Source organism: Bradyrhizobium sp. MOS001, assembly GCF_004634465.1.
Classification (GTDB): domain Bacteria; phylum Pseudomonadota; class Alphaproteobacteria; order Rhizobiales; family Xanthobacteraceae; genus Bradyrhizobium; species Bradyrhizobium barranii.
Window position 1 is genome coordinate 1 of record NZ_SPVJ01000037.1, and the last position, 85,703, is coordinate 85,703.

89 protein-coding genes are annotated in these 85,703 nt (G+C 64.5%); 67 read left to right on the forward strand and 22 right to left on the reverse strand.

Going from position 1 to position 85,703, the window contains the following annotated elements:
- Nucleotides 1-326: 326 nt before the first annotated feature.
- From CT676_RS31710 to CT676_RS31725, 4 genes are all read right to left on the reverse strand, one after another.
- Nucleotides 327-962, reverse strand: coding sequence for a MarR family transcriptional regulator (locus CT676_RS31710; RefSeq protein WP_063981291.1), 636 nt, complete (start codon nt 960-962; stop codon nt 327-329).
- Nucleotides 963-1,814: 852 nt separating this feature from the next.
- A complete protein-coding gene (fliI, locus tag CT676_RS31715; protein WP_063981292.1) occupies nt 1,815-3,140 on the reverse strand; it encodes a flagellar protein export ATPase FliI in 1,326 nt (441 codons plus the stop codon).
- Between the two features lie 36 nt (nt 3,141-3,176).
- Nucleotides 3,177-3,905: a flagellar basal-body rod protein FlgF gene (gene flgF / locus CT676_RS31720; protein WP_071909949.1), complete on the reverse strand. Its 729-nt coding sequence runs from the start codon at nt 3,903-3,905 to the stop codon at nt 3,177-3,179.
- A 3-nt stretch (nt 3,906-3,908) separates the two neighbouring features.
- Nucleotides 3,909-4,709 carry a DUF1217 domain-containing protein gene (locus CT676_RS31725; RefSeq protein ID WP_071909951.1) on the reverse strand — a complete coding sequence of 267 codons (801 nt, stop codon included), beginning with the start codon at nt 4,707-4,709 and terminating at the stop codon, nt 3,909-3,911.
- 142 nt (nt 4,710-4,851) lie between these two features.
- On the opposite strand from CT676_RS31725, the gene motA reads away from it, so the two are divergent.
- The 38 genes from motA to CT676_RS31915 all read left to right on the forward strand — a co-directional run bounded on the left by motA (nt 4,852) and on the right by CT676_RS31915 (nt 36,754).
- Nucleotides 4,852-5,748 carry a flagellar motor stator protein MotA gene (gene motA / locus CT676_RS31730; protein ID WP_063981295.1) on the forward strand — a complete coding sequence of 299 codons (897 nt, stop codon included), beginning with the start codon at nt 4,852-4,854 and terminating at the stop codon, nt 5,746-5,748.
- A complete protein-coding gene (locus tag CT676_RS31735; protein WP_028153460.1) occupies nt 5,745-6,686 on the forward strand; it encodes a FliM/FliN family flagellar motor switch protein in 942 nt (313 codons plus the stop codon). The genes motA and CT676_RS31735 overlap by 4 nt, the downstream gene beginning before the upstream one ends.
- Nucleotides 6,667-6,981, forward strand: a complete 315-nt coding sequence (locus tag CT676_RS31740) for a hypothetical protein (protein WP_063981296.1) — start codon at nt 6,667-6,669, stop codon at nt 6,979-6,981. The genes CT676_RS31735 and CT676_RS31740 overlap by 20 nt, the downstream gene beginning before the upstream one ends.
- 76 nt (nt 6,982-7,057) lie before the next feature.
- Entirely contained in the window at nt 7,058-7,432 is a 375-nt protein-coding gene (gene fliN, locus CT676_RS31745; RefSeq protein WP_014492655.1) for a flagellar motor switch protein FliN, read from the forward strand.
- A gap of 2 nt (nt 7,433-7,434) precedes the next feature.
- Nucleotides 7,435-8,475 carry a flagellar motor switch protein FliG gene (locus CT676_RS31750; RefSeq protein WP_014492656.1) on the forward strand — a complete coding sequence of 347 codons (1,041 nt, stop codon included), beginning with the start codon at nt 7,435-7,437 and terminating at the stop codon, nt 8,473-8,475.
- Between the two features lie 13 nt (nt 8,476-8,488).
- Complete coding sequence (gene flhB, locus CT676_RS31755) at nt 8,489-9,574, forward strand: flagellar biosynthesis protein FlhB (RefSeq protein WP_039153365.1); 1,086 nt, start codon at nt 8,489-8,491, stop codon at nt 9,572-9,574.
- A gap of 85 nt (nt 9,575-9,659) precedes the next feature.
- Nucleotides 9,660-10,040, forward strand: coding sequence for a flagellar basal body rod protein FlgB (gene flgB, locus CT676_RS31760; RefSeq protein ID WP_014492658.1), 381 nt, complete (start codon nt 9,660-9,662; stop codon nt 10,038-10,040).
- Between the two features lie 11 nt (nt 10,041-10,051).
- The gene (flgC, locus tag CT676_RS31765) at nt 10,052-10,468 is read left to right on the forward strand and encodes a flagellar basal body rod protein FlgC (RefSeq protein ID WP_014492659.1); all 417 of its coding nucleotides are present in this window, start codon (nt 10,052-10,054) and stop codon (nt 10,466-10,468) included.
- A 2-nt stretch (nt 10,469-10,470) separates the two neighbouring features.
- Nucleotides 10,471-10,800 carry a flagellar hook-basal body complex protein FliE gene (locus tag CT676_RS31770; protein WP_135216093.1) on the forward strand — a complete coding sequence of 110 codons (330 nt, stop codon included), beginning with the start codon at nt 10,471-10,473 and terminating at the stop codon, nt 10,798-10,800.
- Nucleotides 10,801-10,817: 17 nt separating this feature from the next.
- Nucleotides 10,818-11,606 carry a flagellar basal-body rod protein FlgG gene (gene flgG, locus CT676_RS31775; protein ID WP_063981298.1) on the forward strand — a complete coding sequence of 263 codons (789 nt, stop codon included), beginning with the start codon at nt 10,818-10,820 and terminating at the stop codon, nt 11,604-11,606.
- 35 nt (nt 11,607-11,641) lie between these two features.
- Nucleotides 11,642-12,097 carry a flagellar basal body P-ring formation chaperone FlgA gene (gene flgA, locus CT676_RS31780; protein WP_343287552.1) on the forward strand — a complete coding sequence of 152 codons (456 nt, stop codon included), beginning with the start codon at nt 11,642-11,644 and terminating at the stop codon, nt 12,095-12,097.
- The gene (gene flgI, locus CT676_RS31785) at nt 12,094-13,224 is read left to right on the forward strand and encodes a flagellar basal body P-ring protein FlgI (protein WP_135216095.1); all 1,131 of its coding nucleotides are present in this window, start codon (nt 12,094-12,096) and stop codon (nt 13,222-13,224) included. The genes flgA and flgI overlap by 4 nt, the downstream gene beginning before the upstream one ends.
- 67 nt (nt 13,225-13,291) lie before the next feature.
- On the forward strand, nt 13,292-14,062 hold the full coding sequence (locus tag CT676_RS31790) for a MotE family protein (RefSeq protein WP_167768219.1): 771 nt from the start codon (nt 13,292-13,294) through the stop codon (nt 14,060-14,062).
- Complete coding sequence (gene flgH / locus CT676_RS31795) at nt 14,063-14,758, forward strand: flagellar basal body L-ring protein FlgH (protein ID WP_135216097.1); 696 nt, start codon at nt 14,063-14,065, stop codon at nt 14,756-14,758.
- A 42-nt stretch (nt 14,759-14,800) separates the two neighbouring features.
- Nucleotides 14,801-15,244: a flagellar basal body-associated FliL family protein gene (locus tag CT676_RS31800; protein ID WP_014492666.1), complete on the forward strand. Its 444-nt coding sequence runs from the start codon at nt 14,801-14,803 to the stop codon at nt 15,242-15,244.
- On the forward strand, nt 15,241-15,981 hold the full coding sequence (gene fliP, locus CT676_RS31805) for a flagellar type III secretion system pore protein FliP (RefSeq protein WP_071909955.1): 741 nt from the start codon (nt 15,241-15,243) through the stop codon (nt 15,979-15,981). Before CT676_RS31800 ends, fliP begins: the two co-directional genes overlap by 4 nt.
- Before the next feature lie 261 nt (nt 15,982-16,242).
- Nucleotides 16,243-17,148, forward strand: a complete 906-nt coding sequence (locus CT676_RS31810; RefSeq protein ID WP_135216098.1) for a flagellin — start codon at nt 16,243-16,245, stop codon at nt 17,146-17,148.
- 268 nt (nt 17,149-17,416) lie between these two features.
- A complete protein-coding gene (locus CT676_RS31815; RefSeq protein ID WP_063981303.1) occupies nt 17,417-18,328 on the forward strand; it encodes a flagellin in 912 nt (303 codons plus the stop codon).
- Nucleotides 18,329-18,601: 273 nt separating this feature from the next.
- Nucleotides 18,602-19,510 (forward strand): flagellin, encoded by a 909-nt coding sequence (locus CT676_RS31820; protein WP_063981304.1) that lies wholly within the window; start codon nt 18,602-18,604, stop codon nt 19,508-19,510.
- Nucleotides 19,511-19,818: 308 nt separating this feature from the next.
- Nucleotides 19,819-21,447, forward strand: a complete 1,629-nt coding sequence (gene fliF / locus CT676_RS31825; protein ID WP_063981305.1) for a flagellar basal-body MS-ring/collar protein FliF — start codon at nt 19,819-19,821, stop codon at nt 21,445-21,447.
- On the forward strand, nt 21,444-22,145 hold the full coding sequence (locus CT676_RS31830; RefSeq protein WP_135216099.1) for a hypothetical protein: 702 nt from the start codon (nt 21,444-21,446) through the stop codon (nt 22,143-22,145). The genes fliF and CT676_RS31830 overlap by 4 nt, the downstream gene beginning before the upstream one ends.
- 6 nt (nt 22,146-22,151) lie before the next feature.
- Nucleotides 22,152-23,492 (forward strand): MotB family protein, encoded by a 1,341-nt coding sequence (locus CT676_RS31835; protein ID WP_135216100.1) that lies wholly within the window; start codon nt 22,152-22,154, stop codon nt 23,490-23,492.
- The gene (locus CT676_RS31840) at nt 23,489-24,673 is read left to right on the forward strand and encodes a chemotaxis protein (protein ID WP_135216101.1); all 1,185 of its coding nucleotides are present in this window, start codon (nt 23,489-23,491) and stop codon (nt 24,671-24,673) included. Before CT676_RS31835 ends, CT676_RS31840 begins: the two co-directional genes overlap by 4 nt.
- Complete coding sequence (locus CT676_RS31845) at nt 24,670-25,995, forward strand: flagellar hook-length control protein FliK (RefSeq protein ID WP_135216102.1); 1,326 nt, start codon at nt 24,670-24,672, stop codon at nt 25,993-25,995. Before CT676_RS31840 ends, CT676_RS31845 begins: the two co-directional genes overlap by 4 nt.
- A complete protein-coding gene (locus tag CT676_RS31850) occupies nt 25,946-26,527 on the forward strand; it encodes a transglycosylase SLT domain-containing protein (RefSeq protein WP_135216103.1) in 582 nt (193 codons plus the stop codon). The genes CT676_RS31845 and CT676_RS31850 overlap by 50 nt, the downstream gene beginning before the upstream one ends.
- A gap of 97 nt (nt 26,528-26,624) precedes the next feature.
- Nucleotides 26,625-27,857: a flagellar hook protein FlgE gene (locus tag CT676_RS31855; protein WP_063981311.1), complete on the forward strand. Its 1,233-nt coding sequence runs from the start codon at nt 26,625-26,627 to the stop codon at nt 27,855-27,857.
- Between the two features lie 34 nt (nt 27,858-27,891).
- Nucleotides 27,892-29,367, forward strand: coding sequence for a flagellar hook-associated protein FlgK (gene flgK, locus CT676_RS31860; RefSeq protein ID WP_085405303.1), 1,476 nt, complete (start codon nt 27,892-27,894; stop codon nt 29,365-29,367).
- 3 nt (nt 29,368-29,370) lie between these two features.
- Nucleotides 29,371-30,417 carry a flagellar hook-associated family protein gene (locus CT676_RS31865; protein WP_085405302.1) on the forward strand — a complete coding sequence of 349 codons (1,047 nt, stop codon included), beginning with the start codon at nt 29,371-29,373 and terminating at the stop codon, nt 30,415-30,417.
- 54 nt (nt 30,418-30,471) lie between these two features.
- Entirely contained in the window at nt 30,472-30,816 is a 345-nt protein-coding gene (gene flaF / locus CT676_RS31870) for a flagellar biosynthesis regulator FlaF (protein WP_135216104.1), read from the forward strand.
- Complete coding sequence (gene flbT, locus CT676_RS31875) at nt 30,816-31,235, forward strand: flagellar biosynthesis repressor FlbT (protein WP_063981315.1); 420 nt, start codon at nt 30,816-30,818, stop codon at nt 31,233-31,235. Before flaF ends, flbT begins: the two co-directional genes overlap by 1 nt.
- Before the next feature lie 15 nt (nt 31,236-31,250).
- On the forward strand, nt 31,251-31,670 hold the full coding sequence (gene flgD, locus CT676_RS31880; protein WP_071909979.1) for a flagellar hook assembly protein FlgD: 420 nt from the start codon (nt 31,251-31,253) through the stop codon (nt 31,668-31,670).
- Nucleotides 31,667-31,933, forward strand: coding sequence for a flagellar biosynthesis protein FliQ (gene fliQ / locus CT676_RS31885; RefSeq protein ID WP_014492683.1), 267 nt, complete (start codon nt 31,667-31,669; stop codon nt 31,931-31,933). The genes flgD and fliQ overlap by 4 nt, the downstream gene beginning before the upstream one ends.
- Before the next feature lie 76 nt (nt 31,934-32,009).
- Complete coding sequence (gene flhA / locus CT676_RS31890; protein WP_071909981.1) at nt 32,010-34,091, forward strand: flagellar biosynthesis protein FlhA; 2,082 nt, start codon at nt 32,010-32,012, stop codon at nt 34,089-34,091.
- A complete protein-coding gene (gene fliR / locus CT676_RS31895; RefSeq protein ID WP_063981318.1) occupies nt 34,088-34,840 on the forward strand; it encodes a flagellar biosynthesis protein FliR in 753 nt (250 codons plus the stop codon). Before flhA ends, fliR begins: the two co-directional genes overlap by 4 nt.
- A 5-nt stretch (nt 34,841-34,845) precedes the next feature.
- Nucleotides 34,846-35,265, forward strand: coding sequence for a hypothetical protein (locus tag CT676_RS31900; RefSeq protein ID WP_085405329.1), 420 nt, complete (start codon nt 34,846-34,848; stop codon nt 35,263-35,265).
- Nucleotides 35,262-35,747: a rod-binding protein gene (locus CT676_RS31905; protein WP_085405301.1), complete on the forward strand. Its 486-nt coding sequence runs from the start codon at nt 35,262-35,264 to the stop codon at nt 35,745-35,747. The genes CT676_RS31900 and CT676_RS31905 overlap by 4 nt, the downstream gene beginning before the upstream one ends.
- Nucleotides 35,748-35,786: 39 nt before the next feature.
- Entirely contained in the window at nt 35,787-36,299 is a 513-nt protein-coding gene (locus CT676_RS31910; RefSeq protein ID WP_063981320.1) for a hypothetical protein, read from the forward strand.
- Entirely contained in the window at nt 36,296-36,754 is a 459-nt protein-coding gene (locus CT676_RS31915; protein WP_014492689.1) for a hypothetical protein, read from the forward strand. The genes CT676_RS31910 and CT676_RS31915 overlap by 4 nt, the downstream gene beginning before the upstream one ends.
- 122 nt (nt 36,755-36,876) lie before the next feature.
- On the opposite strand, the gene CT676_RS31920 is transcribed toward CT676_RS31915, so the two are convergent.
- The gene (locus tag CT676_RS31920; RefSeq protein WP_167768223.1) at nt 36,877-37,647 is read right to left on the reverse strand and encodes a response regulator transcription factor; all 771 of its coding nucleotides are present in this window, start codon (nt 37,645-37,647) and stop codon (nt 36,877-36,879) included.
- Nucleotides 37,648-38,464: 817 nt separating this feature from the next.
- On the opposite strand from CT676_RS31920, the gene CT676_RS31930 reads away from it, so the two are divergent.
- Nucleotides 38,465-39,397: a hypothetical protein gene (locus tag CT676_RS31930; protein ID WP_071909990.1), complete on the forward strand. Its 933-nt coding sequence runs from the start codon at nt 38,465-38,467 to the stop codon at nt 39,395-39,397.
- Nucleotides 39,398-39,411: 14 nt separating this feature from the next.
- On the opposite strand, the gene CT676_RS31935 is transcribed toward CT676_RS31930, so the two are convergent.
- Nucleotides 39,412-39,993 (reverse strand): MarR family transcriptional regulator, encoded by a 582-nt coding sequence (locus CT676_RS31935; protein ID WP_028147146.1) that lies wholly within the window; start codon nt 39,991-39,993, stop codon nt 39,412-39,414.
- A 545-nt stretch (nt 39,994-40,538) separates the two neighbouring features.
- Here CT676_RS31935 and CT676_RS31940 point away from each other — a divergent pair.
- Both CT676_RS31940 and CT676_RS31945 read left to right on the forward strand, forming a co-directional pair.
- A complete protein-coding gene (locus CT676_RS31940) occupies nt 40,539-41,765 on the forward strand; it encodes an MFS transporter (RefSeq protein ID WP_244623319.1) in 1,227 nt (408 codons plus the stop codon).
- A gap of 101 nt (nt 41,766-41,866) precedes the next feature.
- Nucleotides 41,867-42,754, forward strand: coding sequence for a dienelactone hydrolase family protein (locus CT676_RS31945; protein ID WP_085405299.1), 888 nt, complete (start codon nt 41,867-41,869; stop codon nt 42,752-42,754).
- 58 nt (nt 42,755-42,812) lie between these two features.
- Here CT676_RS31945 and CT676_RS31950 read toward each other — a convergent pair whose 3' ends face one another.
- Together CT676_RS31950 and CT676_RS31955 are read right to left on the reverse strand one after the other, a co-directional pair.
- Complete coding sequence (locus CT676_RS31950; RefSeq protein ID WP_085405298.1) at nt 42,813-44,081, reverse strand: serine hydrolase domain-containing protein; 1,269 nt, start codon at nt 44,079-44,081, stop codon at nt 42,813-42,815.
- Nucleotides 44,082-44,202: 121 nt separating this feature from the next.
- On the reverse strand, nt 44,203-45,051 hold the full coding sequence (locus CT676_RS31955; protein ID WP_085405297.1) for an NAD-dependent epimerase/dehydratase family protein: 849 nt from the start codon (nt 45,049-45,051) through the stop codon (nt 44,203-44,205).
- A 143-nt stretch (nt 45,052-45,194) separates the two neighbouring features.
- Here CT676_RS31955 and CT676_RS31960 point away from each other — a divergent pair, with 143 nt between their 5' ends.
- Nucleotides 45,195-45,950 carry an HAD family hydrolase gene (locus CT676_RS31960; protein WP_085405296.1) on the forward strand — a complete coding sequence of 252 codons (756 nt, stop codon included), beginning with the start codon at nt 45,195-45,197 and terminating at the stop codon, nt 45,948-45,950.
- Between the two features lie 24 nt (nt 45,951-45,974).
- Here the strand turns inward: CT676_RS31960 and CT676_RS31965 are convergent, their stop codons facing one another.
- Nucleotides 45,975-46,382 carry a nuclear transport factor 2 family protein gene (locus tag CT676_RS31965; protein WP_085405295.1) on the reverse strand — a complete coding sequence of 136 codons (408 nt, stop codon included), beginning with the start codon at nt 46,380-46,382 and terminating at the stop codon, nt 45,975-45,977.
- Between the two features lie 98 nt (nt 46,383-46,480).
- Nucleotides 46,481-47,965, reverse strand: a complete 1,485-nt coding sequence (locus CT676_RS31970) for a mannitol dehydrogenase family protein (protein WP_085405328.1) — start codon at nt 47,963-47,965, stop codon at nt 46,481-46,483.
- Between the two features lie 146 nt (nt 47,966-48,111).
- Here CT676_RS31970 and CT676_RS31975 point away from each other — a divergent pair, with 146 nt between their 5' ends.
- The 7 genes from CT676_RS31975 to CT676_RS32005 all read left to right on the forward strand — a co-directional run bounded on the left by CT676_RS31975 (nt 48,112) and on the right by CT676_RS32005 (nt 55,768).
- Nucleotides 48,112-48,921 carry a FadR/GntR family transcriptional regulator gene (locus CT676_RS31975; RefSeq protein WP_135216105.1) on the forward strand — a complete coding sequence of 270 codons (810 nt, stop codon included), beginning with the start codon at nt 48,112-48,114 and terminating at the stop codon, nt 48,919-48,921.
- Nucleotides 48,922-49,010: 89 nt separating this feature from the next.
- Complete coding sequence (locus tag CT676_RS31980; protein ID WP_071917185.1) at nt 49,011-49,970, forward strand: sialic acid TRAP transporter substrate-binding protein SiaP; 960 nt, start codon at nt 49,011-49,013, stop codon at nt 49,968-49,970.
- 233 nt (nt 49,971-50,203) lie between these two features.
- A complete protein-coding gene (locus CT676_RS31985) occupies nt 50,204-50,782 on the forward strand; it encodes a TRAP transporter small permease (RefSeq protein ID WP_085405293.1) in 579 nt (192 codons plus the stop codon).
- A gap of 4 nt (nt 50,783-50,786) precedes the next feature.
- On the forward strand, nt 50,787-52,193 hold the full coding sequence (locus tag CT676_RS31990; RefSeq protein ID WP_085405292.1) for a TRAP transporter large permease: 1,407 nt from the start codon (nt 50,787-50,789) through the stop codon (nt 52,191-52,193).
- A complete protein-coding gene (locus CT676_RS31995) occupies nt 52,190-53,239 on the forward strand; it encodes an L-idonate 5-dehydrogenase (protein ID WP_135216106.1) in 1,050 nt (349 codons plus the stop codon). Before CT676_RS31990 ends, CT676_RS31995 begins: the two co-directional genes overlap by 4 nt.
- 72 nt (nt 53,240-53,311) lie before the next feature.
- A complete protein-coding gene (gene uxuA, locus CT676_RS32000) occupies nt 53,312-54,502 on the forward strand; it encodes a mannonate dehydratase (protein WP_085405290.1) in 1,191 nt (396 codons plus the stop codon).
- A 114-nt stretch (nt 54,503-54,616) separates the two neighbouring features.
- Entirely contained in the window at nt 54,617-55,768 is a 1,152-nt protein-coding gene (locus CT676_RS32005) for an alpha-hydroxy acid oxidase (protein WP_063981332.1), read from the forward strand.
- Between the two features lie 20 nt (nt 55,769-55,788).
- Here the strand turns inward: CT676_RS32005 and CT676_RS32010 are convergent, their stop codons facing one another.
- Nucleotides 55,789-56,727 (reverse strand): LysR family transcriptional regulator, encoded by a 939-nt coding sequence (locus CT676_RS32010; protein WP_085405289.1) that lies wholly within the window; start codon nt 56,725-56,727, stop codon nt 55,789-55,791.
- A gap of 212 nt (nt 56,728-56,939) precedes the next feature.
- On the opposite strand from CT676_RS32010, the gene CT676_RS32015 reads away from it, so the two are divergent.
- Genes CT676_RS32015 through CT676_RS32040 form a run of 6 tightly spaced genes read left to right on the forward strand, consistent with a single transcriptional unit; the run spans nt 56,940 to nt 62,833 of the window.
- Nucleotides 56,940-58,022, forward strand: coding sequence for an ABC transporter ATP-binding protein (locus CT676_RS32015; protein WP_085405288.1), 1,083 nt, complete (start codon nt 56,940-56,942; stop codon nt 58,020-58,022).
- Nucleotides 58,023-58,058: 36 nt separating this feature from the next.
- Nucleotides 58,059-58,772 carry an HAD family hydrolase gene (locus tag CT676_RS32020; protein ID WP_085405287.1) on the forward strand — a complete coding sequence of 238 codons (714 nt, stop codon included), beginning with the start codon at nt 58,059-58,061 and terminating at the stop codon, nt 58,770-58,772.
- A gap of 15 nt (nt 58,773-58,787) precedes the next feature.
- Complete coding sequence (locus tag CT676_RS32025; protein WP_085405327.1) at nt 58,788-60,095, forward strand: FAD-binding oxidoreductase; 1,308 nt, start codon at nt 58,788-58,790, stop codon at nt 60,093-60,095.
- Between the two features lie 27 nt (nt 60,096-60,122).
- Complete coding sequence (locus CT676_RS32030) at nt 60,123-61,169, forward strand: ABC transporter substrate-binding protein (RefSeq protein ID WP_167768221.1); 1,047 nt, start codon at nt 60,123-60,125, stop codon at nt 61,167-61,169.
- A gap of 24 nt (nt 61,170-61,193) precedes the next feature.
- Nucleotides 61,194-62,051: an ABC transporter permease gene (locus CT676_RS32035; protein WP_244623317.1), complete on the forward strand. Its 858-nt coding sequence runs from the start codon at nt 61,194-61,196 to the stop codon at nt 62,049-62,051.
- Complete coding sequence (locus CT676_RS32040; protein ID WP_085405285.1) at nt 62,048-62,833, forward strand: ABC transporter permease; 786 nt, start codon at nt 62,048-62,050, stop codon at nt 62,831-62,833. The genes CT676_RS32035 and CT676_RS32040 overlap by 4 nt, the downstream gene beginning before the upstream one ends.
- A gap of 198 nt (nt 62,834-63,031) precedes the next feature.
- Here the strand turns inward: CT676_RS32040 and CT676_RS32045 are convergent, their stop codons facing one another.
- A complete protein-coding gene (locus CT676_RS32045) occupies nt 63,032-63,682 on the reverse strand; it encodes a TetR/AcrR family transcriptional regulator (protein WP_085405284.1) in 651 nt (216 codons plus the stop codon).
- 208 nt (nt 63,683-63,890) lie between these two features.
- Here CT676_RS32045 and CT676_RS32050 point away from each other — a divergent pair, with 208 nt between their 5' ends.
- Entirely contained in the window at nt 63,891-65,231 is a 1,341-nt protein-coding gene (locus CT676_RS32050) for an MFS transporter (protein ID WP_085405283.1), read from the forward strand.
- 21 nt (nt 65,232-65,252) lie between these two features.
- Nucleotides 65,253-66,746 carry a carboxylesterase family protein gene (locus CT676_RS32055; protein ID WP_085405325.1) on the forward strand — a complete coding sequence of 498 codons (1,494 nt, stop codon included), beginning with the start codon at nt 65,253-65,255 and terminating at the stop codon, nt 66,744-66,746.
- A gap of 18 nt (nt 66,747-66,764) precedes the next feature.
- On the opposite strand, the gene CT676_RS32060 is transcribed toward CT676_RS32055, so the two are convergent.
- The gene (locus CT676_RS32060) at nt 66,765-67,664 is read right to left on the reverse strand and encodes an NmrA family NAD(P)-binding protein (protein WP_085405282.1); all 900 of its coding nucleotides are present in this window, start codon (nt 67,662-67,664) and stop codon (nt 66,765-66,767) included.
- Between the two features lie 79 nt (nt 67,665-67,743).
- Here CT676_RS32060 and CT676_RS32065 point away from each other — a divergent pair, with 79 nt between their 5' ends.
- A complete protein-coding gene (locus CT676_RS32065; protein WP_085405324.1) occupies nt 67,744-68,352 on the forward strand; it encodes a TetR/AcrR family transcriptional regulator in 609 nt (202 codons plus the stop codon).
- Here CT676_RS32065 and CT676_RS32070 read toward each other — a convergent pair.
- Both CT676_RS32070 and CT676_RS32075 read right to left on the reverse strand, forming a co-directional pair.
- Entirely contained in the window at nt 68,345-68,818 is a 474-nt protein-coding gene (locus tag CT676_RS32070) for a GNAT family N-acetyltransferase (protein ID WP_321576295.1), read from the reverse strand. The two genes, CT676_RS32065 and CT676_RS32070, sit on opposite strands and share 8 nt — an antisense overlap.
- A gap of 21 nt (nt 68,819-68,839) precedes the next feature.
- Nucleotides 68,840-70,537: a GMC oxidoreductase gene (locus CT676_RS32075; protein WP_085405281.1), complete on the reverse strand. Its 1,698-nt coding sequence runs from the start codon at nt 70,535-70,537 to the stop codon at nt 68,840-68,842.
- Between the two features lie 262 nt (nt 70,538-70,799).
- On the opposite strand from CT676_RS32075, the gene CT676_RS32080 reads away from it, so the two are divergent.
- Nucleotides 70,800-71,552, forward strand: a complete 753-nt coding sequence (locus tag CT676_RS32080; RefSeq protein WP_085405280.1) for a metallophosphoesterase family protein — start codon at nt 70,800-70,802, stop codon at nt 71,550-71,552.
- A 15-nt stretch (nt 71,553-71,567) separates the two neighbouring features.
- Here the strand turns inward: CT676_RS32080 and CT676_RS32085 are convergent, their stop codons facing one another.
- The 3 genes from CT676_RS32085 to CT676_RS32095 are packed head-to-tail and all read right to left on the reverse strand — an operon-like array spanning nt 71,568 to nt 74,921.
- On the reverse strand, nt 71,568-72,200 hold the full coding sequence (locus CT676_RS32085; RefSeq protein ID WP_028160721.1) for a hypothetical protein: 633 nt from the start codon (nt 72,198-72,200) through the stop codon (nt 71,568-71,570).
- Nucleotides 72,201-72,208: 8 nt separating this feature from the next.
- Complete coding sequence (locus CT676_RS32090) at nt 72,209-74,458, reverse strand: molybdopterin cofactor-binding domain-containing protein (protein WP_085405279.1); 2,250 nt, start codon at nt 74,456-74,458, stop codon at nt 72,209-72,211.
- A 1-nt stretch (nt 74,459) separates the two neighbouring features.
- Nucleotides 74,460-74,921: a (2Fe-2S)-binding protein gene (locus CT676_RS32095; RefSeq protein WP_167768222.1), complete on the reverse strand. Its 462-nt coding sequence runs from the start codon at nt 74,919-74,921 to the stop codon at nt 74,460-74,462.
- Here CT676_RS32095 and CT676_RS32100 point away from each other — a divergent pair.
- On the forward strand, nt 74,920-75,138 hold the full coding sequence (locus tag CT676_RS32100) for a hypothetical protein (protein WP_135216107.1): 219 nt from the start codon (nt 74,920-74,922) through the stop codon (nt 75,136-75,138). The two genes, CT676_RS32095 and CT676_RS32100, sit on opposite strands and share 2 nt — an antisense overlap.
- 16 nt (nt 75,139-75,154) lie before the next feature.
- Here CT676_RS32100 and CT676_RS32105 read toward each other — a convergent pair whose 3' ends face one another.
- From CT676_RS32105 to CT676_RS32120, 4 genes are read right to left on the reverse strand one after another with little or no spacing between them, the layout of a single operon-like run.
- Nucleotides 75,155-75,883: an aspartate/glutamate racemase family protein gene (locus tag CT676_RS32105; RefSeq protein ID WP_085405278.1), complete on the reverse strand. Its 729-nt coding sequence runs from the start codon at nt 75,881-75,883 to the stop codon at nt 75,155-75,157.
- 39 nt (nt 75,884-75,922) lie between these two features.
- Nucleotides 75,923-76,681, reverse strand: a complete 759-nt coding sequence (locus tag CT676_RS32110; protein WP_085405277.1) for an amino acid ABC transporter ATP-binding protein — start codon at nt 76,679-76,681, stop codon at nt 75,923-75,925.
- Nucleotides 76,678-77,340 carry an amino acid ABC transporter permease gene (locus CT676_RS32115; RefSeq protein ID WP_135216108.1) on the reverse strand — a complete coding sequence of 221 codons (663 nt, stop codon included), beginning with the start codon at nt 77,338-77,340 and terminating at the stop codon, nt 76,678-76,680. The genes CT676_RS32110 and CT676_RS32115 overlap by 4 nt, the downstream gene beginning before the upstream one ends.
- Nucleotides 77,341-77,350: 10 nt before the next feature.
- On the reverse strand, nt 77,351-78,187 hold the full coding sequence (locus CT676_RS32120; RefSeq protein ID WP_135216109.1) for a transporter substrate-binding domain-containing protein: 837 nt from the start codon (nt 78,185-78,187) through the stop codon (nt 77,351-77,353).
- A 237-nt stretch (nt 78,188-78,424) separates the two neighbouring features.
- Between CT676_RS32120 and CT676_RS32125 the strand changes: the two genes are divergently transcribed.
- The 7 genes from CT676_RS32125 (at nt 78,425) to CT676_RS32155 (ending at nt 85,442) form a co-directional block, all read left to right on the forward strand.
- Nucleotides 78,425-79,342, forward strand: coding sequence for an NAD(P)-dependent oxidoreductase (locus CT676_RS32125; protein ID WP_085405275.1), 918 nt, complete (start codon nt 78,425-78,427; stop codon nt 79,340-79,342).
- 17 nt (nt 79,343-79,359) lie between these two features.
- Nucleotides 79,360-79,713 carry a RidA family protein gene (locus CT676_RS32130; protein ID WP_085405274.1) on the forward strand — a complete coding sequence of 118 codons (354 nt, stop codon included), beginning with the start codon at nt 79,360-79,362 and terminating at the stop codon, nt 79,711-79,713.
- A gap of 9 nt (nt 79,714-79,722) precedes the next feature.
- Nucleotides 79,723-80,949: a pyridoxal phosphate-dependent aminotransferase gene (locus tag CT676_RS32135; protein ID WP_085405273.1), complete on the forward strand. Its 1,227-nt coding sequence runs from the start codon at nt 79,723-79,725 to the stop codon at nt 80,947-80,949.
- Entirely contained in the window at nt 80,946-82,607 is a 1,662-nt protein-coding gene (locus CT676_RS32140; protein ID WP_085405272.1) for a thiamine pyrophosphate-binding protein, read from the forward strand. Before CT676_RS32135 ends, CT676_RS32140 begins: the two co-directional genes overlap by 4 nt.
- Before the next feature lie 3 nt (nt 82,608-82,610).
- Nucleotides 82,611-83,876 (forward strand): FAD-binding oxidoreductase, encoded by a 1,266-nt coding sequence (locus tag CT676_RS32145; protein WP_085405271.1) that lies wholly within the window; start codon nt 82,611-82,613, stop codon nt 83,874-83,876.
- 9 nt (nt 83,877-83,885) lie between these two features.
- A complete protein-coding gene (locus tag CT676_RS32150; protein ID WP_071910045.1) occupies nt 83,886-84,629 on the forward strand; it encodes an aspartate/glutamate racemase family protein in 744 nt (247 codons plus the stop codon).
- A gap of 108 nt (nt 84,630-84,737) precedes the next feature.
- Nucleotides 84,738-85,442, forward strand: coding sequence for a GntR family transcriptional regulator (locus CT676_RS32155; RefSeq protein ID WP_014492735.1), 705 nt, complete (start codon nt 84,738-84,740; stop codon nt 85,440-85,442).
- The last annotated feature ends 261 nt before the right edge of the window (nt 85,443-85,703 follow it).

The following is an 85,703-nucleotide window of genomic DNA, read 5'->3' on the forward strand; positions in this document are numbered from 1 at the left end:
GGATTCCCCGCTTGCCGCCTACGCTAAAGCTTCGGCGGCCCTGGACCTCAGCCCCGGCGAAGCCTTGGCGTAGCCGGGTCGCGGGGAATGACAGTGGTACCTGGAGGACGACGGCGATGCCTCCTACTCCGTCATTGCTTTGCTGCGCTCGCAATGACGTTGCGGAGGGAGTGTGCGCCACTATGTTCCCGTGCCTGGTCAGCGCATCCGGGAGACCGGAGGAAACGAGTGTTTCAAAGAACGATACCGCTGAGAAACTTTACGCAAGCGCCGGCGATCGCATCCGCCCGAAACTTGCGCGTTCCATCACGTCGCGAACTCCCGCGTCATCCCTGGCTCGCCATGCGCGCGCGGTCGAGATGCCCCTCGATCTTCGGGCGGTCGCGGGTGCGCTCGAAGCTGGTGCAGAGGAGCTCGGTCTCCTCGAGAGAAACCGGGGCGCGGTACAGCCGGCACATGAATTCGGCGCTCGCGCGTCCCTTGCCCGCGCCGGGACTGCGTTCGGCGAGAAACATGCAGTCGCGGCAGATGCTGGCATCGAGCCGCTGATGGGCCGCGTCGAGATGATTGAGGATCTCGCGCAGCGAGTCGCGCAGCCTGACGCATTCGTCGGTGCCGAGAGACGTGACCGCGTTCACCACGTGATTGATCGGGTCGTGCTGGCTCAGGCATTTCTCGCCTTGCGCGGTGACGTGCAGCACGACGGACCGCTTGTCCTCGTGCGACGGCTTTCGCACCAGGAAGGACTTGGCTTCCAGCGTCTTCACGATCTGCGATGCGGTGGCGCGGGTCGCGCCGATGAAGCCGGCCAGCGCGGACGGCGTGCGCGAGAACCTGTTGGCGCGGTGAAGAAAGCGCAGCGCCATCCATTCCCGGTCGCGCAACCCGTGCTGATTGCCTTCGAAATACCAGGCTCTGGCCGCCTGAACCAGCAGCTCGACGGCCTCGCGTGCCAACGGCATAAATTCCTACCTTGCCCCGGATATCACGTCTGCGGCGCCCCGGAGCCGCCTTCCGTCGTTGCGTACCAGTCCTTCGCGAGAAGCCGTACCAACCACAATCGACACATACGCAGGCGCAGGGCCCGCCTCTCGCGCGAAAGCACGGACCGTTCTGCCGCCGATCTCGACAGATGGACCCTGCGAGATACGGCGCGAGAAGCTGTGTCGATGATGGTGTGCCAATCGTGGCGTCGTCGAACGAAAGCCCGAGTTGCCGTCACAGCCGGACGATGGATCGGTATTGTTCAACCGTAGCCCCTGAAGTTCAAGTCACACGCAGACGTTTCTTGTATTCCATCGAAACGATGAATGAGCTTCTCAACAAAATCAAGTAGAGACGCTCCCGAAGACTGGCTGTCGCTCGAAGCGATTGTAACGTTCAAGACAATCTCGTTTGTCAGGACACATCATGGTGATCGCAATACGCAGTGTAACAAGCTACTTGCACGCAAATGTGCGACGGTTTGATTGCACGCCTGCTGCTGTTCGCCGTTGATGCAAATTGATGGAAGCTTGTGCATGACGGTGACGCGCAGCGGCGCGTCATCCACAACTTGTGCGATCCGTCACAGAATCGGCAATGGAACTCGTAGGGATTGCACGCAGCGGTTGTTGTGATAACGACAGCGAGACGGGTTCGCCGGATCGCTTTCGCCTCGGCGGCACGATCTCCACCGAACGGCCGATGCTAGCGCGCGACGGAAAGCGGCAGTCGGCGACGGGTGCGCATGCGCCGGAGGCGCAGCGGCATGCGTGATCGACTGTCGCGATAATGAGCAGGTCGACGACGACGGGCGCGCCGGCCGCGCCCGGCTAGTCGCCCTTGAGCATGTCTCGCAGCTCGCGGAATGGATCGGCGCTCGGCCCTGCCGAGGCGTCCTGCCGCATGGCGCTGTAGATCTTCGGGACCATGTCGACGGCCTGGTCGAGACCCGAATCACGCCCCGTCTGATATCCGCCCATCAGGCGAAGGTCGCGCGTGTCCTCGTATTTGGCGATCATGGTGCGCAGCTTGCTCACCAATTCGCGCTCCTCGGGGTCCCAGACGTTGTGGGCGAGGCGGGAGACCGAGGCCAGAACGTCGACGGCGGGATAGCGCGCCTGGTCGGCGATGTGCCTGGAGAGCACGATGTGGCCGTCGAGGGTGCTGCGGATGGTGTCGGCGATCGGCTCGTTGTGATCGTCACCGTCGACCAGCACGGAGAAAATGCCGGTAATCGTCCCGGATCCCTCCTCGCCAGGGCCGGCGCGCTCCAGCAGGCGGGGCAGGTCGGTGAAGACCGTCGGTGCGTAACCGCGTGCGACCGCAGGCTCGCCAGCGGCGAGGGCGACCTCGCGGGCGGCATGGGCAAAACGGGTGATCGAATCGACCACCAGCAGGACCGATTCGCCCCGGTCGCGGAAATATTCGGCGACCGCCATGGCGGTCTTCGGTGCCAGCCGCCGCATCATCGGGCTTTCATCTCCCGTCGATACGATGGTGATGGCGCGGCTGCGGTTGGCGCCGAGCACGTCCTCGATGAATTCGCGCACCTCGCGGCCGCGTTCGCCGACGAGCGCCAGCACGACGGTGTCAAAGCCCTGGCTGCGGGCCAGCATCGCCAGCAGCGTCGATTTGCCGACACCGGAGCCGGCAAAGATGCCGACGCGCTGGCCGGCGCAGATTGGGGCGAACAGGTCGATGACGCGCACGCCGGTGTGCAGCGGCTTGTGGACGCGCGCCCGCTTCATGGCCGCCGGCGCCTCGGCTTCCGCCGAGACGGTGCGCGACCCCGGGGTGAGGGGACCTTGTCCGTCGAGCGGCGCGCCGAGCGCGTTGATGACGCGGCCCTTCCAGCTCGGATCGGGCGCGAAGGACAGTGGCGGCATCCGGTAGGCGACCGAGCCGAGGCCGCCGGCGAACTGCCGGTCGAACGGCTTGGCGATGATGCCCTCGCTGTCGATCCGCACCACCTCGCCGATCTGGGGCTTGCCGCCGGAGTTGACGCCGATCAGTTCACCAAGCCTGACGAAGCGCGACAGGCCGGAGACGCGGAAATGCGTCGGAGCGATCTCGGAGATCGCGCCGCTGACGCTGGCCAGGGGAGTGCTCTGCTGAAGCTCCAGCAGCGCCCACTCGAGTTGCCGAAGAGCGTTCAAGGAAACCGTCCACCCTCAATGCGCATGCAGCGCAGTCTATTTGCCCGGCTCGCCCAGCGTCCGGATTGCGTTCTGGAGCGAGCTTTCGGTGCCCTCGATCATCGAATTGGTGCCGTCGAAGGCGCGCGAAGCCGCGATCAGCTTCGTCAATTCCATCATCGGATTGGCGCTGGAGCCCTCGACATAGCCCTGCTTGAAGCCGTCGCGGGAGAAATCGGCGATGGCGGTCGCGGGCCGGTCCGGCGTGACGCCGGAATTGCCGTAGCGCTCGAGATTGGCATCGGCGGGAATGTTGAACAGGCCGATGGAGCCGATCTCGTTGTTGTCCTGGGTGATCGCGCCGCTGCGGGCGATCGCGATCGGTCCGCCGTTCGGGTCGAGCGTGATCTGCGCGCCGCCGGCATCGATCACGGGGAAGCCGGACACGGTCTGAAGATCGCCGTTGGGGGCGAGCTGGAGGCGGCCGTCGCGCGTATAGACCGTGCCGTTCGGGCCGGCGAAGGCGATCCAGCCCTGTCCGACCACGGCGACGTCGAGCGGGTTTCCGCTCTCGGTGATGCTGCCCATCTCGCGCGAGATGATGTTGTCGCCGGGCGAGGAGAAGGCGACCGGGTTCGCGCCGGCCTTCGACAGCACGGTCTCGAACTTCACGACGTCGGTGCGGAATGCCGCCGTGTTGACGTTGGCGACGTTGTTGGCGATCGTCTGGAGGCGCTTTTCGAGGGCGACCTGCGCCGACAATCCCACATAGAGGGCCGATTGCATGACTTACTTTCCGAACCGGATGGACTGAAGCTTCGTGAGCATGTCGGTATCCAGGCCGGCCATCGACGACGCGCCGCCGATCAGGACCAGCGCGGAGTTGGTCGAGTTGCCATTGTTGATGTCGTTCTGGGCCTGGGTCGCATCCCACATCGCGGCGAAGCGCTGCACGAACTTGGTGACCTTGGCCGGGTCCTGGAAATCGGTGAGGTCGATCTTGCTCGTGATCAGCTTGGCCTGGGCGTCGATGTCTGCCGCGCTGATGGTCGACGGCAGCCCGAGCGCGGTCTGGACCACCTGCGTCATCGCCTTGTCGGCGAGGATCTGGTAGGAAGTGCTGATGGTGGAGGCCTTGCGGGTGAAATAGAGCGCCAGCCGCAGACCCTCGTTCTGGTCGCCGGCCTTCTCCTCCATCGTCTGCGTGACGTATTGGGTCGCCGTACCGGTCGTGGCGGCGGCGGTCTGGGTCGCTTTGTCGCCGAGGGCGGCGAAATTGAAGGCGGCGGCGAACTGCCGGTAGCGGGTGTCGGTCAGCTTGTTGGCGAAGCTCTTGGAGTCGGAGACACCCTCGGTCAGCACCTTGCGCATGAACGCCTTGGCATAGGTCATGTCGCTGAGACCAAAGGCCTTCATCGCATAGGAGTAGAGGCGATAGTCCTTCAGGAAGTCGTCGATCGTCTTCACATTGCCGATATGGCTGAGAAAATAATCGGTGTCGCGGCTGACGTCCGGCTGGGCCGCGACCTGTGTCAGCGATTTGCCCATATCCTTGGTCAGTCTGGTGTAGTCCGCGATCGTGGATAGCATGGCACGCGCCCCTCTGGCCGCCGTTGCGACTTCGTCTCAAGCTGCCGCCAATTGCTTGCGCGGGGCTGGCGACCACGAAGCCAGCCTCGCGCAAGCGTCGCCGACTAGATATTCCCGATGGGATCGGCGATGGAGTGGCGCGTTGCTCAGTTTCGTGGGGATTTTCATCACGGTAGCGGCACTGCTCGGCGGATTTGCCGCCATGGGCGGGCATCTGGCCGTGCTCATGCAGCCGTGGGAATTCGTGATCATCCTGGGCACCGCGATCGGCACCTTCATCGTCGCCAATCCGTGGAAAACGGTCGTTGATACCGGCGTGGCCTGCATGCAGGCCATCACCGGCGCGGTGCCGAGTGAGCGCTATTACCTCGATCTGCTCGGAGCGCTCCATGCCCTGATGCGGGAGCTGCGGGGCAAGGGCCGCAACGAGGTCGAGGCGCATATCGACGATCCCGCGTCCTCGGAGATCTTCAAGGCGTTCCCGAGCGTCCTTGGGGACCCGCCGTTGCTGCAGTTCATCTGCGACTATGTCCGCCTCATCATCATGGGCAATGCGCGCACGCACGAGATCGAAGCGCTGATGGACGAGGAGATCCACACCATCGTGAAGGCCAAGCTGGCGCCCTACAATTCGATGGTGGTCGTGTCCGAGGCGCTGCCGGCGCTCGGCATCGTCGCCGCCGTGCTCGGCGTCATCAAGGCCATGGGCGCGCTCGACCAGTCGCCGAAGCTCCTTGGCGGCTTCATCGGCGCGGCGCTCGTCGGCACCTTCGCCGGCATCTTCCTGTCCTACGGCGTCCTCTCGCCCTTCGCGATCAAGATCAAGATGACGCGAGAGAAGCGCTGCCGGCCCTACATCATCGTCAAGCAGACGCTTCTGGCGTTCATGAACGGCGCCATGCCGCAGATCGCCGTCGAGCACGGTCGCAAGATGATCGCGAGCGGCGAACGGCCGTCGATCGACGTGGTCGAGAACGAGACGATCGCGGGTCCCAAGGCCGTCGCGACCGAGGCTGAACCGAAGGCTGCCCGCGCATGATGACGGAAGACCTCGACGTCGATCAGCGGAAGCAGCTGCCGAACTACCTGCTGGACGCCGCCGGCATATCGATCGAGCGCATGCCGATGCTCAATGTGATCTTCGATCGCATGGCGGCATCGTGCACCGACAGCCTGCAGCCGATGGCGGGAACGCCGTGCTACTTCTCCGTCAACGGCATCACCAACGACCCGCTCGGCGACATCATCAAGGATTACGAGGGCAACGCGGTTGCCGCCGTGCTCTATGCCGAGCAGTGGGACTCGCGCGTCATCATCATGCTGGATCGCGACTTCGTGTTCACGATGGTCGAGGCGATGTTCGGCTCCGACGGCGCCGAACCGCCGCTCGACGTCGAACGCACCTTCTCGAACATCGAGATCCGGCTGGTCCAGGCGCTGTTTGAGCGGTTCGCCAAGGCGCTGCAGGGCGCCTTCGCCGGCACCTCCAATGTCACCTTCCGTGTCGAGCGAGTCGAGACGGCGATGGCGTCGCTCGCGATTGGGCGCGCCAGCAATATGTCGATCTGCGCGAACATGATGGTGCAGGCGCTCTATCGCGGCGGCCAGATGTTCCTGATCATTCCGCACTCCGCGCTCAATCCGCTCAGGCAGAAGCTCGCCCACGTCGTCGTCAGCGACGGCCGCGCGGCTGATCCGCGCTGGCGCGAGCAGATGGAGAGCGAGGTTCACCGTACCGAAGTGACGCTGAGCGCGGTGCTCGACGAGAAGATGATTTCCCTCGAGGACGTCGTGCAATTCAAGGTGGGGCAGGTTCTGGAGCTCGAGGCCACGCCGCGCACGCTGGCCCGGCTCGAGAGCAACAACCAGGTGCTGTTCTGGTGTCAGATCGGCCAGCTCGATGGCTATTACGCCATGCAGGTGGCGGATCCCGTCGATCAGAAGCGGGAGTTCGTCGATGATATCCTATCTCGTTGATGCCGTGCTGCTGATCGCGCTGGCCTTCACCAGCATGAGGGTGACCCGGATGCACCGCGAACTGGCGCGGCTGCGCAGTTACCAGGGCGAGTTCTCGACCATCGTCCACGAGACGGCGGGCGCCTTCGACACCGTCATCACCGCCGCGCATGATTCCACCGCAAATCTCGGCCGGCTCGCCAATGTGCTGAGCACGAAGATAGATCAGGCCCACGAGGCGATCGCGGCGCTCGACGCGCGGAGCGGGCTCCAACCGGCCTCAACCGTGAGCGGCGCCGAGGCGAACAAGCATTGAATTCAGGACTTGCAGAACACGTGCGATCGGACCGTCGCGGCGCTCCGGGAGCGGAAATACCAAGAGGCGATACCAAATGGCGCAATCTTTCGAATATGAGTCTGCATCGGCATCGGGAGAGACCGATGCGTCTCCGCTGGAGCGGCTGGCGGAGATCGCCGCGCGCACGGCGGAGGAAACCGGCAAATTCGCCAATGTCGATGCCATCCTGCGCATTCCTGTCACGATGCAGGTGGTGCTGGGATCAGCGACCATTCCCGTCGCGAATCTGATGAAACTCGGCCGCGGCGCGGTGGTTCCGCTCGATCACCGCGTCGGCGAGCCCGTCGACGTCGTGGTCAACGGCCGCGTCGTTGCCCGCGGCGAAGTGGTTGTCGTCGAAGAGGACAATTCCCGCTTCGGCGTCTCGCTCACCGAGATCGTCGGACCGCTGGGGCAGGGTGATACCTGATCATGGCGGCACAGGTCGGCGTCGCTCCTATCAAGCAGCGAGGCGTTGCCACGCTGGGCGGAACGGAAAAGGTCGCGGCACTCCTGCTGGCCATGGGCCGGCAGGCGGCCGCGAGCGTGCTCTCGCAGTTCGAGCCGCAGGATATTCGCATCGTCACCAAGGCCGCGGCCGAGCTGCGGCCGATCACCGCGCAGGAGCTCGAGTCGATCGTCGAGGAGTTCGCCCAGCAATTCTCGATGGGCGCCAACATTCTCGGCACCATCGGCGGTCTCGAAGCCGTGCTCGGCGATGTGCTGCCGGCCGACCAGGTCTCGGCAATCATGTCGGACCTGCTCGGCAATTCGAGCCGGTCGGTGTGGGACCGCGTCTCGTCGGTGTCGGAAAACTCGCTGGCGACGTACCTCTCCAAGGAGCATCCGCAAACCGCGGCGCTGATCCTGTCCAAGGTCAAGCCGTCCTGCGCCGCCAAGGTGATGAGCCAGCTGCCGTCGAGCCTGCGCAATGAACTGATGCGGCGCGTCCTCAGCCTCAAGCCGATCGTCGACGACGCCATGAAAGTCCTCGAGAAGACCTTGCACGAGGACCTGACGCTCAATTTCGCTCGCAACCTCGGCGCCGACACCTACGCGCGCGTTGCGGACATCATCAACAAGATGGAGCGCGGCCATATCGAGGACATGCTGAAGAGCTTGTCGGAGAAGCGTCCGAAGTCGGCCGAAGTTCTGAAGGAATTGCTGTTCACCTTCGACGACGTGGTCAATTTGACCCCGAAGGCGCGCACCATGATCTTCGACCAGGTGCCGACCGATCGCATCGTTATCGCGCTGAAGGGCACCGACAAGCATTTTCGCGAACTCATCCTGTCCTCGGTTGCCTCGCGTGTCCGCCGCGTCGTCGAGCACGAACTCGCCATCGGCGAGCCGTCGAACCAGCGCGACGTGCTGGAGGCGCGCCGCGTCATCACCGACCTTGCACTCGACCTGGCGGAAAAGGGCGAAATCGAGCTCAACCCCGAGCAGGAGGATGAGCTGGTCTTCCGCTGACCGCTGAACGGGCATGGCAGAAACATCCGATCAGGAGAGCAAGACAGAAGAGCCGACCGAGAAAAAAGTCCGCGATTCGCTCGAACAGGGCAAAATCCCGGTCTCTCGGGAGGCTTCTATCTTTGCCTCGATGGCCGCGCTGATGGTGATCCAGGCGTTCCTGATCGGCCAGGGCGTACAGCAATTGACGCCGACGCTGAAGAGCCTGCTTGACGATCCCGAAGGCTTCCCTCTCAGCAACGGCGCGGACGCGCGCAACCTGCTCACGGTGGTGGGCCTCGAGGCGTTGCGATTCCTGGTGCCGCTGGTCGTCACCCTGGCGGTGTTCGGCCTCGCCGCATCGTTGCTGCAGAATGCGCCGCGCCTGGTGCTGGAGCGGATCAAGCCGCAGCTGTCGCGAATCTCCCCGATCAGCGGCTGGAGCCGGCTGTTCGGAACGCAGGGCCTCGTCGAATTCGCCAAGTCGCTGTTCAAGCTCGTCTCGGTGACGGTCGTCGTCGTGTTCGTGCTGCGCTCGTCCGAAGCCAGGGCGTTCGAGGCGATGTATACGGATCCGGTCGCGCTGCCGGAGATGATTCTCAACATCGCGATGCGGATCGTCTCGGCGATCTGCATCGCCACCATCGTCCTGGTCGCGATCGATCTCGCCTGGGCGCGCTTCCACTGGCGGCGCGAGCTGCGCATGACCAAGCAGGAGATCAAGGACGAGCACAAGCAGGCGGAGGGCGATCCACTGATCAAGGCGCGCCTGCGCTCGCTGGCGCGCGACCGCTCGCGCCAACGCATGATCGCGTCCGCCTCGCGTGCGACGCTGGTGATCGCCAACCCGACGCACTTCGCGATCGCCCTGCGCTACAAGCGCGAGGAAAACGCAGCGCCCATGGTGGTCGCCAAGGGCATGGACGTGATCGCGCTCAAGATCCGCGAAGTCGCGGAGCAGAACCGGATCCCGGTGATCGAGAACAAGGCGCTGGCGCGCGCGCTCTATGAGGCGGTTCAGGTCGACCAGGTGATTCCGGCGGAATTCTTCCGGCCGGTCGCCGAGATCATCTACTTCCTGCAGTCCAAGCAGGCGCCGCGGACCGAGAAGGTTCAGTAGATTTCCGAGCATAGCGTCGGCTGCATCAGCTTGACGAAAGCTTGCGGCCCTAAACTTAATCTTAAGAAATCAGCATGGGGCCGTCGTGGGACCGCTTTATCTCTTCGAACTCGCATCGTCGCAGGCGCGGTACCTCGAGCTTCGCCAGTCGACCATTGCGACCAACGTCGCCAACGCCAATACGCCGGGCTTCAAGGCGCGCGACGTCGAGCCCTTCAACAAGGTGCTCGACGCCACGCCGGTCAGGCTCGCGACGACGTCGCCCTCGCACATGCAATTGTCCGCGGCCGAGACCGATACGCGGAAGACCGCGAAGAAGGACAGCTGGGAAGTGGTTCATTCCGGCAACTCCGTCAGCCTCGAGCAGGAAATGATCAAGGGCAGCGACGTCAGTCGCGACTACTCGATGAACTCGGCGGTCGTGCGGTCGTTCCACCGCATGCTGCTGTCGAGCGCGAAGAGCTGAGGTGAATTGACGTGCTGGACTCACTGCAAGCGTCATTGACGGTCGCGAGCTCCGGGCTCGAAGCGCAGTCGACCCGCATGCGCATCGTTTCGGAAAACCTTGCCAATGCGACCTCGACGGGACGCACGGCCGGCGCCGATCCGTATCAGCGCAAGACCATCACCTTCGATGCCGCCATGGACCGCGCCTCGGGCGCGCAGCTTGCGAAGGTCAAGGAGATCGGGGTCGACACCACGCCGTACCGCGTGGAGTACGAGCCGGGACATCCCGCCGCCGACAAGGCCGGTTACGTCAAGCTGCCGAACGTCAACATGATGATCGAGATGGCCGACATGCGGGAAGTCAACCGGTCCTATGAAGCCAATCTCCAGGTCGTGAAACAGGTGCGGTCGATGCTGGGCATGACCATCGACCTGCTGAGGAGCTGACAATGCTTGAGGCAATTTCATCCACCGCGAGTTCCGCCGGGCAAGCGGCGAGCCGCGCGACCGAGACGCAGGCCATCGCGCCGGCGGCGCCGACCGCCATTCAGTCCACCGACGATGTCGGATTCGAATCGGTGATGAAGCAGGTGACGACGGACGCGATCGGGACGCTGAAGGCGGGCGAAGCGGCGTCGATCTCGGCGATGCAGGGCAAGGAATCGACCCGGAAGGTCGTGGAGGCGCTGATGTCGGCCGAGCAGGCCTTGCAGACCGCGGTCGCGGTTCGCGACAAGGTCGTGCAGGCCTACCAAGAAGTCGTCCGGATGTCGATTTGATCTGAGGGAATGAAGCTGTGAAATCGCTCGCCATTGCGGCCACGGGCATGAACGCCCAGCAGACCAACATCGAAGTCATCGCGAACAACATCGCCAACATCAATTCGACGTCGTACAAGCGTGCGCGAGCGGAATTCACCGATCTGTTCTACCAGATGGACCGCATGCAGGGCGTCGCGAACGTCAATGGCTCCTCGCCCATCCCGGAAGGCTCCAATCTCGGCCTCGGCGTCAAGTCGACGGCCATCCGCAAGCTGCACATCCAGGGCGCGCTCACGCAGACCGGCAACCCCTACGACCTCGCGATCAACGGTCGCGGCTGGTTTCAGGTGCTCGGCCCGAACAACGAGGTGCAATACACTCGCGCCGGCTCGTTCAGCCCCAACGCCAACGGCCAGCTCGTCACCACCGACGGCTATCTGCTGGATCCCGCAATCACGATACCGCAGGGAACGGTTCAGGTCGTCGTCAACCAGACCGGACAGGTGTTTGCCAAGCTGGATACGGAAGTGAACCCGCGGCAGATCGGCCAGCTCAACCTCGCCAATTTCGCCAACGAAGCGGGCCTCGAGCCGCTCGGCAGCAACCTCTATCGCGAGACCACGGCGTCCGGCACGCCGGTTGTCGGGCTGCCGGGCGATTCCGGATACGGCAAGATCAATCAGCAATATCTCGAAGCCTCGAACGTCGACCCGGTCAAGGAAATCACCGAGTTGATCTCGGCGCAGCGCGCCTATGAAATGAACGCCAAGGTCATCCAGGCCTCGGATGAAATGGCCCAGACGGTCTCGAAGGGCATGCGCTAGTTCCGGTGTTCTCGATGTCGAACAGGGTGGGCTTGATGGTGCGCGGGTTGGCCGCCGTGCTGCTGGTTCTCGTCTTGGCGCGCGTCGCCGCGGCCGAGGAGAAGCGGCTTCCCGTGCCGGCCGTGTCGATCCGCGCCGGCGAGCTGATCCGGGACGACATGATCACGGAACGCGCCTTCGCGCCGAATGTGCTCGGCGTTGCCATGTTCATCGAAGGACGCCAGATCCTGGTCGGACGCATGGCGCGGCGCGCGCTGCTGCCGGGCCAGCCGATTCCGACCAATTCGGTGGAGGATCCCTGGACGATCGCCCGCGGCGCCATGGTCAAGGTCGTGGTGGAAGACAGCGGCCTGTCGATCGTCACTTACGGCGCGGCGATGCAGTCGGGTGCGACCGGCGCGCTCATCCCGGTACGAAACACCGACACCGGCGTGATCATCAGAGGCGTCGTCCAGCCGGACGGCACCGTCAAGGTCGTGGATGGATCATGACCAGATTCCTGCTTGCGCTCGTCCTGCTCGTTTCCGCCGCCAGCGCCCAGGCGGCCGTCCGCATCAAGGACATCGCGGACATCAAGGGATTGCGCGAAAACCAGATCGTCGGTTACGGCCTCGTCATCGGCTTGAACGGCACCGGCGACACGCTCCGCAACGCTCCGTTCACGGAGCAGTCCCTGCAATCGATGCTCGAGAATATGGGCATCAACGTCAGGAACGAGACCACGAGCACCAACAATCCCCCGCGTCCGACGACGCTGCGCACACGCAACGTCGCAGCCGTCATGGTGACCGCGGATTTGGCGCCCTCGATCGGGGCGGGTGAGCGCATGGACGTGACCGTATCGTCGCTCGGCGATGCGACCTCGCTGCTCGGCGGCACGCTGGTGATGACGTCGCTGCGGGCGGCGGACGGCGCGGTCTATGCGGTGGCGCAAGGCGCGGTCACGGTCGCCGGTTACAGTGTGGGAGGGCAGGCGCAGAACGTCAGCCAGGGCACGCCGACGGCGGGCCGCATCCCGAACGGTGCGCTGGTCGAGCGCGAGGTGCAGGGAAGCCTCCACGAGATGGAGTTCCTGGTGCTGGAGCTCAAGAACCCTGATTTCGTCACCGCGACACGCATTCTCGACGCCATCAACGGTTACGCCGGTGGCCGCTACCGCGCGCAGATCGCCTTCGAGCGCGACTACCGCACCATCGTGCTGTCGAAGCCGCGCCATATCGGCCCCGTCCGCTTCCTCGCCGAAATCGGCGAGCTGACGGTCGAGCCGGACACGCCGGCGCGCGTGGTGATCAACGAGCGGACCGGTACGGTGGTGATCGGGCGCGACGTGCGCATATCGACCGTCGCCGTGACGCATGGCAACCTGACGGTTCGTGTCACCGAGCTTCCCGTGGTGTCGCAGCCGGCGCCGTTCTCGCGAGGGCAGACCGTGGTCGTTCCCCAGACCGTGGTCGAGGCCAACGAGGCCGGATCGCAGGTGGCGATCCTGAGCGGCGTCGACCTCCAGCGCCTGGTGCGCGGGCTGAACCAGATCGGCCTGAAGCCGTCGGGCATCATCGCGATCCTCCAGGCGATCAAAACGGCCGGCGCGCTCCAGGCCGACGTCATCGTGCAATGATGCACAAGCGTCGTGCAAGCTTGGTCGCTCAATGCTCAGGTCTCGACCGAGAATCGCACGCGGCCCGATGCTGAAACTGGATCACAAAGCCAAACTCCTCCTCCTGGTCGCGGCCTGCGCGTTCGGATGCGCTTCGCCCGTTCTGGCGCTGGATGAGGCCAAGCCGTCGAAGCCGCTCAACCTGCTGTCCTTCGCGCGTGCACGCGCGGCCGGACCGCAGAAGCCGTATCCGGCGGCCTCGTCGATACCGGGCGACAATGCGTTGTTCCGGGCGACGGCGTGGGCCGCCGAAGATTCCGGACCTGCGATCACGGGGGCCGTGCCGGCTCCCGAGAAGCCTGCGCCGGCGCCCGCAGTCGCGCCCGTGCGCCCGGCCAAGCCGGGCAGCGTCACGGCGCCGCCGAAGCCCGCACCGGCACAGGCTGCGGTACCTGCGGACAATGAGGTCGCCCTGTTCTGCAGCAATGTCGCCGATCCCGCCGTCGATGCACGGTTGGCCTGGCAGCTCAGGGAGCTGGAGAAGGCCGAGACCCAGCTCCGGGAGCGGATCGCCGAGGTCGAGGCCAAGCGCGCCGAATACGAGAAGTGGATGGCGCTGCGTGACGACTTCCTGAAGAAGGCCGAAGCGAGCGTCGTCGAGATCTATTCGCGCATGAAGCCGGATGCCGCGGCGACCCAGATCGCCGGGATGGCGGACGAGACCGCCGCCGCCGTGCTTGCAAAACTCAGTCCGAGGAGCTCGAGCGCGATCTTCAACGAGATGGAGACGGCACGCGCGGCGCACCTTGCCGATCTGCTCGGCGGAATGCGTCGCGTGGATGACGGAAAGACCAAATAGATGAAGAATCTGATCCTCATCCTGCTGCTCCTGATGCTGACCGGGTGCATCGGCGATCCCGCGGAAGTGCTGACCGGTCCGCGACTGTCGCCGGTCGGCACCGGCCTGAGGACACAGGCCGATCCGATTCCGGTGACGCCCCGCATGCGTACGCCCGTCAGCTATCGCTCGACCTGGGACGACGGCACGGATCTCTATCGCGATCCCCGTGCCCGGCGCACCGGCGACGTCGTGACCGTCATCATCTCGATGCAGGACAAGGCCAAGCTCGACAACAAGACCGATCGTTCGCGCGATTCGCAAATCAAGTTCGGGCTGGATTGGCTGATGGACGTCGCCGGATGGCAGGACAAGGGCTCGACCAGCGCCAATCTGAACACCAACACCCAGATCAAGGGGAACGGTCAGATCGATCGTACCGAAGACATCAAGCTGTCGATTGCCGCCATCGTCACCGACGTGTTGCCCAACGGCAATATGATGATCAGCGGCTCGCAGGAGTTCAAGGTCAATACCGAGATGCGCGTGCTCAACGTCGGCGGCATCGTGCGTCCGCGCGATATCTCGCGCACCAACACGATCTCCTACGAGAAGATCGCCGAGGCACGCGTGGCCTATGGCGGTCGCGGAAATCTGTCTGACGTGCAGCAGCCTGGATGGGGACATCGGATCTATGACGCCGTGGCACCATTCTGAGAATCGCGCCGACCGCGCCGCGCCGCGAGGGCAGGGGACGTGATGCGCCTGATTGCGGCCATTGTGGTGCTGACCCTGATCGCGATCGGTGCGGGCGCGGTTGCAGGCCTACATCTGTTCGCGGCCGCGGAGCGCGTCGCCGACGCAAAGAAGACCGCCACGCCGCCGCCCCTTGCCACGAGCTACGCCGGCAGCGCACGGCTGAGAAAGCTGTCCCCGATCGTGACCAATCTCGCCGCGCCGGCCAACAACTGGGCCCGTGTCGAAGCCTCCATGGTGACCGATAGCATGAGCGACGAGGATGCCGGCATCCTGGCCGCCCATATCAGCGAGGACATCGTGACCTATCTGCGGTCGGCATCGGTTGGCCAGTTCGAGGGATCGCGCGGGCTTCAGCATCTGCGCGACGACCTGACAGAGCGCGCCAATATCCGCTCGTCGGGCAAGATCCGCGAATTGATCATTGAGACCTTGGTGATTCAGTGAGAGTGAGAGTCCTGCTGCTCGCGTTGGTTCTGGTCGTGCTGCCCGAGGTGGCGCTGGCCCAGATTCCGGACCTCAACTCGCTGCTGCCGCCGGGCAACGGCTCGACCAGCGGCCGCATCATCCAGTTGATGGCGGTGATCACGGTGATGTCGGTGGCGCCGGGGCTGCTGATCATGGTGACGAGCTTCACGCGATTTGCGGTGGCGCTGTCGTTCCTGCGCTCCGGTCTCGGCCTTCAGACCACGCCGGCCAATCTGGTGCTGATCAGCCTCGCACTGTTCATGACCTTCTACGTGATGGCGCCGACCTTCGACCGCGCCTGGGAAACCGGCGTCCAGCCGCTGATGAAGAACGAGATCTCGGAGGAAGAGGCCTATCTGAAGATCACCGATCCGTTCCGCGAGTTCATGCTGGCCCATGTCCGTGACAAGGATCTCCAGACCTTCGAGGCACTCGCCGCGGAGAGCTTTCGCAAGAAGTTCGACGACAAGCGCATCGACATGCGCGTCATCATTCCGGCCTTCATGATCTCCGAGCTCAGGCGCTCGTTCGAGATCGGCTTCCTCATCATCCTGCCGTTCCTCGTCATCGACATGATCGTGGCGACGCTGACCATGTCGATGGGCATGATGATGATGCCCCCGACGATCATCGCGCTGCCGTTCAAGATGCTGTTCTTCGTGTTGATCGACGGCTGGAACCTGCTGGCCTCCGGACTGGTGCGGTCGTTCTCGTAGCTACCGCGATCGCCGGCCGGTTATGGTTAGCGAAAAGTGCCGGTCTATGGTTAGCAGAGGGTAATGTTAACTATATGATATTACAGCGAAATTCAAGCCGATCTTAATCTCGGCGCAAGATTCGACGTGCTAGCAATGCGGCACGGCGGGTTGGACCCCACCCACATCAGTCCAAAGGCATGATGCCGCCCCTCCGTACCGGTGAAAGCCCGGTATGTCCCCTCGTGAAAATGTAACGCGTACATCAAAGGGACATTCGCAATGTCAAGCCTGCTTACGAACTCGACCGCCATGACCGCGCTCCAGACCCTGCGGTCTGTCAGCTCGCAACTCTCCACCACGCAGAACCGGATCTCGACCGGCCAGCGCGTGGCCACCGCCTCCGACAACGCCGCCTACTGGTCGATCGCGACGTCGATGCGCGCCGACAACGCCGCGCTCTCCGCCGTCTCCGACTCGCTGGGTCTGTCGGCTGCGACGGTCGACACCGAATATACCGCTCTGACCACGGTTATCGGCAACAAGGACTCCGGCCTGACCAAGCTGCAGGCGCTGCTGGTCGAAGCCAAGACCGCTGGTATCGACCGCACCAAGATCCAGGCGGACGTCACCCAGATCCAGCAGCAGATGAAGGCGACAGCCAATGCGGCGACCTTCAACGGCGTGAACTGGCTGAGCACGACCGCCACCACCCCGGCGACCGTGAACCTGGTGTCGTCGTTCTCCCGCGTCGGCAGCACGCCGACCACGGGCTCGATCACCCTGACCACCGCCAACTACTCGCTCTACACCGCGACCCAGGGCGGCTTCCTGGACAAGGTGAGCGGCGCGGCGTCGATCGACACGCTCAGCATCTCCGCGCTGACCGACTCCGCGGCTGACCAGACCACGCTCGACGGCTATATCACGCAGGTCACCGCTGCGATCAACTCGGTGGCTTCGGCCGCCGCCGACCTCGGCGCCGTCAAGACCCGTATCTCGACCAACACGGACTTCGTGAAGTCGCTGATGGACTCGGTCGATCGCGGTATCGGCCAGCTCGTCGACGCCGACATGAACCAGGAGTCCACCCGCCTGGCGGCCCTCCAGGTCCAGCAGCAGCTCGGCGTGCAGGCGCTCTCGATCGCCAACAACAGCAGCCAGAGCATCCTGTCGCTGTTCCGCTAAGCCTTAGACCATCTGGGGAGGGCCGCGCTTCTCGCGAAGCGCGGCCCTTTCGTTTGGTGTGTTGCCGCGCGCACGCCGCAAATTCGGCTGCCCTGTTGCAGTCCGGGCACAGAGCCACAAGCCTCGCACAAGCTTCGCGCGCTATCGTCGCCGCTACGACAGGTTGGGCCTGCTTTTTCGCCGCCCAAAGGCATGACGCCGCCCTGTCGTACCGGTGCAAGCCCGGTATGTCCCCAAAAACAGTTCAATCTTCAAAGGGACATCAAAAATGGGTTCAAGTCTGCTCACCAACTCGTCTGCAATGACTGCGCTGCAGACCCTCCGCAATGTCAGCTCGCAGCTCGCGACCACGCAGAACCGGATCTCGACCGGCCAGCGCGTGGCCACTGCTTCCGACAACGCCGCCTACTGGTCGATCGCGACGTCGATGCGCGCCGACAACGCCGCGCTCTCCGCCGTCTCCGACTCGCTCGGTCTGTCGGCTGCGACCGTCGACACCGAATACACCGCTCTGACCGCGGTTGTCGGCGACAAGACCGGCGGCCTGACCAAGCTCCAGGCGCTGCTGGTCGAAGCCAAGACCGCTGGTATCGACCGCACCAAGATCCAGGCCGACATCACCCAGATCCAGCAGCAGATGAAGGGTACCGCCAATGCGGCGACCTTCAACGGCGTGAACTGGCTGAGCACGACCGCGACCACGCCGGCGACCTTCAACCTGGTGTCGTCGTTCTCGCGCGTCGGCGGCACGCCGACGATCGGGTCCATCACCCTGACGATCGCCAACTACTCGCTCTACACCGCGACCCAGGGCGGCATCCTGGACAAGGTGAGCGGCGCTGCATCGATCGACACGATCAGCATCGCGGCGCTGACCGACTCGACGGCTGACATGACCACGCTCGATGGCTACATCGCGCAGGTCACGGCCGGGATCAACTCGGTGGCCTCGGCCGCCGCCGACCTCGGCGCCGTCAAGAACCGCATCTCGACCAACACGGAATTCGTCAAGACCCTGATGGACTCGGTGGACCGCGGTGTTGGTCAGCTCGTCGACGCCGACATGAATGCGGAATCGACCCGCCTTCAGGCCCTGCAGACCCAGCAGCAGCTCGGCGTTCAGGCGCTCTCGATCGCCAACCAGAACAGCCAGAGCATCCTGTCGCTGTTCCGCGGCTAAGCCTCAAAACCATCCGGGAAGGCCGCGCTTCTCGCGAAGCGCGGCCTTTTCATTTGGCGTACGCTCGTCACGCGTCGTGACCTCCTGGCTCACCGTGTTGCGGTCCAGCCACGTCGCCACAAGCCTCGCACAAACTTCGCGCGCTATCGTCGCCGCTACGACAGGTTGGGCCCGCTCTTCGGCCGCCCAAAGGCATGATGCCGCCCCGCCGTACCGGTGCAAGCCCGGTATGTCCCCAAAATCAATTCAATCCGTTTCAAAGGGACGTCAAGAATGGCCTCGAGCCTGCTTACCAACTCCGCTGCAATGACCGCGCTCCAGACACTCCGGAGCGTCAGCTCGCAGCTCGCGACCACGCAGAACCGGATCTCGACCGGCCAGCGCGTGGCCACCGCTTCCGACAACGCCGCCTACTGGTCGATCGCGACGTCGATGCGCGCCGACAACGCCGCGCTCTCCGCCGTCTCCGACTCGCTCGGTCTGTCGGCTGCGACCGTCGACACCGAATACACCGCTCTGACCGCGGTTGTCGGCGACAAGACCGGCGGCCTGACCAAGCTGCAGGCGCTGCTGGTCGAAGCCAAGACCGCTGGTATCGACCGCACCAAGATCCAGGCCGACATCACCCAGATCCAGCAGCAGATGAAGGGTACCGCCGATGCGGCAACCTTCAACGGCGTGAACTGGCTGAGCACGACCGCCGCCACCCCGGCGACCTTCAACCTGGTGTCGTCGTTCTCGCGCGTCGGCGGCACGCCGACGATCGGGTCCATCACCCTGACGATTGCCAACTACTCGCTCTATACCGCGACCCAGACCGGTATCCTGGACAAGGTGAGCGGCCCGGCGTCGGTCAACACGATCAACATCTCCGCGCTGACCGACTCGACGGCTGACCAGACCACGCTCGATGGCTACATCACGCAGCTCACCACTGCGATCAACTCGGTGTCCTCGGCCGCCGCCGACCTCGGCGCCGTCAAGAACCGCATCTCGACCAACACAGAGTTCGTCAAGACCCTGATGGACTCGGTGGATCGCGGTGTCGGTCAGCTCGTCGACGCCGACATGAATGCGGAATCGACCCGCCTCCAGGCCCTTCAGACCCAGCAGCAGCTCGGCGTTCAGGCGCTCTCGATCGCCAACCAGAACAGCCAGAGCATCCTGTCGCTGTTCAAGTAAGCTTCGGCTTTGGAAACAACCGTGCTCCCCCGGGAGCACGGTCCCTGCCATGACCGGCGGGTGTGGCGGCACAAGATGTGCCCGTAATGGAAGTTCTTCGGACGCCAGACGTCATGCAACACGCCGCAGCCGATTGCGCTGCCATGCGCTCGTGCGCCTGCTTGTTGCTGCTGAGTTGATCGCGTCGTCCAGGATTCTTGTAAAATTGCAACGCCTCGCCCGCGAACCGACACATTCGCCTCCTCGCGCAACCTTCAGACAAGGTTGGCAGCGGAGTGTCCCATACGTTCGCATTGGTACGAGGTCACATGCTGCTCAGTCGTGCGCAGGTACAGCAACTGCTCAACAATCTGCTGGAGCTTGGGCCGCGGCGCCTGATGGCCTTGGGACTGATCGGCTTTGCCGTTCTCGTCACCGTCGTCGGCGGCGCCTATTATCTGAGCCGGCCTGAGTTCGAAACGCTCTATACGGGCCTGAATCGCGAAGACGTGACGCGCATCGGCGCCGCGCTGCGCGAGCAGAATATCACATTCGACGTCAATACGGCCGGCGACGCCATCTCGGTACGCCCGAGCCAGACCATGCAGGCGCGGATGCTGCTTGCCGAGAAGGGGCTGCCGACCAGCGCCAATTCCGGCTACGAGCTGTTCGACAAGATCGGCTCGCTCGGCCTGACCTCGTTCATGCAGGAAGTCACCAAGCTGCGGGCGCTGGAAGGCGAGATCGCGCGCACCGTGCAGTTGATGAAGGGCGTCAAGGCGGCGCGGGTGCATATCGTGATGCCGGTGCGCGGCTCGTTCCGGGCGACGCAGCAGCCGCCGTCGGCGTCGGTCGTGCTGCGCACCGACGGCGCGATCGAGGCGCGCACGGCGCAGTCGATCCGCCACCTCGTCGCGGCGGCCATTCCCGGCATGAGCCGCGACAAGGTGACGGTGCTGGATGCCGATGGTTCGATGCTGCTCGCCGAAGAGGACGAGGCGAGCGCAGCGCCGACCAAGATGGCGAGCCTCCAGAAGACGGTCGGCGGGATGGTGCAGGAGAACATCCGCAAGGCGTTGACGCCATATCTCGGTCTGGACAATTTCGAGGTGAGCGTCGCGCCGCAGCTCTCCACCGACAAGCGGCAGACCAACGAGACGGTCTACGACCCGGAGAGCCGCGCCGAGCGTTCGGTCCGGAACGTGCGCGAGAAGGAATCGTCGCAGAATGCGGACCGTTCGACGCCGACCACGGTGCAGCAGAATCTGCCGGACCAGCAGGTGAATTCCGGCGGCACGAAGAATTCCAGCGAGGACAAGACCCGCCGCGAGGACGTCACCAATTTCGAGGTGTCGTCCAAGACGACGACGACGGTGAGCGACGGCTATTTGGTCAAGAAGCTCTTCATCGCCGTGCTGGTCAACCGCGCGCGGCTCGTCGCCGATCTCGGCGACAAGAGCAATCAGGCGATCGTCGACAGCAAGCTCGCCGAGATCAGCCAGCTCGCGGCGACGGCAGGCGGACTGGACAAGCAGCGGGGCGACCAGATCCAGGTGACGGCCGTCGACTTCATCGAAGGCTCGCGCGAACTGGCGCCGGTGCCGCCGATCAGCTTCGTCGAGATGATCAACAAGCAGCTCGGCAGCGTCATCAATGCGGTCACCATCCTGGCCGTTGCCTCGATGCTGGTCTGGTTCGGCCTTCGCCCCGCGGTCAACGGCATTCTGACGCATCGCGCAGCGCAGGAGCAGACCGAGGCGGCCGAGGCCGCCGAGCTTGAAGCTGCCACGGCGCTTGCATTGGCCGACAGTCAGGACCCCGAGCTCAACCTCGTCGAGGATCTCGAAGGCAAGATGCAGCGGACGCCGCAGAAGCGGCTGGAGCAGATCGTCCGGCTCGATCAGATGCAGGCGGCAGCAATCCTTAAAGACTGGATGCGACGCGAGGAGGCAGCATGAACGCGGCTATCGGAAAACTCCTGACGCAGTTCGACGCGAATGGGCGGGCCAAGTCTCCGCCGCCGCCTCCGCCCCCCAAGATCCAGGATGTGCTGACAAGGCCGATGGAGGTGCGGCGCGAGCCTCAGCCTCAGCCGCCGCGTCAGGTCCAATCGCAGCCGCCGCTTCAATCGCCGCTTCCGGCGCCCGAGGCGGAAGCTCCGTCGGCCAATCTTCTCGAAGATGCCTATCGTCGCGGTCACGCCGCCGGTGTCGCGGAAGGCGATGCCAGGGTTGCCGAGGAGCGCGTTCGCAGCGCGATCCGGCTCGGCGAGGAGCGGGCCAAATGGTCCGACCAGCAGGCGGCCACGATCGTGGGCGGCTTCGAGACGGCCTGCCGCGAGATCGAAACCAACATCGCAAGCTCGGTTGCGCGGATATTGCTGCCTTTCCTCGCCGACGCCGTCCGTGACAAGGCGATCGGATCGCTGGTCGAGCAGATCGCAGCGCTGACCGGCAATTCGCCGGTGCCGGTGTTCAAGATCACCGGCCCGGGCGAATTGCTCGATCTGGTGCGCTCGCAGCTCCAGACGGCCCGGCGAACCGGGATTGAATACGAAGCCGCCGAGACTTTCGAGGTCCGCGTCGTCGCAGACCAGACCGTGATCGAGACGCAGATTGCGGCGTGGAGCGAACGTCTGAACGAGGCGCGCCGGTAGTCCGCCATGGAAGAAGTCAAGCACGAGCTGGTGATCATCCGCAGGCGCAGCGCCTTCGCCGAGGAGGCGCATCACGGTGGCGTCTGGAAGATCGCGTATGCGGACTTCATGACCGCGATGATGGCGTTCTTTCTGGTCATGTGGCTGCTCAATGCGCTCAACCAGGACCAGAAGCAGGTGGTCGCGAGCTATTTCAACCCGATCAAGCTCGCGGAGAACGCACCCGCTCCGAAGGGCCTCAAGGATCTCAGCAAGAAGGAGCCGACGCAGTTCGAAGGCCAGGACGGCAAGCGTCAGCCGGCCGGGCCGAACGAAGAACGTCGCGGAGACTCGCCGACGGCGGAGAAGCCTGCCTCCTTCGAAGAGAAGGTTCTGTTTCGCGATCCCTACGCGACGCTTGCCGAGATCGCCAACAGCGCGAACCAGTCCTCGGGCCAGCGCCGCGCCGGCGCGCTGACCTCCGCCGAAGAGGACGGCCTCAAGGGCGGCGATGCCTACCGCGATCCCTTCGATCCCGGCTATTGGAAGTTGACGCCGCAGACGTCCAAGGATGCGGATCACTTCGTCGACAGCGAGCCAAAGCCGAACGCGTCTGCGCGCGACAATGCGTCCGGGACAGGTCAGGGCGAGCCGCAGGCGCAACGTGCCAAGCAGGACGATGCCGGCGGTAGCGTGGCTCCAAACGCGGACGCGTCGTCTGCAAGCCTGTCGCCGCTGCTGCCGCCCGGGCCTGCGCCTTCGCAGGCTCAACGCGATGGCAGTGCTCAGGCGAATGCGCCGCAACCGGGCGCCCAGGCTGGCGCTCAAGCCAATGCCGCCGCGCAGCCACGCCCCGGCGATCAAGCAAAGAATTCCGATCCGCGCGATGCGGCACAGACCCAGCAGCCGACCGTCAAGCAGCTACAGTCCGCGATCGCGGATGCGCTGTCGGACATCAAGGCCGGTGCGGGCCCGGTGGCCGAGGTGCGTCAGGTCGAGGAGGGCCTTCTGATCAGCCTGACCGACGATGCGAGCTTCGGTATGTTCGCGGTCGGCTCGGCCGAGCCACGGCCCGAACTGATCCGCGTGATCGACAAGATCGGGCCCCTGGTGACGAAGCGCCAGGGTGTGATCATCGTGCGCGGCCACACCGATAATCGGCCGTACAAGTCGGAGACCTACGACAATTGGCGGCTGTCGACAGCGCGCGCACAGATGGCCTATTACATGCTGGTTCGCTCCGGCGTCGATGCGCAGCGGATCGAGCACGTCGAAGGCTATGCCGATCGGCGGCCGAAACTGACGAATGATCCTGCTGCCGCTCAGAACCGCCGGATCGAGATCCTGATCCGGGAGAAGCGCCCTTGATCAGGCCGCTCCTGCGCGCCGCGCTGCTGCTGCCGTTCACGACGGTATGCGCGTTTGCCGATCCGGCACCGTCCCCGGCATCGACCTCGGGCGAGCCCTATGAGCTCGTGCGCACCTTGCAGGCGGTGCAGGATGGCATTGCCCGTGGCGACACCGCTGCGCATGGCAGCCATATCGCGCTGACCCGGCAGGTCGGCGAAAAGTTCCTCGCCGCCGATCCCGGCGTGTGGAGCAATGCGCAGAACGGCCAGGCCGTCATCATCTATTTGCTTAGCGGCGGCGGGCCGCAGGTCGTCCGAAAGCTGCCGCGCGACAAGCTGAACGTCGACGAGCGGCTGTTCAACGGTGCGCTGGCCTATGTCGAAGGCCGCCAGGACGAAGCGCGCGAACTGCTCAAGGACGTCAAGCCGCGCACGCTGCCAACGGGCCTGGGCGGACAGGTCGCGCTGGTCCAGGGCGCGCTGTTCGCGCGCGCCGAGGCATCGCTCGCGATCGAGCGTCTGGACGACGCGCGGCTGCTGTTGCCGGGCACGCTGGTGGAGGAGGCGGCACTGCGGCGCGAGATCCTGCTGGTCGGGCAGGCCGAGGATTTCGACAAGTTCGAGTTCCTGACGCTCGCCTATATCCGCCATTACCGCAACTCGGTCTATGCCGGGGACTTCTGGCAGCGTTTCGCCTCCGGCCTGACGCAATCGAGCATTGCTCTCGACGAGCGCCGCTTTGCGCGGATCGTCACTCTGCTGGAGCAGATCGACCGCGCGAGCCGCCTCAAGCTTTATCTCGTGATCGCGCGCACCGCGATGGTGCATGGACGGCTGGCGGTGACCCGGCTTGCAGGCGAGCGTGCGCTGACGCTCAGCGCCGACGCTTCGGAGGATCGCGAGCGCGCGCATTTCTTCCGCGGCGTCTCGCGGGCGCTCACTGACGAGTATGACGGCGGTGTCGCCGAGTTGAAGGCCCTCGACCGCTCGAAGTTGCCCGAGCGCGACGTTCCGTTGCTGAATGCGACGTTGCAGCTCGCACTCGATGTCCGCAAGCCGTTCGCGGGCGGGTCCACCGCCGCCGCCGACAAGCCTCCGGTCACGCCGGCGCGTCTCGATCTCGCCGCGTCGACCGAGACGCTTGCGCGCGCGCGGAAGCAGCTCGGCGAACTCGAACGCCTTACCAGGGATCGCCCATGACGAAGCTCAGTGGAACCTCCGGACAGGTCTTTTCGGGTCTCGCCGAAAGCCTCAACGTGCGCGGCGCATCGCGCTCGGGCAAATCCGCCGGAGCGAAATCGCCGGCAGATTCGTCGTTCAACGATCTGCTGCACACCGTCTCGAATCTCGCGAAGCGGGCGCTCAACGACGAGGGCGGCAACACGAGCGCGAAGGCCGGATCGTTGCGCACACACCTCGCGCGCCCGACCGACAAGGACAAGACGGTGCGGGAACGCATCGATGCCGATGACGAGCCCGAACCCATTCGCAAATCGTCCGACGAGAAAACTGAAAAATCGCCGGAGACGCAAACTCCGGTCGACCACAGCGCGAAGACCGATGTTTCGGCCCGATCGAGCATTCCGGCGGTCGTCGAACAGCAGTTCGCCGCCGTGCCGGCCGTGAAGCCGCAGCTGCAATCGCCGGCGGGCGACAAGAAGGACGCGCCTGCGCGCGACGAGCGCTCTGCCTCGACGAAGCGTGAGGTCCAGGGTACCGCGAAGGTCACGTCTGCCGAGCCCGCGCCGCCCGCTGCCGCTTCAACGGGCACGCGCTCGCAGGCCGCGCCTTCGCAGGCGGCGGCAGCCGCGCAGCAAGGCAGCGATTCGTCCTCGAAGGCAATGCCCGCGACGCAAGGCTTCGAGGCCGTCACGGCCAATGTCGAACGCGCCGTCAAAGCCTCGGCGCGGGACGCATTGCCCGAAGCGACCAAGGTCACCGTGGTCCAGCAGGAGACCCATCTGCCGCCGGCGCAGTTCAGCGCTCCGCAGCAGGTCGCCAACGCAGTCGTCGCCGAGCTGAAGGAGTCGCCGGCTCCGACGGCGTCCACCGCCCCCGATCTCGCGACGTCGCAGACCAATGCGCCTGAGCCGCTCAAGATCCTGACGATCAATCTCGAACCGCCGGCGCTCGGCAACGTCACGGTACGCCTTCGCCTCGTCGGCTCGGAGGTTTCCGTTCACCTCGCAGCCGCGCGCAAGGACACCAGCCTGATGCTGGATCAGCAGCGCGAGTCGATCCGCGATCTCATGCAGTCGGCGGGCTATGTCGCCGACGTCGCGCCCGTGCAGCACGGCTCGCTGGACGGATTCCAGAGCGGCTCCGGCCAGCCGCAGCCGCAGCTCTCCGGCCAGCAACAGCCATCGTCGCAGTCGCAAGGCACGTTCGGCGGCGCCGGCACGTCGTCCGGGCAATCGGACGGCGGTGCCAAGCAGGCCCGGCAGGAGCGCCAGTCCAACCAGGAGACGCGTCATGACCAGGACGTGGGCCCGCAGATTCGTCGCGGTCCTGTTTATCTGTAACGCGGGCGCCGCGGCAGCGGCGACCGACAACGCGCGCCCGTGCGAGCGCGAGATGGCGCGTGCGTCCCAGCAGCACGGCATTCCGCTCGGCATTCTCTATGCGGTCGGTCTCACCGAGACCGGGCGGCGCGGTGCGCTCTATCCTTACGCGCTCGGCGCCGACGGCCAGACCGTGTTCGCCAAGGACATGAACGACGCGATCGCGAATTTCGAGACGATGCGCAGCAAGGGCATCAAGCTGATCGACCTCGGCTGCATGCAGATCAACCATTATTATCACGGCGACAAGTTCACGTCGGTGCGCGCGATGTTCGATCCCGCGAAGAACGTCGAATACGCCGCTCGCTTCCTGAAAGAGCTGAAACAGCGCGAGGGCAGCTGGACCATGGCGGTCGCGCGCTACAACGCAGGCCCCAACAATCAGCCCGCGCAGAAGCGCTACGTCTGTCACATCGTCGCGCATCTCGTCTCCAGCGGCTTCGGCGCGTGGACCGACAAGGCGCGCTCGTTCTGTCAGCCGAAGACAACGTGACCGCTACAACCTGAAAGTTGTGCACGGATCCTAATCATCAGCTCCGCGCAAGCAAGAACCCGCATTGTAGATACAACCTGACAAAGGAGCCTACTTCATGAGCCTGTATGGTGTTATGCGCACCGGCGTTTCCGGAATGAGCGCGCAGTCCAACAAGCTGTCGACGGTTTCGGACAACATCGCGAACGTCAACACGACCGGTTACAAGCGGGCTTCGACGGAATTCTCGTCACTGATCCTGAAGAGCGGCTCGGGCAATTACGACTCCGGCGCCGTCGAGACGACGGTTCGCTACGCCATCAGCGACGCGGGACACACGCAGTTCACCACGTCGACCACGGACCTCGCCGTGCAGGGCAACGGCTTCTTCGTGGTGTCGAACGCCGCCAACACGCAGCAATATCTGACGCGCGCCGGCTCGTTCGTGCCGGACGCCCAGGGCAATCTGGTCAACGCGGCCGGCTACTACCTCCTGGGCCAGCCCGGTAAGGTGACCAATTTCTCGCAGAACAGCCTGTCCGGCATGCAGATCGTCAACATTGCCCAGGTTTCGCAAGTGCCTGTGCCGTCGACGGCGGGAACGCTCACGACCGGCAATCTGGATCCGAAAGCGGCTGTGATCGCCGGTCCGCCCGGGCCGGCGTCATATTCGTCGAAGAGCTCGATCGTGGCCTACAACAATATCGGCCAGGCCGTTACGCTCGACGTCTACATGTCCCACACGGCGACGGCCGCCGGCTCTGACACCTGGCAGCTTCAGGCTTACAACTCCGCGACAGGTGCGTCGGTCGGCGCCGCCACCACTTTCACCTTCGATACGACCGCAGCCGGCAAAGGCACGCTGGCCGCGGCGAGCCCGACGACTCTCGCCCTCACCGTTCCCGGCGGTGCGGCGATGAGCCTGGACCTGTCGAACATGACGCAGGTCGGAACCGACTTCAGCTTCAAGGCGACTGTCAATGGCAGCGTTCCATCGGCCATCGACAAAGTCGATGTCGACGATTCGGGCTTCGTGACGGCGATCCTCAAGAACGGTCAGCAGCTGACGCTCTACACCATCATGCTCGCCGACGTCGCGAGCCCCGACAACCTGACGCCGGAGCCCGGCAACGTCTATTCGACCAACATGAATTCCGGCAACGCGCAGGCCGGGAATGCTGGTACCGGCGGTCTCGGCACTGTCCAGTCAGGCGCGCTGGAAGACTCCAACGTCGACCTCGCGGACGAACTCACCGGGATGATCGAGGCGCAGCGCGGCTTCACTGCGAATTCGAAATCGTTCCAGACCGGCGCCGATCTTCTCGACGTCGTCGTCAACCTGAAGCGCTGAATCCTCAAGCGCTCATTCCGGGCAAGAGCAGATCATGTCCCTTACCGCCGCTCTCGACTCCGCTCGTGCGTCGCTCATGGCGTCGGGTATCCAGTCGTCGACGATCTCGCGCAACATAGCCGGTGCCAGCGCCGCCGGCTATTCGCGCAAGATCGCCGTGCTGGACAATCTCCCCGGGGCCGGCGTCTATGTGGCGGCGATCCAGCGCGCCGCCAGCTCGGGTCTCTATAATAACGTCCTGATCGCGACGTCTGGGTCCGCCAAGCAGAATGCGATCCTGGACGGTCTTCAGAAGATATCGGCCTCGACTGTGGACGATCCCGAACTTGGGCAGTCGCCGGCCGCCCAGCTCAACAAGCTGAAGCAGGCGCTCCAGCAATATGCCAACGCTCCGGACAACACCACGCTGGCGCAGGCGGCGGTCACGTCCGCCAAGGACATGGCGACCGCGCTCAACCAGGCCACCAAGACCGTGCAGACGGTGCGCCAGGGAGCGGACGCCGACATGGCGACTTCGGTCGGGAATATCAATCAGCTCCTGACCCAGTTCGATAAGGTCAACACCGCGATCGTGAAGGGGACGATCGCCGGCGACGACGTCACCGATTATCTCGACCAGCGCGACAACATCGTCTCGAAGATGTCGCAGGAGGTCGGCGTCTCGATGACGCTGCGCGCCAACGGCGACGCGGCGCTCTACACCGACAGCGGTGTCGTGCTGTTCGACAAGACGGCGCGCGCGGTCAGCTTCGCGGCGACCAACATCTATACGCCCGGGACCACCGGGAATGCTGTCTATATCGACGGTGTCCCGGTCACCGGCGCCAATTCCGTGATGCCGATCAAGACCGGCAAGCTCGCTGGCCTCGCCCAATTGCGCGACAACGCCACGGTCACGTATCAGAGCCAGCTCGACGAGGTCGCACGCGGCCTTGTCGAATCCTTCAAGGAGGTCGACCAGTCCGGCGCCGCGCTGCCCGACCGGCCCGGCCTCTTCACCTATCCCGGCTCACCCGCGATGCCCGCAAGCGCGACCGTCTCGGTCGGCCTGGCCGGCTCGATCAGCGTTGCCGCGTCGGTCGACCCGGCCCAGGGCGGCAATCCCAACCTGCTGCGTGATGGCGCGATCAGCGGCAACGTCGCCTACAGATACAACACCACCGGCAATGCCGGCTACTCGACCAGGCTGCAGCAGCTGATCGGCAACATGGATGCGTCGCAGCCGTTCGATGCAACCACGCAAGGCAAGCCGAGCGGCAGCTTGATCGACTTCGCGGCGTCGTCGACGAGCTGGATCGAAAACCAACGCAAGGCCGCGGACGACAGCGCCACCTACCAGAACACGCTGCTCGATCGCAGCACCGCGGCGCTGTCGAACGTCAGCGGCGTCAACATGGACGACGAGATGTCCTTGATGCTTCAGGTCGAACGTACCTATTCGGCGTCGTCGAAGATCATCTCGACCGTCGACCAAATGTTGCAGAGCCTGCTGGCTGCCGTGGGGAATTAAGTCATGATGAGCGCCAACTACATCTCGACCTTGATGCTGTCTTCGTCGTTGAGGTCCTCGATCACGAACAATCAGGCCGCGCTGACCAAGGCCTCGAAGGAAGCCACCACCGGCCGCTTCGCCGATGTTGGCCTCGAGCTTGGTGCCACGACGGGAAGCGACATCACCCTGCGGGCGGACCTGAGCTTCGCCGATCAGCTCGTCGATACCAACGGGCTCGTCTCGGGGCGCCTGGACACGACGCAGAACCGGATCACCCAGCTGGGCGCAACCGCAACCTCTTTCCTCAAGGACCTGATCGCGGCCCGTAGCACCGACGGCGGCGGGCGGATCATCCTGCCGCCTGCGTCCGCCAACCTCCAGGATCTGATCGGCGCGCTGAACGTCTCCTATAATGGCTCGTATCTCTTCTCGGGGGTCAACACGCAGAACACGCCGATCACGGCTTACACCGCGGGTTCGGCCAGCAAGAACCAGGTCGATGCCGATTTCCTTGCGACCTTCGGCTTCTCGCAATCCTCGGCCAGCGTGAGCACCATTACCCCGGCCCAAATGCAGACCTTCCTCAACACCACCTTCGATGCCGAGTTCGCGAGCCCGGCCTGGAACACCAATTGGTCAACGGCCACCGACCAGACCATGCAAAGCCGTATCTCCACGACCGAGATCGCCGATACGTCCGTTAGCGCCAACCAGATCGGCTTCCGTAGGCTCGCCGAGGCCTACACCATGATGGCGGATCTTGGGAACGCGAACCTGAGCCAGGACACGTTCCAGGTCGTCGTGGACAAGGCCATCGGCCTCGTCGGTAACGCCATCACTGACCTCGCTACGCTCGGCGGCGGCGTCGGCACGGTCCAGCAGCGGGTCACCGGCGCCACCGAAAAGCTCAAGACGCAGCAGGACATTCTGAACAATCAGATCGTCAAGATGGAGGCCGTCGACCCGACGGAGGCCTCGGTCCGGGTCAACACCCTGCAGACCCAGATTAAGACGGCGCTGTCGCTGACGTCGCAGCTCCAGCAGATCAGCCTGATCAACTATCTCTGAGCCGGGGTCTGTAACTTTGTCTTGTTGTTCGGTCTCCTGCGCAGAGTGGTTCTAATGACGTTTGAAGCCTATGAAGCGGTCGTCGATGATAGCGCCTCTGAGGCGCGGGGCCGCGAGCGGCAGGCGCTCAGTCTCGGCATCGACCGGCTCGAGCGGGTCCAGGGCGGGCGCTTCAGCTTCGAAGATCTGGTCGAGAGCCTGCTCTACGTGCGGCGGCTGTGGACGATCTTCATCGAGGATCTCGCCCATCCGGAAAACGCACTCCCGGAAAAGCTGCGCGCCGACATCATCTCGATCGGCCTGTGGGTCGTCAAGGAAGCCGATCGGCTTCGCGACGAGAAGTCGAACGACGTGATGCAGCTCATCGAAATCAACCGCCTGATCCGAGACGCGCTCTGATGAAAATATCCTTGCGGGCGGGTGAGCGGATCTACGTCAACGGCGCAGTGCTGCGCGTGGACCGCAAGGTCTCCGTCGAGCTCGTCAACGACGTGATGTTCCTGCTCGAAGGGCAGGTCATGCAGGCTTCCGACGCCACTACGGCGATGCGGCAGCTCTATTTCATCGTCCAGCTCATGCTGATGAACCCGACGGATATCGGCGCCGCAGTCGCGCTCTACGGGGAGCATCACGCGGCCCTGCTCGCGGTTTGCGAGAGCCGTGAGATGCTCGACGGGCTCGCCACGATCCACGAGCTGGTCCGCACGACCCGCTATTTCGAGGCGCTCAAGCGGATCCGGGGACTGTTCCCGGTAGAGGACGCAATCCTGGCCGGCCTGGCCGGCGTCGCCACCGAGATCCCATTCGAGGCTGCCTGACAGCGGAGAGGCTACATGAACGTCAACAGCGCGACCGACAGCACCAGCAAGTCCAACGCGACCAGTTCCACAAAGAACACGGCGAGCAACACCGTCGACTACAATACCTTTCTTCAGCTCCTCGTCGCCGAGATGAAGAACCAGGATCCCACCAATCCGATGGATACCTCGCAGTACATGAGTCAGTTCGCCCAGCTCTCGACGGTCGAGCAGGCCATGCAGACCAATTCGAAGCTGGATGCGCTGCTGTCGTCGCAGTCGCTGTCGCAGGCCAACGGGCTGATCGGAAAGACCGTCAGCTTCACCGACGCGACCGGCGCAACCTTCAGCGGCAAGGTCGTTTCGATCTCCATCAACAACGACGGCTCCATCGCAACCCTCGAGAACGGCACGAAGGTCGCGGTCGGGCCCGGCCTTACAATCAGCCAGTCATGAACGAGCGGGACGCCCTCGACATCGTCCAGGCGGCGATCTGGACCATCATCGTCGCCTCCGGCCCCGCCGTCGGCGCCGCGATGCTTGTCGGCACCGCCATTGCGCTGATCCAGGCGCTGACCCAGGTCCAGGAGGTGACGCTGACCTTCGTGCCGAAGATCATCGTCATCCTCCTGGTCGTTGCCGTTTCCGGCTCCTTCATCGGTGCCCATCTCTCCACCTTCACCGAGATGGTCTATTCGCGGATCGAGCACGGCTTCTGATCCGCGAGAGCCCGGCCACCACCCTCGCGTAAGCTTTGCACGGCAGATTGCGGGGCGGACCCTCTGCCGGTGACCCATGGCCGATACATTAGCTGCTAGCCTGCCGACCCCGCGACGATTGGGGGCCGACGCCTTTTTCGCGGGCGGTATCGTGGCCATGCTCACGATCCTGTTCCTGCCCATACCGCCGATCCTGATCGACCTCGGCCTCGCCTTCTCGATCGCGCTGTCCGCGCTGATCCTGATGGTCGCGCTGTGGATCCAGCGGCCGCTCGATTTCTCCGCCTTCCCGACCGTGCTGCTGATCGCGACGATCCTGCGGCTGGCGCTCAACGTTGCGACCACCCGTCTGATCCTGTCGCGGGGCGGGGAGGGCGAACAAGCCGCGGGTCACGTCGTTGCCGGCTTCTCGAAGTTCGTCATGGGCGGCGACTTCGTCATCGGTCTGATCATCTTCGCGATCCTGGTGACGGTGAATTTCGTCGTGATCACCAAGGGCGCAACGCGTATCGCCGAAGTCGGTGCCCGCTTCACCCTGGACGCCATCCCGGGCAAGCAGATGGCGATCGACGCCGACCTCTCCGCGGGCCTCATCGACGACAAGGAGGCCCAGCGCCGGCGCCGCGAGCTCGAAGAGGAAAGCGCGTTCTTCGGCGCAATGGACGGTGCTTCGAAATTCGTCCGCGGCGACGCAATCGCCGGCCTGATCATCACGGCGATCAACATCTTCGGCGGCATCATCATCGGCGTGACGCATCACGGGCTGACGCTGTCGCGCGCCGCCGACGTCTACACCAAACTCTCCGTCGGCGACGGTCTGGTAACGCAGATGCCGGCACTGATCGTGTCGCTGTCGGCGGGCCTCCTGGTCTCCAAGGGCGGCACCAGGGGGTCGGCGGAGCAGGCCGTGCTGAGGCAGCTCGGTGGCTACCCGCGCGCGGTGTCGGCGGCGTCGTTGATGATGTTCGTGCTCGCCTTGATGCCTGGGCTACCGATGGCACCCTTCGTGCTGCTCGGCGGTGCCATGGCCTTTGTCGGCTACTCGCTGCCGCGGCGGCAGGCGGCGCGGGAGAAGAAAGAGCATGCGCGCAAGGCCGACGAGCGCGCCCAGGCCGATGCCAAGGAATCCGTCAAGGAATCGCTCAAGACCGCAGAGATCGAGGTGTCGCTCGGCGGCCATCTGTCGGTCCATTTGCTGGGCGCGCGTACCGAGCTTGGGCACCGGGTCAGCAAGCTCCGCAAGAAGTTTGCCAAGCAATACGGCTTCGTCATTCCGGAGATCAAGCTCAGCGACAATCTGTCGATCGATCCCAAGGGATACCAGATCCGGATCCACGACACGCGTATCGCCCATGGCGAGCTGCGGCTCGGCGAGGTGCTGGTGCTCGTCGACAAGGACGGCAAGCCCGACGTGCCCGGCGAAGAGGTGATCGAACCCGCTTTCGGCATGAAGGCGCTGTGGGTGACGGAGGCGTTCACCGACGAGGTCAAGCGTCAGGGCTGCAAGCCGGTCGACAACCTGTCGGTGCTGCTCACGCACTTAAGCGAAGTGCTCAGGGCAAATCTCGCGCAGCTGCTGTCCTACAAGGACATGCGCGGGCTGCTCGACCGTCTCGATCCCGAATACAAGCGCCTGGTCGAGGATCTCTGCCCGTCGCAGATCTCCTATTCGGGCCTGCTGGCGATCCTGAAGATCCTGCTGGCCGAGCGCGTGTCGATCCGCAATCTCCATTTGATCCTGGAGGCCATTGCCGAGATCGCACCCCATGTGCGGCGCTCCGAGCAGGTCGCGGAGCATGTGCGGACCCGACTTGCCCAGCAGATCTGCGGCGACCTTTCCGACAACGGTGTGCTGAACGTCGTCCGCCTTGGCAATCGCTGGGACCTGGCGTTCCACCAGAGCCTGAAGCGCGACGCCAAGGGCGAAGTCTTCGAATTCGACGCCGATCCTCGCCTGATCGAGCAGTTCGCAACCGAAGCTAGCGCCGCGATCCGAAAATTCACCGAGAACGGCACCAGCGTGGTTCTGGCGGTCACCCCGGAAGCCCGCCCCTATGTCCGGATGATCCTGGAGCGGGTGTTCCCGACCTTGCCGGTCCTGTCGCATGTCGAGGTCGCGCGCAGCGCCGAGATCAGGGCGCTGGGAGCCATATCGTGATCAGCGGCCTCGCCGACAGCGTGCTGGTCACGTTCATCGTGTTCTGCCGCATCGGCGCCTGCCTGATGCTCGTGCCCGGCTATTCCAGCGTCAACGTTCCGGCCCAGGTTCGCCTGTTCGTCGCGCTCGTCACGACGTTTGCGCTGACGCCGATCCTGATCTCGGTCCTGAAACCTCTCACCGACAACGCCGCGCCGCTGACGCTTGCGCTTCTGATCTGCTCCGAGCTTGTGGTCGGCAGCGTCATCGGGCTTGGCGGGCGGGTGTTCTTCCTCGCGCTGCAGACCATGGCGACCGTGATGGCGGGCGCGATCGGGCTGAGCAACATCCCGGGAACGCCGGTCGGCGACACCGATCCGGCGCCGGCCCTGGTGCCGCTGATCATGGCAGCCGTCACCACATTGTTCTTCATGACCGACCAGCACTGGCAGGTCCTGCGCGGGCTGATGAACTCCTACGACGTCTGGCAGCCCGGCAACAGGATCGGCGGCAGCATGGCGCTCGAGCAGCTCGTCAGCCGCCTGTCCGAGGCGTTCGTGCTGACGCTGCGGATCACCAGCCCTTTCATCGTCTATTCGGTCATCGTCAATCTCGCGGTCGGCCTGATCAACAAGCTGACGCCGGCGATCCCGGTCTATTTCATCTCGGTGCCCTTCGTGCTGTTCGGCGGCTTCCTGCTGCTCTACCTCACCAGCGACGAGCTCTTGACGCAATTCATGCTCGGCGTCTCGTCGTGGCTGGCGGAGTGATGGTCATGACGTCGCGCGCGGACAAGCTCGGCCGGATGGTCTCGCTCGTGAAGCTTCAGCTCCGGCTGTCCGAATGGCAGCTCGCGCATCTGCGGCAGCAGGAGCGCAGCTTGCAGGACGAGCAGGAATGGCTGGTAGGAACCCTCAACGAGGGCAAACCGCCGGCGGGCTCGTCGAGCGATTCAATCGCGCGGCGCCTGAACAGGACGAGCGCCGGTGCGCGCGCGGTCCAGGCGCAGGCGTCGCAGCAGCTCGACCAGGTCCGCGCGGACACCCGCCGTGTGAAACAGCTCGAGCAGGTCGCGAAGGCCGCGCTCGCAGACAAACTTCGCGACGCGGAGGCGCGCTCGCTCGAAGAGATGACGGGAATACGCCCCGCCGTGCGTGACTGGACGCCACGGCCAGCCAGCCGGAACAAGACATGATCGTGACAGCGACGCCCGACCTCGTTCTCGATGTCCTCGATGCCGCCGACCCCGTGACGCAGCGGGCGGCGACCGCGAAGCTCGATGCACTGAAATCATCGGACGCCGATTTCGCCGCCACCATGGACGCGGAGGTCGGCAAGGCCAAGGCGGCGACTGCCGATCAATCCGCGGCGCAGGCTGCCGAAGCGCAGCAGCCGGGTGTGGTGAACGGGCCGCCGGTGCGGGTGATCAAGGCGCCCGCATCCGGCGAGGTGTACCGGAAGTTCGAGGCGTTCATTCTCCAGACCTTCGTCGAGACGATGCTGCCGAAGGAGTCGGAGGAAGTCTTCGGCAAGGGCACGGCCGGCGGCGTCTGGAAGTCGATGCTGGCGGAGCAGCTTGGTGCTCAGCTGGCAAAGGGCAAGGGCATTGGCATTGCCAAGCAACTCGCCGCTGCGCAACCGGCGGGGCCCGGCGTTACGGAAAAGACCGGATCATGATCCGGGAATGGGTGACAGAAGTTGAGGGGTGAATTTCCTATGCAAGCACAAGAAGGTGCGGCGGTCCTGGTGGTGGAGCAGCCGGTCGTGGACGCCGAGGCGATGACGCTGGAAGCGGCAGAAGGCGATGCGTTCTTGCCTGCGCTGCTGCCGAATCTCGGCGGTGACGTGGTGAACGACGGCACCGACGCGGCGAGATCGGACGAGGTGCGTGGCCTGCTGTCTGCGATCCGCCGGCTCGAGAACATCGTCGAGGAGGAGACGGTCGCGCTCTCGACGGGCAAGAAGATCGATTTCGACGACTTCAGTGCCCGGAAGAGCCGGAGCATGCTCGAATTCGTCCGCTTGATGCGGGCACGGATGCATCTCGGCAACGAGGTCGAGATCACCGAGGAGATCCAGCGGTTGCGCGAGAAGCTCGAGCGAAACCGTTCCATCCTCGAAATGCATTACGATGCGGTGCGTGAGGTCGCGGCCATCATCGTCAAGGCGATCAAGGAAGCCGAGTCGGATGGCACCTATACCGGCCGCACAGCACAGGACGGAAAATGATCAGACTCGTGCTGGCCGGGCTCTGGGTATGCATCCTCACCGCGGGCACGAGCTATGCCGTGGCCTATTGGAAGGAAAACGGCAGCCTGCTGCCGGCGAAGGACGAATATCTCGACGGCCTTCAATACCAGAAGACGCGGGCGCTGAGCGTGCCAATGGTCGAGGGCGGCAGCGTGCAGGGCTACATCGTGGCGCGCTTCGTCTACACCGTTGAGGCGCGGATCATGCACCAGCTCAACGTCCCGCCGGAGCCGTTCGTCGTCGACGAGGCCTTCCGCAGGATCTATGCCGACGACCGCCTCGATTTCAGGAAGCTCGCCCGTTATGACCTTTCCATCCTCACGACGGCCATCAAGCAGCGCGTCAACGAGCGGATGCAGGCCGACGTCGTCCAGGACGTCCTGGTCGAGGACTTCAACTATGTTTCGAAGGAAGAATTCCAGCAGAAGCCGTAGCTGTCGCGGCGCCGGCATCGCGAGATCGCTGCTCCGCCATCTCTGCCGCTGAAAGTGCAACGGCCTCTGCGAAGGGTACTCCGCAGAGGCCGTTGTCGTTTTCGTGGCGGTGCCCTGCCGCGTCAGTTTCCGGCCGGGTACGCCGCCGGGGCGGCATGTGCCCTGTTCAGGAGGATGCCGACCTCGTCGAGTTCCTGCATCGGCACGTCGATGGTCTCGCCGGCCGGGATGTTGAGGCGGTATCCGACGTAGCGCCGGGCCACGATCGCGTCGAAGCCGAGGCGGTCGCGGAGTTTCTTGCGCAGCTTGCTGACGTGGCTCTCGATCACGCTCTCGTCGAAGGTCGACTCGAAGATGCCGTAGACCGCGTTGAAGATCTGCGTCTTGGTGATCCACTTGCCGTGGTTGCTGACCATATACTCGAGAATGCGCAGCTCGCGGCGGGGCAGGGTGAGAGCGTGGCCCGCGATCTCGGGGTCACGTCCGTTGAAGAAGACCTGGATCTTGGTCTCGCAGGGCCTCGGCAGCTCGCCCACCCGGCGGCGCGCGATTGCGGCCGTTCGGGCGAGGATCTCGCGCAGGTGAATCGGTACATGGACGACGTCGTCGACGCCCGATTCGAACAGCTCAAGCGTGTTCTTGAGCATCTTCTGGCCGCTCATGGCGATGATGGGCGCCGAGGAGCGCTTGCGCATCGCCCGCGGCAGGCTTCCGCGGGCATCGCAGTCCCCGAGGAGAAAGGCGTCGACCGCCGCCAGATCCGGTTCGCTCGCAGATTGCAGCCAGTCCCAGAATTCTCCGGAAGAGAAGCCGATCGACGATACACCTTCGCGAACGAGCCCTCCAACGTAGCTGTTCGTGACGCTCTCGCGATCATCAACGATAATATACATTAGTCTTTCGCCCCTGTTTCGCACTTGTTGCGGCCGGATGGTTGTTGTGATGCCCGGCTCGGCAACCATGCTGTTTGACGATATTTCCATCCCGCGAACCGTTATTATGGTTTCGATATTCGCGGGCAGCCCTACGCATTCAGTGCCTGCGTGTGCAGGCCTGCTACTTCGACTCGATACTGAACGCTTACTGCGTGAGGCTCGGCGGGTGTCTTACGGATCACCTCGCGGAGCGGATTGAGACAGACCTAGAACAGTTGCGCCAACTTGCCGATTGCGTCCGAACGCACCTGAACTGTGTCGATCTCCTCGCCAACTGGCGAGAATCACTTGAGTAGGACCGTAACAATTGCCGATTTCCGATCAAGCGCGCGCAGCAAAGCGGTTGCTATGCGTGTTTGATGCTGTTGATTCGTTTCTGGTTGTTTCTTTGTATGTTCGATCGCATCAGTTGATTTGGTGATCGAACTAGTTTTGCACCGTAGCGTTTCTAAAGTTCCGCATCCCCGCGTAATCACAGCTGTTTTGCGCGGTGCTGCGGGTCATGCGCATAGCGGGGTTTTCAACCCGGGATTGACTCTCCTGCTGGTGTTTCCCCATGCGACAATTCGACTCATGTATGGCGAGGCGACTCCAGCTTGGCGAAATCTTGGCGAGTGTGTGTCTTTCGAGTCGCACTCTCGCCACGTCCATGACGCTTTTGACTCATGCGACGTCGCATCGGGCGCGATGAAAAGTTTTCGCTGCGCACGTTTCAGGCAAGCTTCGGCAAATAACTTCACCGTTCGATAGATCGAACCGAACGGAGCATTTTCACATGTTGTCCGATGGACAAGCTCGTCCCAACGCGACCGCTGATGTTTCCGCGGCGGCGAAGCCGGCTCCGGATGCGCGCGATACAAGCACGACACAGACGGCCAAGCCCGCTGCAAGCGCGAAGCGTGTGTCGGCTGCGGCGAACGACGAGACCCTGGCGAAAGAGGCGCTCGAGGGGCTGAAGCGTATTCGCGCCAAGGCGCGCCTCGACAAGATGGCGATACCGAAGCCTGCGCCGACCGTGATGAAGCCGGCCGTGATCGTGGCCAAGCCGCCGCCGCCGCGTCCGACATGGGTCGCGCCGCTCGCAACACTGGCGGTCGCTGCGATCCTGGTGGTCTGCGCCTGCACCGGCGTGATCGCCTATCTCACCACGCAGCCGGCCCAAAGCAACGTGGCCGCCAATACGGAGATCAGGAATCTGCGCGAGACTGTCGCGCTGCTGCGCAAGCAGGTGTCGGGCGTGTCCGAAAATCTCGACGGCCTGCGCACCGCGGTCGATCAGTCGAGCAAGGCGACCAACGATCGCTTCGGCAGGTTCGCCGAGAATCTGGACCGTATCGAGCGGGTGAGTTCGTCCTCGACGGTGAAGCTGGACAAGCTCGCCCAGGCTCAGGCGCAAGCGCCGGCGCCGGCGGCCGTCGCCTCGCAGCCGCCCTCGCAGACGATGCCGATGATGGCCTCGGTTGCCGCGCCCGAGATCACGGGTTCGGTTCCTCCGTCGGCGCCGCGCAAGGTGGTCAAGGGCTGGTCGGTCCGCCAGGCCTATGAGGGAATTGCGATCCTGCAAGGTCCGAACGGCGTCATCGAGGCCGTGCTTGGACAGCAGGTACCCGGGCTTGGCCGCATCGAAGAGATCAAGAACGAGAACGGCCGTCTGGTCGTGGAGTCCAGCGGCGGCGTCATCTACTCGTCACGCAAGGCGACGCCGTGATCGAGGGCCGCCTCCTATTGGCGATGATGCTCGAAGCTGGTGCATAGCAGATCGATCTCCGCCTCGGCGATCGGCGCGCGAAACAGGCGGCAGCTGAACTCGGCGGCGCCGGGCTTGCCGTCCGTGGCGGTGCGATCTTCGCGCAGGAAGATGCATCGCTTGCAGACGTCGGTATGGTGCCGCTGCTCGGCCGCGTCCGCCTGATCGAGCACGTGCCGGAGCGTGTCGCGAAAGCGGATCTTGGCCTCGTCGTCGAGGACGGCGATCGGTTCGAGGAGAACGCTGATGGGGTCGCGCACCAGGAACTTCTTGCCCTGCTGCGTCACGCTCAGCGTCACCGATCGCTTGTCCGTCGCGGAGCGCTTTCGCTCCAGATATCCGAGCCGCTCGAGTTCGCCGATAATGAAAGAGGCGGTGCCGCGCGTGGTGCCGACGTAGCTCGCGAGCGCCGAGGGCGTCCGCGAGAAACGGTTGGCGCGGGAGAGAAAGCGCAGGGCCATCCATTCGCGGTCGCGCAAGCCATGCTTGGTGCCTTCGAACCACAGGATGCGAGCCATCTGTCCCAACAATTCAATCGCTTCGCGAGCTAAAATCATTTCAGTTCCAGGTCGGACAAGCTTTATTCAATTGAGCCTTTGGTAGCGCAATCTGGGTGGACGAGAATGAAGTTCTCGGGCGATTCTTCCTCCGTTGCCGGATGGAAGGACCGCGCTCGGGAAGTTGCATCCGTTCTGCAGATGGAACTTCCGGCCGTGGAACTAGAGCGTCACACAGAAAGTTCGAGTAAATCGCACGGCTCAACTCTTCTGAAAATTTCAATCAAATCACGAGAGCTTGCGCGTGAATTGACGGTGATGTGCGACGCCTGAGCAACATGATGTGTCATTGTCGCCACTGCGAGGCCCATTTGTTGCGGCCTGGAGTTTCGAATACGCAAAAGGGCGCATCACCGGTAACGCTTGGCGGTGTGGCTGGCCGGGAGAGAACCCTCTCTTTCGGTTAATGGATGTTGCGACGCAATGCAGCCAGACGGTTAAGTCCGGCAAACGAGCGAATCCAGGGAGTCAAAGTGTCGTTGGGAATTGAGCAAGCGGCGCCGTTCAACGTCAAACGAGCAGCATTCGCAGCCACCATCGGCAACATGCTCGAATTCTACGACTTCATTACCTACAGCTTCTTCGCCATCCAGATCGGCCATACCTTCTTCCCGACCGGAAGCGAGTACGGCAGCCTGATGCTGTCGCTGGCGACGTTCGGGGCCGGCTTCGTGACGCGGCCGATCGGCGGGATCGTGCTCGGCATCTATTCCGACCGGATCGGCCGGCGGCCCGCCATGCTGCTGAGCTTTGCGTTGATGGGAGCTGCTATCCTGACCATCGCGCTCACGCCGTCCTATCGCATGATCGGCGTCGCCGCGCCCATCATCGTGATTGCGGCGCGCATGGTGCAGGGCTTCGCCCTCGGCGGCGAGGTCGGACCGACGACCGCCTATCTCCTCGAGATTGCGCCGCCCGAGCATCGGGCGCTGGTCGTGGCATGGCAGCCGGCGAGCCAGGAGATCGCGGCGACCGCCGGCGCGCTGGTCGGTGTCATCCTGAGCACGACCATGGCGCCGGAGATGCTGGACTCCTACGGCTGGCGGGTGGCGTTCCTGATCGGGGCCGTCTGCCTGCCGTTCGGGCTCTGGATGCGGCGGACACTGCCCGAGACGATTCCGCATGCCGATGCCGGTGTCGCAGCGAAAGAGCGCACGGGTCACCTCTCGCAGGTCCGGCGTCACCTCGGCATCATCGCGCTGGCCTTGATGATCCTGGCCAGCGGCACGATCTCGACCTATGTCACGCAATACATGACGACCTATGCGCAGAATACCCTGCACGTGTCGTCGACACTGGCTTTCGCCGTGTCGCTCGTCAGCAACGGCATTCAGTTCGTCGGTGCACTGGCCGGCGGATGGCTCGCCGATCGTCTCGGCCGCAAGCCGATCATGATCTGGCCTCAGCTCGCAACCCTCCTGCTCACCTATCCGACCTTCCTGTGGATCGTCCATGCACCGGGCGCGCTGTCGCTCCTGATCGGCTTCGGCGTGCTATCGATCATCGGCTCGCTGCCGTTCACGGCGTTCTATGCGACCTTCACCGAAGCGCTGCCCCAGAACATCCGCGGAGGCGTGTTCGCGACCGTCTACGCGGTGGCGATCGCGAGCTTCGGAGGTACGGCGCAGCTCGTGGTCACCTGGCTCCTCCACGTCACCGGCAATCCGCTGGCACCGGCCTGGTACCTCCTGCTTGCGGCGATCGTCGGACTTGTCGCAATGAGCCTGATGCCCGAAACGGCGCCGCTGAAAAGACGTCAGGGCTTGGCCTGAACGCGAACATGCTCGCAGGCTGGTGATTTGCGTTTCGCCGGCAATTATCGGCGAATGCGCCGCCTGAGGAATCAGGGCCAAGCATCAGGAAGGATCGACCGATGAGCTTCGAAACCACCATGACATCCGACGTCGTCGGGCTGACGAAAGTCGCCCCGGTCTCGCGCCGCGGATTCATGAGCGCCACCGCGGCCGTCGCTGCCGGCTACACGCTTGCGGCCGGTCCGGTCCGCGCCGAAATCATCACGACAGATACCGGCGGCCTCCAGGCTGGCGACGCCAGGATCAAGGTCGGGTCCGAAGAGATGCCGGCCTATTTCGCGCGCCCGGCCGGCAACACCAAGGCGCCGGTGATCATCGTGGCGATGGAGATTTTCGGCCTGCACGAATACATCAAGGACGTGACACGGCGCCTCGCCAAGCTCGGCGCATTCGCGGTCGCGCCCGACTATTACTTCCGCAAGGGTGTCGACCTCACCAAGGTCACCGACATCAAGGATCTGCTGCCGGTCGTTAATGCCAAGCCGGACGCCGAGCTGCTGTCCGATCTCGATGCGACGGTGGCGTGGGCGGGATCGCAAGGCGGCGACACCACGAAGCTCGGCATCATCGGCTTCTGCCGGGGTGGCCGCAATGTCTGGGAATACGCTGCCCACAGTGGCACCCTCAAGGCCGGTGTCGCGTTCTACGGTGCGCCGGTCGATCCCGCCAATCCGGTGTGGCCGAAGAGTCCGCTTCAGCTCGCCCCCGAGATGAAGGCGCCGGTGCTCGGCCTCTATGGCGGCGCTGATACCGGCATTCCCGTGGCCCAGGTCGAGCAGTTCAAGGCGACGCTCGAGCAGGACAAGAAGATCGCCGAATTCAAGATCTATCCGCAGGCGCCGCACGGCTTCCATGCCGACTATCGCGGCAGCTATCGCAAGGATGCGGCGGAAGACGCCTGGAAGCAGGCCCAGGCCTGGTTCAAGAGGTACGGCGTGTTGAGCTGACGCCAGATTCGCAAAGGGCGGCCTGAGCGGCCGCCCTTTCTATTCCAGCGCGCCGGTCTTACTTCACCATCGCGCCATAGACGATGTCCTGCACCTGCTCGCGATAGTATTTCCTGAGCTCGCCCGGCGCCGCCGTTCCCACCACCACGACGAGACGCTCCTTGGGATCGCAGAAGAACTGCGTCCCGTAGGCGCCATTCCAGGTGAACTCGCCGGGATTGCCGGGGACCGACGACTGCCCTTCGCTGGTCCGGACCGCGACCGCGAGACCAAAGCCGAAGCCGGCGCGATGCGGCTCGATGTTGGCCACATTGTTCTTGATCTCGGGACCGAGGTGGTTGGTCGTCATGTGATGCACGGTCTTCGGGGAAAGAATGCGCTGGCCGTCGAGCTCGCCGCCGTTGAGCAGCATCTGGCCGAAGCGGATGTAATCGCCCATCGTCGCGAATGAGCAGGCGCCGCCGCAATCGAACTTGGTCGGGGTGTCCAGCAGCTTGATGGCTTGCGGCTTGCCGGTCAGCGGATCGTTGGCGAACGGGCGGGCGAGGCGAGGGCGCTGCGCGTCGGTCGGGTGGAAGGTCGCGTCCTTCATGCCGAGCGGCTGCCACACATTGGCGGCGAGATAGTCGCCGAGCCTCTGCTCGCTCACCTTCTCGACGACGGCGCCGAGCACGTCGATCGAAAAACCGTATTCGAACTCGGTCGAGGGCTGATGCGCCAGCGGCAGTTTTGTGATGCGGCCGATGAAGGCCTCAGTGTCGCCTTCCACCGCCGGCGCGACGCCATCGGGGTATTGCCGCGCTACCGGACTCGATGAGTCGGGGCGGCCGCCATACATCAATCCGGACGTATGCCGGTAGAGATCGTGGACGAAGATCGGGGACGCCTGCGGTTCGAGCTTGAGCGAGCCATCGGCCCCGGTCGCGCCGACCTTCATGTCGGCAAAGCCGGGATAGTAGTCGGACAGCTTGGCCTGGAGCGGCAACTGGCCTTTCTCCATCAGCGTCAGGCCGGCGACCGCCGCCATCGGCTTGGTCATCGAGGCCAGCGCGAAGATCGCGTCGACCGGCATCGGCGTGCCCTTGTCCGGATCGAGCATGCCGTAAGCCTTGTAGTGCACGAGCTTGCCGTCCCGCGCCACCGCGACGACGGCGCCGGGAACGCGCTTGGCGGCGATCTCGCGCGCGAAGAAGCTGTCGAGCCGCGCGAGACCCTGCTTCGAGAAACCGGCGTCATCAGGGTTGGCTTCGGGCAGTGGTGCGGCGCGCGCCGCACCGAACGTGATGACGGCAGCCGCCGCCGCGATCATGGCGATCGTCTTGTTCATTGCATCCTCCCAAGGCGAGCTCGTTCTGTGGTGGCTCGCCGAGCGGCTAGATCACGGCTGCGCCTGAGCGAAGTCAAGCGCGGGTGGGGCATGTCTGGGACGCGTCGGAGATAACCGGAACCTATCGCCCTTGCCCGGTGCGCCACAATGCATCCAGGCCATGCCGATAGGTCGGATGGGCAAGCGTGACACCGAGCTCGTGCTTCAGTTTCGCGTTGGAGACCCGGGCACTGCTGGCATAGAAGCTGCGGGCCATCGCCGACATCTTGGCCGTCTCGAACGGCTCTTCGGGCGGCGGCGCAAGGTCCATCAGCTTCGCCGCATAAGCGATCACATCCTGCGGCGGCGCCGGCTCGTCGTCGCAGACGTTCCAGGTGCCGCCGTCACTGTGCTTCACCGCGGCCATGATCGCGCTCGCGATGTCGTCGGCGTGGATGCGGTTGAAGACCTGTCCCGGCTTGACGATGCGCCGGGCCGTCCCCGCCCGCAGCGTCATCAGTGCGTTGCGGCCGGGCCCGTAGATGCCCGCAAGCCGCAGGATCGCGACGTCGCCGCGCGCCGCGGCGGTCCAGGCTTGCTCCGCCGCAACGCGCGTTCGCGTGCGGTCGAGGGTGGCCTGCGGCGGCGTGCTCTCGTCCACCCAGCGGCCTGCGTGATCGCCATAGACGCCGATGGTGGAGAGATAGACGATCTTCCGCCGCCGGCGCGCGAGCGCGTCGCCAAAGGCCGTAGCTGCCGGGTCGCCCGCGCTGCCGGGCGGGATCGATATGAGAAGGACATCGGCGTCGCGGACTCGCTCGACCACCTCGCGGGCCGGACTGCTGCCGGAAAAGGCATGCACCTCGATGCCGGCAAGGTCGTTTCGCTTCCCGGGATCGCGCACGGTGCCGGCGATATGCGAGAATGCGCCGCCGAATTGGCCGACGAAATGCCGGGCACTGTAGCCGAGGCCGAGGATGAAGAGCCGCATGCGCCTGCCGTGCTGGAGTTCCCGCTCGCGCGAGCTGCGCGCCGTTCGCTCATAAGGGATTTTTGGGTCCGGCAAAAGATATTGCAATTTTACTCGCCGGCCAGGGCAGGCGATGCTCGCTTGTCAGGAGGGAGGCCTCGGTCATGCAGGCAGAAGCGCCGGCCGCAGTGCCATGCGGTGCCGCGGAGTTGATCGGGCGCGCCGCCGCGCTGATCTTCGATGTCGACGGCACGCTGGCCGAAACCGAGGAGCTGCATCGGCAGGCCTTCAACCACGCCTTCGTTCGCCACGGTCTCGACTGGCAGTGGGACCGGGCCGTCTACAAGGAGCTGCTGCGTGTCACCGGCGGCAAGGAGCGCATGCGCGCCTTTCACGCGAGGCTGCAGGTCGCGCCGCCATTGCCGGATGCCGATATCGCAGCCCTCCACCGCAGCAAGACCGCGCATTACGCCGAGCTGATCGAAACCGGCTGCTGTCCCTTAAGGCCCGGCGTGGCGGATCTTCTCACTGCCGCGAAGGCCCGCGGCCAGCGGCTCGCGATCGCGACCACCACCTCGCACGGCAATATCGATGCGCTGCTGTCGCAAGCGCTGGGAACGCGCTGGGCGGCGGATTTTGATGCGGTCGTCGCCGGCGACGATGTCCGCCACAAGAAGCCGGCGCCGGATGTCTATCTGGAAACCCTGGCGCGGCTGAAGCTGGGCGCAGCCGACTGCGTCGCGATCGAGGATTCCCGCAACGGTCTGATCGCGGCCTCGCGGGCGAACATTCCGGTGCTCATCACCAGAAGCATGTTCTTTCGGGACGATGATTTCAGTGCGGCGCAGGTCGTGCTGGACGATTTGTCGGAATTCGGGGGCTCAAGACAAAAAACTGAAAAACAACCCCATGCACAGTAGTAAGCGCCGGCCGGCTCGCGGCGGTCAGTGGACGCGGTGGCTCGTTCTATCGTCTTCAGTCTGCTCGACAATCTGCGCGATTGGGCTCGACTGGTGGTGCACCAGCCGCCAGCCGTCGCCGACACGCCGAAAATGGTTGGCAGCGGCCAAAGCGGTGCCGTCGACGATCTCGATGCAGAGCACGCGCGCGCTGTCGCCGTCGACGATCGCCTGCGGTTCGGCGCAAACGATCTGCGGCCGCTCCGGATTTTGCAGGATGTCGCGCCAGCTGCCGATCACCGTGGCCCGGCCGATGATGGCCGGCCAGCCGGGATGGATGCAGGAAATGGCGTCGTCATCCGCCCACATCCGCTCCATTTCGTCGAAGTCGCCCGTTGAAAAGGCGGCGTAGAAGGCCGCGTTCGCGGCGATGACCTTTTTGTCCTTTGCCATGCCTCTCGGGTGGGGCAATGGCAGGCAAAAATCAAGCGCGACTTCCGTCCGACTTTGCGTTCGATTTGGACCGCAGTGCAGCATTGCCTGCTTTGTGGTCACGCCGAGACAAGTGTCTCCACCGCCCGCCGCGCGCCGTCCTTATAGAGACGGCTGAGCGCCATGGTCACGGCCTCGCGCAGGCGCGGCTCAGTGCCCAGCGGTCCGAACACTTTCTCGACCCCGAGCAATGCCTGCGCAAGCCGTTCAGCGACGGGACCCGCCTCGCGCGCCAGCGCGGCGAACTCGGCGGCGAGCGGATCGCGAACGTCGATGGCGCGGCCCTGCTCGTCGCGTGCGGTGACGTAACGCATCCAGCCGGCCACCGCGAGCGCATGCGTCGCGATCGGCAGGTCTTTGCGCAGGCGATCCTGCATCGCGCCGAGCAGGCGCTGCGGAAGCTTTTGCGAGCCGTCCATCGCGATCTGCCAGGTACGGTGATGCAGCGCGGGGTTGGCGAAGCGCTTGAGCAGCGAGGCGCGATAGGCGGCGAGATCGGTGCCAACAGGCATCGTCAGCGTCACCGCGGCCTCTTCCATCACCTGCGCGGCGAGACGGGCGAAATGCGGATCCAGCATGGTGTCGGCGATGGTCTCGTAGCCCGCGAGATAACCGAGATAGGCCAGCGCCGAATGGCTGGCGTTGAGCAGCCGCAGCTTCATCAGCTCGAACGGCTTGACGTCGGTGACGAGCTCGACACCGGCGGCGGCGAAATCGGGCCGCCCCGCCGTGAAGCGGTCCTCGACCACCCATTGCGTGAACGGCTCGGTCATCACAGGCCAGGCGTCGCGCATGCCGAGCGCGTTCGAGATCGCATCCCGGTCGGCGTCCGTCGTCTCCGGCACGATGCGGTCGACCATGGTCGACGGGAAGGCGGTGCTATCGGCGATCCACTTGCCGAGGTCCTTCGACCGGAGCGCGGCGAACTGCGTCACGATCCGCTGCACGGTGTGGCCGTTGGCGGCGAGATTGTCGCAGCAGAGCACGGTGAAGGGCGCCAGCCCCTGTGCGCGCCGGCGCGCCAGTGCGGCCACGATGAAGCCGGGCGCCGAGCGCGGCGCGTCAAAATTGTTGAGATCGTGCACGACATCCGGATGCCGCTCGTCGAGATCGCCGGTCTGCGGCGTGTGGCAATAGCCCTTTTCGGTGACCGTCAGCGAGACGATGCGAATGGCGGGATCGGCCATCCGATCGACCAGTGCTGCCGGCTTCTCGCGCGCGACGACGCTGTCGAGCAGCGCGCCGATGACGCGGTGTTCGGTGCCTTCGGCGGCACGTACGGCCACCGTGTAGAGATGATCCTGCGGGGCGAGGGCGTCGCGCGTATCCGGGCTGCGCAGGCTCGCGCCGACGATACCCCAGGACGAGTTGCCTGCGGCAAGGCAGTCGTCGATGACGACGGCTTGGTGCGCGCGATGAAAGGCGCCCAGGCCCAGATGCACGATGCCGGGCGTAACGCGCGAGCGGTCATAGGCCGGGCGGCGGATGGCGGACGGCAGCCGGTCGAGATTGGCGCGGCCAAGACGCGTTGAACTATGGCGCATGGTCGTCTCTCCCTGTGTTTGGCCGCTGCTTGACATGGCGCCTGTCCTCGGTCAATGCTCCGGTCAATTGGTAAGACCAATTTTCCAAAATTGGCGGGCCGCCGGGACGCGATGCTTCCCGGCGAGACCCTTTCGGGGAGGCCAGCGTGCCGCTGGAAGCTGTGGAGGCGAGACGGCTTTACCGCCAGGTCGCCGATCAATTGCGAAGCCTGATCGACAGCGGCGAGTACGCGGTCGGCAGCCGCTTGCCGACCGAGCGCGAACTCGCCGAACAGCTCAGGATCTCGCGGCCGACGGTGCGCGAGGCCCTGATCGCGCTCGAGGTCGAGGGCCGCGTCCGCATCCGCGTCGGCTCCGGCATCTATGTGACCGAGCCGGCGGACGCCGCGCCTGCGCTTCCGGCCGCCGGCATCGAAGGCCCGTTCGAGCTCTTGCGCGCCCGCGAATTCCTGGAAAGCGCGATCGCCGAGCAGGCCGCGCGCGTGGCGACCAAGGACGATATCGACCGCATCAATGCGTCGCTTGTCGCCATGGAGAATGTCGAGCATCCCGGCGAGGCCTCGATGGTGCACGATCGTGCCTTCCACGTCGCGATCGCCGGCAGTCTCGGCAATGCCGTGCTGGTGCGCGTGGTCGGCGAGCTGTTCGACCAGCGCCTCAATCCCTATTTCGCGCAGCTTGCGCATTACTTCGAAAGCCCGGGCACCTGGCGCACCGCGCTCGACGAGCATTGCGCCGTGCGTGACGCGATTGCGGCGCATGATCCGGACGCCGCGCGCGAGGCCATGCGCAAGCATCTAGCGCGCTCGCAGGAGCGCTTTGCGCAGAACTTTGGTGCCGAGACCGCCGCGGGATCGCCCGCGGAGCGAGGCCGGGTCGCGCGCACGCCGGCGAAACCGGCAAAACCAAAACGCGCGAAGACGCAGGCCAAAAGCGGCAGCGTGCGGCGACGATGAGATTGGGCGGCTCGTCCCGGGTTTGGGGCGGGCAAACAAGAAGCAGACTTTAGTCAGTGGAGGATAAGTCAGTGTTGAAGAAGATGACGATGGTGCTGGCGACTTCGGTCGCGGCAATGTTCGCGGCGACCAATCCCGGCATGGCGCAGACCAAGCTCAAATGGGCCCATGTCTACGAGACCTCGGAGCCGTTCCACACCGCCTCGGTCTGGGCCGCGCAGGAGATCGGCAAGCGCACCAACGGGCGCTATACCGTCGACGTCTATCCGGCGTCGCAGCTCGGCAAGGAAGCCGACATCAACCAGGGCCTCTCGCTCGGCTCGGTCGACATCATCATCTCCGGTTCGAGCTTCGCGGCCAAGAGCTTCCCGCCGATCGGCGTGACCTACTATCCCTACACCTTCCGCGACGCCGACCATCTCCTTGCCTACACCAAGAGCGACATCTTCAAGGAGCTCGCCAAGGGCTATGAGGACAAGAGCGGCCACCACATCGTCGCGGTCACCTATTACGGCGTGCGCCAGACCTCGTCGAACAAGCCGATCAAGACCTGCGCCGATCTCAAGGGCCTGAAGATGCGCGTGCCCGACGTTCCGGCCTATCTCGCCATGCCGCGCGCCTGCGGCGCCAACACCGCGCCGATCGCGTTCGCCGAAGTCTATCTCGCGCTTCAGAACGGCACCGTCGAGGCGCAGGAGAACCCGCTGACCACGATCGAGGCCAAGAAGTTCTACGAAGTGCAGAAACATATCGTGCTGACCGGCCACATCGTCGACCACCTCAACACGGTGGTGGCGGGCGCGCTCTGGAAGAAGCTCAGCGACGAGGACAAGAAGATCTTCACCGACGTCGCCCAGGAGGCGGCTGCGAAAGCGACCGCTGAGATCAAGCAGAACGAGGCCAAGCTGGTTTCCTTCTTCAAGGAGAAGGGACTGACCGTGACCGAGGTCGACAAGAACGAGTTCCGCGACATCGTGCTGAAGAACGTTGCGTTCGAGACCTTCGGTTATCGCAAGGCCGACTGGGAACGCATTCAGGCGGTGAAATAACCGAGACCCTCATGGTGAGGAGCGCGAAGCGCGCTCCGGACGATGCTTCGCATCGCCGGGCGAACCATGAAGGCCCGGATGTCGCTCGGGCGTCGCCCGAGGCCATCCTTCGAGACGCTTGCTTCGCAAGCTCCTCAGGATGAGGAGCGGAGTTCGTAGAATTAAGTCGTCGTTCCGGGTTCGGCTCTTCGAGTCACCCCGGAATGACGATTAAGAGGTTGAGGAGTAACCCCATGTCCACCGCCGAAATACACCGGCAGATCACCGGGGACGAGATCGCCCACACCTTCGAGGAAGAGGCGGTGCCGAAGGTCGATCTCGGCGTCTACGCTTTCGAGGACTGGGTGGCGCTGGTGATCTTCTGGGTGATGGCGCTTGCTGTCTTCCTCCAGTTCTTCACCCGCTACGTCCTCAACGACAGCTATGCCTGGACCGAGGAGATCGCGACCTACTGCCTGATCGGCGTGGTCTTCATCGGCTCCTCGATGTGCGTGCGGCTGTCGCGGCACATCCAGGTCGATCTGATCTACCGCTATCTGCCGCATGTCGTGGCGCGCGCGCTGGCGACCGCGATCGACCTGATCCGGATCGCCTTCTTCGGCTACGCCATCAAGCTGGTCTGGGTCTACATCCAGATCATCGGCGACGAGTCGATGACCACGATCAATCTGCCCAAGGACTACGTCTATTACGCCGTGCTGGCGGGCTTCGTGCTGATGTTCGTGCGCTCGGTGCAGGTGGCCATCCAACATTCGCGACAGGGCTATTCGATCCTCGAACGTCCCGGCGCCTACGACGGTTTTGAGGGGTAAAGTTATGTTGCTGTTGCTTGGAGGCTTCCTCGTCCTGATGCTGCTCGGCGTTCCCGTGGCGATCGCCATGGCCGCGTCGTCGCTGCTCTACATCCTGGTCAGCGGCGTGACGCCCGATGTCACGCTGGCGCAGCGCATGATCGCCGGCGTCGAGAGCTTTCCGCTGCTCGCGGTGCCGTTCTTCATCCTGGCCGGCAATCTCATGAACATCGCCGGTGTGACCGGCCGCATCTACAAATTCGCGGTCGCGCTGGTCGGCTGGATGCGCGGCGGCCTTGGTCACGTCAACATCATCGGCTCGGTGATCTTCTCCGGCATGTCCGGCACCGCGATCGCGGATGCCGCCGGTCTCGGCACCATCGAGATCAAGGCGATGAAGGACCACGGCTATTCCACCGAGTTCTCCGTCGGCGTCACCGCGGCCTCAGCCACGCTCGGGCCCATCATCCCGCCGTCGCTGCCCTTCGTGATCTACGGCATGATGGCGAACGTCTCGATCGGTGCGCTGTTCCTGGGCGGTGTCATTCCCGGCATCGTCATGACGCTGCTGATGATGGCCACGGTCACCTATTTCGCGCACAAGAACAAATGGGGCAGCGACACGCCGTTCTCCTGGCCGCAGCTCGGCTCGGCCGGCCTCGAGATCGCCATCGTGCTGGCTTTCCCGCTCGCGATCTGGCTGATGGTGCTGGCCGGCATGTCGACCAACATGGCCGTTGTCATCGGCCTCGGCGCGCTGCTCGCGATCGACTGGTACTTCGACTTCTCTGCGGTGATGGCGCTGATGGCGCCGGTCATCCTGATCGGCGGCATGACGCTCGGCTGGTTCACGCCGACCGAGGCCGCGGTCGCCGCCGTGATCTGGTCGCTGTTCCTCGGCCTCGTCCGCTACCGCACGATGACCTTGAAGACCGTGGCGAAGGCGACCTTCGACACCATCGAGACCACGGCCTCGGTGCTGTTCATCGTCACGGCAGCCTCGATCTTCGCCTGGCTGCTGACGGTGTCGCAGGCAGCCCAAATGCTCTCGGACTGGATGCTCAGCATCACCCACAACAAATGGGTGTTCCTGGCGCTCGCCAACGTCCTGATCCTGTTCGTCGGCTGCTTCATCGACACCACCGCGGCGATCACCATCCTGGTGCCGATCCTGCTGCCGATCGTGCTCAAGCTCGGCATCGATCCGATCCATTTCGGCCTGATCATGACGCTGAACCTGATGATCGGCCTGTTGCATCCGCCGCTCGGCATGGTGCTGTTCGTGCTCGCCCGCGTGGCCAAGCTCTCGGTCGAGCGCACGACGGTCGCGATCCTGCCCTGGCTGGTGCCGCTGATGGTCGCGCTGATCGCGATCACCTACATTCCCGAACTGACCCTCTGGCTGCCTAAATACATGGGACTCTCCAAATGACCTCCACCGCTCTCGCCGCAACCCTGTTCGGCCCCGAAGATCTGCGCATGATCGAGCATCCGCTCGACAAGCTCGCTGATGGCATGGTGCGCATCCGCTTCGGCGCCGGCGGCATCTGCGGCTCCGACATGCATTATTTCCGTCATGCCCGGACCGGCGATTTCGTCGTGAAGTCGCCACTCGTGCTCGGCCACGAGATCTCCGGCGAGGTCGTGGAGATCGCAGGTTCCGCAGCGAACCTGAAGGTCGGCGACCGTGTCGCCGTCAATCCGTCGCGCTGGTGCGGCCATTGCGTCGCCTGCCGCGAGGGACGGCCCAATCTCTGCGAGAACATCTACTTCATGGGCTCGGCCTCGAAGACGCCGCACATGCAGGGCGGCTTCGCCAATTATTTCGACGCGGTCCCCGCGCAATGCGTGAAGATCCCCGACCACGTCTCCTATCAGGCCGCGGCGCTGGCCGAGCCGCTCGCGGTCTGCCTGCATGCGGTGGCGCGCGCCGGCAACATCGAGGGCAAGCGCGGCATCATCTTCGGTGCCGGCCCGATCGGGCTTTTGACCATGCTCGCCGCACACCGCGCCGGTATGGCCGACATCACGGTGGCGGACATCGCGCCGGCGCCGCTCGCCTTTGCGACCCGGCTCGGCGCCTCTCACGTCGAGAACGTCTCGAGCGGCGAGGAAGGACTGAAGGCACAGGCCGCATCGCGTCCCTATGACGTCGCGTTCGAGGTCTCGGGCACCGCCGCGGGCCTTGCCAGCGCGATCGGCATTGTCAGGCGCGGCGGCATTGTGGTGCAGATCGGCAATCTGCCGGGCGGCCAGATTCCGACGCCGTCGAATGCGGTGATGGCCAAGGAGATCGACCTGCGCGGCTCGTTCCGCTTCGGCTTCGAGTTCATGACCGCAGTGGAACTGATCGGCGCCGGCGGCGTCGACGTGCTGTCGCTGGTCACCGCCGAGCGGCCGCTGTCGACCGCGCCGGACGCACTGCGGCTGGCGCTCGACCGCTCGCAGAGCGTCAAGGTCGTGCTGACCGCGAACTGATTCTTTGTTTTGACGCGTTTCTTCACGCGAACCGGTATCCACTTCGCTCGAAAACGCTTTAGGAGAATTTCGATGATGCTCGAGGGATGGCGCTGGTACGGTCCGGATGATCCGGTGTCTTTGGACGATGTCAGGCAGGCCGGGGCGACGGATATCGTCTCGGCGCTGCATCAGGTGCCGATCGGCGAAGCCTGGACACGCAAGGCGGTCGAGGAGCGCAAGAACTTCATCGAGCATGGCCAGCCCGGCCGCTCGCAACTGACCTGGTCGGTGGTGGAGTCGATTCCGATCCCCGACGACGTCAAGCGGCTCGGGGCCAACGCGACGGCCTCGATCGAGGCGTGGATCGCGAGCCTCGAAGCGGTGGCCGCGGCCGGCATCAAGATCATCTGCTACAATTTCATGCCGGTGGTGGACTGGTGCCGCACCGATCTGGAGTGGGAGCTGCCGAACGGCGCCCGCGCCATGCGCTTCGACCAGGACCGCTTTGCCGCGTTCGAGCTGCATATCCTGAAGCGTCCCGCCGCCGTTCAGGAGTATTCGCCCGAGCAGCAGGCTCGCGCCAAAAAGCTGTTCGAGAAGATGAGCCAGGCCGATATCGACTACCTCGTCATGGTCATCGCTAGCGCGCTGCCGGGCTCGACCACCGAGCCGATGACCATCCCGCAATTCCGCGACCGGCTGGAGACCTATCGCGACATCACGCCAAAGATCCTGCGCCGGCATCTCGCCGAGTTCCTGGGCCGCGTCACGCCGGTCGCCGAGCAACTTGGCGTCTCCCTGACGCTGCACCCGGACGATCCGCCGCGCCCGCTGTTCGGCCTGCCGCGCATTGCCTCGACCGCCGACGACTATCAGGCGCTGTTCGATGCCGTGCCATCCAAGGCCAACGGCATCTGCCTGTGCACCGGCTCGCTCGGCGTGCGCGCCGGGAACGATCTGCCCGCGATGGCCGAGCGCTTCGGCCCGCGCATTGCGTTTGCGCATCTGCGCGCGACCAAGCGCGAGGCCGACGGCCTGTCCTTCTACGAGTCCGACCATCTCGACGGTGACGTCGACATGGTCGCGGTGCTGAAGGCGCTGTTAAAGGAGAACGCGCGGCGTTCGCCCGACAAGAGAATCGTGTTCCGTCCCGACCACGGCCATCGTATGCTCGACGATCTCGCCGCCACCAAGCGCACCAATCCCGGCTACACCGCGATCGGCCGCCTGCGCGGCCTCGCCGAACTCCGCGGCGCGATCAGGGCGATCGAGCATCGATAGGAGACCGGCGGCGCCATCAGGCGAGAGATCGCCGCGATGGCGGCCGCTGACAGCATCAGCGGCGCGATGGCAAGATGATCGTCGCGCAGAGCATGCCGCGAGCGGAGTTGAGAAATGCGCCTGACACAGTGTCATAATTTCCACGATTTCCGGCGGCTGGCGCGCCGCCGACTGCCCGGTCCGATCTTCGACTATATCGACGGCGCGGCCGACGATGAGACCACCCATCGCCGCAACAGCGCGAGCTTCGAGCATTGCGACCTTCTGCCCAACGTGCTGCGCGGCGTGCAGGACGTCGATCTCTCGGTCACCATCATGGGCCAGAAGCTCGCGCTGCCGTTCTACTGCTCGCCGACCGCCCTGCAGCGCCTGTTCCATCATGAAGGCGAGCGTGCCGTCGCCGCTGCCGCGGCGAGCTACGGCACCATGTTCGGCGTCTCCTCGCTGGGCACGGTGTCGCTCGAGGAATTGCGCAAGGCCCACGACACGCCGCAGGTCTATCAATTCTATTTCCACAGGGATCGCGGTCTCAACCGCGCCATGATGCAGCGCGCCAGGGACGCGGGCGTCGAGGTGATGATGCTGACGGTCGACAGCATCACCGGGGGAAATCGCGAGCGCGATCTGCGCACCGGCTTCAGCATTCCCTTCCGTCTGACGCCTGCGGGCATGTTGCAGTTCGCGATCAAGCCGATGTGGGGTATCCAGTATGTCAGCCACGAAAAATTCAGGCTCCCGCAACTGGAGGAGCACGTCGACATGAGCGGCGGCGCCATGTCGATCGGCCGCTACTTCACGGAAATGCTGGATCCCGCGATGAATTGGGACGATGTCGCGGAGATGGTGCGGACCTGGAACGGCCCGTTCTGCCTGAAGGGGATCATGTCGGTGGAAGACGCGCGCCGCGCGGTCGATATCGGCTGTGCCGGGATCGTCCTTTCCAATCATGGCGGCCGCCAGCTCGACGGCTCCCGCTCGGCTTTCGATCAACTCGCCGAAATCGTCGATGCCGTGGGCGACCGCATCGACGTGATGATGGACGGTGGCATCCAGCGCGGAACCCATATCCTGAAAGCGCTGTCGCTCGGGGCCAAGGCGGTCGGGCTTGGACGATACTATCTCTATCCGCTCGCCGCCGCCGGCCGGCCCGGCGTCGAACGGGCCCTCGGCCTGCTGCGGGCCGAGCTCGTGCGCGATATGAAGCTGATGGGATGTACGTCGATCAGCCAGCTATCGCGCGCCAATCTGCGCTTTCGGCCGGGGTAGCGCGCGGTGATCGTTCGGCCTCAATAGCAGGCAGCCATCGCGCCGAGCTTCGGATAGAGCAGGTCGATCGCGGCGATCTCGCTTTTCATCTGCGCGATGATCCAGTCGCGGATCTCGGCGGCGATGGGGCGCATCGGACGGTTGCGCGGCGGCAGGAATTCGCAGATGCGCCGCGTGGTGGTGAGCGTCTCGGAGGCCGGCACGAGCGCGCCGGTCAGGAGCCAGTGCGAGGCCACCGTCAGCCAGCCGAGTGCGATGCCCTGGCCCAGCAGGGCGGCCTGCATCACGACGGCATAATCGGTGAAGCTCAGCGCCTTGGCCGCGCCGCGGCGGCCGGTCAGAAGCGAGGTGTAATCCGCCGCCCAATCGCCCGGCGTCTCGGCGAGGCGAATGATGGTGTTGCCTTCAGCGGGATCGGTCTCGCCGAGATAGCCAGGGCTGCACATCGGCAGCATGACTTCCTTCATCACCAGCGTGCCGCCGGATGACGGCTCGTCGCGGTCACGGAATCGCATGCCGAGGTCGACATTCTCCACCGGCCCGCGTAGCGCGCCGGAGATCAGCTGGAAGCGCAGATCGACCTCGGGAAACTGCTTCTGGAGCTTGTCGATGCGCGGCATCAGCCAATGCGTGGTGAAGGCGGAGGAGACCGACAGCGTCACCGTCTCGGTGCCCTTGCGGCGCCGCTCGATCTCGACGAGCCCGGTCTCGATGCTGCGAAAGCCTTCGAGCACGCGGCGATAAAGCAGCTCGCCTTCCTCGGTGAGCACCGCGCGCCCCGCAGTGCGGTCGAACAGGCGGACGCCGAGATGCTCCTCGAACTGTCCGAGCATGCGGCTTACCGCCGGCTGCGTGACGTTGAGCTCGGCTGCTGCCGCCGTGAAACTGCCATTGCGCGCCGCTGCGTCGAAGACGAACAGGGCGTTACTGGAGGGCAGCATCCGGCGTAGCTCGGGCATAACGCCATGTTATGGACGCGGTGAGAATTTGGCAATTGCCGAGTTTTGCCAAGTCTGGTGTCATTGGCATCACAGCCTAAAGACAGGGCTTGCGAACGAAGATTTGGTGCGGTGCACGCTTCGGCCGTGAGTGCTCAAAATTCCTGTCTATAAAGCAGGCTTATGGCGCGCAGTGAGGCACGCCATTGCAGGGAACGAGGCGAGGTCGATCGTTGGACAAACGAGCGGAAAGCGTCGAGATCAGGTCCGCGAGCAAGGCGTATGGCCCCGTTCGCGCTCTCGACGACGTTTCGCTCAATGTCGGCGCCGGCGAATTCGTCTCGCTGCTCGGGCCCTCCGGCTCCGGCAAGACCACGCTGCTTGGAATTCTCGGCGGCTTCATCCTGCCATCGAGCGGAACCATCCTGTTCGGCGGTCGTGACGTCACCTGGATGCCGCCGCACAAGCGCGACATCGGCGTGGTGTTCCAGAACTACGCGCTGTTCCCGCATATGAGCGTCGGCGAGAACGTCGCCTTTCCCCTGCGCGCACGGCGCCTGCCGCAAGCGAGCTGGCCCGACAAGGTGCGCGCGGCGCTCGCGATGGTCGGTCTCGCCGGCTATGAAGAGCGCGGCATCGCGCAGCTCTCCGGCGGCCAGCGCCAGCGCGTGGCGCTGGCGCGTGCGATGATCTTCGAGCCGCGCCTGATCCTGATGGACGAGCCGCTCTCTGCGCTCGACAAGCAGCTCCGCGAATCCATGCAGATCGAGCTGCGCGCGCTGCACCGGCGCATCGGCGCCACCATCATCTACGTTACCCACGACCAGCGCGAGGCGCTGACCATGAGCGACCGCGTCGCCGTGATGAAGGACGGCCGGCTGATCCAGATCGACGCGCCCGAGCGGCTGCACGATCATCCCGCGGATTCCTTCGTCGCGAGCTTCATCGGGGAAGCGACGATGCTGCCGGTTCGCCGCGTCGATGCCTCCAGCGTCGCGCTCGGCAATGCGCTGCTGCGCAGCGCCCGTGCCATTCCCGATGGCGATGCCTTGATGCTGGCCGTGCACAGCGAAAAGCTCCTGATCGACGACGGCGCGCAGGATGCCGCCTGCAACCGGCTGACCGGAACGGTCACCGACATCGTCTACCAGGGCGAGAGCCTGCGCATCTTCCTGGCGCTCACCGATGGCATCGCGCTCAGCCTGCGCCAGCCGAGCTATCACCAGGCCTACAGCCGCATCCCGCCGCTCGGCGGCAGCCTCACCGTGACCCTTCACCCCGAGGACACCATCGTTGTCCCCAGGGCGGGGGACTGAACTCAAGCCCTGTTCAACCGAGAGAAGAAACCAAAGATGTCGTCAGCAGCCTCGTTCAGCAATTTCAAGGTTCTCACCTTCGACGTCGTCGGCACCTTGATCGATTTCGAGACCGGCGTGCTCTCCGCGGTGCGCAAGATCTCCGGCAAGTCGCCGGCCGAGCTCAGCGACGAGCAGATCTTCGAGCCCTACAAGCGCGGCCGCGACAAGCATTATGAGCGCTCGAGCGAGGCGATGTTCCACGTCTATCGCCATCTCGCCAAGGAGCTCGGGCTTCCCTCCGACGATGCGTCCTGCGATGTGTTCCAGCTTTCGGTGCTGCGCTGGGGGCCGTTCGCGGATTCGGTCGAGGCGCTGAAGCGCCTGCGCACGAAATTCCGGCTGGTCGCGATGACCAATGCCGACCGCGTCGCGCTCTCCTGCTACGCGCACGCGCTCGGCAATCCCTTCGACGACACCGTCTGCGCCGACGATACCGGCGTTGCCAAGCCGAACCCGGAGTTCTTCGCCTACAACAAGGGACGCCAGTCAGCTTTCGGCTACAAGCAGTCCGACATCCTGCACGTCGCGCAGAGCCAGTACCACGACATCGGGATCGCGCGAAAGCTCGGCTACAAGGTGTGCTGGATCGAGCGCCGCCAGGGCATCGGCGGGTTTGGCGGCACGCCGGCGGTGGAGACGCTGACCAAGCCGGACTTCCACTTCCCGACGCTGAAGGCGCTGGCGGACGCGGCGATCGGGCCGGCGTAAGGCATGAGCGGCGGCATGACACGGGACTGGAGCGCATTGCCATCGGCCAACTCGCTGTGGGAAGCCACGGCGGAGCCGGCGCGCGCGTTTCCCGTGCTGTCGGGCGAGCAACAGGCGGATGTGGTGATCATCGGTGCAGGCTACACGGGCCTGTCCGCCGCGCACCACATCGCCAAGAGCGGCCTGTCGCCGGTCGTGCTGGAGGCGAACCGTCCCGGCTGGGGCGCAAGCGGCCGCAACGGCGGGGTGATCACCGCAAAATTCCGCCTGTCGTTCCGCGAGATCGACGCCGCCCATGGCCGCGCCATGGCGCAGCGCATGTACGAGATCGCGCATGAATCGACTGACATGGTCGAGGAGCTGGTGTCCGAATTCGGCATCGCCAGCGCGGCGCTGACGCGCACGGGCCAGGTCAAGGCCGCGCATAACGAGACGACGCTGAAAGCCGCGATCGACGAAGCCAACTGGATGACGCGCGAGATGGGCTCCGCCGAGGTCCGCATCCTCGACAAACATGGCGTACGCGACGAGACCGGCTCGGACATTTTCGTCGGCGGCGTGCTCAATCCCGGCTCCGGCGGCATTCATCCGCTGAACTATCTGCGCGGGCTCGCCGATGGCGTCGCGCGCCGTGGTGTTCCGATCTTCCAGGAGTCGCCGGTGGTCAAACTCCGGCGTGAGAACGGCGGCATCGTCGCCGAGACGCCGCAAGGCGCGGTGCGCGCGAAACAGGCGATCATCGCCACCAACAGCTACTCCGATCTCACCAGCGCGACCGCGCACATGCAGCGCACGCTGATCCCGTTCCGCAGCGCCCTGGTCGCGACCGAGCAGCTGCCGCGCAATCTCGCGGGCAAGCTGATGCCGACGGGTCGGACCTACACCGAGACCAAGCGCATGATGCGCTGGTTCCGCATGGTCGACAATCGCGTCATCTTCGGCGGGCGCGGTGCTTTCGGCAAGCAGGACTCGCAAGCTGCCTTCGACGCCTTGCGCAAGGCGATGGTCGGCATCTTCCCGGATCTTGCCGATGTGCCGCTCGCCTACAAATGGTCGGGCCTCGTCGCGATGACGCTGGACTCGGTGCCGCATATCGGCCGGCTCGACGACCGCACGCTGGTCTCGATGGGCTACAACGGCGCGGGTGTTGCGATGTCGAGCCTGATGGGCCGCTATCTCGCCGCCTTCGTGCGCGGCGAGACGCCCGAGGTCGGGCTGCTCGATATCAGGCGCATGAAGACGATCCCGTTCTATCCGCTGCGCGAGCCCGCCGTGCGCATGGTCGCCGGCTGGTACCAGTTTCTCGATGCGATCGGTCAGTGAGATTATTTGGTGATGGAGGAGGCGAGGATGATGACGACACGCAATTTTGGATTGGGCTGTGCAATGCTGGGCGCAATCGGATTTACCACTGCGGCGAGCGCCGCCGAGCAGATCACCTTCGTCTCGCAAGGCGGCGCCTATCAGGCGGCGCAGACGGTGGCGATCCTCGATCCCTCCGCCAAGAAGCTCGGCATCACCATCAACCAGGACTCCATCCCGGACGCCTGGCCCGCGATCAAGACGCAGGTCGGCAGCGGCAAGCCGATCTGGGACGTCGTCGACACCCCGACCGGCAACTGCCTGCGCGGCGGCGAGCAGGGGCTGATCGAGAAGCTCGACTTTTCGAAGATTCCAAACGGCGCGGCGATGCCGGAGGCCTATCGCAGTCCCTATTCGGTGTCGTACGAGTTCTATTCCAGCGTGCTGTCCTACAGCCAGAAGACCTTCCCGAAGGACGCGCCGAACAGTTGGGCCGATTTCTGGGACGTGAAGAAATTTCCCGGCCGCCGCGCGCTGCGCAACCATCCGTTCGCGACGCTCGAGGCCGCGCTGATGGCCGATGGCGTTGCGCCCGACAAGCTCTACCCGCTCGACGTCGACCGCGCCTTCAAGAAGCTGGAAGAGATCAAGCCGCACATCACCGTGTGGTGGACCTCAGGCGCGCAGTCGGCGCAGCTCCTCAATGACGGCGAGGTCGACATGGAGATGGCCTGGAACGGCCGCGTCAGCGCGGTGGCCAAGGAGGGTGCAAAGGTCTCCTTCACCTACAACCAGGGCGTCCTTCAGAGCACCTCGCTCTGCATCCTCAAGGGCGCGCCGAATCTGGAGACGGCAGTCAAATTCGTCAACGAGGCCGTCGATCCCGTGCACCAGGCCAATCTGCCGCTCCACATCGACTACGGTCCGGGCAATCCGAAGGCGTTCGAGACCGGCGTGATCAAGCCCGAGCGCGCCGCGCAACTGCCGAGCGAGCCGGCGAATGCGGCCAAGCAGGCGCTGATGTCCTACGCCTGGTGGTCCTCGCCCGCGGGCGAGGCCGCCGAGAAGCGCTGGGCGTCGTTCATGCAGAAGTGAGCGAGGTCAGCCTTGGCGACATCCATGCCAGATTCCTCCCAAAAGCATCAGCGCCGCGAGCATGCGCTGATGCTGGCATTGGTGTCGCCGGCGCTGCTCGTGATTCTTCTCCTGATCGTACTGCCGGTCGGCTGGCTCGCCTGGCAGTCGATCTACCATGACGGCTTCACGCTGGAGAACTATCGCCGGGTCTTCACCGAAGACATCTACTGGCGCAGCTTTGCGCTGACCTTCGAGATCAGCCTCGCCGTCACCGTGATCGCGCTGCTGCTCGGCTATCCCGTGGCCTATCTCGCCAACGCAGTGCCGAAAGGGTGGAGCATCCTGATCCTGTCGCTGGTGGTGCTGCCGTTCTGGACGTCCGTGCTGGTCCGCGCCTATGCCTGGCTGGCGCTGCTCCAGCGCACCGGCGTGATCAACCAGCTCCTGCGCTATCTCGATGTCATCTCCGAGCCGCTCGCGCTGGTGCATAACACGTTCGGCACGGTGGTTGCGACCGTGCACATCCTGCTGCCGTTCATGGTGCTGCCGCTCTATGCCACCATGCAGAAGATCCCCGGTGATTTGATGCAGGCCGGCGCGAGCCTGGGGGCGAGCCCGTCGCTCACCTTCTTCCGGGTGTTCCTGCCGCTGTCGCTGCCGGGCGTGCTCGCCGGCTGCACCATGGTGTTCGTGCTCTGCCTCGGCTTCTACATCACGCCGGAATTGCTCGGCGGCGGCCGCACCGTGATGGTGTCGATGCTGGTGAGCCGCAATGTCGAGCTCTACAACCAGTTCGGCGCCGCGAGCGCGGTCGCCGTGGTGCTGCTCCTCAGCGTGCTCCTGATCTTCTTCGCCGTCAGCCGCTTCATCTCGCTCGATCGCGTGTTGGGGCAGAAATGACGCGCACTTCGCCCGCACGGATTGTCCTCTACGTGATCAGCGCGCTGGTGCTGGTCTATCTGATCCTGCCCGTGCTGATCATCGCGCCGATCTCGTTTTCCAGTGCGCGCTTCCTGACGTTCCCGCCGCCGTCGTTCTCGCTGCGCTGGTACCAGCAATATTTCGCCAATCCGGCCTGGATGCAGGCGACGCGGGTGACGCTGACGGTCGCGTTCTTCACGGTCCTGATCGCAACGCCGTGCGGGGTCGCGGCGGCCTACGCGATCAGCCAGTCGAAGCTGCGCATCATGCGCATCATCCACATGGCGCTGCTGCTGCCGCTGGTGGTGCCGATCATCATCACTGCGGTCGGCATCTTCTTCGTCTATGCAAAGGTCGGCCTGGTCGCGACCATGCCCGGCCTCGTGCTGGCGAATGTGATGCTGGGCCTGCCCTACGTCGTCATCTCGGTGCTCGCGGGCTTGCAGAGCTTCGATCCGGCGCAGGAGATGGTGGCGCGCAGCCTCGGCATGAACCGCCTGCGCAGCTTCTTCGCGGTGACGCTGCCGCAGATCAAGTCCAGCGTGGTCGCGGGCGGCATCTTCGCCTTCATCTCGGCGATGGACGAGACCATCGTCGCGCTGTTCATCTCCGGCGGCCAGTATCAGCCGCTGACCAAGCGCATGTTCACCGCGCTGCGTGACGAGATCGACCCGACCATCGCCGCGATCTCGACGCTGATGACGGTGGCGTCGTTCATGCTGGTGCTGCTGGCGAGCACGCGGGGCAAGAAGGGCGGGTGAGGGGGGCTCCGGCCTCCGCCGTCATCACCCGCGAAAGCGGGTGATTCAGTATTCCAGAGACGGTAGTGGTTCCTCGATAGGCCGCAGCGTACTGGATTCCCCGCCTGCCGCCTACGCTAAAGCTTCGGCGCCCCTGGACCGCAGCCCCGGCGAAGCCTTGGCGTAGCCGGGTCGCGGGGAATGACAGCAAGTGTGCGGCTAAGCCTTCGCTCCCAGCCACGCCAGGATCATCTCCACGATCTGCGTCCGGCTCTTTGCCAGCACCCTGGGCTCGCTGAGGTCGCGGTCGAACAGGGCGCCGAAGGTGTGGCGGTTGGCGACGCGGAAGAAGCAGTAGGAAGAGATGGCGAGGTGAAGGTCGATGGCGTCGACGTCGTCGCGGAAGACGCCTTCGCCGCGTCCGCGCTCGAGGATGCCGTCGAGCGTCGCGATCACGCTGGCGTTGAGCTGGCGCAGTTGCAAATTCTGCTTCAGGTGCTTGCCGTGGTGGATGTTCTCGATGCTGACGAGGCGGATGAAGTTCGGATTGCGCTCGTCATGGTCGAAGGTGGCCTCGATCAGCCGGCGCAGTCCTTCGCGGGCGTCGCAGCTTTCGATGTCGAGCTGGTCTTCCAGCGCGCGGATGCTGCGATAGGCCTCCTCCAGCACCGCGAGGTAGAGCTGCTCCTTGCCGCCGAAATAGTAATAGATCATCCGCTTGGATGTGCGCGTGCGCGCCGCGATCGCATCGACGCGGGCGCCGGAATAGCCCTCCGAGGCGAATTCGGCCATCGCCACTTCGAGGATGTCGCGCTTGGTGCGCTCGGGGTCGTTGGTGCGCTTCGATGGGGGCGGCATACGCTCGAGCATCACTGTTTCTCCCGCCAGTTTCCACGGATCACCTTGAAGGTGAAGGCAAATTTCACCCGTCTGGGCACTGATCCAATGCGTATTGCATAAACGTACTAGTTCGTACATCATCGCTCCAGACCAAAGTTGCGGCAACCAGAACCAGAAAACGCGCGCGAGGCGATCTGCCTGACGCGAACCGCACCGGCCACATGGGGAGGAGCTTTCAATGACGTTGACGTCAACCGCACCGCTGCGCGCATCATCCAGCGCGGAAGCCACGCCGAACAAGCTGCCGAAGCGCGCCGCGCTGGTCAGCTTCGTCGGCAGCATGCTCGAATACTACGACTTCTTCATCTACGGCACCGCGGCGGCGCTGATCTTTCCAAAAGTGTTCTTCGCCAATGTCGATCCCTCGACCGCGACGCTGCTCGCGTTGCTCTCCTTCGGCATCGGCTATATCGCCCGGCCCGTGGGCGCCGTCATCCTCGGCCATTTCGGCGACCGTATTGGCCGCAAGACGGTGCTCTTGTTCACGCTGGTTCTGATGGGCGGCTCGACGCTGGCGATCGGCCTGTTGCCGGATGCCAAGACGATCGGCAACGCCGCGCCTGTCATCCTGACGCTGCTCCGCCTGTTGCAGGGCCTGTCGGCTGCCGGCGAGCAGAGCGGAGCCAACTCGCTGACGCTGGAGCATTCCGCCAATTCGAACCGCGCCTTCTTCACGAGCTGGACCTTGAGCGGCACCCAGGCCGGCGCGATCCTTGCAACACTGGTGTTCATCCCGGTGTCGAGTCTGCCGGAAGACCAGTTGTTGAGCTGGGGCTGGCGCATTCCGTTCCTGCTCTCCGCGCTCGTGCTGCTGGTCGCCTACCTGGTGCGGAGGACCATGCCGGAAACGCCCGTCTTCGAAGACATCAAGGACAAGGCGCAGGTGGCGCGCTTCCCCGTCGTTACGCTCATGCGCGACTACTGGCCGGACGTGCTGCGCGTCATCGTCTGCGCGCTGATCGCGACCGTGAGCACGATGACCGCGGTATTCGCGCTCGGCTATGCCACCAGCAAGTTCGGCGTCGCCCGCCCGACCATGCTGTGGGCCGGCGTGCTCGGCAATGTCACCGCGCTGATCACCCAGCCGCTGTGGGCGCTGCTGGCCGACAGGATCGGCCGCAAGCCGGTGTTCATCGGTGGCGTGCTCGGCTGTGCGGTGCTGGTGTTCCCGTATTTCATGCTGGTGACATCGGGGAATACGCCGGCGATCTTCGCCGCGGCGATGATCCTCTCGGGTGTCATCTACGCCGCGCCGAACGCGATCTGGCCGTCGTTCTATGCGGAGATGTTCGACGCGCGCGTGCGTTACTCCGGCACGGCGATCGGCACGCAGCTCGGCTTCCTCGCCGCCGGCTTCACGCCGCTGGTGAGTGCGAGCCTGGTCGGCGAGGGGCCGAACGGCTGGATCCCCGTGGCAATCTTCGTTGCCTGCTGCTGCGTGATCTCGGCGGCATCTGCGGCAACCGCGCGCGAAACCCTCAATGTCGACATCGCCGATCTCGGCAAGCGGCACGCCTGAGTCGGGATGAGTGAAAGTCGCATGTTGACCAACGCAGTTTCGACCACGAGCGGGCCGATCATCGGCGCCGAGCAGAACGGCTTACGCGTGTTCAAGGGCGTGCCGTTCGCGACCGCGCGGCGTTTTGCCAGGGCGACACCGCCGCTCGCGTGGACGGAGCCGCGCCGATGCACGGACTACGGCGCTTACGCGCCGCAGCCCGGCCACCTCGATCATGCTGACGAGGAATCCTGTCTCAGCCTGAACATCTGGGCGCCGGCGGCGGATCACCCGCTGCCGGTCAAGTTCTTCATCCATGGCGGCGCCTTCGTCACCGGCGGCGGCGCCGATTATGACGGCTCCTTCCTCGCCGCCCACGGTCCGGCCGTCATTGTCACCATCAACTACCGGCTCGGGCCGCTCGGCTTTCTGCAACTGCATCGCTACGGCCTCACCGAAGCCAACAACCTCGCGCTCCAGGATACGCTCGCGGCGCTCGATTGGGTCCGTGCCAACATCGCGAATTTCGGCGGCGATCCGGATGCGATTACGCTGTCGGGACAATCCGCCGGCGCCTCCATGGTGATCGCGCTCGCAACCCTGCCGCATGCACGAAGCAAGTTTATCCGTGCCCTCGCGCTGAGCGCGCCTGGGCGCAACATCATGAGTGCGGGGCACGCCGACGATGTCGCGCGCCACGTGCTCGAGGAGCTCGAGCTTGCGCGCGATCCCAGCGCGATTGCGTCCGTGCCGCTGCCAAAGCTGTTCGCGGCGGTAGAGCGCGTCGGACGCAGGCTCGCGGACGAGACGGACGCAGGCACCGTGTTCGGTCCGGTGCTCGACGGGACCGTGATCGCGTGCGAGCCGCGCGACGTCTTCGCCGACGAAACTTTGCGCGACATTCCGCTCTGGCTCGGCTCCTGCCGCGACGAGATGGTGATGTTCCTGAAGAGCATGCCGCCGGCCGCGATGATCCGCACCACCGAGCGACAAGTGCGCGCGACGTTCGGCGATGCCGGCTGGTGCCGGCTGCTATCGTATTATCGCGCCAACGCGCGCCTCGACGAGGATCCGTACGAGGCGCTGTTGTCGGATGCGTTCTGGCATCGCCCCATGGCCGATCTCGCGCGGCGTCATGCTGCGGCAGGCGGCGCGGTGTGGTTGAGCCGGTTCGATCATCGCCCGGCGCTGGAGCCGTTCCTGTCGCAGGGACCAACCCATGGCGCGGACAATGCCTGCCTGTGGGCGCATCTGCCTGATTTCATCGATCGGCCGATCCTCAGGCGCAAGGGCGGGCCGATGACCCCGGCCGACATTGATGTCGCGGCGCGGTTTCAGGCGAGCGTCTTGCGCTTCGTCACGACCGGCATGCCGGACGTCGCGCAAGCCTGGCCGCAGTTCGAGCCGGGCCATGAGCCGCTCGCGATCTTCGGCCAGCCGTTTCACATCGTGCCGCTCAACAACGGCGCGCGCTTCCGCGTATGGGCGGAGCTATCGGCGCAGTCCGGAGCAGCGCAAGCTGTGACTGCGATGTAGCAAGGCAGCACCATGAGATTAGACTCCATGATGCGTCGCCTGAAACACCGAGATGTTGTCGCTTAGCCAATCGGTTACCGGGCGCGGAGCGTGGCCGGTCAACTCGCGAACAGTTGACGTGGTTTCTGCGAGGACCGATTCGTAGAAAAGGCGATCCAGACCGAGCAGCAGGTCGGCGACAAATTCGTTGAGTCCAGACGCCATCAGCTTCTCACGCTGCTCCGCAGGGCTTCGGTGCTGATATGTGACGACACGTCCAAGCAGTCTGGACATTTCACTTGCTATCTCAGGCATGCTGACTGCGGTTGGCCCGGTCAGGTGATAGGCGCGCTGAGAAGTTACGTGCGCGTCGTCGAGAAGGACAGCGAAAGCCGAGTCCGCCACATCGCGTGCGTCGATCAAGTTGACCAATCCATCGCCGGCTGCCCCGCCCCATGCGTCATTGGCGACTGGAGCGCCAGCCCGTGCCAGGATATCGACGAAACTCGATGGCCGCAAAACCGTGAAGCCTACGTCGCAGGCCGCAAGATGCGCCTCAATTTGCGCATGCCAGTCGAACGGATGTAGCCGAGACGGTGGTCCCAACACGGACAATTTGACGATGTGGCCTACGCCGGCGGCCACGGCTACGTCGATCAGCGCAATTTCATTGGCGACTTGCCGGGGGGACGTGCCGTGGGCGAGGAACAGACGGTCAACTCCGCGCAGCGCGTTGTCCAAAGTCGATCGCGCATCGAAGTCCACGGTCGCAGGCGAAACTCCGGACGGCAGACGTCCAGCATCCGACGTGCGGGTCAATGCCACAATCTCAACCGGTTCCGTGAACAGTTTCGAAATCAAGGCGGAGCCCACGCGACCTGTGGCTCCCGCCACCGCAATGCGCGTACGGGCGGCGCTACGCTGGGAGGGGTTGAACATCCGGATAACCTTTCGTATCTTGGAACGATCAGTTCAAAATACTTGGAACGATCGTTCCATGATGTCAAGTGAGAATGGCATGAGTGGAAAACCCCAATTCGATGACGATGCCGTGATCAACTCCGCGATGGATGTGTTTTGGCGTCACGGCTATTCGGCCTCGTCGATCGATCAACTGACGACGGCGATGGGCTTGTCGCGGTCCAGCATGTACAAGCGATTCCAAGACAAGGACGGCCTATTCGGGGAGGTCCTTTCGGCTTACGTCGAGCGCGTCGAGCGGCGCATGAGCGCCGTTCGAGGCGAGACGAAGCGCCAACAGCTTGAAGCGCTGTTGCACGAATTCTTGCCCAGAGCGGGCAAGACGGCGCGGCCCGCTGGATGCATGCTGGCCCGATCGTGCGCTGAGATGGTGGACCTGCCTCCGGCAGGCCAGTCGGTCGCGCGGCAGGGACTTACGCGGCAGCGCGCGATCCTCGGCGGCATTTTACGCGAGGCGGTCGCAAGTGGAGAATTGGCGGCGACAGCGGACATCGAGGGATTGGCGTGGCACTACCTTGGTGTGTTGCAGGCGATAATGAATTTGCCGCAAGCCGGCGCGACTGTCGGCGAGCTTCGCGGTGTCGTAGAACTTGCAATGTTGGCATGGCCGTTCCTCCCGCCCGCGAGCCAATCCAAGCCTACATAGGGGCAGCGGGCGATCGCTCCATGATGATCGTGCGCTCATCGCCATAGTAGCTGTCGCGCACGGCCTTGAACCCGAGCCGGGCGTAGAAGGATTCGGCGGTGACTGAAGATGGGACGGTCAAAAAAGCGATGTTTCGCTCGCGCGCGATGCGTTCGATCTCGGCCATCAGGAACTTGCCGATCCCCTGCGCCTGAACGTCGGGAGCCACGAAGACCGTGCGGACGACGCTTCCGTCAAGGCTCGCCGTTCCAACGACGCGGCCGCCAAGGGCGGCAACAAGGACCGTGCGTTTGCGGATCAGCTCCAGAACGGCGGTCGGGCTGAAGCTATGCTCGACCCGCTCGATGATTTTGTCTGTGTAATCCCTGGCATTTGTCTCGCGCGGTGCGCGCAGAATGACGGCGCTGATTTCGCCGCTATCCTCTTCGCGCGCCGGGCGGATGCTGCAATCTATTGATCCCTCCACCCGCCCGGCAGTCGCTAGCCCTCACTGCATTATCGACGCAGCGATCTTCTCCGCCGACATCAGCACCGGAAAATTGGTGTTGGCGCACGGCACCACGGGGAAGATCGAGGCGTCGACGACGCGCAGGCCCTGAACGCCTTTGACGCGGCCTTGATTATCGACCACCGCCATCGGATCGTCGGCCCGGCCCATGCGGCATGAGCACGAGGCGTGCCACACCCCGATGGTCGCCTTGCGGACGAAGGCTTCCAGCGCATCGTCGTCGTTCATCACCTGGTCGAAGGTGAAACCTTCGACGACGAAATTATCGATCAGGTAGTGGCGCAGCGCCGCCGGCCCGTCCATCAAGGTCGCGGCGATCTTGGTCAGGATCCTGTTTTTGGTATTGACCACGCCGATCTTGCGCACCTTGTCCGTATAGGCGGCCGGAAACGGCTTGTCCGTCACCGCTTTCACCACGTCGCTCATCTGCACGGCCGCCATCTTGCGGAAGCCGCTCATCAGGCGATCGAGGTCGCGGCGGTCGGACAGCAGATTGAACTCGACAATCGGCTCGGCAGCGGGATCGCGCGAGGCGAGCTTGACCTGTCCGGTCTCGGAATAGGTCTTGTTGACGAAGGTCAGCAGCGAGCCGATCTGCTCGCCGACCGCGTGCCAGGCCGATTTGCTGAGCAGGACGACGAACATGTCGCCCTTCGGTACGCCCGACAGCCCGGATGAATAACGCAGGCCAAGCTGCATGTGGCGCCTGGTGTGCTCGTTCATGCGCGCGCCGCGGCGGACAAAGGACGACAGCGAAATCGAAGGATGATCCATCAGGCGCTGACCGACACCTGCCAGCCCCATCAGGACCGGAATGCCCATATCCTTGAGATGACCGACCGGGCCGATGCCGGCGCGCAGGAGATGCGCCGGCGAATGGATCGCGCCGCTGGACAGGATGATCTCGCGGCCGCGGAATTCCTGTTCCTGTCCGTCGACCATCGCCTTCACGCCGACGCATTGCGTGCCTTCGAACAGCAGCTCCTTGACCTGCGTGTTGGTGGAGATGGTGAGATTGGCGCGCTTGCGCGTGTCACGATCGAGATAACCCATCGCGGCCGAGACACGTTGCTCGGCCTGATTGGAATGCGTCACCGGAAAATAGCCGTCGACGAACTCGCCGTTCTGGTCAGGCACGAACTGATGGCCGGCCTGCTGGAAGGCGTCGGCGAACGCCTGCGAATGCCGAGTCCAGTGTTCACGCGGAATTCTGCGCACCGGAATTCGGCCGTCCTTGCCGTGGTACGGGCCGTCGAAATCGAGGTCGCGCTCGACCTTCTTGAAGAAAGGCAGCACGTCGTTCCAGCTCCAGCCGTCGGCGCCCCGCGCGTCCCATTCATCGTAGTCGGTCGGTGCGCCGCGGTTGGCCATCTGGCCGTTGATCGACGAGCCGCCGCCCAGCACGCGCGCCTGCTCGTATTTGCGCAGGGGAGGACGCGCTTCGTTCGGATTGTTGTGGCTGACGATCTGGGTCGTGACCTTGAGTTCGGTCCAGTGGAAGCGGGGATCGAAATAGGCCGTGCCCGGATAGCTGTCCCTGATCTCGGCGGGCTCGTTGCCGGGCGGTGTGTCCTGTCCGGCCTCGCACAGCAGGACCTTGTTGGCGCTCTTTGCGGAGAGCCGGTGGGCCAGCACGGACCCCGCCGAGCCGCCGCCGACGATAATGAAGTCGTACACGATTGGCGTTTCCTCTTGGTCTTGTCCGGGAAACGTAGCGCGTTATTTTCCCGAGGTCACGTCGGCATTGCCGCGACAGTTCGTAACTCGCATTGCTTGCCTGGCAACCACGATCGTGTAATTCTTCTGCCAGCGCCGATTTGATCCTCAGCTTGCGGGCGCTTCTACAAATGCAGCTAAAGAGACGTAGCTAAATTGACTAGCCAGTCCTGCATCCCCCGCATAGCGAGAACAATCGGCCATTCCGAATGGAAGGGGCCAAATGAGATTTGCTGCCATCGCGGACGTGCATGGGAATCGTCCGGCACTTGAAGCCGTCCTTGCGGACATTGCCATGCTCGGCCTCGACGAGGTCGTGAACCTCGGCGACCACGTCAGTGGCCCGCTCGAGGCAGCCAGGACCGCGGATCTGTTGATGGCGCGAGGCTTTCCGTCGATACGGGGCGATCAGGATCGAATCCTCGTCGAGCTCTGGGAGGCCGGCGGCTCCCCTCGCAGCGATTTCCGTGAGCTCGCGCGCAAGCATTTCGACTGGATGGCGAGCATGCCGTCCACGCTCACCTATAAGGGACGGGTGTTCCTGTGCCATGGATCGCCAAGGGATGACGCTGCGTTCTGGCTCGACCACATCGCGGACGACGGCTGCCCGCGCCCGAGCGGCATCGACGCGATCGAGGCTGAAGCTGAGGGGATCGACGCCGAGATCATCCTGTGCGCCCACACGCACATTCCGCGCGTGGTCCGCCTGAGGGATGGCCGGCTGGTCGTGAATCCCGGCAGCGTCGGCTTGCCCGGTTATGACGGGAAGGTGCCCGTTCCCTACGTGGTCGAGGTCGGTACGCCGCATGCGTGCTACGCGATTCTGGAGCATGCCGGCGCAGGCTGGTCCGCGACGATCCGCTACGTGCCCTATGACACCGCGGCCATGGCCGCACTGGCGCGCAGCAAAGGCATGCTCAACTGGGCAAGCGCGATTGCGACGGGTTGGGTTCAGCGCGAGCAGGCCTGCCGCTAGGCAACAGCAAGACCGTCAGTTCGGACACGGTTGTCCCGCAGCGCCCCACAGGGCCATGTCCTTGACGTGGTCCTCGAAGGTGCCCGGTGGGGTCGTGCGGCCGGCTCCGGGCGCCCATCCGCGCGGGATGAAGCCGTTCAACGATGCGTCGTGCCGCAAATGCGCCAGCAGGCCTACGGCGTCGCGGCCGCCATTGCGCTTGGGGTCCTTCAGCTGCGTACAGATCTCGGCGCCGCTCTTGCCGAACCAGATGAACTCGACCGGCGCCAGCTGCCAGTCGATGCCGGCACGCGGCGGTGACGGCGCCGGGTCGTTCGCCTGGGTGGAGGTCATGTGACAGGTCGAGCAGGCGACCTTCTCGGCCCCGATGCGGCTGTCGCCGCCGTGGATGTTCATGCCGTGCACGCGCGGCCTGGTTTCGCCTGCCGGCGTCCAGATCGGTATGGCCTTGGCGTCGACGTGGCAGTTGGCACAGCGCGGATGGGTCACCACGGCTTCGATCCGCTTCCAGGCCTCCAGACCTTCGGCGCGGCTGACGCTGCCCGGCGGCAAAGCATCCTTGTTCGCCTCGTCCTTGGCCGCGACAATCCCCGTGAGAGCCGCAATTGTCGAAGCGGCGAAAGCGAGTGCAATGAGAGAACTCTTCATGGCTCGTCTCACACGAAATCGATGAACTTGTTGAAAGGCATTTCGCGGATGCGCTGCCCGGTCGCGGCGAAGATAGCGTTGGCGAGTGCAGGGGCGGCTGGCGGAACAGGCGGCTCTCCGACGCCTCTCACCTTGGGATCGTTCTCGAGCCCGCGAACTTCGATGACGGGGCATTGGTAGATCCGCATCGCTTCGTGATGATTGTAGTTGGTCTGCTGCACCGCGCCCTTGGCGTAGGTGAGCTCGCAATTGATGGCGTGGCCGAGGCCCCAGATGACGCCGCCCTGCACCTGGTTCTCGAAGTTGACGGGATCGACCACCTTGCCGACGTCGACAGCGACCCAGACCTTGTCGATCCTGATGCCTCGCTCCGTCTTCGTGACTTCGACGACTTCGGCTGTCGGCGTGCCGAAGGATTCAACGAACGCGACGCCGCGGCCCCTGCCGTTTCCGAGTGGTCCCTTCCAGTCCGACATCTCCGCGACCGTTTCCAGCACCTTGCGATAATGCGGCACGGTGCACATCGCGATGCGCGCCTTCATGGGATCGAGACCCGCCGCGTGGATCAGCTCGTCGATGAAGCTTTCGGTGAAGAAGCCCGATGTCGAGGCGCCGACCGACCGCCACGTGGTGCTAGGCGAAAGTCCTTGCGCCTCGTAGCTTGTGGCCCGGAAATTGGGGATGTCGTAATAGACATTCCACAGGCCGGCAGCCAATTGCCCATCGGGATCCTTCGAGGGTGTGCCCGAACGCTCGAGCAGCCCCTTGAGCGGAGCAGTCGAGGCCAGTTGCAGATCGGCTGCGACGATCTTGCTCTTGTCGATGCTGCCTCGGTGCCGGGCGATCGCAATCTGCCGCGGAATGTCCTGGAGGAAATCCTCCTCGCGCGAGAACACCAGCTTGATCGGCGTTCCCTTCATCTGATTGGCGATCTCGGCGAGAACGCGGACGTTCTCGTACTCGAGACGGTGGCCAAAGCTTCCACCCGTCCACTGATTGTGGAAGGTGATCTGTTCCGGCTTGAGGCCAATCGCCGTCGCCGCGACATATTGCACGAAACGGGGGCTCTGATGGCCGACCCAGATCTCCATCCCCTTGTCGGTGACGAGGCCGATCCCGTTCAACGGCTCGAGCGGCTGATGCCCCACATAGGGCGCGCGATATTCGGCCTCGACAAGCTTGCCCGTCTTCAGCCCGGCTTCGATATCGCCGATCTTCCGCCACTCCTTGCCCAGGAATTCAGGCTTGAACGAGGATTCAAGAACCTTCCAATGATCCGCCTGCTCGGCGGGATAGGCCGAGGGCGCCCACTCGCAAGTGACGGCGTCGACCGCCTTCATCGCGTACCAGCTGTTCGTGGCGATCACCGCGACGCCATTCTTGATTTCCAGGATCTTCTTGACCCCCGGCATCGATCGCGCCTTGCCGGCGTCGTATGACTTCAGGGGCTGGCCCTTGCCAGGGTTCAGCTTGACGGCGGCATACAGCATGCCGTCCATCTTCTGGTCGATGCCGAACTTCAGCTCGCCCAAGACCTTCGCGCGAACGTCGAGGCGCATCATCGGCTTGCCCAGCATGCGCCATTTCGACGGATCGCGCGGCTTGGCATCGAGCACCGGCGGAATCTTTGCGGCGTCCGCGGAGAGATCGACGTAGGCGATCTTGGTGCCGTTGGGCAGGATCACATGGCCTGATTGGGTGCGCAGGTCGGCCACGGCGACACCCGAACGCTTGGCAGCGGCGGCCTTCAACGTCTCGCGCGCGACCGCGCCGGCAACGCGCAGCTTTTCATAGGTGTCCGGCAGCGTACTCGACCCGCCGGTCATCTGCAGGCCGGACTCTCTCAGCCATTCGAGCGTCTTGGCGCGCGCTTCCTCGGCGGCGGGACTTTGGTCCGCGGCCACGAACGGCGCGAACTCGTCGGCGAAGCCGGTGTTGAAATACGCCGGGCTCGGGCCTGCAAATCGGACTTCGAACTGGCCGGGCTCGAGGTCCATCTCTTCGGCGATCATGATCGGCTGCACCGAGCCGACGCCCTGGCCGATATCGGCGTGCTGGGCGATCAGCGTGATTTTTTCGGGGCTGATCTCGACCCAGGGATTGAAGGTCACGGAATTCGGCGCAAGGCCCGCGGTCAGTGGATTTTCGCTGGCAGTCGCGGCTTGCGCGATGTCGCTGTAGGCGCCGAATGCGATGCCGCCAGCCACGGCGGCAGAGCCGAAAACGAAGGCGCGGCGGGAAAGCGTCTGGTGTCCCATTTCACTTCCCCACCATCTTTGCGGCAGCCGCGTGGATCGCGGTGCGAATGCGCGGGTAGGTGCCGCAACGGCAGAGGTTGCCGGACATCACCTCGTTGATGTCCTCGTCCGTCGGCTTGTCGATCAATCCAAGCAGCGAGATGGCCTGCATGATCTGGCCGGTCTGGCAGTAGCCGCATTGCGGAACCTGATGCTCGATCCAGGCCTGCAGAACGGGATGCTGCTCCCTGTTGTCCAATCCTTCGAGCGTGACGACCGACTTGCCGGCGAGATCGCCGATGCGGGCCTGGCAGGATCGCACGGCGGCTCCGTCGATCTGGACGGTGCAGGCACCGCATTGCGCGACGCCGCAGCCATATTTCGGACTGGTGATGCCGAGCTCGTCGCGGAGCACCCAGAGCAGGGGCATCTCGGGAACGACGTCGACCTGGCGCTTGGTCCCGTTGACCGTGAGCTCGATCATGTCGATGTTCCTTTCGCGCGTCCTCGCGGGACGTGAGGTCGAACAGGCACGCTCCAGCGAGCGTCGTCGAAGGTTGGACCGGCGTGGTCAGCGTGCCGCGCAAGCGCCGATGCTGTCAAACGACGACCCCGCAGCATTTGCGAATTCGCACGAAGAGTATGGTGTGAATTTTTGCCGCGCCTTTGGCGCGATTGACAATCGATTCAATTGCCGCTGATCGTCTGGAAGGGCGATCAGCGCAAGAATGGCACGGGATGGGCCGCGCGATAGAAGAAGTTGATCAACGTGTTGATGTCGAACACCGGAAGGCCCGAGACTTCGGCGACGTCCCGCGAGAACGGGCACATGTTGGTGCATTCGAACAGGATCGCACCCGGGTTTTTGCAGGACGCCATGAAGGCTTCCGTCATCTCGATCATCTCGGCGCGGAGGACGTCGGTGTCCAGTTCCTCGCGGCCGAGAATGTAGGTTGCGGGAAACTGCGCATCGGGCTTCATGCCCTGGATCTGGACGGGGATCTCGTCCGGCGACCAGCCGACACCGCGGAAATGCCCCTCGTTCATGTGGTGGCCGCGTTCGGTGAAGATGCCGATGACCTTGCCCGGCGGCAGCATGGCATGGATCAACGGTGCCTGGATCAGGCTCGAGGTGAAGACCGGGATGTTCACGGCGGCCGCGAGTTGTTTCTGGAATGGCGCGAGGAAGCCACAGCTCGTCGTGATCGCCTTGACGCCGTCGGCTTCCAGCTCGCGGGCCGCCGCGATGAACGGCTCGAGCAGGGCGGGATCGGGATGGTCGCCCATGATCCTTGTGGCGTGTGCGCCGCGCACGATCTTGTAGCGCACCGGGAAATCATAGGAGAGCGCATTGCCGATGTCGCCGCGCGGGCGCGGGAAGCGGGTATCGAGCATCAGGATGCCGATCGTCTCGCCGTAATTCGTGAAGCCGCCGCGGAGTTTCATGGGTGTCCCCACCGATTCGGAAAGGTCGTGCCAGGCAGTCTAATGCGTCTCGTGAAACCGGCTGAGGAAGGACTTCAGCCGTTCGCTGCGGGGCTGGCGGATGGTCTCTTCGGGCGTGCCGATCTCGGCCATGATGCCGTCGTTCATGAAGCCGACGCGGGTGGAGACGTCGGCGGCGAAGGCCATCTCGTGCGTCACCAGCACCATGGTCATGCCTTCGCTCGCAAGGCTGCGGATGACGGAGAGGACTTCGCCGACAAGCTCGGGATCGAGCGCCGAGGTCGGCTCGTCGAACAGCATCACGTCCGGCTTCATGGCGAGCGCGCGCGCGATCGCGACGCGCTGCTTCTGGCCGCCGGACAGGCGGCTCGGAAAGGCATCGGCCTTGTCGGCGAGGCCGACCTTGGCGAGCAGATCGCGGCCGAGCGCATCGGCTTCGTTTCGCGCCATGCCCTTCACCTGCACCGGCCCCTCTGTGACGTTTGCGAGCACCGACATGTGCGGGAACAGGTTGAAATGCTGGAACACCATGCCGACGCTGCGCCGAAGCAGCGCGAGCTGCGCATCGCCGGCGGCGCGCATGCCTTTGCCGAAGGCGAATTTGTGCGTGCCGATCGCAAGCTCGCCCTGCTGCGGCATTTCCAGGAGGTTCAGGCAGCGCAGGAAGGTGGACTTGCCGGAGCCGGAGGCGCCGATCAGGGTGACGACCTCGCCGCGTGCGACCGAGAGCGAGACGCCCTTGAGCACCTCGTGGTCGCCGAACGCCTTGTGGATGTTGTCAGCGATCAGAGCACTCATCGGTGCGCTCCCATCCTCAGCTCGACCCTATCAGCGACCAGCGTCAGCGGGAACAGCACGACGAAATAGAGCACGGCGATCGTGGTGTAGACCTCGAGCGGCTTGTAGCTCGACGCCGTGATGACAGTGCCCTGGTAAAGCAGGTCACCGACCGCGACCACCGACACCAGCGAGGTGTTCTTGAGCTGCATGATGGTCTGGTTGATGATGGAGGGGATCATCACCTGCGTCGCCTGCGGCAGCACGATGCGGCGAAAGATCTTGCCGCGGCGCATGCCGATGGCGCGGCCGGCCTCCCACTGGCCGGTGTCGACGGCCTCGATGCCGCCACGGAAGATTTCCGCATAGAACGAGCCGGCATAGAGCGACAGCGCGATGAAGCAGGCCATCGCCGGCGACATGTCGACGCCGATCAGCACGGGCAGGGCGTAGTAGACCCAGATCAGCTGCACCAGCAGCGGCGTGCAGCGGAACACCTCGATATAGAGACGCAACGGCACCGTGACCCAGCGCGGTGCCGTCGTGCGCAGGATGCCGACGAACAGTCCGATGGCGAGACCCGCGACCACCGTGGTCACCGTGTAATACACGGTGACCAGGAGCCCTTGGCAGATCAGGCCCCAATACGGCTTGAGCGCCGCGAAGTCCCAGACGTACATCGATCGACCGTCAGAACTGCACTTCGGGCGGGAGATCGTCGGCGGTGAGGCCGACCGCCTCAAAACCCTTGAGCATCCATTCGCGGGTCTGGCCCATCGCGCGGTTGTAGTCGGCCCAGGCGCTGAGGAAATCCTTGTAGCGGCGGTCGCTCTCGGCGCGGATGCCCATGTTGGTCGGCAGCGTCAGCAGCGGGCGCGGAATGGCGAGATCGCCGAGGTTCGGGTTCTTCTTCAGCGTCGAGACCGAAAGCACCGCCAGCGAGACGTTGCAGTCGGCGCGGCCGGTCGCAACCGCCAGGATCGCCTCGTCGCGGTTCTTGAAGCCGAGGATGGTCGCCTTCGGGCAGTAGCGGCGCGCGATCGTCTCGTGGGTCGAGCCGATATCGACGGCGATCTTGACCTCGGGCTTGTTGAGCTCGGCCCAGGTCTGCGGCTTGGCAAAGCCCTTCTTGGTGATGACGGTGAAGGAGTGCACCAGGATCGGCGTCGAGAAGTCGATGACGAGCGCGCGCTCCGGCGTCGGGTTCACGGCGAAGGCGAGGTCGACCTTGTCGGCCTGGAGATCGAGGATCTGGTTGCCCCAGGTCGATTCCAGCGTCTCGACCTTGGCGCCCAGCTTGCCGGCGATGTCCTTGGCCATGTCGATGCAGGCGCCCGACCATTCGTTGGTGGCGAGGTCCTTATGGAAATAGGGCTCCTGGCCGACGATGACGGCGACGCGCAGCACGCCATTCTTCTTGATGCGGTCGAGCGTGGAGGCCGGCGCATCGGCCTTGGCCGAGCCGCTCGCGGCGGCGATCGCTGCGCCTGCCAGCGCGACTGTGGTGAGAGCATCCCTGCGATTCATGGTCTCTGTCTCCCTGGAATCTGGGTCGGATCGTGTCCGGCCTCTGGACTATTTCTGTATTCAGGATAAAATGCAATACGGTATTTCGACTTGCTGGCCATTTGGGCGGCAAGGCAGAAATGAGCCCAATATCTTGGCAGGATTGCGCAAAATTCCTGATGGGGAGGGGTTGTAAATTGCATTTAAGTCTGAATACAAGACTGAACGCAATACGGAAGTGAGCTGAAGGAGAGGCCTGTGCGCGCCCTATTCGTCGATGCGAACGAGACCCTGGCGGCGGTGACCGACAAGCTGCTGGCCTCGCAGAAGCTGCCGGTCAGCATCAACCGCAATCCCTCGATCAAGCCCGACGATCTGCCCGGCCTGCTCGGCGATGCCGAGATCATGATCGTCGACCACACGGCGGTGCCATCAGCGATTGCCGAGAAATGCGCGAAGCTGAAGCACGTCGTCTTCCTCGGCACCGGCGCGCGCAGCTACATGAATCCGGAAGAGCTCGCTGAGCGCGGCGTCTCCGTCCACACCATCAAGGGTTATGGCGATACGGCCGTTGCCGAATGCGCGATCGCGCTGATGTGGGCGTCTGCGCGAAATTTTGGCGAGATGGACCGCGGCATGCGCGAGGGCAACTGGCTGCGCCGTGACGCGATGCAGCTCACCGGCAAGACGCTCGGCCTGATCGGCTTCGGCGGCATCGCGGCGGAAGCCGCGCGCATGGCGGCGGGCTGCGGCATGAAGGTGATCGCCTGGAACAGGACGCCGAAGACCCATCCCGGCGTCGAGTTCGTCTCGCTGCAGAAGCTGCTCGCCGAGAGCCACGTCGTCTCGCTGCATCTCTTGCTCAACGACGAGACCAAGGGTTTCCTGTCGCGCGAGCGCATCGCGCAGATGCGCCCCGGCAGCATTCTGATCAACACGGCGCGCGGCGCTGTGGTCGATGAAGACGCAATGCTGGATGCGCTGCGCTCCGGCCACATCGCCCATGCCGGCCTCGACGTCTTCACCGTCGAGCCGCTTCCCGCCGGTCATCCCGTGACCAAGCTGCCGAACGTGACGCTATCGGCGCATTCGGCGTTCCGCACGCCCGAGGCGAGTGACAATCTCATCGGCGCGGCGCTCGACCACTGCCGCCGCATCATCGCCACCGGCAAGTAAAGACATAAGGACATCCCATGTCGGATATCACTCGCATCGACCAGAACGCCCGCCGCAGCCGCGCTTCCGTGTTCGGCGATCTCGTCTTCCTCGCAGGTCAGGTGGCGGATACCAAGGCCGCTGATATCACCCAGCAAACGAAAGAGGCGCTGGCGAAGGTCGACGACATGCTGGCGCGCGCCGGCACCGACAAGTCCCGCCTGCTCAGCGTGCAGGTCTGGCTCAAGAACATGGACGATTTCGACGCCATGAATGCGGTCTATGATGCCTGGGTCGTGCCCGGCAACACGCCGACCCGCGCTTGCGGCAAGGTCGAGCTTGCCGATCCCGCCTTCCGTATCGAGGTGATCGCGATCGCCGCGCGCAGTTGAGGCTCGGCCGTGACTGTCCAGGCGCCCGCATCGACCTTCCGTCCCGCCCAGCGCATCAGCGCGATCGGCGTCTCCGAGATCCTCAAGATCGGCGCGGTCGCGCAGCGGCTGAAGCGTGAGGGGCGACCGGTGATCGTGCTGGGCGCCGGCGAGCCTGACTTCGATACGCCTGATCATGCCAAGGACGCGGCCGAGCGCGCCATCCGCGCCGGCCAGACCAAATACACCATCCTCGACGGCACCGTGGAATTGAAGGCGGCGATCGCCGAGAAATTCCGCCGCGAGAACGATCTCGTCTATGCCGCCGACGAGATCACCGCAGGCGCCGGCGCCAAGCAGGTGATCCACAACGCCTTCATGGCGACGCTCAGCCCCGGGGACGAGGTCATCCTCGCCGCGCCCTATTGGACCAGCTATGCCGACATGGTGCGCATCGCCGACGGCACGCCGGTGGACGTGCTCTGCCGCGAGGAGAACGGGTTTCGCCTCGACGCCGCCGATCTCGAACGCGCGATCACGCCGAAGACGCGCTGGCTGCTGCTGAACTCGCCGTCCAATCCGACCGGAGCCGCCTATTCGGCCGCGCAGCTTCGCCCGATCCTGGATGTGCTCAAGCGCCATCCGCATGTCTGGTTGATGGCGGACGATATCTACGAGCACCTGATCTATGACGGCATGCCGTTCGTGACCGCAGCGGCGCTCGAGCCGAGCCTGAAATCACGCACGCTGACCGTGAATGGTGTTTCCAAGGCCTACGCCATGACCGGCTGGCGCGTCGGCTATGGCGGCGGCCCGCGCGAATTGATCGCAGCGATGGCGGTGGTGCAGAGCCAGAGCACGACCAATCCCTCCTCGGTGAGCCAGGCCGCTGCGATCGCCGCGCTGACCGGCCCGCAGGACGTGCTGATCGAGCGCCGTGCCGCGTTCCAGCGCCGCCGAGACATCGTGGTCGATGCGCTCAACGCCATCGACGGCGTCAGCTGCCGCCGGCCGGAAGGGGCGTTCTATACCTATGCGAGCTGCGCCGGCCTGATCGGCCGCCGCACGCCGGATGGGACCGTTATCGATAGCGACGCCGCGTTCTGCCGCTTCCTGCTGGAGAGGCATGACGTGGCCGTGGTGCCGGGCAGCTGTTTCGGCCTTGCACCTTATTTCCGCCTGTCCTACGCCACCTCGGAACAAAACTTGCGCGAGGCCGTGATGCGCATCGCCAAAGCCTGCAGGGAGCTGTCATGACCATTCGCAACACCCGCACCGGGGGCCAGATCCTGATCGATCAGCTCGTCGCCCAAGGCGTCGAGCGCGTCACCTGCGTGCCGGGCGAGAGCTACCTCGCGGCACTCGACGCGCTGCATGACAGCCCGATCGACGTCGTGATCTGCCGCGCCGAGGGTGGTGCTGCGATGATGGCGGAAGCCTATGGCAAGCTCACCGGCCGTCCCGGAATCTGCTTCGTCACCCGCGGCCCCGGTGCCACCAATGCCAGCCACGGCGTCCACATCGCGATGCAGGATTCGACGCCGATGATCCTGTTCGTCGGGCAGGTCGACACCGGCATGCGCGAGCGCGAGGCGTTCCAGGAGCTCGACTACAAGGCGGTGTTCGGCACCATGGCGAAATGGGCCGTCGAGATCGATCGCCCCGATCGCATTCCGGAGCTGGTCGCGCGTGCCTTCCGCGTCGCCATGCAGGGCCGTCCGGGCCCCGTGGTGATCGCGCTGCCGGAGAACATGCTGACCGAGACGGCGGCCGTTGCCGACGCCATGCGCATCGAGCCGGCCGTGAGCTGGCCGGCACCATCAGATCTCGAGCGCGTCGGCGCCATGCTCGCGAGCGCCAAGGCGCCGCTCGTCATCCTCGGCGGCTCGCGCTGGACGGATGAGGCGACCAAGAGCATCGCGCGCTTCGCCGAACGGTTCGACCTGCCGGTCGCGACCTCGTTCCGCCGGGCCTCGCTGATCGATGCCGATCATTCGCATTATGCCGGCGATCTCGGCATCGGGCCGAGCCCGGGCCTGAAGGCGCGCATCGACAACGCCGACGTCATTCTCCTGATCGGCGGCCGCATGTCGGAGATGCCGTCCTCGTCCTACACGCTGTTCGATATCCCGACGCCGAAGCAGAAGCTGATCCACGTGCATCCGGGCTCGGAAGAGCTCGGGCGCATCTACCAGCCTGAGCTCGCGATCCAGGCGACGCCTGCCGCGTTCGCGGCCGCCGTCGAGACGCTGAAGCCCGCTGGCGCCGTTGCCTGGAAGGGCGAGGCCGCCAAGGCGCATGCCGATTACCTCGCCTGGACCGACAAGGCGCGTGAGCTGCCGGGCACATTCCAGTACGGCCAGGTCATGACCTGGCTCCGCGACCGCCTGCCGAAGGACGCGATCGTCTGCAACGGCGCCGGCAACTATGCCGGCTGGATCCATCGCCATCACCGTTTCCACAGCTTTGCCGCCCAGCTCGCGCCGACTTCGGGCTCGATGGGATATGGCGTGCCGGCTGCGGTGCTTGCAAAGCGGCAATATCCGGATCGCGTCGTCGTCGCCTTTGCCGGTGATGGCTGCTTCCTGATGAATGGCCAGGAATTCGCGACCGCCGTGCAGTACGACGCGCCGCTGGTGGTCATCGTCGTCGACAACTCGCAATACGGCACCATCCGTATGCACCAGGAGCGTGATTATCCTGGCCGCGTGGTCGGAACTCAGCTCAAGAACCCTGACTTTGCGATGTATGCGAAGGCATTCGGTGGCCATGGCGAGCGCGTCGAGCGCACCGAAGAGTTTGCGCCGGCGTTCGAGCGCGCGCTCGCTTCGGGCAAGCCGTCGATCCTCCACTGCATCATCGATCCGCGCGCGATCTCGGTCGGCAAGGATTTCGCGCCGGCGGTGAAGGCGTAGCCGATGTCGGAAGGCCGCCACGTCGCTATCATCGGAGCCGGCGCGGTCGGCGTGATCAGCGCCATCGAGGCGCTGCGCGAGGGGCATCGCGTCACGCTGATCGACGCAGGCGAGCCCGGTGGCGAACAGGCGGCGAGCTACGGCAATGCCGGCTGGCTCTCCTCCCATTCGGTGATTCCGCCGGCCGAGCCGGGCCTCTGGAAGAAGGTGCCGGGTTATCTGATGGACCCGCTCGGCCCGCTCGCGATCCGCTGGTCTTACTTGCCGAAGGCGCTGCCCTGGCTGGTCAAGTATTTGCTCTCCGGCTGGACCGAGGCACGGGTCGAGAAGACGGCGTTTGCGCTGCGCGATCTGCTGAAGGACGCGCCGCTGCTGCACAAGAAGCTCGCGGAAGAAGCGGGCGTGCCCGAGTTGGTCGAGCGCAACGGCGTGATGCACGTATTCCCGTCGCGCGGCAATTTCGACAGCAATCTCGGCTGGCGCCTGCGCAAGAAAGTCGGCGTCGAATGGATGGAGCTGAACGCCGACGAGATGCGTCAGCGCGAGCCGGATCTGCATCCGCGCTACACCTTTGGCGTGGTGGTGGAGGAGGCCGGACGCTGCCGTGATCCCGGCGCTTACGTTGCGGCGCTGGCCCAGCATGCGCTCGCGAGCGGTGCCAAGCTCGTTCATGCCAGGGCGACCGGTCTGAAGCTTTCAGGCAACAAGCTCGTTGCCGTTCTCACCGAGACCGGTGAGATTGCTTGCGATGCCGCGGTGGTCGCCGCCGGCGCGCGGTCAAAACAGCTCACCGCATCCGTCGGCGATCCCTTGCCGCTCGAAACCGAGCGCGGCTATCACGTCATGATCGAGAACCCGGAATCGGGTCCGCGCAGCTCGATGATGGCGTCCGACGTCAGCATGGTGGTGAACTGGACCGACAAGGGCCTGCGCGCCGCCGGCACGGTCGAGATCGCGGGCCTCGAGGCCGCGCCGAACTGGAAGCGCGCCGAAATCCTGCGCAACAACCTCTTCAGCATGTTCCCGAAACTGCCGAAGGATATTCCAGATTCGCGCATCAAAACCTGGTTCGGCCATCGGCCGAGCATGCCGGATGGGCTGCCCTGCATCGGCCATGCGCGTGCCTCGTGCGATATCGTCTACGCCTTCGGCCATGGCCATGTCGGCCTGGTCGGATCGGCGCGCACCGGCCGTCTGGTCGCCCAGCTCCTGAGCGGCAAGCAGCCGGAGATCCCGCTTGCGCCGTTCGCGCCCACTCGCTTCCTCTGAGAACGCACCATGACCTATCCAGCCAACTCGTCCTCTCGCATCGCCCGCGGCGGCAAGGCCATCTATGGCGCGCCGCTCGGCATTTTGATGCTGGAAGCGCGCTTTCCCCGCATTCCCGGCGACATGGGCAACGGCACGACCTGGCCGTTCCCCGTGCTCTATCGCGTGGTGAGCGGCGCGTCGCCGGAGAAGGTGGTGCTGAAGGGCGCCGCCGGCCTGCTGCCGGATTTCATCGAGGCGGCGAAGGATCTGGTCCGGTTGGGCGCGGAAGCCATCACCACCAATTGCGGCTTCCTCTCGCTGTTTCAGAAGGAGATCGCGGCCGCCGTCGGCGTTCCCGTTGCGACCTCGTCGCTGATGCAGGTGCCGTGGGTGCAGGCGACCTTGCCGCCAGGCAAGCGCGTCGGCCTCGTCACGGTATCAGGTTCGACCTTGACGCCGGCCCATCTCGAAGGCGCCGGCGTGCCGCTCGATACGCCACTGGTCGGCACCGAGCACGGCAAGGAATTCTTTCGCGTCCTGATCAAGGCCGAGAAGGATGACATGGATGTGGCCCAGGCCGAGCGTGACGTGGTCGAGGCGGGCAAGGAGCTGGTCGCGAAAAATCCGGATGTCGGCGCCATCGTGCTCGAATGCACCAACATGCCGCCTTATGCGGCAGCTCTGCAGGCCGAAGTTGGCCTGCCGGTCTACGACATCTATTCCATGATCACCTGGTTTCATGCTGGACTGCGCCCGCGCGCGTTTGCCTGAGCCCGGCTGTCGCAAAGCTATGCACAAGATGTGCTAGGCAGCTGTTTGGATTGCAATCGTCCATGCAGCCCCGGTATATTGGGCTGTGTTCGGGCATGAATGCAGCTTATGAAGAGCAACGTGGAACTGGCTTCCGATAGTATCGTCGATCGCGTCTATGAACAGCTCAAGGCGATGGCCGTGAGCTATGAGTTCAAGCCGGGCGAACGGCTCAACGAGGGCGAGCTGGCAAAACGCCTCGGCGTCAGCCGCACGCCGCTGCGCGAAGCGCTCAACCGTCTCAACACCGAAGGCTTCCTGCGCTTCACGCCGGGCAAGGGCTTCTTCTGCCGCGAGCTCGACGCGCACGAGATCTTCGATCTCTACGAGCTGCGCAAGTCGATCGAGGTCGCCTCGATCCGCCTTGCCATCAAGCGCGCCAGGGACGAGGACATCGACGCGCTCCTGAAATTCCTCGAAGCCACCGGTCCCGATCCCGGCGAGCGTTCGTCGGTGGAGCTGGTCGAACTCGACGAGACCTTTCACGAGCGGCTGATGGGGATGTCGAACAACGCCGAGATGCTGCGCGTGCTGCGCAACGTCAACGCCCGCATCCGCTTCGTGCGCTGGATCGACATGGACCGCATCAACCGCTCCAACACCCAGGCCGAGCACCGCGCTGTCGTCGAAGGACTGAAAGCGCGCGACGAAGAGGCCTGCGTCTCGGTGCTGGAGAAGCACATCGACCGCCGATTGGATCGCATCACCTCGGCGATCAAGGAAGGCTACGCGCAGATCTACATGCCGGCTGCGGCGAGGTCTGCGGCGAATTGAGTCGCTAGTCCAAGCGACAGTGTCTCTTCCCTTCTCCCCTTGTGGGAGAAGGTGGCGCGAAGCGCCGGATGAGGGGTATCTCTCCGCGCATATCGATGCATATGAATGCGCCGAGAGATACCCCTCACCCCAATGAGTTTGTATCTTCCTGCGGTGATGCCCTCTCCCACAAGGGGCCTGTTGCGTTATCGGCTCTTGAGGCTGAAGACGTCAGGAGCGAGTGCCCTGGTCCCGGCAATTGCCTGGCAAGATCTGTAGTTG

Bases quoted from the DNA above. Each gene is read 5' to 3' on its own strand.
- CT676_RS32115 (WP_135216108.1), bottom strand. From the start codon at position 77,340: ATGTACGTCTGGGACTTCGCGGCGCTCAAGCCGTATTGGGGCCTGATC.
- CT676_RS31725 (WP_071909951.1), bottom strand. From the start codon at position 4,709: ATGCTATCCACGATCGCGGACTACACCAGACTGACCAAGGATATGGGC.
- CT676_RS32060 (WP_085405282.1), bottom strand. From the start codon at position 67,664: ATGTTCAACCCCTCCCAGCGTAGCGCCGCCCGTACGCGCATTGCGGTG.
- CT676_RS31935 (WP_028147146.1), bottom strand. From the start codon at position 39,993: ATGATTTTAGCTCGCGAAGCGATTGAATTGTTGGGACAGATGGCTCGC.
- CT676_RS31855 (WP_063981311.1), top strand. From the start codon at position 26,625: ATGAGCCTGTATGGTGTTATGCGCACCGGCGTTTCCGGAATGAGCGCG.
- CT676_RS32010 (WP_085405289.1), bottom strand. From the start codon at position 56,727: ATGCCCGAGCTACGCCGGATGCTGCCCTCCAGTAACGCCCTGTTCGTC.
- CT676_RS32035 (WP_244623317.1), top strand. From the start codon at position 61,194: ATGCCAGATTCCTCCCAAAAGCATCAGCGCCGCGAGCATGCGCTGATG.
- fliF (WP_063981305.1), top strand. From the start codon at position 19,819: ATGCTGCTCAGTCGTGCGCAGGTACAGCAACTGCTCAACAATCTGCTG.
- CT676_RS32145 (WP_085405271.1), top strand. From the start codon at position 82,611: ATGTCGGAAGGCCGCCACGTCGCTATCATCGGAGCCGGCGCGGTCGGC.
- CT676_RS32100 (WP_135216107.1), top strand. From the start codon at position 74,920: ATGTCGATGTTCCTTTCGCGCGTCCTCGCGGGACGTGAGGTCGAACAG.
- fliQ (WP_014492683.1), top strand. From the start codon at position 31,667: ATGAACGAGCGGGACGCCCTCGACATCGTCCAGGCGGCGATCTGGACC.
- CT676_RS31995 (WP_135216106.1), top strand. From the start codon at position 52,190: ATGACCTCCACCGCTCTCGCCGCAACCCTGTTCGGCCCCGAAGATCTG.
- CT676_RS31900 (WP_085405329.1), top strand. From the start codon at position 34,846: ATGACGTCGCGCGCGGACAAGCTCGGCCGGATGGTCTCGCTCGTGAAG.
- CT676_RS31905 (WP_085405301.1), top strand. From the start codon at position 35,262: ATGATCGTGACAGCGACGCCCGACCTCGTTCTCGATGTCCTCGATGCC.
- CT676_RS31985 (WP_085405293.1), top strand. From the start codon at position 50,204: ATGTCCACCGCCGAAATACACCGGCAGATCACCGGGGACGAGATCGCC.
- CT676_RS31965 (WP_085405295.1), bottom strand. From the start codon at position 46,382: ATGGCAAAGGACAAAAAGGTCATCGCCGCGAACGCGGCCTTCTACGCC.
- CT676_RS31835 (WP_135216100.1), top strand. From the start codon at position 22,152: ATGGAAGAAGTCAAGCACGAGCTGGTGATCATCCGCAGGCGCAGCGCC.
- CT676_RS32090 (WP_085405279.1), bottom strand. From the start codon at position 74,458: ATGGGACACCAGACGCTTTCCCGCCGCGCCTTCGTTTTCGGCTCTGCC.
- CT676_RS32105 (WP_085405278.1), bottom strand. From the start codon at position 75,883: ATGAAACTCCGCGGCGGCTTCACGAATTACGGCGAGACGATCGGCATC.
- uxuA (WP_085405290.1), top strand. From the start codon at position 53,312: ATGATGCTCGAGGGATGGCGCTGGTACGGTCCGGATGATCCGGTGTCT.
- CT676_RS31920 (WP_167768223.1), bottom strand. From the start codon at position 37,647: ATGTATATTATCGTTGATGATCGCGAGAGCGTCACGAACAGCTACGTT.
- CT676_RS31815 (WP_063981303.1), top strand. From the start codon at position 17,417: ATGGGTTCAAGTCTGCTCACCAACTCGTCTGCAATGACTGCGCTGCAG.
- CT676_RS31955 (WP_085405297.1), bottom strand. From the start codon at position 45,051: ATGCGGCTCTTCATCCTCGGCCTCGGCTACAGTGCCCGGCATTTCGTC.
- CT676_RS31735 (WP_028153460.1), top strand. From the start codon at position 5,745: ATGATGACGGAAGACCTCGACGTCGATCAGCGGAAGCAGCTGCCGAAC.
- CT676_RS31865 (WP_085405302.1), top strand. From the start codon at position 29,371: ATGATGAGCGCCAACTACATCTCGACCTTGATGCTGTCTTCGTCGTTG.
- CT676_RS32140 (WP_085405272.1), top strand. From the start codon at position 80,946: ATGACCATTCGCAACACCCGCACCGGGGGCCAGATCCTGATCGATCAG.
- CT676_RS32120 (WP_135216109.1), bottom strand. From the start codon at position 78,187: ATGAATCGCAGGGATGCTCTCACCACAGTCGCGCTGGCAGGCGCAGCG.
- flgI (WP_135216095.1), top strand. From the start codon at position 12,094: ATGACCAGATTCCTGCTTGCGCTCGTCCTGCTCGTTTCCGCCGCCAGC.
- CT676_RS32085 (WP_028160721.1), bottom strand. From the start codon at position 72,200: ATGAAGAGTTCTCTCATTGCACTCGCTTTCGCCGCTTCGACAATTGCG.
- CT676_RS32080 (WP_085405280.1), top strand. From the start codon at position 70,800: ATGAGATTTGCTGCCATCGCGGACGTGCATGGGAATCGTCCGGCACTT.
- CT676_RS31750 (WP_014492656.1), top strand. From the start codon at position 7,435: ATGGCGGCACAGGTCGGCGTCGCTCCTATCAAGCAGCGAGGCGTTGCC.
- CT676_RS32050 (WP_085405283.1), top strand. From the start codon at position 63,891: ATGACGTTGACGTCAACCGCACCGCTGCGCGCATCATCCAGCGCGGAA.
- CT676_RS31790 (WP_167768219.1), top strand. From the start codon at position 13,292: ATGCTGAAACTGGATCACAAAGCCAAACTCCTCCTCCTGGTCGCGGCC.
- CT676_RS32095 (WP_167768222.1), bottom strand. From the start codon at position 74,921: ATGATCGAGCTCACGGTCAACGGGACCAAGCGCCAGGTCGACGTCGTT.
- CT676_RS32025 (WP_085405327.1), top strand. From the start codon at position 58,788: ATGACACGGGACTGGAGCGCATTGCCATCGGCCAACTCGCTGTGGGAA.
- flhA (WP_071909981.1), top strand. From the start codon at position 32,010: ATGGCCGATACATTAGCTGCTAGCCTGCCGACCCCGCGACGATTGGGG.
- CT676_RS31710 (WP_063981291.1), bottom strand. From the start codon at position 962: ATGCCGTTGGCACGCGAGGCCGTCGAGCTGCTGGTTCAGGCGGCCAGA.
- CT676_RS32045 (WP_085405284.1), bottom strand. From the start codon at position 63,682: ATGCTCGAGCGTATGCCGCCCCCATCGAAGCGCACCAACGACCCCGAG.
- CT676_RS32040 (WP_085405285.1), top strand. From the start codon at position 62,048: ATGACGCGCACTTCGCCCGCACGGATTGTCCTCTACGTGATCAGCGCG.
- CT676_RS31850 (WP_135216103.1), top strand. From the start codon at position 25,946: ATGACCAGGACGTGGGCCCGCAGATTCGTCGCGGTCCTGTTTATCTGT.
- CT676_RS31845 (WP_135216102.1), top strand. From the start codon at position 24,670: ATGACGAAGCTCAGTGGAACCTCCGGACAGGTCTTTTCGGGTCTCGCC.
- CT676_RS31980 (WP_071917185.1), top strand. From the start codon at position 49,011: ATGGTGCTGGCGACTTCGGTCGCGGCAATGTTCGCGGCGACCAATCCC.
- flgK (WP_085405303.1), top strand. From the start codon at position 27,892: ATGTCCCTTACCGCCGCTCTCGACTCCGCTCGTGCGTCGCTCATGGCG.
- flgA (WP_343287552.1), top strand. From the start codon at position 11,642: ATGGTGCGCGGGTTGGCCGCCGTGCTGCTGGTTCTCGTCTTGGCGCGC.
- CT676_RS32030 (WP_167768221.1), top strand. From the start codon at position 60,123: ATGATGACGACACGCAATTTTGGATTGGGCTGTGCAATGCTGGGCGCA.
- CT676_RS32055 (WP_085405325.1), top strand. From the start codon at position 65,253: ATGTTGACCAACGCAGTTTCGACCACGAGCGGGCCGATCATCGGCGCC.
- CT676_RS31950 (WP_085405298.1), bottom strand. From the start codon at position 44,081: ATGAACAAGACGATCGCCATGATCGCGGCGGCGGCTGCCGTCATCACG.
- CT676_RS31960 (WP_085405296.1), top strand. From the start codon at position 45,195: ATGCAGGCAGAAGCGCCGGCCGCAGTGCCATGCGGTGCCGCGGAGTTG.
- CT676_RS31945 (WP_085405299.1), top strand. From the start codon at position 41,867: ATGAGCTTCGAAACCACCATGACATCCGACGTCGTCGGGCTGACGAAA.
- CT676_RS31930 (WP_071909990.1), top strand. From the start codon at position 38,465: ATGTTGTCCGATGGACAAGCTCGTCCCAACGCGACCGCTGATGTTTCC.
- CT676_RS32155 (WP_014492735.1), top strand. From the start codon at position 84,738: ATGAAGAGCAACGTGGAACTGGCTTCCGATAGTATCGTCGATCGCGTC.
- CT676_RS31990 (WP_085405292.1), top strand. From the start codon at position 50,787: ATGTTGCTGTTGCTTGGAGGCTTCCTCGTCCTGATGCTGCTCGGCGTT.
- CT676_RS31770 (WP_135216093.1), top strand. From the start codon at position 10,471: ATGCTTGAGGCAATTTCATCCACCGCGAGTTCCGCCGGGCAAGCGGCG.
- CT676_RS31915 (WP_014492689.1), top strand. From the start codon at position 36,296: ATGATCAGACTCGTGCTGGCCGGGCTCTGGGTATGCATCCTCACCGCG.
- CT676_RS32020 (WP_085405287.1), top strand. From the start codon at position 58,059: ATGTCGTCAGCAGCCTCGTTCAGCAATTTCAAGGTTCTCACCTTCGAC.
- CT676_RS31800 (WP_014492666.1), top strand. From the start codon at position 14,801: ATGCGCCTGATTGCGGCCATTGTGGTGCTGACCCTGATCGCGATCGGT.
- fliN (WP_014492655.1), top strand. From the start codon at position 7,058: ATGGCGCAATCTTTCGAATATGAGTCTGCATCGGCATCGGGAGAGACC.
- flgH (WP_135216097.1), top strand. From the start codon at position 14,063: ATGAAGAATCTGATCCTCATCCTGCTGCTCCTGATGCTGACCGGGTGC.
- CT676_RS31830 (WP_135216099.1), top strand. From the start codon at position 21,444: ATGAACGCGGCTATCGGAAAACTCCTGACGCAGTTCGACGCGAATGGG.
- CT676_RS32150 (WP_071910045.1), top strand. From the start codon at position 83,886: ATGACCTATCCAGCCAACTCGTCCTCTCGCATCGCCCGCGGCGGCAAG.
- CT676_RS32005 (WP_063981332.1), top strand. From the start codon at position 54,617: ATGCGCCTGACACAGTGTCATAATTTCCACGATTTCCGGCGGCTGGCG.
- CT676_RS31940 (WP_244623319.1), top strand. From the start codon at position 40,539: ATGCTCGAATTCTACGACTTCATTACCTACAGCTTCTTCGCCATCCAG.
- flgD (WP_071909979.1), top strand. From the start codon at position 31,251: ATGAACGTCAACAGCGCGACCGACAGCACCAGCAAGTCCAACGCGACC.
- CT676_RS31970 (WP_085405328.1), bottom strand. From the start codon at position 47,965: ATGCGCCATAGTTCAACGCGTCTTGGCCGCGCCAATCTCGACCGGCTG.
- CT676_RS32065 (WP_085405324.1), top strand. From the start codon at position 67,744: ATGAGTGGAAAACCCCAATTCGATGACGATGCCGTGATCAACTCCGCG.
- CT676_RS32110 (WP_085405277.1), bottom strand. From the start codon at position 76,681: ATGAGTGCTCTGATCGCTGACAACATCCACAAGGCGTTCGGCGACCAC.
- CT676_RS31740 (WP_063981296.1), top strand. From the start codon at position 6,667: ATGATATCCTATCTCGTTGATGCCGTGCTGCTGATCGCGCTGGCCTTC.
- CT676_RS31820 (WP_063981304.1), top strand. From the start codon at position 18,602: ATGGCCTCGAGCCTGCTTACCAACTCCGCTGCAATGACCGCGCTCCAG.
- flgF (WP_071909949.1), bottom strand. From the start codon at position 3,905: ATGCAATCGGCCCTCTATGTGGGATTGTCGGCGCAGGTCGCCCTCGAA.
- CT676_RS31810 (WP_135216098.1), top strand. From the start codon at position 16,243: ATGTCAAGCCTGCTTACGAACTCGACCGCCATGACCGCGCTCCAGACC.
- CT676_RS31910 (WP_063981320.1), top strand. From the start codon at position 35,787: ATGCAAGCACAAGAAGGTGCGGCGGTCCTGGTGGTGGAGCAGCCGGTC.
- flhB (WP_039153365.1), top strand. From the start codon at position 8,489: ATGGCAGAAACATCCGATCAGGAGAGCAAGACAGAAGAGCCGACCGAG.
- flaF (WP_135216104.1), top strand. From the start codon at position 30,472: ATGACGTTTGAAGCCTATGAAGCGGTCGTCGATGATAGCGCCTCTGAG.
- flbT (WP_063981315.1), top strand. From the start codon at position 30,816: ATGAAAATATCCTTGCGGGCGGGTGAGCGGATCTACGTCAACGGCGCA.
- CT676_RS32130 (WP_085405274.1), top strand. From the start codon at position 79,360: ATGTCGGATATCACTCGCATCGACCAGAACGCCCGCCGCAGCCGCGCT.